This is a genomic window from Xanthomonas sp. WHRI 8932A (assembly GCF_035012785.1).
In the GTDB taxonomy this organism is placed as follows: Bacteria; Pseudomonadota; Gammaproteobacteria; order Xanthomonadales; family Xanthomonadaceae; genus Xanthomonas.
Window position 1 is genome coordinate 230,686 of sequence record NZ_JAYGQQ010000005.1, and the last position, 112,536, is coordinate 343,221.

108 protein-coding genes, 5 other RNA genes and 2 pseudogenes (2 of these 115 cut by a window edge) are annotated in these 112,536 nt (G+C 64.7%); 46 read left to right on the forward strand and 69 right to left on the reverse strand.

Going from position 1 to position 112,536, the window contains the following annotated elements; translation table 11 throughout:
* Together VC212_RS10040 and VC212_RS10045 are read left to right on the forward strand one after the other, a co-directional pair.
* Positions 1-615, forward strand: the 3' portion of a protein-coding gene (locus tag VC212_RS10040) for a cupin-like domain-containing protein (protein WP_323515284.1). The gene continues 414 nt to the left of window position 1, outside the view; the window shows 615 of its 1,029 coding nt (coding positions 415-1,029); its start codon lies beyond the left edge, outside the window; it ends in the stop codon at positions 613-615.
* A 41-nt stretch (positions 616-656) separates the two neighbouring features.
* Complete coding sequence (locus VC212_RS10045) at positions 657-2,174, forward strand: tryptophan halogenase family protein (protein ID WP_115554291.1); 1,518 nt, start codon at positions 657-659, stop codon at positions 2,172-2,174.
* Positions 2,175-2,264: 90 nt separating this feature from the next.
* On the opposite strand, the gene VC212_RS10050 is transcribed toward VC212_RS10045, so the two are convergent.
* The 3 genes from VC212_RS10050 to VC212_RS10060 all read right to left on the reverse strand — a co-directional run bounded on the left by VC212_RS10050 (position 2,265) and on the right by VC212_RS10060 (position 4,233).
* Positions 2,265-2,636 carry a hypothetical protein gene (locus VC212_RS10050; protein ID WP_323515282.1) on the reverse strand — a complete coding sequence of 124 codons (372 nt, stop codon included), beginning with the start codon at positions 2,634-2,636 and terminating at the stop codon, positions 2,265-2,267.
* Between the two features lie 131 nt (positions 2,637-2,767).
* On the reverse strand, positions 2,768-3,760 hold the full coding sequence (locus VC212_RS10055) for an MBL fold metallo-hydrolase (protein ID WP_323515281.1): 993 nt from the start codon (positions 3,758-3,760) through the stop codon (positions 2,768-2,770).
* A 65-nt stretch (positions 3,761-3,825) separates the two neighbouring features.
* The gene (locus tag VC212_RS10060; RefSeq protein ID WP_323515279.1) at positions 3,826-4,233 is read right to left on the reverse strand and encodes a hypothetical protein; all 408 of its coding nucleotides are present in this window, start codon (positions 4,231-4,233) and stop codon (positions 3,826-3,828) included.
* A 337-nt stretch (positions 4,234-4,570) separates the two neighbouring features.
* Between VC212_RS10060 and VC212_RS10065 the strand changes: the two genes are divergently transcribed.
* Positions 4,571-5,365: a hypothetical protein gene (locus tag VC212_RS10065; protein WP_323515278.1), complete on the forward strand. Its 795-nt coding sequence runs from the start codon at positions 4,571-4,573 to the stop codon at positions 5,363-5,365.
* Positions 5,366-5,438: 73 nt separating this feature from the next.
* Here the strand turns inward: VC212_RS10065 and VC212_RS10070 are convergent.
* From VC212_RS10070 to VC212_RS10080, 3 genes are all read right to left on the reverse strand, one after another.
* A non-coding RNA gene (locus tag VC212_RS10070) (sX9 sRNA) lies at positions 5,439-5,514 on the reverse strand.
* A gap of 148 nt (positions 5,515-5,662) precedes the next feature.
* On the reverse strand, positions 5,663-7,060 hold the full coding sequence (locus tag VC212_RS10075; RefSeq protein WP_323515277.1) for a trypsin-like peptidase domain-containing protein: 1,398 nt from the start codon (positions 7,058-7,060) through the stop codon (positions 5,663-5,665).
* Between the two features lie 446 nt (positions 7,061-7,506).
* On the reverse strand, positions 7,507-8,889 hold the full coding sequence (locus VC212_RS10080; RefSeq protein ID WP_055849509.1) for an APC family permease: 1,383 nt from the start codon (positions 8,887-8,889) through the stop codon (positions 7,507-7,509).
* Between the two features lie 189 nt (positions 8,890-9,078).
* Between VC212_RS10080 and VC212_RS10085 the strand changes: the two genes are divergently transcribed.
* The 8 genes from VC212_RS10085 to cydB all read left to right on the forward strand — a co-directional run bounded on the left by VC212_RS10085 (position 9,079) and on the right by cydB (position 19,631).
* Positions 9,079-9,843 (forward strand): LuxR family transcriptional regulator, encoded by a 765-nt coding sequence (locus VC212_RS10085; protein WP_323515276.1) that lies wholly within the window; start codon positions 9,079-9,081, stop codon positions 9,841-9,843.
* Between the two features lie 405 nt (positions 9,844-10,248).
* Complete coding sequence (locus VC212_RS10090; protein ID WP_323515275.1) at positions 10,249-11,190, forward strand: proline iminopeptidase-family hydrolase; 942 nt, start codon at positions 10,249-10,251, stop codon at positions 11,188-11,190.
* A 903-nt stretch (positions 11,191-12,093) separates the two neighbouring features.
* Positions 12,094-13,155, forward strand: a complete 1,062-nt coding sequence (locus VC212_RS10095) for a pectate lyase (RefSeq protein WP_115513519.1) — start codon at positions 12,094-12,096, stop codon at positions 13,153-13,155.
* 536 nt (positions 13,156-13,691) lie between these two features.
* On the forward strand, positions 13,692-15,071 hold the full coding sequence (locus tag VC212_RS10100; protein ID WP_323515274.1) for an amino acid permease: 1,380 nt from the start codon (positions 13,692-13,694) through the stop codon (positions 15,069-15,071).
* Between the two features lie 413 nt (positions 15,072-15,484).
* The gene (locus tag VC212_RS10105) at positions 15,485-16,714 is read left to right on the forward strand and encodes a membrane dipeptidase (protein ID WP_323515272.1); all 1,230 of its coding nucleotides are present in this window, start codon (positions 15,485-15,487) and stop codon (positions 16,712-16,714) included.
* A gap of 151 nt (positions 16,715-16,865) precedes the next feature.
* Positions 16,866-16,942: non-coding RNA, sX9 sRNA (locus VC212_RS10110), on the forward strand.
* A 275-nt stretch (positions 16,943-17,217) separates the two neighbouring features.
* Positions 17,218-18,615, forward strand: coding sequence for a cytochrome ubiquinol oxidase subunit I (locus tag VC212_RS10115; protein WP_323515270.1), 1,398 nt, complete (start codon positions 17,218-17,220; stop codon positions 18,613-18,615).
* Positions 18,615-19,631 (forward strand): cytochrome d ubiquinol oxidase subunit II, encoded by a 1,017-nt coding sequence (gene cydB / locus VC212_RS10120; protein WP_115513515.1) that lies wholly within the window; start codon positions 18,615-18,617, stop codon positions 19,629-19,631. Before VC212_RS10115 ends, cydB begins: the two co-directional genes overlap by 1 nt.
* A 166-nt stretch (positions 19,632-19,797) precedes the next feature.
* On the opposite strand, the gene VC212_RS10125 is transcribed toward cydB, so the two are convergent.
* The 16 genes from VC212_RS10125 to VC212_RS10200 form a co-directional block, all read right to left on the reverse strand.
* Positions 19,798-20,637 carry a prolyl oligopeptidase family serine peptidase gene (locus tag VC212_RS10125; protein WP_164497843.1) on the reverse strand — a complete coding sequence of 280 codons (840 nt, stop codon included), beginning with the start codon at positions 20,635-20,637 and terminating at the stop codon, positions 19,798-19,800.
* A gap of 97 nt (positions 20,638-20,734) precedes the next feature.
* Entirely contained in the window at positions 20,735-22,096 is a 1,362-nt protein-coding gene (mgtE, locus tag VC212_RS10130) for a magnesium transporter (RefSeq protein WP_055849537.1), read from the reverse strand.
* A gap of 270 nt (positions 22,097-22,366) precedes the next feature.
* A non-coding RNA gene (locus tag VC212_RS10135) (sX9 sRNA) lies at positions 22,367-22,441 on the reverse strand.
* Between the two features lie 77 nt (positions 22,442-22,518).
* The gene (ptsP, locus tag VC212_RS10140; protein ID WP_323515268.1) at positions 22,519-24,249 is read right to left on the reverse strand and encodes a phosphoenolpyruvate--protein phosphotransferase; all 1,731 of its coding nucleotides are present in this window, start codon (positions 24,247-24,249) and stop codon (positions 22,519-22,521) included.
* A 58-nt stretch (positions 24,250-24,307) separates the two neighbouring features.
* Positions 24,308-24,577, reverse strand: coding sequence for an HPr family phosphocarrier protein (locus VC212_RS10145; protein WP_005913389.1), 270 nt, complete (start codon positions 24,575-24,577; stop codon positions 24,308-24,310).
* Complete coding sequence (locus tag VC212_RS10150) at positions 24,570-24,962, reverse strand: PTS fructose IIA subunit family protein (protein ID WP_055849544.1); 393 nt, start codon at positions 24,960-24,962, stop codon at positions 24,570-24,572. Before VC212_RS10150 ends, VC212_RS10145 begins: the two co-directional genes overlap by 8 nt.
* A gap of 492 nt (positions 24,963-25,454) precedes the next feature.
* Entirely contained in the window at positions 25,455-26,327 is an 873-nt protein-coding gene (gene rapZ / locus VC212_RS10155) for an RNase adapter RapZ (RefSeq protein WP_055849548.1), read from the reverse strand.
* The gene (gene hprK / locus VC212_RS10160) at positions 26,324-27,274 is read right to left on the reverse strand and encodes an HPr(Ser) kinase/phosphatase (protein WP_016904610.1); all 951 of its coding nucleotides are present in this window, start codon (positions 27,272-27,274) and stop codon (positions 26,324-26,326) included. Before hprK ends, rapZ begins: the two co-directional genes overlap by 4 nt.
* On the reverse strand, positions 27,271-27,729 hold the full coding sequence (locus VC212_RS10165) for a PTS sugar transporter subunit IIA (protein WP_115513513.1): 459 nt from the start codon (positions 27,727-27,729) through the stop codon (positions 27,271-27,273). Before VC212_RS10165 ends, hprK begins: the two co-directional genes overlap by 4 nt.
* Positions 27,730-27,750: 21 nt before the next feature.
* Positions 27,751-28,068, reverse strand: a complete 318-nt coding sequence (raiA, locus tag VC212_RS10170) for a ribosome-associated translation inhibitor RaiA (protein WP_011037930.1) — start codon at positions 28,066-28,068, stop codon at positions 27,751-27,753.
* An 87-nt stretch (positions 28,069-28,155) separates the two neighbouring features.
* The gene (locus VC212_RS10175; protein WP_323515267.1) at positions 28,156-29,595 is read right to left on the reverse strand and encodes an RNA polymerase factor sigma-54; all 1,440 of its coding nucleotides are present in this window, start codon (positions 29,593-29,595) and stop codon (positions 28,156-28,158) included.
* A gap of 40 nt (positions 29,596-29,635) precedes the next feature.
* Complete coding sequence (lptB, locus tag VC212_RS10180; protein WP_055849562.1) at positions 29,636-30,355, reverse strand: LPS export ABC transporter ATP-binding protein; 720 nt, start codon at positions 30,353-30,355, stop codon at positions 29,636-29,638.
* Complete coding sequence (gene lptA / locus VC212_RS10185; protein WP_115513511.1) at positions 30,355-30,909, reverse strand: lipopolysaccharide transport periplasmic protein LptA; 555 nt, start codon at positions 30,907-30,909, stop codon at positions 30,355-30,357. Before lptA ends, lptB begins: the two co-directional genes overlap by 1 nt.
* Positions 30,887-31,462, reverse strand: a complete 576-nt coding sequence (gene lptC / locus VC212_RS10190) for an LPS export ABC transporter periplasmic protein LptC (protein WP_115554277.1) — start codon at positions 31,460-31,462, stop codon at positions 30,887-30,889. The genes lptA and lptC overlap by 23 nt, the downstream gene beginning before the upstream one ends.
* Positions 31,459-32,007, reverse strand: a complete 549-nt coding sequence (locus tag VC212_RS10195) for an HAD family hydrolase (protein WP_055849574.1) — start codon at positions 32,005-32,007, stop codon at positions 31,459-31,461. Before VC212_RS10195 ends, lptC begins: the two co-directional genes overlap by 4 nt.
* Positions 32,008-32,055: 48 nt before the next feature.
* Entirely contained in the window at positions 32,056-33,057 is a 1,002-nt protein-coding gene (locus VC212_RS10200; RefSeq protein WP_115528567.1) for a KpsF/GutQ family sugar-phosphate isomerase, read from the reverse strand.
* A 53-nt stretch (positions 33,058-33,110) separates the two neighbouring features.
* Between VC212_RS10200 and VC212_RS10205 the strand changes: the two genes are divergently transcribed.
* The 3 genes from VC212_RS10205 to VC212_RS10215 all read left to right on the forward strand — a co-directional run bounded on the left by VC212_RS10205 (position 33,111) and on the right by VC212_RS10215 (position 35,063).
* A complete protein-coding gene (locus tag VC212_RS10205; RefSeq protein WP_323515266.1) occupies positions 33,111-33,338 on the forward strand; it encodes a BolA family protein in 228 nt (75 codons plus the stop codon).
* Between the two features lie 130 nt (positions 33,339-33,468).
* Positions 33,469-34,743: a UDP-N-acetylglucosamine 1-carboxyvinyltransferase gene (gene murA / locus VC212_RS10210; RefSeq protein WP_055849581.1), complete on the forward strand. Its 1,275-nt coding sequence runs from the start codon at positions 33,469-33,471 to the stop codon at positions 34,741-34,743.
* Positions 34,740-35,063, forward strand: a complete 324-nt coding sequence (locus VC212_RS10215; RefSeq protein ID WP_055849585.1) for a hypothetical protein — start codon at positions 34,740-34,742, stop codon at positions 35,061-35,063. The genes murA and VC212_RS10215 overlap by 4 nt, the downstream gene beginning before the upstream one ends.
* 868 nt (positions 35,064-35,931) lie before the next feature.
* Here VC212_RS10215 and VC212_RS10220 read toward each other — a convergent pair.
* From VC212_RS10220 to purM, 6 genes are all read right to left on the reverse strand, one after another.
* Positions 35,932-36,615 (reverse strand): DUF3108 domain-containing protein, encoded by a 684-nt coding sequence (locus tag VC212_RS10220; RefSeq protein WP_323515265.1) that lies wholly within the window; start codon positions 36,613-36,615, stop codon positions 35,932-35,934.
* A 2-nt stretch (positions 36,616-36,617) separates the two neighbouring features.
* Positions 36,618-37,436 (reverse strand): DUF3108 domain-containing protein, encoded by an 819-nt coding sequence (locus VC212_RS10225; RefSeq protein WP_055849592.1) that lies wholly within the window; start codon positions 37,434-37,436, stop codon positions 36,618-36,620.
* A 65-nt stretch (positions 37,437-37,501) separates the two neighbouring features.
* Entirely contained in the window at positions 37,502-38,170 is a 669-nt protein-coding gene (gene purN, locus VC212_RS10230; RefSeq protein WP_055849595.1) for a phosphoribosylglycinamide formyltransferase, read from the reverse strand.
* Entirely contained in the window at positions 38,157-38,774 is a 618-nt protein-coding gene (locus VC212_RS10235; RefSeq protein ID WP_055850388.1) for a DUF2238 domain-containing protein, read from the reverse strand. The genes purN and VC212_RS10235 overlap by 14 nt, the downstream gene beginning before the upstream one ends.
* A 22-nt stretch (positions 38,775-38,796) precedes the next feature.
* The gene (locus VC212_RS10240; protein ID WP_323515264.1) at positions 38,797-39,255 is read right to left on the reverse strand and encodes a hypothetical protein; all 459 of its coding nucleotides are present in this window, start codon (positions 39,253-39,255) and stop codon (positions 38,797-38,799) included.
* 15 nt (positions 39,256-39,270) lie between these two features.
* Complete coding sequence (purM, locus tag VC212_RS10245) at positions 39,271-40,404, reverse strand: phosphoribosylformylglycinamidine cyclo-ligase (protein WP_323515262.1); 1,134 nt, start codon at positions 40,402-40,404, stop codon at positions 39,271-39,273.
* 22 nt (positions 40,405-40,426) lie between these two features.
* Between purM and VC212_RS10250 the strand changes: the two genes are divergently transcribed.
* From VC212_RS10250 to VC212_RS10265, 4 genes and pseudogenes are all read left to right on the forward strand, one after another.
* Entirely contained in the window at positions 40,427-41,539 is a 1,113-nt protein-coding gene (locus VC212_RS10250) for a DUF2066 domain-containing protein (protein ID WP_161964711.1), read from the forward strand.
* On the forward strand, positions 41,536-42,705 hold the full coding sequence (locus VC212_RS10255; protein WP_115554272.1) for an AI-2E family transporter: 1,170 nt from the start codon (positions 41,536-41,538) through the stop codon (positions 42,703-42,705). The genes VC212_RS10250 and VC212_RS10255 overlap by 4 nt, the downstream gene beginning before the upstream one ends.
* Positions 42,702-43,403, forward strand: coding sequence for a DnaA regulatory inactivator Hda (gene hda / locus VC212_RS10260; protein WP_115513501.1), 702 nt, complete (start codon positions 42,702-42,704; stop codon positions 43,401-43,403). Before VC212_RS10255 ends, hda begins: the two co-directional genes overlap by 4 nt.
* Positions 43,404-43,521: 118 nt before the next feature.
* Positions 43,522-43,744, forward strand: a pseudogene (locus tag VC212_RS10265) (hypothetical protein); the annotation flags it as partial.
* A 351-nt stretch (positions 43,745-44,095) separates the two neighbouring features.
* Here the strand turns inward: VC212_RS10265 and murU are convergent.
* The 4 genes from murU to VC212_RS10285 form a co-directional block, all read right to left on the reverse strand.
* Positions 44,096-44,806, reverse strand: coding sequence for an N-acetylmuramate alpha-1-phosphate uridylyltransferase MurU (murU, locus tag VC212_RS10270; protein ID WP_323515261.1), 711 nt, complete (start codon positions 44,804-44,806; stop codon positions 44,096-44,098).
* Positions 44,803-45,819 (reverse strand): phosphotransferase, encoded by a 1,017-nt coding sequence (locus VC212_RS10275; RefSeq protein WP_323515260.1) that lies wholly within the window; start codon positions 45,817-45,819, stop codon positions 44,803-44,805. The genes murU and VC212_RS10275 overlap by 4 nt, the downstream gene beginning before the upstream one ends.
* Before the next feature lie 51 nt (positions 45,820-45,870).
* Positions 45,871-46,143, reverse strand: coding sequence for a GlsB/YeaQ/YmgE family stress response membrane protein (locus tag VC212_RS10280; RefSeq protein WP_005993264.1), 273 nt, complete (start codon positions 46,141-46,143; stop codon positions 45,871-45,873).
* Positions 46,144-46,470: 327 nt separating this feature from the next.
* Positions 46,471-47,964: a M20 family metallopeptidase gene (locus tag VC212_RS10285; RefSeq protein WP_323515259.1), complete on the reverse strand. Its 1,494-nt coding sequence runs from the start codon at positions 47,962-47,964 to the stop codon at positions 46,471-46,473.
* Between the two features lie 157 nt (positions 47,965-48,121).
* On the opposite strand from VC212_RS10285, the gene VC212_RS10290 reads away from it, so the two are divergent.
* Positions 48,122-48,496, forward strand: a complete 375-nt coding sequence (locus VC212_RS10290; protein WP_005993268.1) for a helix-hairpin-helix domain-containing protein — start codon at positions 48,122-48,124, stop codon at positions 48,494-48,496.
* A gap of 552 nt (positions 48,497-49,048) precedes the next feature.
* Positions 49,049-49,753, forward strand: a complete 705-nt coding sequence (locus tag VC212_RS10295; protein ID WP_323515258.1) for a HutD family protein — start codon at positions 49,049-49,051, stop codon at positions 49,751-49,753.
* A gap of 172 nt (positions 49,754-49,925) precedes the next feature.
* Here VC212_RS10295 and VC212_RS10300 read toward each other — a convergent pair.
* The 16 genes from VC212_RS10300 to VC212_RS10375 all read right to left on the reverse strand — a co-directional run bounded on the left by VC212_RS10300 (position 49,926) and on the right by VC212_RS10375 (position 65,757).
* A non-coding RNA gene (locus VC212_RS10300) (sX9 sRNA) lies at positions 49,926-49,999 on the reverse strand.
* Positions 50,000-50,239: 240 nt separating this feature from the next.
* Positions 50,240-51,856 carry a flavodoxin domain-containing protein gene (locus VC212_RS10305; RefSeq protein ID WP_323515256.1) on the reverse strand — a complete coding sequence of 539 codons (1,617 nt, stop codon included), beginning with the start codon at positions 51,854-51,856 and terminating at the stop codon, positions 50,240-50,242.
* Positions 51,853-52,827, reverse strand: a complete 975-nt coding sequence (locus VC212_RS10310; protein WP_323515255.1) for an FAD:protein FMN transferase — start codon at positions 52,825-52,827, stop codon at positions 51,853-51,855. The genes VC212_RS10305 and VC212_RS10310 overlap by 4 nt, the downstream gene beginning before the upstream one ends.
* Positions 52,828-53,059: 232 nt before the next feature.
* The gene (locus VC212_RS10315; RefSeq protein WP_055849621.1) at positions 53,060-53,863 is read right to left on the reverse strand and encodes a DUF4198 domain-containing protein; all 804 of its coding nucleotides are present in this window, start codon (positions 53,861-53,863) and stop codon (positions 53,060-53,062) included.
* 169 nt (positions 53,864-54,032) lie between these two features.
* Positions 54,033-54,548, reverse strand: coding sequence for a DUF2271 domain-containing protein (locus VC212_RS10320; RefSeq protein WP_323515254.1), 516 nt, complete (start codon positions 54,546-54,548; stop codon positions 54,033-54,035).
* 21 nt (positions 54,549-54,569) lie between these two features.
* A complete protein-coding gene (locus VC212_RS10325) occupies positions 54,570-55,208 on the reverse strand; it encodes a PepSY-associated TM helix domain-containing protein (RefSeq protein WP_323515252.1) in 639 nt (212 codons plus the stop codon).
* 6 nt (positions 55,209-55,214) lie between these two features.
* Positions 55,215-55,973, reverse strand: a complete 759-nt coding sequence (locus VC212_RS10330) for a tetratricopeptide repeat protein (RefSeq protein WP_228323179.1) — start codon at positions 55,971-55,973, stop codon at positions 55,215-55,217.
* Positions 55,966-56,652 carry a Fe2+-dependent dioxygenase gene (locus tag VC212_RS10335; protein WP_323515251.1) on the reverse strand — a complete coding sequence of 229 codons (687 nt, stop codon included), beginning with the start codon at positions 56,650-56,652 and terminating at the stop codon, positions 55,966-55,968. Before VC212_RS10335 ends, VC212_RS10330 begins: the two co-directional genes overlap by 8 nt.
* Before the next feature lie 48 nt (positions 56,653-56,700).
* Positions 56,701-59,019: a TonB-dependent siderophore receptor gene (locus VC212_RS10340; RefSeq protein ID WP_323515249.1), complete on the reverse strand. Its 2,319-nt coding sequence runs from the start codon at positions 59,017-59,019 to the stop codon at positions 56,701-56,703.
* Between the two features lie 337 nt (positions 59,020-59,356).
* Entirely contained in the window at positions 59,357-59,686 is a 330-nt protein-coding gene (locus VC212_RS10345; RefSeq protein WP_311239277.1) for a non-heme iron oxygenase ferredoxin subunit, read from the reverse strand.
* On the reverse strand, positions 59,683-60,222 hold the full coding sequence (locus VC212_RS10350) for a GNAT family N-acetyltransferase (protein WP_115562544.1): 540 nt from the start codon (positions 60,220-60,222) through the stop codon (positions 59,683-59,685). The genes VC212_RS10345 and VC212_RS10350 overlap by 4 nt, the downstream gene beginning before the upstream one ends.
* Positions 60,223-60,392: 170 nt before the next feature.
* A complete protein-coding gene (locus tag VC212_RS10355) occupies positions 60,393-61,637 on the reverse strand; it encodes a cysteine desulfurase (protein ID WP_323515248.1) in 1,245 nt (414 codons plus the stop codon).
* Entirely contained in the window at positions 61,634-62,896 is a 1,263-nt protein-coding gene (gene sufD, locus VC212_RS10360) for a Fe-S cluster assembly protein SufD (protein WP_115513485.1), read from the reverse strand. Before sufD ends, VC212_RS10355 begins: the two co-directional genes overlap by 4 nt.
* Positions 62,896-63,660: a Fe-S cluster assembly ATPase SufC gene (gene sufC, locus VC212_RS10365; protein WP_104614542.1), complete on the reverse strand. Its 765-nt coding sequence runs from the start codon at positions 63,658-63,660 to the stop codon at positions 62,896-62,898. The genes sufD and sufC overlap by 1 nt, the downstream gene beginning before the upstream one ends.
* A 165-nt stretch (positions 63,661-63,825) precedes the next feature.
* Positions 63,826-65,283, reverse strand: coding sequence for a Fe-S cluster assembly protein SufB (sufB, locus tag VC212_RS10370; protein ID WP_055849652.1), 1,458 nt, complete (start codon positions 65,281-65,283; stop codon positions 63,826-63,828).
* Positions 65,284-65,298: 15 nt separating this feature from the next.
* Entirely contained in the window at positions 65,299-65,757 is a 459-nt protein-coding gene (locus tag VC212_RS10375; RefSeq protein ID WP_115513484.1) for an SUF system Fe-S cluster assembly regulator, read from the reverse strand.
* 173 nt (positions 65,758-65,930) lie between these two features.
* On the opposite strand from VC212_RS10375, the gene VC212_RS10380 reads away from it, so the two are divergent.
* Together VC212_RS10380 and VC212_RS10385 are read left to right on the forward strand one after the other, a co-directional pair.
* Positions 65,931-66,398 carry an SET domain-containing protein-lysine N-methyltransferase gene (locus tag VC212_RS10380; protein ID WP_055849656.1) on the forward strand — a complete coding sequence of 156 codons (468 nt, stop codon included), beginning with the start codon at positions 65,931-65,933 and terminating at the stop codon, positions 66,396-66,398.
* Positions 66,399-66,502: 104 nt separating this feature from the next.
* On the forward strand, positions 66,503-67,045 hold the full coding sequence (locus VC212_RS10385; RefSeq protein WP_323515247.1) for a type 1 glutamine amidotransferase domain-containing protein: 543 nt from the start codon (positions 66,503-66,505) through the stop codon (positions 67,043-67,045).
* A gap of 144 nt (positions 67,046-67,189) precedes the next feature.
* Here VC212_RS10385 and VC212_RS10390 read toward each other — a convergent pair whose 3' ends face one another.
* The 7 genes from VC212_RS10390 to VC212_RS10420 form a co-directional block, all read right to left on the reverse strand.
* Positions 67,190-67,786, reverse strand: a complete 597-nt coding sequence (locus VC212_RS10390) for a DUF1439 domain-containing protein (RefSeq protein ID WP_055849660.1) — start codon at positions 67,784-67,786, stop codon at positions 67,190-67,192.
* Between the two features lie 55 nt (positions 67,787-67,841).
* Positions 67,842-68,231 (reverse strand): hypothetical protein, encoded by a 390-nt coding sequence (locus tag VC212_RS10395; RefSeq protein WP_323515246.1) that lies wholly within the window; start codon positions 68,229-68,231, stop codon positions 67,842-67,844.
* Between the two features lie 209 nt (positions 68,232-68,440).
* Positions 68,441-68,743 (reverse strand): DUF3861 family protein, encoded by a 303-nt coding sequence (locus VC212_RS10400; RefSeq protein WP_115554253.1) that lies wholly within the window; start codon positions 68,741-68,743, stop codon positions 68,441-68,443.
* Positions 68,744-68,834: 91 nt separating this feature from the next.
* Positions 68,835-69,416 (reverse strand): M23 family metallopeptidase, encoded by a 582-nt coding sequence (locus VC212_RS10405; RefSeq protein WP_323515245.1) that lies wholly within the window; start codon positions 69,414-69,416, stop codon positions 68,835-68,837.
* Between the two features lie 151 nt (positions 69,417-69,567).
* Entirely contained in the window at positions 69,568-69,990 is a 423-nt protein-coding gene (locus tag VC212_RS10410) for an HU family DNA-binding protein (protein ID WP_055849670.1), read from the reverse strand.
* Between the two features lie 538 nt (positions 69,991-70,528).
* Complete coding sequence (gene proC / locus VC212_RS10415) at positions 70,529-71,383, reverse strand: pyrroline-5-carboxylate reductase (RefSeq protein WP_323515243.1); 855 nt, start codon at positions 71,381-71,383, stop codon at positions 70,529-70,531.
* Between the two features lie 48 nt (positions 71,384-71,431).
* A complete protein-coding gene (locus VC212_RS10420; RefSeq protein WP_115514591.1) occupies positions 71,432-72,124 on the reverse strand; it encodes a YggS family pyridoxal phosphate-dependent enzyme in 693 nt (230 codons plus the stop codon).
* Positions 72,125-72,457: 333 nt separating this feature from the next.
* On the opposite strand from VC212_RS10420, the gene VC212_RS10425 reads away from it, so the two are divergent.
* The 3 genes from VC212_RS10425 to VC212_RS10435 all read left to right on the forward strand — a co-directional run bounded on the left by VC212_RS10425 (position 72,458) and on the right by VC212_RS10435 (position 75,700).
* Entirely contained in the window at positions 72,458-73,495 is a 1,038-nt protein-coding gene (locus tag VC212_RS10425) for a type IV pilus twitching motility protein PilT (RefSeq protein ID WP_003489919.1), read from the forward strand.
* Positions 73,496-73,622: 127 nt separating this feature from the next.
* Positions 73,623-74,753, forward strand: a complete 1,131-nt coding sequence (locus VC212_RS10430; protein WP_055849678.1) for a PilT/PilU family type 4a pilus ATPase — start codon at positions 73,623-73,625, stop codon at positions 74,751-74,753.
* A gap of 272 nt (positions 74,754-75,025) precedes the next feature.
* Positions 75,026-75,700 (forward strand): YitT family protein, encoded by a 675-nt coding sequence (locus VC212_RS10435; protein WP_055849681.1) that lies wholly within the window; start codon positions 75,026-75,028, stop codon positions 75,698-75,700.
* A 57-nt stretch (positions 75,701-75,757) separates the two neighbouring features.
* Here the strand turns inward: VC212_RS10435 and VC212_RS10440 are convergent.
* The 4 genes and pseudogenes from VC212_RS10440 to VC212_RS10455 form a co-directional block, all read right to left on the reverse strand.
* Positions 75,758-76,048: pseudogene (locus VC212_RS10440) on the reverse strand (hypothetical protein); the annotation flags it as partial.
* 81 nt (positions 76,049-76,129) lie between these two features.
* Positions 76,130-77,266: a hypothetical protein gene (locus VC212_RS10445; RefSeq protein WP_323515241.1), complete on the reverse strand. Its 1,137-nt coding sequence runs from the start codon at positions 77,264-77,266 to the stop codon at positions 76,130-76,132.
* Between the two features lie 89 nt (positions 77,267-77,355).
* On the reverse strand, positions 77,356-77,895 hold the full coding sequence (locus tag VC212_RS10450) for a DNA-3-methyladenine glycosylase I (RefSeq protein ID WP_323515240.1): 540 nt from the start codon (positions 77,893-77,895) through the stop codon (positions 77,356-77,358).
* The gene (locus VC212_RS10455; RefSeq protein WP_323515238.1) at positions 77,892-79,736 is read right to left on the reverse strand and encodes a DUF4153 domain-containing protein; all 1,845 of its coding nucleotides are present in this window, start codon (positions 79,734-79,736) and stop codon (positions 77,892-77,894) included. Before VC212_RS10455 ends, VC212_RS10450 begins: the two co-directional genes overlap by 4 nt.
* A 79-nt stretch (positions 79,737-79,815) precedes the next feature.
* Here VC212_RS10455 and VC212_RS10460 point away from each other — a divergent pair, with 79 nt between their 5' ends.
* The 5 genes from VC212_RS10460 to VC212_RS10480 all read left to right on the forward strand — a co-directional run bounded on the left by VC212_RS10460 (position 79,816) and on the right by VC212_RS10480 (position 83,446).
* Entirely contained in the window at positions 79,816-80,382 is a 567-nt protein-coding gene (locus VC212_RS10460; RefSeq protein WP_055849691.1) for a YqgE/AlgH family protein, read from the forward strand.
* The gene (ruvX, locus tag VC212_RS10465) at positions 80,375-80,842 is read left to right on the forward strand and encodes a Holliday junction resolvase RuvX (protein WP_055849693.1); all 468 of its coding nucleotides are present in this window, start codon (positions 80,375-80,377) and stop codon (positions 80,840-80,842) included. Before VC212_RS10460 ends, ruvX begins: the two co-directional genes overlap by 8 nt.
* A gap of 13 nt (positions 80,843-80,855) precedes the next feature.
* Complete coding sequence (locus VC212_RS10470) at positions 80,856-81,803, forward strand: aspartate carbamoyltransferase catalytic subunit (protein WP_055849696.1); 948 nt, start codon at positions 80,856-80,858, stop codon at positions 81,801-81,803.
* Between the two features lie 452 nt (positions 81,804-82,255).
* The gene (locus VC212_RS10475) at positions 82,256-82,690 is read left to right on the forward strand and encodes an OsmC family protein (protein ID WP_005992502.1); all 435 of its coding nucleotides are present in this window, start codon (positions 82,256-82,258) and stop codon (positions 82,688-82,690) included.
* Between the two features lie 153 nt (positions 82,691-82,843).
* Entirely contained in the window at positions 82,844-83,446 is a 603-nt protein-coding gene (locus tag VC212_RS10480) for a glycine zipper 2TM domain-containing protein (RefSeq protein WP_055849699.1), read from the forward strand.
* Positions 83,447-83,721: 275 nt separating this feature from the next.
* On the opposite strand, the gene VC212_RS10485 is transcribed toward VC212_RS10480, so the two are convergent.
* Both VC212_RS10485 and VC212_RS10490 read right to left on the reverse strand, forming a co-directional pair.
* Positions 83,722-84,603 carry a PhzF family phenazine biosynthesis protein gene (locus tag VC212_RS10485; RefSeq protein WP_323515237.1) on the reverse strand — a complete coding sequence of 294 codons (882 nt, stop codon included), beginning with the start codon at positions 84,601-84,603 and terminating at the stop codon, positions 83,722-83,724.
* Positions 84,604-84,634: 31 nt separating this feature from the next.
* Positions 84,635-85,513, reverse strand: coding sequence for a PhzF family phenazine biosynthesis protein (locus tag VC212_RS10490; RefSeq protein ID WP_323515236.1), 879 nt, complete (start codon positions 85,511-85,513; stop codon positions 84,635-84,637).
* A gap of 180 nt (positions 85,514-85,693) precedes the next feature.
* Between VC212_RS10490 and VC212_RS10495 the strand changes: the two genes are divergently transcribed.
* From VC212_RS10495 to VC212_RS10515, 5 genes are all read left to right on the forward strand, one after another.
* A complete protein-coding gene (locus tag VC212_RS10495) occupies positions 85,694-88,303 on the forward strand; it encodes a bifunctional aspartate kinase/diaminopimelate decarboxylase (protein ID WP_323515235.1) in 2,610 nt (869 codons plus the stop codon).
* Positions 88,287-88,751 carry a hypothetical protein gene (locus VC212_RS10500; protein ID WP_323515234.1) on the forward strand — a complete coding sequence of 155 codons (465 nt, stop codon included), beginning with the start codon at positions 88,287-88,289 and terminating at the stop codon, positions 88,749-88,751. The genes VC212_RS10495 and VC212_RS10500 overlap by 17 nt, the downstream gene beginning before the upstream one ends.
* Positions 88,748-90,103, forward strand: a complete 1,356-nt coding sequence (gene murL / locus VC212_RS10505) for a UDP-N-acetyl-alpha-D-muramoyl-L-alanyl-L-glutamate epimerase (RefSeq protein WP_323515233.1) — start codon at positions 88,748-88,750, stop codon at positions 90,101-90,103. Before VC212_RS10500 ends, murL begins: the two co-directional genes overlap by 4 nt.
* Positions 90,084-91,493 (forward strand): UDP-N-acetylmuramoyl-L-alanine--D-glutamate ligase, encoded by a 1,410-nt coding sequence (gene murD / locus VC212_RS10510; protein WP_323515231.1) that lies wholly within the window; start codon positions 90,084-90,086, stop codon positions 91,491-91,493. The genes murL and murD overlap by 20 nt, the downstream gene beginning before the upstream one ends.
* A gap of 205 nt (positions 91,494-91,698) precedes the next feature.
* Positions 91,699-92,499 carry a dienelactone hydrolase family protein gene (locus tag VC212_RS10515; RefSeq protein ID WP_323515230.1) on the forward strand — a complete coding sequence of 267 codons (801 nt, stop codon included), beginning with the start codon at positions 91,699-91,701 and terminating at the stop codon, positions 92,497-92,499.
* Positions 92,500-92,706: 207 nt separating this feature from the next.
* Here the strand turns inward: VC212_RS10515 and VC212_RS10520 are convergent, their stop codons facing one another.
* The gene (locus tag VC212_RS10520; RefSeq protein ID WP_055849723.1) at positions 92,707-93,705 is read right to left on the reverse strand and encodes a polyprenyl synthetase family protein; all 999 of its coding nucleotides are present in this window, start codon (positions 93,703-93,705) and stop codon (positions 92,707-92,709) included.
* Between the two features lie 275 nt (positions 93,706-93,980).
* Between VC212_RS10520 and VC212_RS10525 the strand changes: the two genes are divergently transcribed.
* From VC212_RS10525 to VC212_RS10545, 5 genes are all read left to right on the forward strand, one after another.
* Positions 93,981-94,535: a single-stranded DNA-binding protein gene (locus VC212_RS10525; RefSeq protein ID WP_055849727.1), complete on the forward strand. Its 555-nt coding sequence runs from the start codon at positions 93,981-93,983 to the stop codon at positions 94,533-94,535.
* Positions 94,536-95,191: 656 nt separating this feature from the next.
* Positions 95,192-96,094, forward strand: coding sequence for a TIM barrel protein (locus VC212_RS10530; protein WP_323515228.1), 903 nt, complete (start codon positions 95,192-95,194; stop codon positions 96,092-96,094).
* Positions 96,095-96,124: 30 nt separating this feature from the next.
* A complete protein-coding gene (locus VC212_RS10535) occupies positions 96,125-97,810 on the forward strand; it encodes a GMC family oxidoreductase (protein ID WP_115554238.1) in 1,686 nt (561 codons plus the stop codon).
* Positions 97,810-98,385 carry a gluconate 2-dehydrogenase subunit 3 family protein gene (locus VC212_RS10540; protein WP_115554237.1) on the forward strand — a complete coding sequence of 192 codons (576 nt, stop codon included), beginning with the start codon at positions 97,810-97,812 and terminating at the stop codon, positions 98,383-98,385. The genes VC212_RS10535 and VC212_RS10540 overlap by 1 nt, the downstream gene beginning before the upstream one ends.
* Before the next feature lie 44 nt (positions 98,386-98,429).
* A complete protein-coding gene (locus VC212_RS10545; RefSeq protein ID WP_323515227.1) occupies positions 98,430-99,173 on the forward strand; it encodes a DUF1080 domain-containing protein in 744 nt (247 codons plus the stop codon).
* Positions 99,174-99,215: 42 nt separating this feature from the next.
* On the opposite strand, the gene VC212_RS10550 is transcribed toward VC212_RS10545, so the two are convergent.
* The 6 genes from VC212_RS10550 to VC212_RS10575 form a co-directional block, all read right to left on the reverse strand.
* A non-coding RNA gene (locus tag VC212_RS10550) (sX9 sRNA) lies at positions 99,216-99,291 on the reverse strand.
* 60 nt (positions 99,292-99,351) lie between these two features.
* Entirely contained in the window at positions 99,352-99,648 is a 297-nt protein-coding gene (locus VC212_RS10555; protein WP_193552602.1) for a cytochrome c, read from the reverse strand.
* A gap of 18 nt (positions 99,649-99,666) precedes the next feature.
* Entirely contained in the window at positions 99,667-100,521 is an 855-nt protein-coding gene (locus VC212_RS10560; RefSeq protein WP_323515226.1) for a sugar phosphate isomerase/epimerase, read from the reverse strand.
* Between the two features lie 19 nt (positions 100,522-100,540).
* On the reverse strand, positions 100,541-101,665 hold the full coding sequence (locus VC212_RS10565) for a Gfo/Idh/MocA family oxidoreductase (protein ID WP_323515225.1): 1,125 nt from the start codon (positions 101,663-101,665) through the stop codon (positions 100,541-100,543).
* A gap of 12 nt (positions 101,666-101,677) precedes the next feature.
* Entirely contained in the window at positions 101,678-102,895 is a 1,218-nt protein-coding gene (locus tag VC212_RS10570) for a nucleoside permease (RefSeq protein ID WP_323515224.1), read from the reverse strand.
* A gap of 95 nt (positions 102,896-102,990) precedes the next feature.
* Positions 102,991-104,043 carry a sugar phosphate isomerase/epimerase family protein gene (locus VC212_RS10575; protein ID WP_323515223.1) on the reverse strand — a complete coding sequence of 351 codons (1,053 nt, stop codon included), beginning with the start codon at positions 104,041-104,043 and terminating at the stop codon, positions 102,991-102,993.
* A gap of 95 nt (positions 104,044-104,138) precedes the next feature.
* Here VC212_RS10575 and VC212_RS10580 point away from each other — a divergent pair, with 95 nt between their 5' ends.
* Entirely contained in the window at positions 104,139-105,149 is a 1,011-nt protein-coding gene (locus VC212_RS10580; protein ID WP_115554232.1) for a LacI family DNA-binding transcriptional regulator, read from the forward strand.
* A gap of 56 nt (positions 105,150-105,205) precedes the next feature.
* On the opposite strand, the gene VC212_RS10585 is transcribed toward VC212_RS10580, so the two are convergent.
* The gene (locus VC212_RS10585; RefSeq protein ID WP_323515222.1) at positions 105,206-106,690 is read right to left on the reverse strand and encodes a sensor domain-containing diguanylate cyclase; all 1,485 of its coding nucleotides are present in this window, start codon (positions 106,688-106,690) and stop codon (positions 105,206-105,208) included.
* Positions 106,691-107,000: 310 nt separating this feature from the next.
* Here VC212_RS10585 and VC212_RS10590 point away from each other — a divergent pair, with 310 nt between their 5' ends.
* From VC212_RS10590 to VC212_RS10610, 5 genes are all read left to right on the forward strand, one after another.
* The gene (locus tag VC212_RS10590) at positions 107,001-108,008 is read left to right on the forward strand and encodes an NAD(P)-dependent alcohol dehydrogenase (protein WP_323515221.1); all 1,008 of its coding nucleotides are present in this window, start codon (positions 107,001-107,003) and stop codon (positions 108,006-108,008) included.
* 395 nt (positions 108,009-108,403) lie between these two features.
* The gene (gene paoA, locus VC212_RS10595; protein WP_269079387.1) at positions 108,404-109,054 is read left to right on the forward strand and encodes an aldehyde dehydrogenase iron-sulfur subunit PaoA; all 651 of its coding nucleotides are present in this window, start codon (positions 108,404-108,406) and stop codon (positions 109,052-109,054) included.
* Positions 109,051-110,001 carry a xanthine dehydrogenase family protein subunit M gene (locus VC212_RS10600; protein WP_115554228.1) on the forward strand — a complete coding sequence of 317 codons (951 nt, stop codon included), beginning with the start codon at positions 109,051-109,053 and terminating at the stop codon, positions 109,999-110,001. Before paoA ends, VC212_RS10600 begins: the two co-directional genes overlap by 4 nt.
* 1 nt (position 110,002) lies before the next feature.
* On the forward strand, positions 110,003-112,210 hold the full coding sequence (gene paoC, locus VC212_RS10605) for an aldehyde oxidoreductase molybdenum-binding subunit PaoC (RefSeq protein WP_323515220.1): 2,208 nt from the start codon (positions 110,003-110,005) through the stop codon (positions 112,208-112,210).
* A protein-coding gene (locus tag VC212_RS10610) for an XdhC family protein (protein WP_323515218.1) crosses the window boundary here: on the forward strand, positions 112,207-112,536 show its 5' portion. 684 nt of this gene lie beyond the right edge of the window; the window shows 330 of its 1,014 coding nt (coding positions 1-330); the start codon lies at positions 112,207-112,209; its stop codon lies off the right edge, out of view. The genes paoC and VC212_RS10610 overlap by 4 nt, the downstream gene beginning before the upstream one ends.

Here is a 112,536-nt window from a genome sequence, read left to right on the forward strand (position 1 = left end):
GATGTCAGCGCAGATGGCAATGCCGTGCCGCCCAGCATCTGGATTGGCAACCGGGTCATCGCCTCCTGCCATTTCGATGCGCCCAATAACTTGGCGGTGTGCGCGGTAGGCCAGCGGCGCTTCACGCTGTTTGCGCCCGAGCAGGTGGCCAATCTGTATCCGGGCCCGCTGGAGCCCACGCCGGGCGGGCAGGTGGTGAGCATGGTGGATGTGATCGATCCGGATCTTGCGCGCTATCCGCGCATGGCCGATGCGTTGTCGCAGGCGCGCACGGCGGTGCTGGAACCGGGCGATGCGATTTTCATCCCCAGCATGTGGTGGCACCACGTGCAATCGCTGCAGCCGTTCAATGTGCTGGTCAATTATTGGTGGAGCACCGCTCCCGCGCAGCTGCCTGCACCGATGCAGGCGCTGTATCACGCGCTGTGGGCCATCCGCGACCGCCCGGCTTCGGAAAAGGCCGCCTGGCGTGCGTTGTTCGACTACTACGTGTTCGGCCCTGCCGAGCGTGCCGGCGAACATCTGCCCGAGCACGCGCGCCAGGTGCTGGGCCCGATCGACCCCACACTCGCGCGCCAGCTGCGCGCCATGCTGATCGGCAAGCTCAATCGCTGATCACCTCCATCGTGTTGTGCTCCCACTGACAGGAAAACGCCGTGAACCAGGCCAGGATTCGCAAGGTTGTCATCGCCGGGGGCGGCACCGCCGGCTGGATCGCCGCCTGCGCGTTGTCGCATCAGTTTCGCGACTTGTTGGACATCACCCTGGTCGAGTCCGATCAGATCGCCACCGTGGGGGTGGGCGAGTCCACGGTGCCGCCCATCCGCACCTTTCATCGGTTTTTGCAGATCGACGAACAGGAGTTTCTGCGCGCGGTCGCCGGCACGTTCAAGTTGTCGATCTCGTTCGAGCATTGGCGCCGGCAGGGCGAGCGCTATATCCACCCCTTCGGCATTACCGGCCAGAGCACGCTGGTGTGCGCGTTCCATCATCTATGGCTGGAAAGTCAGCGCCGCGGCATGCCCGGCGCGTTCGGAGACTACTGCCTGGAAACCGTGGCCTCCCGTGTGGACCGCTTCGCATTGCCACGCGAGCCGGCCGTCAACTATGCCTACCACCTGGATGCGGCGTTGTACGCGCGGTTTCTGCGCACGCGCAGCGAAGCGCACGGGGTCACGCGTGTCGAGGGCAAGATCCAGCAGGTGACGTTGCAGCCGGATAGCGGCGATGTGGCCGCGCTGGTGCTGGAGGACGGGCAGGTGATCGAAGGCGACCTGTTTATCGATTGCACCGGCTTCCGCGGTCTGTTGATCGAGCAGACGCTGCACACCGGCTACGAAGACTGGAGCCACTGGCTGCCGTGCGACCGCGCGGTGGCGGTGCAGACCGAAGCAGTGGGGCCACCGGTGCCGTATACGCGCGCTATTGCGCATGAGGCAGGCTGGCGCTGGCATATTCCGTTGCAGCATCGCGTTGGCAACGGTCTGGTGTTTTCCAGCCAGCACATGTCCGATGACGAGGCGCACGCCAAGCTCCTGCGCGACACGGCCGCAACCCCGGTCAAGGAGCCGTGGCTGGTGCCGTTCCGCACTGGGCGACGGCTCAAGGCCTGGAACAAAAATGTGGTCTCGCTCGGTCTGGCCAGCGGTTTTATCGAGCCGTTGGAATCCACCAGCATCCATCTCACCATTGCCGCGGTGGTACGGTTGATCACGTTGTTCCCGGCCGATGGCATCGCGCCGTCGCAGGTCGATGTGTTCAACGACATCAGCCGCACCGAGATGGAACACGTGCGCGATTTCGTCACCTTGCACTATCACGCTACGCAGCGCGACGAGCCGCTGTGGCAGCAGTGTCGCGACATGGAACTGCCCGACTCGCTGCGCCTGCGTCTGCGTGCGTGGCGCGAGCGTGCGCACGCCTGGCAAGGCACCGACGAACTGTTTCGCGTGGACTCCTGGACGCACGTAATGCTGGGGCAGGGCATCGTGCCGCAGCAGCATCATCCGCTGGCGGCGGCGTTGTCCGACACCGATCTGCGCCGCCTGCTGGATGGCATTGCGCAGCCGATCCAGCGCGTGGTGGAGCAGATGCCGTCGCAGCAGGACTTCATCGAGCGCTATTGCAAGGCTGACGAGCAGCTATGGGGTGGGCGCAGGCGGGTGGCTATGTAGGTATGTTTAGTTGCTTGTTTCCCACACCTTAAGATGCCTGCGTGCTCCAACTAAAGATCACGACATGAAGGCGATTAGGTGCACTGCGTTTCAGGAGTAACGGGAAACGTGTTGATTGATCTGGAAGCCACAATGCCTGCAAGGTGCTGGCTGCTCCGCAGAGCGTAGCAATGCTGCCGGACCATGATAGGAACGCTTGCATTTTGGGCAGGGGCTGCGCAGAAATGGTAGCGCCGTCAATACGATAATGATGGCGATCACCGCCGACAGTAGTACGCCAACCATCAGTAACGCGTTGTCCTTGAATAGATCTCGGACTTGGAAAAACGCCATGCCGGCGAACATCGCGATCAGTACACCGCTGCGAGCAAGCCGCTGGTTAGAGCGCATGCGCTCCATCGACGCGCGCAGACGGCGATTTTCCTGCATTGGATCAACGTGTGGTTCTATATCTTGCGGCATTATTTTCGGCCTGCGAAATGCCCCGCAACGTGCAGCTAAAATGATAAAATTTGATTTGTTCGATTTTTCAAATTTTGGATTTATTCCAAGGCCTGCGCAACATTAATTTGATCCATGGTGTAGTTCCGCCGCTACAGCCGCATCAAATCCGCGCCGACCACGATCGGCCCGGCGTAGTGCTTGTGCGCGCCCTCGCTCCACATCGCCTCAGTGATGCTGGGGTCGCCGCCAGGCACGAAGTGATTGAGCACCAGCATCTTGGCATTGGCCGCGGCGGCGATCCGTCCGACCTCTTCGCTGGTGGAATGGCTCTTGAGCAGATGGTCCAGCAAGGTGGGGGCGTTGTCGTTGGTCTTGAGCATCTTTTCCAGCGCGGGCAGATACATCACCTCATGCACCAGAATGTCGGTGTCCTTGGCAAATGCGGCCAGCGCCGGCAGGTAGCGCGTATCGCCGGAGAACACCACCGTGCGGTCGCGGGCCTGGAAGCGGTACGCGAACGCCGGTTTGAGCGTGTAGTGGTCCACCAGCGTGGCGGTCACCGTGACCTGATCGTTCTGCAACACGGTGCCGGCCTGGTCGAACTCGTGCACATGGATGAGCGGTTTGAACGGCGGGCGGCCTTCCTCGCGGATGCGCGCTTCAATGTCGATGGCATGCATTTCGACGAACGCATCCACCATCTTGCCGATGCCCGGTGGCCCATACAGATGCACTGGCGTCTGCAAGCCACTGGCCCAGGCCAGCCACACCACAGTGAGTAGGTCGGCGTTGTGATCGGAATGATGGTGGGTCAGGAAGATATCGCGCAGTGCGGGGAGCCGGATGCCGGCCTTGGCCAGCTGTTGGGCCACACCGTTGCCGCAATCGACCAGGTACGGCTGCCCGTCGATCACCAACGCATTGGCTGCCGCCGCACGCAGCGGCGAGGGCGTTGGCCCGCCCTTGGTGCCGAGCAGCACCAGCACGCTGCCCTTGGCCGGGAACGGCGCAGGCGCGGTGCCGTCGGTCGCATGCGCCTTGCGGGGACCGGCGGCGAGTTGGCTTGTCGCCAGCAATGCGCCGGCACTGAGTGCGGTCTTGAGCACACCGCGGCGGCTGCGGAGAGTGGTGAAGCTGGTCATCGCGGTTCCGGGATCATCGGGGGCAGGATTTCGACAGCGATCGAAACACGTCGTGCCGGCACGACTCAGCGTTGTTTCGCCACAAAGTCGCGCAGCGCGGGTGAGCGATAGAACGCCATGCATTGCGCAAAGATGGTGGTGAACGGCCCACGGCGTGCTTCGTCCTTCATCGGCACCTCGCCACGGTGATACTCCGCCGTCTGTTGCGCGACAAAGGTCTGCAACCGCCCGGTGGCGCCAGGCCTGGCATTGTCCAGCGCGTAGGTGGTGAGCAGATACGAGCGGTCGCGCAGTTGGTCGGGTTCCAGCCTGCCGCTACGTTCGTAGTTCTGCTGCAGGCACAGCTGCAACGCATAGGCCTTGACGTCTTCCGCGGCGGCCGGCGTCGCGGCCATCGCGGCAGTGGAGACGGCGGACACTGCGGCAAGCAGCGCGGCGGTGACGGCATGGCGACAGCGATGGGAAAACGGCATGCCGATCCTGGCGATGGAAGTACTGGCAGTCTGCAGGATTGCCATGTGCTTTGCTCGCTTGAACGTGCGACGCGCTTGGCGTGACAAGAGCGTGGGTCGCATCGCCGCAGCGATGGTTTCGCAGGCACCACGGCATGCGACCACATGGATTGCCGGGGATTGCGCTTGGTGGCGTCTCCGCGAGGCCAGTCGGTCTCCGAAGCAGGTAGGCCCAACGTCCTGCGACGCAGCGCAGTCCTGCCTGGCACCCGCACTGCCTTGGCAGCGCCGCACACGCTTGCCGCCATGCAGGCGAGTCCGCATAGTGCGGCACCATCGGAACAAGAGCGTCGCAGCCATGGATGTGCGCAACACCACGAGACGGCGCGAGCGCCGTCGCTACGCATGCCAGCTCGCAGTGCTGACCTTGCTGTTGTCGTCGCAGGCGCAGGCCTGGCATCCGCAGTATCCGCCCTGGTCGCGGCCGCCCGTTGGCTCCGAGTGCAAAGTGGACTCGCTATCGGCGGTAGAAGGCAGCGTGCAGTGGGAGGGCGTGACCCATTTTCGCGATGCAAACACTGTGCTCGCCATGGACAACCGCGGCGCAGCGCCGATGTTGCAGGTACGCGACGCAGCCGGACGCGTGCTGCTGCCACCGGTCGAATTGGGCGGTGGGCTGCTTGGTTTTCATGACGTGGAGCGCGTGGATCTCAATGGCGACCGTCGTCCCGATTATGTGGTGACCCTGGGCAGTGGCGGCGTTGGTCTGGCCGGCGGCAATGCGTGGCGCACCGTGGTGTTGTCGCAGGGCGATCGCTACCGCGCGCTGCGTGTGCCCACGCATGAACCCACCGCCGACGATTACCGGCGCGTGCCACGCCGTCGCGGTTGCGCGTTGCTGCAGCTGTCGGTGATCACCGCCAACCCAGCTGCGACCCGCGACCATCGCTGGCATACGTTCTGGGCGTACCGGTTGATGCGTTTTCAGGGCGCTCGCGCGATCGAAGCGAACCGCGCGTTCCCGGGTCTGCCGAACTGGATTCTGTACACGCATCGCACCGGCAACAGCACCGCGACCACGCTGTTGAACAATGCCAGCAAGAGACAGTTGTGGAACGACCCATCGCGGGAGCGCATCACCGCGTTACCGTAACTGCGCCAGGCAAGACGCTGGACACATCGATCATGCAGATGGCTGTGCGGAGCACCGCTCTGCTTCTAAGAATGGCTCACAACACGTGGCGATCAGTCGTCCGGCGCATGTGGACGGCGTACCGGAAACGGACTCTACTAGTGGTGCATGAGAATGTTGGGCGCCGGTCACGCCCACCTGACGGTTGCGCAGTAGTTTTGTAAGTGGCTCTAGATCGACACCCCTCAACACGTGGCATGCAAACGCGTGGCAGGCGATCTACCGCCTGCCACGCATTGCTCTAAAGCGCTTTGACGCTTACTGCCCGAAGAACGTGGAGATCGACGAATACACATCGGAGAAGCGCGAGTAGTAATCCGGATCGGTCTGCGCGGTGCAGTACGAATACCCACCATACAGGCCGCCGCGCAGCTGATACGCACCGCCACTGGCAATGGTGAACAGCCCCGAGCCGGACGAGCCGCCTTCGGTCACGCCGTCGTTCCAGACCACGCGGTACAGCGGCGTCTTGCCGTCGATGGAGGTGTTGAGCCCATTGACCGTGCCCAGCGAGTACTTTTTGACGTCACCCGCGGGGTGATGGATACCCACGATCGAAGTACTGGTGGCACCGATCGCCGCGCTGTTCCAGGCGGCATAGAACGCGCCGCTCGGCGGTGCGGTCTTCAGTTCCAGCAGCGCGGTGTCGCGCGTGGTATTGGCATGGCGCAGGAACGCGCCGCCGGTGAGCGTGGTCGCCTGCGAACTGGCGGTGTTGCCATTGCAGCTGGCCGCATCGTAGAACCAGTACGTCTGCAGGCTGTTGGCTACCGTCTGCGTGCTGATGCAGTGCGCCGCAGTCCAGAACAGATTGCGCTTGGGCGTGTTGGTGTTGTTGAGCAGGGTGCCAGTGCACAGGAACGAGCCCTGGCTGGTGGTGTACAACATGCGCGCCACCGCCTTCGCGGCGCTGGTAAAGCCGGCGGTGGGATTGGCGCGGCATACGATGTCGTTCTGGCAGGAATCGCTCTCGCCGATGGCGATGGTCATCATGTCGCGCGGGCTGGCGGTGGGGCTGATATCCAGATGCGACAGCTGCGGAATGCTGAGGCTGAAGTTCTCCGGGTACAGGCCTGCCGGCAGCGACAGCTCAACCAGCAGGTTTTCGCCGCTCACCGTCGGCGACCAGCCGATGGCATCGCCGGTGCCGACGAAGCTGGCGCCGGATTGTTCGAACACGCGGCCGTCGTCGCCGGCAAAGCGCAGTGTCACCTTGGACGGATCGCCCGGTTTTGCGCCGGCACCACGCAGCAGCAACGCCGCACGCAACGATGCCGCCTGCGCGGAGCCCAGCTTCAAGGTCGCAACGCGCGAACCGTCGCCGGCCATCTGCCAATCGAGCTTGGACAGGTTGACCAACGGCTGTGCCACCGCGCGCGTAAAGCCGATCTGCAGCGGTTGCCCATGCTTGACCTGCGCAATACGACGCTCACGCACGGCACCGAGCTCCTTGCTGCTCGGTGCAGCCAGTTGCGCCACGCGCGTGGGCATGATGCCGCCGCGCAGGCTGGCCGACTGCAACGTCGCCGCGCCGAGCTTGGTCGCCTGCGGCGCGCTACTCACCGCTGCGGCATCCATCTCGGTGGGTGGCGCAGCCAGCGCAACGCCGGACACAGCAGAGAGCAGCGCGAGGTACAACGCATTCTTGCGATTCATGGGTAGTCCTTCTCGTCAGGGATCGGCAGGCTGCGGCGGGGGCCACACCCTTCGGCGCCATCGTTGGCGCCGAACGAGACTAGCGAATGTTTACAGCTGAATATGTGCTGAAAATCTCGTTCAGAGACGGGCGATCAAGAAAAATACAATCGCTTTTGCACACATCGACGCGTTAAGTCGTATGTGCGATGGACATGGGAACCTCGCGCGTGCGTGTACTTATGCGCACGTGCAAGCATGCGTGCACAGCACTGTTGGAACAGCACGTTAGGGAGACTGGCTGCGCGACTCCGCAGGTCGACGAAAGATGCGCGTGCGGCTAATGCATCACGGTATGTCGCGTTCGAGCTGGCGGGTGATGGCCAAAGCGGACGCGCGCACTGCAGCGTGCACGCAGTGCACAGTGGCAAGCAGAGATGCATGCGCTCAACGCCGCGCGCGAAGCGCTATTCCACTGCGTCGCTGGCGCGGAACTCGGTCGAGCGACCACTGACTTTCAAGAACGCCAACACGCACAACCCCACCACCATCCATGCGCTGCCGCCGAGCTGCGCATGCCGGTCGGCGTTGATCAACACATAGGCCAGGATCACGATGCCGATCAGCGGCACCACGCCATGCAACACGATTCGGCCCTGGTTGCGAAAGTGCCAGAGCACGGCGAGATGCAGCAGTACGAATGCGGTCAGCGCACCGACGTTGCACAGCGACGACAGTAGCGCGATCTGGCCGACGAACACTTCGCCCAGCACCATGCTCAACGCCGCCACCAGCAGGATGGCGCGCTGCGGCACGCCCGTGCGTGGATGGATGTAGCGCAGAAACGCCGGCAACTGGCGGTCGCGCGCCATGGCGAACAACAGCCGCGAAGTTGCTGCTTGCGCCACCAGCGAGTTGGCGATTGCCGCACTGATTGCCACCGTCAACGCAATGACGATCTGCAACCACGGCCCGGCAATCAGCCGGCCGATGTCGAAGAACGCATCGTTGGAGGCCTGCGCGCTTGGGTAACGCTGCAGCGTCGGTTGCAGCAACGCAGCCAGCCAGGTTTGCAGCACAAACAGGCCCGCCACCAGCACCAAGGCCAGCAATGTGGCGCGGCCCACCACGCGGTTGCCGCCACGCGTTTCTTCCGACAACGTGGAGATCGCATCGAAACCCAGAAACGACACCACCGCCACCGACAGCGCACTGAAGATCAGCTGCGGCGAAAACGCCTGCGGGTTGTAGAACGGGCGCAGCGTCCACTGCGCGCCGTTGACGCCGCGCTGGATCGCCAGCGTCGCCAGCACCACGAACACCGCAAGCACCACCAACTGCGCGAACAGAAAAAATCGATTCGCCCGCGCAGTCGTTTCGATGCCGCGCAGATTGACCACGGTATTGAGCACCACGAAGAACGCGATCCATGCCGGCTGCGGTACCCCCGGCAACACGTTATGCATGGCATTGGCGCCAACGACGTAGAGCAGGGTAGGCACCAGCAGATAGTCGAGCAGGATCGCCCAACCGGCGAGGAAGCCCATGCCGCTGCTCAGTCCCCGGCCAACGTACGCGTACACCGAGCCGGCCACCGGAAATGCCTGCGACATCTGCTGATAGCTCAAGGCGGTGAACAGCATCGCCACGAAGCCGACCAGATACACCAGCGGCACCATCCCCGCACTGATGTCGAACACCCCGCCGAAGATCGAGAACGGCGCGGTCGGCACCATGAACACCAGGCCGTAGATCAGCAGATCCTTCAGCGTGAGCTGGCGCTTGAGCTCCTGCGTGTAGCCAAAACGTTCCAGCTCTGCCGCATCGTCGCGGCGTGGTGTATCGGTCATGCAGATATCCGCTGTAAGGAAGGCTGGTTCAGCGCAGGCGCGCGGTCCGGAACGCCGATGCTGCACTGCAGCTGTGTGACCGGCATTGTGACGATAATGTGGCCGGCAAGCCCATCCATTGGTAAAAGTGCTAGGTTTTCCGTGCTGGATGTCATCCAGCAATGGCGTCAACGGCTCCGAAGGACCCCCATGTTCGACACTCTGGCCAGCCTGGGCCGCGATCTGCAGGCACTGCGTACGCTCAATGCCTGTCTGGATCGGGTATTTGGCGACGTGTGCGCGTTGGGCTTTCAGTCGCTGGTATACGACTACGCGCCGGTGCCGCTGAGCATGGAAGGCGCGCTGATCACCCCGACTGTGTTCATGCAGCGCAATGCGCCAGGCGATATGCAGCATGTCTGGTGCGAGCACGGCTACTATCAACATGACCCCGTTCAGCAGCGTGCCACGCGACGCACCACGCCCTTCGTGTGGTCGTACCGCACCGATGGCGACCGGCCCGGAGTGGAATACGTCGGCGCCCAGCACCGCCAGGTGACGCGCTATCTGTGCGACAGCGGCATGGCTACCGGTGTCACGGTGCCGTTGCATCTGCCCGGCGGCGCGTTTGCCACGTTCAGTGGCGCGGTCGATGCGAGTGCCGCCGAAGCGCCGCGCCTGGCCGAAGCGCAGCTTGCTCCGTTCTTGCTGCTTGCGCATGGGTTTCAGGCGCGTGCGCAGGAGCTGCTGGACCCGCAGGAGCGTCGTTGCCACCACATCGCGCTGACCCGGCGCGAGCGCGAATGCCTGCAGTATTCGGCCAAGGGGCTGACCGCCAAGAGCATCGCCGCCGCGCTCAATCGTTCTACCGCCACGGTCAATCTGCATCTGAATTCGGCCGCGCGCAAACTGGGCGCACGCAATCGTGTCGAGGCGGTGGTACGTGGCATGCACTACCGATTGCTGGAGCCTTAAGTACGTTGCGGTGGCTGCTTGTGGCATTGATTGCACGCCACGCATCGATGCGCGGCGACCAACGTTCTCAATGACCGGCGCCGCGTTGCGCAGGATGGGTACGACGACTGACGTGATAGCAGGGCGCGCGCCTGCGCTGCAGTGCGTGATGCTGAAGACCTGGTTACGCTGCGTATCGCAGCAGTTGCAGCGGTGTGGTCGATAGTCGTCAACCTTGAACATCGAATTTGCGATTGGTCTGTGCAATCGTCGGTACTTTTAGGCGTTGGTCCACAGCCTGTCTAACGCGCAAGCCATCAACACGATGGCCTCGAAACCGCTGCAAACCTGTGACATTTGCCAGTTAACGCAGACGCAGCTGCCCGCTAGGCTCGGCGCTCATCATTAGCCGAGCAGGCGCAGGTCATGCAGTCCACCGAGGGGTATGTCCAATTCCGCGGCTATCGCACCTGGTACCGCATCAGCGGCGACCTGCGCAGCGATGCCTGCCCGCTGGTGGTGGTGCATGGTGGGCCCGGTTGCACGCATGACTATGTCGATAGCTTCAAGGACCTGGCCGGCAACGGCCGTGCGGTGATTCATTACGACCAGCTCGGTAATGGCCGCTCCACTCATCTGCCCAACGCGGATTCCGCGTTCTGGACGGTCGGCCTGTTTCTGGACGAGTTGCAGACGCTGATCGACCACTTGGGCCTCTCGCAATACTCCCTGCTGGGGCAGTCGTGGGGTGGGATGTTGGCCGCCGAACACGCGGTGCGCCGGCCCAGCGGGTTGCGTGCGTTGGTGATCGCCAATTCGCCAGCGTCGATGGGCTTGTGGCGCGCGGCAGCACTGCGTCTGCGCGCCGGCCTGCCCGAGCAGGTACAGGCCGCGTTGGACCAACACGAAGTCGCCGGCACGCTGGATCACCCGGAATATCGGGCCGCCAGCCAGGTGTTCTACGCGCAGCATGTGTGCCGCCTGGTGCCGTGGCCGGACGAGGTGGCACGCACTTTCGCCGCCATCGATGCCGACCCGACCGTGTATCACGCCATGAATGGCCCAACCGAATTCCACGTGGTGGGCAGTCTGCGCAACTGGAGCATCATCGAGCGTCTGCACCGCATCATGGCGCCCACGCTGGTACTGTCCGGCAAGTACGACGAGGCCACACCGGAAACCGTCGAGCCTTACGCGCGTCTGATTCCGGATGCACGCTGGCATGTGTTCGCCAACTCCAGCCACATGCCGCACGTGGAAGAACGCGCTGCCTGCATGCGTCTGGTCGGCGACTTTCTCGATGACCACACGCCGTGGCCGGGCGGCGAGCTTGCGCATGTGTCGGGATCGATCGCTCGCGCTGTGTAAAGGCGCGGTGCTCCTGGTGGGCAGCTTGTCTGCCTGTTGCGTCGCGGCGTAGCACTGGCGCCCTCGCGCGTCGACTATCGTGCAAAGTCGAGCATTGTCGCGCGACCGTGTCGCAGTGGTGCCCTGCATCAGGCATGCGGGCTGTGCGTGAAAACATTGCGCCACCGCTCGACGAGACATCGACTGCGTGCGTCGGTGCTATGCGGTCTCCCTGATCGTTCACTGCGTTGCCTGCCGCGCAATTGCGCGGCAAGTGGGCTTCCGCGCCCACTGCGGCGTCATAGCGCTCGCAATCCACGCGCGGTCGGTCGTGCGTACTGCATTTAACACTGTGGCTGCATCAGCCTGTCATCGCCAGGAGCATCGGCTGATCTGACACTGCGCGGCTTGCGCCGGCATGTCATCAACACTCGCCGCAGCGTGCCGTGCCTGCGGGACTGGTGCGCCATGTCATCGCTGCAACGTAGAGGCCACGCGGCAGTGTTGCATTCGCTTGATTGTCTATAGCGCACGCACATCGTCGATGTGCAGGTTGTGCTGCGTTGCGTGGCGCTGCATTGCAACAACGGATCGAAGCGACACGCTGTCTCAGCGCAAGCATGCAGTAATCAGCGCCGATGTAGCTGCCTCTGCGCGCATCGTACGCATCGCAAATACCTGCATCTAGCCGCCAATCGCGCGTGAAGTTGCATACACAGCAGTGTCCTGTCCTGCCTGTCTCTTGCTGTCTCTTTTGTATGTCCTGCAAAGAGAACACCGTGGTGCGTCAAAGTTTCAAAGATGGATAATTGTTTTATGTTCTAAATCGCGCGAAGAATGCGGCCCCCACGCACTGCTTTGCCGACGTCGTTGCCATCGCGCAGACGTCGCGCATCGCCTATCGACTTCTTTGGGAGAGGCTGCATGATTAGCAAGATGCTCCAGGGCGCACTCGCGCTTGCACTGTCCACGTGTGCCGCAAGCGCCATCGCCGGCCCGGTTGGCTACGGCGCTGCCACCACCGGCGGCGGCAACAAGACACCGGTCAACGTGGCCACCTTCGAAGCGATGCAGGCGGCCATCGACGGTTATTCCGGCAGTGGTGGTCTGGTGCTCAACTACACCGGCAAGTTCGACTTCGGCACCATCAAGGATGTGTGCGCGCAGTGGAAGCTGCCGGCCAAGACCGTGCAGATCAAGAACAAGAGCGATGTCACCATCAAGGGCGCCAACGGTTCGGCGGCAAACTTCGGTGTGCGCGTGGTCGGCAACGCGCATAACGTGATCATCCAGAACATGACCATCGGCCTGCTGCAAGGCGGCGAAGATGCCGATTCGATTTCGCTGGAAGGCAATTCCACTGGCGAACCGTCCAAGATCTGGGTCGACCACAACACCGTGTTCGCCTCGTTGACCAAGTGCTCCGGCGCCGGCGATGCCTCGTTCGATGGCGGCATCGACATGAAGAAGGGCGTGCACCACGTCACCGTGTCCTACAACTACGTCTACAACTATCAAAAGGTCGCGCTCAACGGCTACAGCGACAGCGATACCAAGAATTCGGCCGCCCGCACCACCTATCACCACAACCGCTTCGAAAACGTCGAGTCGCGCGTGCCGTTGCAGCGTCGCGGGTTGAGCCATATCTACAACAACTACTTCAACAACGTCACCACCTCGGGCATCAACGTGCGCATGGGCGGCGTCGCCAAGATCGAGTCCAACTACTTCGAGAACATCAAGAACCCGGTGACCTCGCGCGACAGCAGCGAGATCGGCTATTGGGACCTGATCAACAACTACGTCGGCAGCGGCATCACCTGGGGCACGCCCGATGGCAGCAAGCCCTACGCCAATGCCACCAACTGGGTCAGCTCCAAGGTGTTCCCGGAATCGCTGGGCTACATCTACACCGTCACGCCGGCCGCGCAGGTCAAGGCCAAGGTGATCGCCACCGCAGGTGCAGGCAAGAATCTGGCCGAGTAAGCGTCGGCGCAGCGTTGCATCCACAGATCCCCGGCAATGCCGGGGATTTTTTTATGTGTCGCGAGGTTGCCGGCCACGCCTTCTGCATCTGTCTGAGGTGGCCGCGCGCCGCAGCGACATGCCGTTGGTAGGAGGGAAGGGCGATGACGACCGCGCATCGCCACACGGTTGGTGTGGACGGTGCCGCAGACGAGTTATCGCGGCACGAGATCACGGTGTGGCCAGGCCGCCTTCGATCAACGCGCACGCTTGGCAACGTCGCCACGTTGCAGCCTGTCTTCAGACCGACCGGCGCGTTGCCTCGCCTTGGCAATGCCAATGCCGCCGTCGGCGTTGCTCCTGCGGTCAGTGTGCACTGCAGCATGACGCGCGAGCGCGTCGCGCATCGGCATGGCCTTGGGCAATCGCTTCGGAGCGAGCGCACGCTGTCGACGGCGCGGCCGCAGCTTCAGCCTGGCCTGGACGTCTTCGTCAAGAGGCGCGGCCGGCGCCACGACGCGGTATCGTGTCGCGTTACCACCTTCGCGATTCCGTCCATGTCGCTTCCGACCGATCCTGTTGCTGAGACCGCTGCGCCTGCGTTGCGCCATGCCTTGAAACCGCGGCAATTGATGATGATGGGCCTGGGCACGGCGATCGGCGCCGGGTTGTTCCTGGGCTCAGGCGTGGGCATCCATGCAGCCGGCCCGGCCGTGCTGGTGTCCTACCTGATTGCTGGCGCGCTGGTGATCATCGTGATGAACGCGCTCGGCGAGATGGCCGCGGCCAAGCCGGCCAGCGGCGCCTTCTCGGTGTACGCGGCCGATGCGATGGGGGCGACTGCCGGCGCAACGGTGGGCTGGCTATGGTGGCTGCAGATCGTGGTGGTGATCGCCGCCGAGGCGGTGGGCGCGGCGAGCCTGTTGGCCACCGTGTGGCCGGCATTGCCGGTGCCGCTGCTGGCGTCGATCTTCATGGCCACCTTCACCGTGATCAACTTGCTGGGCGTGCGCAATTTCGGCGAGTTCGAATTCTGGTTCGCCATCCTCAAGGTGGTCGCCATCGTGATCTTCCTGTTACTCGGCTGCGCATTGCTGGCCGGCCTGCTGCCGGGCGTGGCGTCGCCGGGGCTGTCCAATTTCACCCAGCACGGCGGGTTCGCGCCCAAGGGCCTGGCCGGCGTGGGTACTGCGTTGCTGGTGGTGGTGTTCGCCTTCGGCGGCACCGAGATCGTGGCCGTGGCGGCAGCCGAAACCGCCGACCCCGGGCGCAGCCTGGCGCGCACCATCCGCACCGTGGCCTGGCGCATCCTGGTGTTCTACATCGGTTCGATCAGCGTCATCGTGGCGGTGGTGCCGTGGACCAGCGCCGCACTGAGTTCGCCGTTCGCCGCCGTGCTGGAAGTGGCGCGAATTCCCGGCGCGGCCACCGGCATCACGCTGGTGGCGGTGGTGGCGCTGTTGTCGGCGCTCAACGCCAATCTCTACGGCGCCTCGCGCATGATCTTCTCGCTAGCCCAGCGCGGTGAGGCGCCGCGTTGGCTGAGCAACACCAGCCGCCAGCAGGTGCCGCTGGTGGCGGTGATCGCCAGTGTGCTGTTCGGTTTTGCCGCGGCCGTGCTGGAATTGCTGTATCCGGGCAAGGTGCTGCCGATGCTGCTCAATATCGTGGGCGCTACCTGCCTGCTGGTGTGGACCATCTCGCTGCTGTCGCAGTTGATCCTGCGTGCGCGTGCCGACCGGGCCGGTATCGTCTTGCCGTTCCGTATGCGCGGATATCCGGTGCTGACGCTGCTGGCGTTGGCGATCCTGGCGGTGATCTTCGTGCTGCTGGCGTCCTCGGCCGACACCCGCGCGCAATTCCTGTCGATGGTGGGGCTCACTGCCGGCATCGCCTTGATCAGCGAACTGGCACGCCGGGTACGCGCCGCGGCGTAATCGTGCCGGGTGCGTAGAGCCGACGCATCGGTTTGCATCGGCAAACTGTCGGCGCCTGCAGTTCAGCGACCTGCAGGCGGGTATCGGCGGCGATGTCATGCCGCCGGCTCGATCCCGTCGCTGCACGCATTTGCGGCTGCCGACGGCAATGCCACGACACGCGCGCATCCTGCGGTCAAATGACGCCAGTCAGAGGGTCGGCTACCCATCACCGCCAATGAGCACGCACGTCGCCTTGTGGATGCGCTCTCAAAAAAGCGCTGCGCCCGTGGACTTGCCGGAACGGTTCCATTAGCTTTTAGGCGGTCGAATACAGCGCTTTCAGCGAGTTTTTCCGGATGCCATCTTTTATAATCCAACGCTCATAGGGCGCTGTGAGTCGTGCGTTTTTCAGGGGCATTGCCGGAGCGTCCATGAGTGCCGTGTCATCCCAGGAGTCTGCAGGCCCGACTGTTGCGCAGACGTTGGAGGCCGTGCATGCGCTGGCCTATCCGGTCGACACGCATCTGGATTCGCTGTATCTGTCGCGGGTGGGCGGTTACGATTTCTGGAAAGGCGACTGGAAGGCGCATCGACGCTCGTTGATCCTCTGGCTGATGAACAAGACCTCGCCGAGAGGTCGCAATCAACCGCTGATGCACCATGTGAGTGGCCCCGATTTTCTTGCAGGCGGTTACGGCGGTGCCTGTTTCAGCGCCCACGCGCTCTGGGAAAACCTCGTTGCCGTGCCGTTCTTCGACCCCTGGAAAAACTGGGTGGATCATCGGCGCTATGTCGAGGCGATGGTGGAAGCGAGCCGGGGACGCTTACGGTTGGCACGCAGCGCCGCCGAGCTGCGTGCGATTCGGGCCGAAGGTCTGTGTTGCGCGATCCTGTCGTTGGAGGGGGCGCATATGCTCGGTCCACGCGGCAGTCGCAGCCAGGCGTTGCGGCTGGAGCGTCTGGGCACCGCTGCCAAGGAAGGGGCCGCCTACCTGACACTCAACCATTTCAGCCATACCGACATCTCGCAGGCCGGCTATGCCGCGCTCAATCCGTGGCGCATGATCGAGGGGGCCGGTCTGTCGGAATTCGGTCGGCAGGTCGTGGAGCGCTGCATCGCGGTCGGACTGCTGGTGGATCTTTCGCATACCTCGAGCCAGGGGGTGATCGACGCGTGCGAGATCTGTGTGCAGCGCAACGTGCCGGCCATGGCCTCGCACGCCGCATCGCGCAGCATTACCAGGGGCACCGAAACGCGGCCATCGCATCATCTCGAGCGCGGCTTCGACGATGCGGCGATCCGCGCCATCGTGCAAACCGGTGGCTGCATCAGCGTCATTCTGGCGCCGTACTTTCTGCAACATGCGTATCTGGCCGACGACACGCCGAATATGGATGCCGATCTGGCCTTCGTCATTGGCTACTACGAAGCCTTTGCCCGGCTGATCGCCGGCATGGGAATCGTCGAAGATCCGTGGAAGCATCTGAGTTTCGGTAGCGATTTCGATGGCGGCATCTCCAGCCTGCCGATCGGCATGCGCAGCGGCGCGGATCTGCCCCGGCTCACTCAGGCGATGCTCGATGCAGGCTGGCCCATCCAGCGCATCGTCGATGTCTATAGCGGCAATTTCGTGCGCATCTGGGAGCAGGTGCGGCCATAGCGGCCTGGGTGATGCGGCGGCGGCATGGGAGGCCAATGCGCTGTCAAGCGGCTCGGCGGTGCCGGTGCCGGCAGGGAGGCGGACGACTAAGAGCAGCTAACAAACCTCCTGTGCTCACCGCCAGGCGGGCGCGACCGGTGCTCGGTGCGGCATTTATCCCCTCGTACACTCCGGTTCCTCCGCGCCGTCCACACCCACCTGACGACTGCTCGCTACGTTTTGTTCGCCGCTGTAAGTGCACGGCGAGCGGTGCGACGTGCGCGCATCGTCTGAGCGGGTCGCACTGATCAGGGCCTTGCCGCATGCGCACCGGTGCGCCGTTTTTGCCTGGCAGCTGCGACACACTGCCGCAGATGCGACGCCATGTCGCATCGGGAACGGGCGCATCCGTCCATACCATGTTGGTGTCGCGTAGACGTCGCGATCGACCACCGCAGTGTGTCTCGGCGATCGATTTGCAGCGTGTGCGCCGACGCTTCCCACCTTTTCCTGGAGCACTTTCCGTGGACGCTCTGCTGCTATCGCGTATCCAGTTCGGATTCGTCATCGCCTTCCACGTGTTGTTTCCTGCCTTCACCATCGGGCTTTCCAGCCTGCTGGCGTTTCTGGAATGGCGCTGGTTGCGCACCCGTTTGCCGGTCTGGCGTGAGCTGTACTTCTTCTGGCAAAAAATCTTTGCCGTGTCGTTCGGCATGGGTGTGGTCAGCGGCATCGTGATGGCCTTCCAGTTCGGTGCCAACTGGCCGGAACTGAGCCGCATTGCGGGCGGGGTGATCGGGCCGTTGCTGAGCTACGAAGTGCTCACTGCGTTCTTCCTCGAAGCCAGTTTTCTGGGCGTGATGATGTTCGGGTGGGGACGCATTTCCGAGCGCCTGCACTTCTTTGCCACCTGCATGGTGGCGCTGGGCACGCTGTTGTCCACATTCTGGATTCTTTCTTCCAACAGCTGGTTGCAGACGCCGGCCGGCTACGAGGTGATCGACGGCATCGTGCATCCGGTGGACTGGTTGAAGATCATCTTCAATCCCTCGTTCCCGTATCGGCTTGCGCACATGGCGCTGGGCTCGTTCATCACCACCTGTTTTGTGGTGGGCGCGGTGGGTGCGTGGTATCTGCATCGCGGCGTGCACCGCGAGGCCGGCCTGCGCATGCTCAAGCTGGCGGTGGTGTTCGCGTCCATTACCGTGCCGCTGCAGATCTTTGTCGGCGACATGCATGGCTTGAATACGCTCAAGCATCAGCCGATGAAGATCGCGGCGATGGAAGCGCACTGGCATGCCGAAGAACCAGGCAAGGGATTCCCGCTGGTGGTGTTCGCCCTGCCGAATGCGCAGGCCGAGCGTAACGACTACGAGGTGGCGATTCCGCGCCTGGGCAGCCTGATCCTGACCCACAGCCTGGACGGCAACATCACGCCGCTGACCTCGGTGCCGGCGCACGACCGCCCGCCGGTGACGCCGGTGTTTTTCGCCTTTCGCATCATGGTGGGGATCGGCTCGTTGATGTTGCTGGTGGCCTGGGTGTCGGCATTCGCGTTGTGGCGCGGCAAGCTGGTGCAGTGGCGCTGGTTGCTGGCGACCTGGCGCTGGATGCTGCCGAGCGGCTTCATCGCGCTGATCTCCGGCTGGTTCGTGACTGAAATGGGTCGGCAGCCGTATGTGGTCTACGGGCTGTTGCGCACCGCCGATGCGGTGGGACCGCAGTCGTCGCTGATGACCGCCATCTCGTTGGCGGTGTACGTGGCCGGCTATGCCTTCGTGTTCGGCTGGGGCATCTGGTACCTGGTCAAGATTGGCAAGACCGGGCCGACCCCGCACGATGCACCACATCTGGACCATGGCGAACACACCCCCGCACGGCCGTTGTCGGCGGCCGATGCATCGATCGACGGAGCCGCATGATGGACATGACAACAGTGTTGCCGGTGGCATGGTTCGCGGTGATCGGCTTCGGGGTGCTGATGTACGTAGTGCTGGACGGCTTCGTGCTCGGCATCGGTATCCTGGCGCCGTTTCGCAAGGATGAAGCACAGCTGGACCTGATGATGAACACCGCCGCGCCGATTTGGGACGGCAACGAAACCTGGCTGGTGCTGGGCGGGGCAGGGCTGCTGGCGGCGTTTCCGAAGGCCTACGCGGTGATCTTGTCGTCGTTGTATCTGCCGGTGTTGCTGATGGTGATGGCGTTGGTGTTCCGCGGTGTGGCGTTCGAGTTCCGTTTCAAGGCACAGCGTTCGCGGCGGCTATGGAGCAATGCGTTTGCCGCCGGCTCGATTCTGGCCACCTTCGCGCAGGGCGTGATCCTGGGCGCCCTGGTGCAAGGCTTGCCGATCGAGAACGACCGCTATGTCGGCGGGATCTGGGGCTGGTTCAGCCCGTTCGCGATGCTGACCGGTGCGGCATTGGTGTTCGGTTATGCGCTGCTCGGCAGCACCTGGCTGATCCTCAAGACCGAAGGCCACGTGCAAGCGCTGGCGCGTCAGCTGAGCCGGCCATTGACCCTCAGCGTGCTGGTCTTCATCGGCCTGGTCAGCGCGTGGCTGCCATCGTTGCAATCGCATGTGATGGATCGCTGGTTCAACGATGCGCATTACCTGTGGCTGATGCCGGTGCCGGTGCTGGTTGCCGTGGTGGGCTATGCGCTGTGGCGCGCGACCGAACCGGGGCGGCCGGACACACCGCCGTTCCTGCTGGCAATGGGCTTGTTCGTGCTCGGGTTTCTGGGCCTGGTGCTGGGCATGTGGCCGTATCTGGTGCCGCCGGTCTACACCATCTGGCAGGCCGCCGCGCCGCCGTCTTCGCAACTGTTCGCGATAGTGGGTCTGGTGATGTTGCTGCCGCTGATCTTGGGCTACACGGTGTGGTCGTACCGGGTGTTCCGCGGCAAGATCACTGCGGAGACTGGTTACCACCATTGATGGCGGCGGTCGGGTTTTCGGGTGCTGTGCGGGTTGAAATCAACTGGCAGGCGCAACGCGCGGTAGCGTCAGGTAGGCGCCGGTACGATCACCGCCGGCCTTCGCCTTCACTGCAGCAGTCGCCGCGCGCCTGAGCGCGCGTCCACTGCGTCCAACTGCAACACGCTCAGCGCAGGCGCTGCTTGAACATCCATTCCCACATCGCCGGGTCCGCGTAGGTCGCGTCCCAGACGTTGTGGTTGCCTTCGGGATATTCGCTGTAGCGCAGGTTGGCGCCCACGCCTTTTGCCGCGCGGTACAACGCGCGGTCGTCGTGCGGTGGCACGGAAGTGTCCTTGGCGCCATGGAACGTCCAGATCGGGACGTGCTTGAGCTGGGTGACCGCCGCCGTGTATGGGTCGGCTTCCTTGGCCACCAGGCTGACGTATAGCGTGTGGCGCTCGTCGCGTGGCGCCTTGAGTGCGCCGCAGACCGGCACGATCGCGGCGAATCGCTGCGGCTGCATCAGCCCGATTTCCCACGCCCCATAGCCGCCCATCGAGATACCGGTGAGGTAGGTGCGTTGCGGGTCGGCAGCGAATTCGGCGCTGGCCGCATCCAGCGCAGCGATCGCCATGCGCGCATTGATGCCCAGCCATTCCTCGTCGTCGGGCACCTGCGGCAACACCACCAGTGCAGGGAACTCGGCGGTGTGTTCGCTCAGGTAAGGCCCGACGCCGACTTCGGCCTGATCGCGACCGTTGTCGCCGCGCTCGCCCGAGCCATGCAGAAACAACACGATCGGCCGTGGCTGCGGCGCCTTGGCGGCCGGCACGAACACCTGATAGCGGTATAGCCGGCCCTCCAGCTGCAGGGTGCGGGCGACGAAGTGGCCGCGCCGCCCGTCGTGCTGGCGCTCAGCCATGCTGGAGCAACCGGCGAGCACCAGCGCAAGAATTGCAAGTAAGACGCAACGAACGATCACGCAGCACTCCCCATCGATCACAGAGCTGCAGTATCGCCGCATGCAGCTGCGCTGGCACGTCGCGCTGCGGCGATCGGCATGGACGCGTCATGCGGTCCTTCACTCTTGGCTGCGCGCACACACGATCAGGCGCCCGCGCTCACGGCATCAGGATCAACGTGGCCAGGCCCAGGAAGCTCAAAAAGCCCATCACGTCGGTCAGTGTGGTCAGGATCACGCCGCCGGCCAGTGCCGGATCGAAGCCCAGCCGTTTGAGCGTCACCGGCACCAGCACGCCGCCGAAGGCAGCGGTAAGCATGTTCAAGGTCAGCGCGGTGCCGATCACCAGCGACAGCATCGGCTGACGGAACCAGGCCAGCACGATCAGGCCAAGCCCCACGCCCAGGAACAGGCCGTTGATCAGCGCGACCGTGAGTTCCTTCTTGAGCAGGGTCATCACGTTGGACGAGCCGATCTGCCCCAGCGCCAGGCCGCGCACCATCAGCGCCAGCACCTGGGTGCCGGCGTTGCCGCCCATGCCGGCCACGATCGGCATCAATGCCGCAAGCGCCACCAGTTTTTCGATGGTGCCTTCGAAGCGGCTGACCACGCTGGAGGCCAGAAAAGCGGTGCATAGGTTGATGCCCAGCCAGATCAGCCGGCGACGGAATGCACGCCGCGCCGGGCTGAACATGTCCTCGTCTTCGTCCAGGCCGGCCGCGCTCATGGCCTGGTGCTCGGCCTGCTCGCGGATGATGTCCACCACGTCATCGATGGTGATGCGACCGAGCAGGATGTTGTTGTCGTCCACCACCGGAGCGGAGATCCAGTCGTGATCGGAGAAGCGCCGCGCCACCTCGTCCGAGCCATCGCCCACATCGATCGCCGGTTGTTCGTCGTCGATCAACCGGTTGACCGGCGTGCTGTCCTCATGCGTGACCAGCGCGGCCAGCGACACGCGGCCCAGGTACTGATGACGTCGGCTCACCACATACAGGTGATCGGTGTGATCGGGCAGCTCGCCGCGCAGGCGCAGGTAGCGCAGCACCACATCGACATTGACGTCGGCGCGCACCGTCACCACGTCCGGGTTCATCAGGCGGCCGGCGGTGTCTTCCGGATACGACAGCACCTGCTCCAGCCGCTCGCGGTTCTCGCGGTCCATCGACTTGAGCACTTCGTCGATGACGGTGTCGGGCAGGTCTTCGACCAGATTGGCCAGATCGTCGATGTCCAGGTCTTCGACCGCGGCGACGATTTCGTCGGTGTCCATGTCGGCCAGCAGGCTCTCGCGCACTTCGTCGCCGACATGCAGCAGCACTTCGCCATCGTCTTCCGGGTCGACCAGACCCCACACCACTTCGCGCTTGCCGGGCGGCAGCGATTCGAGCAGGTTGCCGATCTCCGCCGGCGCCAGCGTGTTGACCAGCCGGCGCACCGGCCCCAAGCGTCCGCTATCCAGCGCGTCGGACAGCAATCGTAGCTGGCGCGCAGTCTTGTCGTGGCGGACGGCTTCGGCCATGCGCGGCTCCCCGGAAGAGTGGACGCGCCGTCAGTAGGAGACGCGGTGCTGGATCAGCACGGCATTATCGCTTGCGCATGGTGACGAAACATACAGTGGCGTGGCGATCCGCATGCAGATTGCCGAAGCGATGCGGTAAGCGCCCCGCAGCGGTGAGCGCGTTGCGCAGGTTCTTGCCGCATCGGGCCAACGACGTGCGGCGTGCGCAAGTGGCTATGAAATGGCCGACTCTGCGTGTCGCGGTGCGCGCAGGGCAGAGGCGATCAGATCGGCTAACAACACGTAGCGAGCAGTCGTCAGCTGGGTGCGGGCTACGCGGAGGAACCGGATGTCCGTGTGGTATATGCCGCACCGAGCACCGGCTGCGCACGCATGGCGGTGAACACAGTCGTTTTGTTGGCTGCTCTCAGTCGCCCGTCGCGCTACCGCAACACAGCCTGCGCATTGCAGGCCAGCCACTTCTCGATGCCCTTGCGGTCGCGTGCGCGCAATAGTTTGTCGCCATGCACGCGCAGCTCGCCCAGGTGGATGTCGCGTACCGCGCGGCGCACTTCCAGCAAGGTGGCCGGGTGCAGGCTGAATTCGGTGAGCCCCAACGCCAGCAACATCGGCACGAAACGCGGGTCGCCGGCAATCTCGCCGCACACCGCCACCGGCTTGCCGTACGCCCGCCCGGTGGCGATCACCTGCGCAATCAGCCGCAACACCGCCGGATGCAATGGCGAATACAACTCGCCCAGCGCCTCGTTATTGCGATCCACCGCCAGCAGGTACTGCACCAGATCGTTGGTGCCGATCGACAGGAAGTCGATGTCGTCGATAAAGCAATCCAGCGCCAGCGCCGCGGCAGGCACCTCGATCATCGCGCCGAGTGGAATGTGCTCGGCAATCTCGTGGCCTTCGTCGCGCAGCTGCGCGGTGAGCTTTTTCAGCTGTTTGCGCACCAGCTGGATTTCTTCGCGGCCGCTGACCATCGGCACCAGAATGCGCACCGGGCCGTAGCCGGAGGCGCGCAGGATCGCGCGCAACTGCGCCTGCGCCACCGCAGGGCGGGCCAGCGACAGGCGCACGCCACGCAGGCCCAGGGCCGGGTTGTCTTCGTCGCTCAAGGTCAGGCCGGTGCGGTCGGCCTTGTCGGCGCCCAGATCCAGCGTGCGAATGGTCACCGGGCGGCCGCTCATGCCCAGTACGGTATCGCGATAGGTCTGGAACTGCTCGTCTTCGTCCGGCAGCTCGTTGCGCTGCAGGAACAGGAATTCGGTGCGGTACAGGCCCAGACCGCTGGCGCCCAGGGCATGCGCGCGCGCGACGTCTTCCAGCGACTCGGCGTTGGCCAGCAGGGTGATATCGACGTTGTCGCGGGTGCGCGTGGGCTTGGAGCGCAGCCGGCCCAGTTCGCGCTGCTCCTTGGCCAGCGTGCGTAAACGCTCGCGGTAGTCGCGCAGGTGGTCGGGCGTGGGGTCGACGATCACCTGGCCGGAGCCGGCATCGACGATCAGGACATCGCCATCGTCGATCCGCTGCACCGCATCGGCCACGCCCACCACCAGCGGCAGATGCAGGCTGCGCGCCAGGATCGCGCTATGCGACAGCGCGCTGCCGGCGGTGGTGACGATGCCGACCACGCCTTGCGCCTGCAGCTGCGCCAGTTCGGACGGCGCCACGTTGTCGCAAACCAGGATCTCGCCGGCCACGCCCTTGATGTCGGGCGCACGCTTGTGCAAGAACGCATGGATGCGGCCGATCACGTGATCCAGATCGTCCATGCGGCTCTTGAGATACGCGTCTTCCATGCCATCGAACACTGCCGCCAGCCGGTCGCGCTGCACGCGCAGCGCGTAGTCGGCACTGTAGCGGTGGGTGCGGATCAGCTCATCCAGCCCCTGCAGCAATTCCGGGTCGTCCAGCAGCAGCGCATGCAGTTCGAGAAATTCGCCGACTTCGCGTGCCAGCGCGCCATGCAGGCGGTCGCGCAGCTCCTGCATTTCGACACGTGCTGCCTCGATGGCGGTGTGCAGGCGCTGCAACTGCGTTTCCACCTGGTTGGCGGGCACGCGTTGTTCGGCCACTTCCAGCGTGTGGCTCTGGCGTACGCGCGCGCGCCCGAGCGCATTGCCGCGCGAGGCGCCATGTCCGCGCAGGCGCAGACTCATGCGTGTGCCTGGCGCAGCGGCGCCGTGTCGGTCGCAACGGCGCCGACGCCGCGCATGCTCAGCTGTCCTCGTCGAAACGACGCTCGAACAAGTCCACCAGGGCCTGCAAGGCCTCGGCTTCGTCTTCGCCATCCAGGCGCACCACCACGCTGGTGCCTTGGCCGGCGGCCAGCAACATGACGCCCATGATGCTCTTGGCGTTGACCTCGCGGCCCTTGGCCGCCAGCGTGGCGTTGCTGCGATAGGACGACAGCGTCTGCACCAGCTTGGCGGTTGCCCGCGCGTGCAGTCCGAGTCGGTTGGACACAATGAGTTCGCGTTCAAGCATCGTCGATGATCGCTCCGTTGCGGGTACCGGCCGCCGCGGTGGCGGGCAGCTCCTGCAAACCTTGTTCGGGGTAATTCATCACCCGCAGCAGCATCGGCAGGCTCAGCGCGGACACCCGGCGAACCGGCGTGCCCAGCTTGGCCAACCGGCTGGCGAGGTTGCTGGGGCTTGCGCCATACAGGTCGGTCATGACCAGCACGCCGTCGCCGCTGTCGACCCGACGCATCGCCGTCGAGGCCTGGGGCAACAATGCGTCCAGGTCTGCATCGAACGGCACATCGAATGCTTCGGTCTTCAGCGGCAAATGCCGCAACAGCCCCGTCGCCACGTTCAACAACGCTGCGCCGATGCCGGGATGAGTAATGAGGAGAATGCCACAGGCCATGCCGAAACGTTAACAGGTCAGCGTGACCGCGCGATAGCGTTTACCCGCACCGATGCGTTGCGAACTGAATAGCCGTTTAGGACTGCAGCAACAGAGCGCGTGTGCGGCGCGCAACAAGCGTGTTGCAGCGGCTGTGGCGAATGATCCATGACGCGCATCAGGTCGCTGCCGAACGCACAGTAAGCGAGCGCTGCAGTTGGCACTTCGCGGAGCAGTGCACGTCCAGATGCGGTGCAGGTCTGCAGGCTTTTCGAAGCGCACGCGAGTGTCGAAGCACCTGCAATCCGCAATGCCGCGTAAAGACTAAGGAAGCCGCAACAAAGCGCGCCAGCTACATCCAGTCCCGCGATCCACGCCAACGACGCGTAGGCAACGCGTCAACCCGCAAACGAAACCTTCCGAGCCAGCTCAGTCAAATTCGTTACAGCACGCAGGACAGCGCTTGATCGCTTTGACGAATCCCCAATCCCGAATTCCAGATCCCGGCCCCAATCAGTCCTGCTCGCGATGAAACGTCGCCACTTCCGGCCAGCCCTGTTCGCGCGCATGCCGCGCCATGCGTTCGGCCATGTACACCGAGCGATGCTTGCCGCCGGTGCAGCCGAAGGCGATGGTCACGTAGCTGCGGGTGTCGTTGCGCAGCCGCGGCAGCCAGGTGTCGAGTAGGTCCACGATCTGCGCGCTGTAGCGCTGCACGTCCGCCTCGTTATCCAGATAGTTGCGCACGCCGGCATCGCGGCCGGTGAGCGGGCGTAGCTCCGGGTCCCAGTGCGGATTGGGTAGCACGCGCGCATCGAACACGAAGTCGGCTTCGGCCGGCACGCCGCGCTTGTAGGCGAACGATTCGAACAGCAGCGACAGGCGGTCGTTGGAGCCGAGCGCAAACTCGGTGACCACGCGGCGACGCAACTGATGCACATTGAGCGTGCTGGTATCGATGATGGCGTCGGCCTGCGCGCGTAGCGGCTCGGTCAACTGCCGCTCGCGGGTGATCGCCTCCGGCAACGCCAGGCCGAGATGGCTCAGCGGATGACGGCGACGGGTGTCGGCATAGCGTTTGATCAGCGCTTCATCGCTGGCTTCGAAAAACAGCAGGCGTGCCTCGATGCCGTATTCCTGCGCGGCCTGGCGCCATTGCGCCAACTGGGTGAGGTCGCTGCGACTACGCACGTCGATACCGACCGCCAGGCGCTGGTCGCCGATCGGGTTGCCGCGCAGGCGGCTCTTGACGAAGTCTGGCAGCAGCTCGACCGGCAGATTGTCCGAGCAGTAGTAATCCAGGTCTTCGAAAGTTTTCAGCGCGACCGATTTGCCCGAGCCGGACAGCCCGCTCACGATCATCAGCGTGGAGGGCGTGATGCTCATGGCGTGCGTCGCTCCAGCAGGTTGCTGTGGCGGGCGATGAACATCGCCGCCGGGTCGATGCCCTTGGTGCGCAGAATATGCAGCCGGGTGGCGGCCTCGGTGAGTACGGCCAGGTTGCGGCCCGGCATCACCGGCAGGGTGATCAGCGGCACATCCAGATCCAGCACGTGGCGGCTGCCGGAATCGCCGGTCAGGCGCTCGTAGCCGGACGGCGTGGGCTCGGTCATCGGCCGGGTCAGGTGCACGATCAGGCGCAGGTACTTGTTCTTCTTCACCGCGGTGTCGCCGAACATGTCGCGCACGTTCAACACGCCCAGGCCGCGCACTTCCAGCAGGTCCTGCAGCAGTTCGGGGCAGGTGCCATCGAGTACGTCGGGAGCGATCTGGGTGAATTCCGGCGCGTCATCGGCCACCAGGCGGTGGCCGCGGCTGAGCAGTTCCAGCGCCAGCTCGCTCTTGCCCGAGCCGGCTTCGCCGGTGATCAGCACGCCGATCGAATAGATCTCCATGAACACGCCATGCAGCGTGACCCGCGGCGCCAGCGTGCGCGCCAGGTGGTAGGAGAGGTGATTGAGCAGCTCATGGCCGCGCTTGGGCGAGATCCACAGCGGGGTGTTGGATTCGTCGGCTGCCGCGCGCAGATCTTCCGGGCACGACTGGTTCTTGCTGATCGCCAGTGCCAGCGGCTGCACCTGGATGATCTTTTCGATGGTTTCCCAGCGCTGCCGCGCGTCCAGCGAATCCAGCCAGGCCAGCTCTTCGGTGCCCAGGATCTGCACCTTGTTGGGATAGATCACATTGAGATAGCCGGCCAGCGACGGGCGGCGTGCATTGTTGCTGCCGGCCTCGATCTCGCGGTGCTCGCCTTTCTGCCCGGCGACCCAGCGCAGCGCCAGCTTGTCGCGCTGCTGGTCGAACAATTCGCGTGCGGTGATGCTGGTATTCATGCCGCGCTGGCCTGTGGTGGAGGCGCATCGGTGAGCAGGGCCATCAGCGCGTCGGCATCGGGCGCGGCGCGCAGCTGCTGACGGAACTGCGGGTCGGAGAAGCGCTCGGCCAGTTCCGACAACAGCATCAGGTGTTGGTGGGTGTAGTGCGCAGGCACCGCCATGGCGAACACCAGATCCACCGGTTCGTCGCCGCCGAACGCGACCGGGGCGTCCAGCCGCAGCAGGGCACCGCGGGGTTCGGTCAGATTTGGGCAGCGTCCATGCGGAATGGCGATGCCATGGCCGATGGCGGTACTGCCCAGGGCCTCGCGCTCGCACAGGTTGGCGTAGAGCTCGTCGGCGCCGGCCTGTCGGCAGGACAGCAACTCGGCGGCGGTGTGCAGGACGGTGTCGCGATCGGCGGCCGGCGACACCACGGTGCGCACGGCCGCCATCAGATCGGTTAAAGGCATGAGGGCATCAAGCGGGAAGCGTCATGCGGGATTGTCGCGCACCTCGCGTGCGTGGTGGTTACATTTCTTTTCTTTGTGCTTGAGCACCAGGCGGTCGAGCTTGTCGACCAGCAGGTCGATGGCCGCATACATGGTGGAACCGCTGGCATCCGCGTGCAGGGTGCGACCGGGAAGGTTGACGGTGGCGACCACGTGGTGGTCCGGCTTGCGAACCGCCAGCTGCGTTCGGACTTCGCAGTGCTGGTCGAAATGGCGCTGCAGTCGCTGCAGCTTGCTTGCCACGTAGTCCCGCAGGGCGGGGGTCACTTCAAGCTGGTGGCCATACGTCTCGATGCGCATCGGATACCTCCATTGGTCGGTGGGCCAATGAACCGTTCCGGTGATCCGACTAACCCGGCGCAGGCCGGCGTTGCGGTGGTTGCAACGTCAGGCGATGCGTACGCGTTCGTGGGAGGCGGAAATGTTCATGGCCTCACGATACTTCGCAACGGTGCGCCGCGCCACTGGTACGCCGGAAGTTTTCAACAGATCTGCCAACTTGGCGTCCGACAAGGGTTTGCGCGGGTTTTCTGCGTCGATCAGGCGCCGGATCATGGCCTGGATGGCGGTGCTGGAGGCTTCGCCGCCGCTGTCGGTGTCGATGCCGGAGGCAAAGAACGAGCGCAGCGCGATGGTGCCGCGCGGGGTGCGCACGTATTTGCGGGCAATGGCGCGGGAAATGGTGGACTCATGCAGGCCGAGCTCGCCGGCGATCTCGCGCAGGGTCAGCGGGCGCAGCGCCTGCGCGCCGAATTCCAGAAACCCGGCTTGGTGCTGCAACAGGCAACGCACCACCCGCAGCAGGGTTTCGCCACGGGCTTCCAGGCTCTTGAGCAGCCAGCGCGCCTCCTGCAATTGCCCGCGCAGATAGCCGGCGTCGGATTCGCCGCAGCTGCGGATCAGGTTCTCGTAGCCGCGATGGATGGTGACCTTGGGCTGCGAGCGGCCGGCCAGCGACGCGCGCCAGACGCCGCGCTGGCGCCAGATCACGCAGTCGGGCACCACGTAGGTGTCCTGCGACAGGTCGCCGATCTGCTTGCCGGGGCGCGGGTCCAGCGAGCGCACCAACTGCACGGCCTGTTCGACATCGGCGGCCGAGCGCTTGAGTTCGTGCGCCAGGCCGGGCACACCGGCACGCGGCAGCCGCTCCAGCGGGCCGGCGACGATCTGCAGCGCCAGCTCGCGCCCCGGGATGGCCGGGTCGAGCACCGCCAGCTGCAGCGCCAGACACTCGCCCAGCGTGCGCGCACCCACCCCGACCGGGTCGAAACGCTGGATCTGATGCAGCACGGTCAGCACTTCCGCCTCGTCCACCGCAGCGCCCAGCGCCAGTGTTTCGAGAATGGCCGACAGCGGTTCGCGCAGATAACCGTCTTCGTCCAGCGCATCGATCAGCATCGCGCCAATCTGGCGGTCGCGTGGCGACAACGGCGACAGGTGCAGCTGCCACAGGAGATGGTCGGCCAGGGTTTCCGATTCGGCCACGCGCTCGGCGGCGTCGCCGGACTCGTCATCGTCGAAACTGCCACCGCTGCCCGAGCCGGTCCACTGCAATTCGTCCTGCGACCAATCGTCGTCGCGTTCGGCAGGCGCCGGTTCTTCGCGCTGGGGTTCCTCGCTGGACGAGGACGGCGAGGACTCCACCGGTGTATCGCCGGCCGCATGCGCGGCTTCGTCAGCCCATTCCAGCAGCGGGTTGGTTTCCACCGCTTCGGCGATTTCCAGTTCCAGCTCGGTGGTGGACATCTGCAATAGCTTGATCGCCTGACGCAATTGCGGCGTCATGACCAGCTGCTGTCCTAGCGATGTCTGAAGCCGGGCTTTCATGCGGGCACTGACTGGAAGAATCGATGGCGCGGCGACGCGCTCAAAGGCGGAAAGTTTCCCCCAGATACACGCGACGGACGTCGGGATTGGCTAGCAGCGCGTCCGGTGCCCCCTGCGCCAGCACGCCCCCCTCGGCGAGGATATACGCGCGGTCGCAGATTCCCAAGGTCTCGCGCACGTTGTGATCGGTGATCAACACGCCGATGCCGCGTTCTTTGAGGTGAATGATGATGCGCTGGATCTCGCCGACTGAAATCGGGTCCACGCCGGCAAACGGTTCGTCCAGCAACATCATGCGCGGCTTTGCGGCCAGCGCGCGGGCGATCTCGCAGCGGCGGCGCTCGCCACCGGAGAGGCTGGCGCCGAGCTGATCGGCCACGTGGGTGATCTGTAATTCTTCCAACAGCGAAACCAGTTCCTTCTCACGGCCGGCGGTGTCCAGTTCCTCGCGCAGCTCCAGCACCAGCCGGATGTTGTCGGCCACGGTGAGCTTGCGGAAGATCGACGGTTCCTGCGGCAGGTACCCCACGCCGAGCTTGGCGCGTGCGTACATCGGCTCGGCGGTAAGGTCGCGTCCATCCAGCTCGATGCGCCCGGCGTCGGCTTCGACCAGGCCCACGATCATGTAGAAGCAGGTGGTCTTGCCGGCACCGTTGGGGCCGAGCAGGCCGACCACTTCGCCGGCCTCGAGCGTGAGGCCGAATTCCTTGACCACTTCGCGTTGCTTGTACTTCTTGCGCAGACCGGTGGCGACCAGCATTACTTCTTCCCCTGCGGCTTGGCGGCAGGCTTGGCGGCCGGTGCCGGCGTTGCCGCGGCGGGGGCTGCATTCTTGGGCTGGATGATGGTGCGCACGCGGCTGCCATCGCCGCCGCTCTGCATATTGCCGGTCTTGGTGTTGTAGACCATGCGCTGGCCGGCGTTGGTGCCCTTGGGCGAGTCGACCTTGTAGTTGCCGGTCAGAATGATGATCTCGTCGGCGACCTTGTATTCGATGTTGTCGGCCTGGCCGTTCATCATCGCGCCGTCGTCCATCTGCTGCTTGAGCGTGGCCTGCTTGCCGTTGAGCACGACACGGTCGGTCTGGCCGTTCTTCTGGAAGATGTCGGCGGTATCGGCGTGGATTTCCAGCGTGCCCTGGGTGATCACCACATTGCCGCTGAAACGGCACTTGCCGCTGTCGTCGAGCATGTTGCAGTCGTTGGCATTGGAGTCGATCGCCATCGGCTGATTGCGGTCGCTGGTCTTGGCCATCGCCATGGCGGGCAACAGCAGCGCGGCAAACGCCAGTTTAGCGGGCAGCATTCGGTTCATAGCGGGTCTTGACCTGAGAAAGGAGCTTGTACTGGCGTGATTTGAGATCGGCCTCGAAGCCGACCCCGCTTTGCATGATACCCGGCCGGCGCATGGTCACCGGAGCAGCGGTCTTGGCGAGGTTTTGCTGCGGAAACACGTCCAGACTCTCGGTACGGAAGGTGGTGGGTGGCGTCGCGCCGGCGGTCGGGCTGTCGCCTTCGACATCGCCGCGCAAGCGCAACTCGTCGCCCTTGGGGCTGACCCAGCCGGTCTTGGCGCGTAGCGTCCACGGCTGGTTGGCGTTGTCGGGCAGCAGAAACACCGGCGTGGTGATGTCGGAGGTCTGATCGGCGCGGTTGCGGTGCATTTCCGGCGCGCGCAGCGTCATCGATTCCTTGCCGCTCTGCTTGTCCAGGGCGATCAGTTCGAAGTCGCGCAGCACGTAGTCGACTTTCGACTCGTCCACCGCTGCCGCAACCGGGCGCGCGCGCTGCTGCCATGCCGACCAGCCGGAGATGGCGGCCGCAGCAAACAACACGACGCCTAGCGTGGTGCGCCAGTTTAAGTTCATGCGGAAAACCTTTCGATGATGCCCTCGACTTGGCCTTGCGCGGCAAGCACCACATCGCAGACCTCACGGGCGGCGCCTTCGCCGCCACGGGCCTGGGTGTGCCACTGCACGCGCTCGGCGATCCAGGGGTGCGCATTGGCCGGTGCCACCGGCAGGCCGACCGCCAGTAACGCCGGCAGGTCGGGCAGGTCGTCGCCCATGAACAACACCTGGTCCAGCGACAGGCCGTGTTCCTGGCACAGCGCCAGCACCGCCAGGCGCTTGTTCTTGACCCCGATCTGCACGTGCAGGCCCAGATCCTGGCCGCGCTTTTCCGCCGACAGGCTGGCGCGCGCGGTGATCAGCGCCACGTGGATGCCGGCATGGTCCAGCTGTTTGAGGCCTTGGCCGTCGAGCACGTTGAAGGACTTGCTCTCGTTGCCGGCGTGGTCGTAGTACAGGCGCCCGTCGGTCAGGGTGCCGTCGACGTCGAAACAGGCCAGGCGGATACGCGCGGCGCGTTCGATCAGCTCGGCGGGGAGGTGCTGCAAAGGAGAGTAGGGCATCGGCACGAATGGGTGAGAACGGGGGGCCGCGGTTGAAAACTGAACCTGTTAAACCACCTTGGCGCGCAACAGGTCGTGAATGTTCAATGCGCCGACGGCGCGCTGCTGCGCGTCCACCACGATCAGGCCATTGATCTTGTAGTCCTCCATCAGCCGCGCGGCCTCGGCGGCCAGCTGGTCGGCGCCGATGGTGCGCGGGTTGCGCGTCATCACCTCGGCAATGCCGGCGCTGCGCACGTCGATGTCGCTGTCCAGCGCGCGGCGCAGGTCGCCGTCGGTAAATAGCCCGATCAGGCGACCGTCGTTGTCGACCACCGCCGTCATGCCCAGGCGCTTGCGGCTCATTTCCATCAGCGCCTGGCTCAGGCTGGCATCTTCGCGCACGCTGGGCAGGTCATCGCCGCCGTGCATGACGTCGGTGATGTGCAGTAGCAGGCGCCGGCCCAGGCTGCCGGCCGGGTGCGAGCGCGCAAAGTCGTCGGCGGTAAAACCGCGCGCATCCAGCAGCGCCACCGCCAGCGCATCGCCCATCGCCAGCGAGGCAGTGGTGCTGGAGGTCGGCGCCAGGTGCAGCGGGCAGGCCTCGGCGGAGACGCTGACATCCAGGTGCACGTCGGCGGCCAGGGCCAGACTGGAGCCGGGGCGGCCGGTCATGGCGATGATCGGGTTGCCCTGGCGCTTGAGCACCGGCAGCAGCATGCGCACTTCGTCCGATTCGCCCGAATACGACAGCGCCAGCACGATATCGGCCTCGGTGATCATGCCCAGGTCGCCATGCCCGGCTTCGCCGGGATGCACGAAGAACGCCGGGGTGCCGGTGGAGGCCAGGGTGGCGGCGATCTTGCGCGCGATATGGCCGGATTTGCCCATGCCGGTGGCCACCACCCGCCCGCGCGACGCCAGCACCAGCCGGCAGGCCGCGGCAAACGCGTTGCCGATGCGCGCGCCCACGCTGGCGAGGGCTTCACGCTCGATCTCCAGCACGCGCTGGCCGCTGGCGACCAGGCTGGCGTCGCTGACGGTGGCGGTGGGCAGGTGCGAGACGGCCATGCGGGACTCGGGTGAAGAGTAGAATGTGCGCTCATTTTATGAGGAAACGCCCTGTGGACGCCGAAACCATCCGTAAACTCATCGAATCCGGCTTGCCCGAAGCCCGCGTCGACGTGCACGGCGACGACGGTGTGCACTTCGAGGCGACCGTGGTCAGCCAGGCATTTGCCGGCAAGGCTCCGTTGGCGCGCCACCGCATGGTCTACGCGACCCTGGGCGATTTGATGGGTGGCGCGATCCACGCGCTGCAGCTCAAGACGCTGACCCCCGACGAAGGCTGAGCGGCGCCGTCGGGCAGGCAGGCCCCGGCCGCAGTGCCGCCGGGTCGCGCCGTCTGCACGCCGTTGTCTCAGCTCTTAATCCCGCGATATCTCATTCCCCCGACATCTCTTTCGGATCTCCCAAGCTCCCATGGCAAAAATCGTAGTGACCGGCGGCCAAGCGCTGCATGGCGAAGTCAATATTTCCGGCGCCAAGAACGCAGTGCTGCCGATCCTGTGCGCCACCCTGCTGGCCGATGCGCCGGTGGAAATCAGTAACGTGCCGCACCTGCACGATGTGATCACCACGGTGAAGCTGCTCAGCGAGCTGGGCGCCGAGGTCACCATCGACGAAGGCACGCTGGCCAAGGGCCGCTCGATCCTGGTCGATCCGCGCTCGGTGACCCATCAGGTTGCCCCGTACGAGCTGGTCAAGACCATGCGCGCCTCGATCCTGGTGCTGGGCCCGCTGCTGGCGCGCTACGGCACCGCCGAAGTGTCGCTGCCCGGCGGTTGCGCGATCGGTTCGCGCCCGGTGGACCAGCACATCAAGGGCCTGCAGGCGCTGGGTGCGGAGATCAGCGTAGAGAACGGCTACATCAAGGCCACCAGCAATGGGCGTCTGAAGGGCGGCCGGTACGTGTTCGACATGGTCAGCGTCACCGGCACCGAAAACGTGCTGATGGCCGCCGTGCTGGCCGAAGGCACCACGGTGCTGGAAAACGCGGCGATGGAGCCGGAGGTCACCGACCTGGCCGACTGCCTGATCGCGCTCGGTGCGCAGATCGAAGGTGCCGGTACGCCGCGCATCGTGGTGCACGGCGTCGAGCGTCTGGGGGGCGGGCACCACGCGGTGCTGCCGGATCGCATCGAAACCGGCACCTTCCTGGTCGCTGCGGCGATGACCGGTGGCAGCGTCACCGTGCGTCGCGCGCGTCCGGACACCCTGGATGCGGTGCTGGACAAGCTCACCGAAGCCGGCGCCACCATCACCACTACCGCCGACAGCGTCACCCTGGACATGCACGGCAAGCGCCCGCGCGCGGTCAACCTGACCACCGCGCCGTACCCGGCGTTTCCCACCGACATGCAGGCGCAATTCATGGCGCTCAACTGCGTGGCCGACGGCGTGGGTGTGATCAACGAAACGATCTTCGAAAACCGCTTCATGCACGTCAACGAACTGCTGCGCCTGGGCGCGGATATCCAGGTCGAAGGCCATACCGCCATCGTGCGCGGCGCCGAACGCCTCAGCGGCGCACCGGTGATGGCGACCGATCTGCGCGCGTCGGCCTCGTTGATCCTGGCCGGGCTGGTGGCCGATGGCGACACCACCATCGATCGCATCTACCACCTGGACCGTGGGTACGAAAACATCGAGGAGAAGCTGGGGGCGCTGGGTGCGACCATCCAGCGCATCGCATGATCCTGCGCGGGCGCTTCACCACCCGACGCAAGATCCTGCTCGGCGTGATCGTGCTGATTCTCGCGTGGCTGGCCTACGCCTGGAGCGTGGGCATGGCCATCACCCAGGGCGTCGAGTTCAAGGACATGGACTGGAACGGCGACGGCAACGCCAGCCGCAACGAGATCGCGCAATCGTTCTACGCGGTGGCGGTGAAAAAGACCGTCGAAGGCAAGCGCCATTGCGATCTGTTCTATTGGCGCAAGAACGACGCGCAGATTCGCGTGGATTGCCGCACGGTGTTCAGTACCGGCGATGACAAGGCTGCTGCCAAGCCCTGAGAAGTGATAGCTGCGTGCGGATGGATCACCATTGGAGCAAGTGATAGGTCAGCGCGGACAGATCACTTGTGGAGCGGCTGATCTGCCCCTTCGTTGCAGGGCCCTTGCCCGCCCACCGTCGCGGGACACGCTGCAAGTACGTCCTTGTAAGCTCTTACGCGGCATCCATGCCGCATAAGGTCCCGCGACGGTGGGCGGGGCAAGGGCCAGTCATGATGGTCGGTGTTCATGGTGCAAGCAGTGCATGACGTGCTTCTGATGCGCTGGATCTCATGTAGTTGCAGCCGTGCTCGCAAGCCAATGCAACCCGCGAGATGGCAACCTTTTACTTGGCTACCGACCAACTTCCTGGTGCGGTGTCCTCGCCGCTTGCGGGACCGTGTGGCGGCATGGATGCCGCCACCGAGCCTCCAAGGAAGGATTTACGGCGTGTCCCGCGAGCGGTGAGGGCATCGCGCCCTCGACGCCGCGAGTTTGCTGTAGAGCCCTTACCCGCTCACCATCGCAGGACACGCTGCAAGTATGTCCTTGCAAGCTCTTATGCGGCATTGTATTGATGCCGCGTAAGGTCCCTCGGCGGTGAGCGGACAATGACCCGTCGAGATGATCGGTGTGCATGTTTTCAACAAAACAACCGACCAACTTCCTGGTGCGGTGTCCTTGCCGCTTGCGGGACCGTGTGGCGGCATGGATGCCGCCACCGAGCCTCCAAGGAAGGATTTACGGCGTGTCCCGCGAGCGGTGAGGGCACCGTGCTCTCGACTCAGTAAGCGTTTGACTGCACTAAAACGACTTTACGACTGCACTAAATAATTTTACGACCGGGACTATGGTGGCAATCAATCCTTTGGTCGACGGTTTGACGCGCTTAACGCAGCGACTTGATGGTCAGGTCAAGCGCGTCCTGGCCTTTTTCCTTCTGCAACAGACGCGCCGGCACCGGCAGGTCCTTGACCACCCAGGCGATCAATTCCTTGTCGCCATCCACACGCGAAACCTTGGTGGCCTGTTCCTGCTTGCCGTTGACGGTGATGGTTTCCTTGCCGATCACCTTGTAGCTCATCGGCTTGATGCGGCCTTCGTCCACCATGCGGTAGTTGAGCGGCTTGCCGGCGGCCACATCGCGGGTGATCGCCAGGTTGATCAGCAACGCGTCCATGTCGCCAGGCTGCAGTTTGACCGGACCGCGGCGGTCCGGCTTGATATCGCCGCCCCACGTCGCCTGGCTGGTTTTCCAGTCGTAATTGGCGGTGACGTTGCGACGCTTGATCATCATCGACGAGGTGTCGTTGCTGCTGACCGGGCGCAGCTGGCCACTGGTTTCTTCGAACACCGTGCTCTGGGTCAGATTGGCCAGCTGGTTCTGGATGGTCAGCGTGTAGCGCCACTGGTTGGCGCCGGCCGCGGCCAGCGTCATCGTGCCGTTGGCCTGCATGCCCATGTAATTGGCGGAGTAATCGGCCTGGAATGGCTGCATCGCGAATGCCGGCAGGCTGGCCACGGCCAGTGCGGCGGCAGCGATCAAGGCGCTGGTGCGAGAGAAGGTTTTCATGGTCAGACTCCTTGGTATTCGACCAGGCGGAGATCGACCTGATCCTCACCTTTGTCACGTTGCAGGATGCGCACCGGCGTCGGAACCCCGTTGGCGATCCAGAGGATGGTTTCGTTGTCGCCGCTGTTGACGCGGTAAACGCGCAACGCGTCGTAGCTCAGGTCGCCGACCTGCACCACCTCGGTGGTGTCGGCGGCGCGGTAATCGTATTTGCGCACCCGGCCCACATCGACATAGCGGTAGCTCAGGCTGCGGCCGGGCTGCGCATCGCGCATCAGCGACAGATTCAACGACAGCGCGCTTTGATCGCCGTGCTGCAGTGGAATGGGTTGCTGACGCTCTTTCTTCAGGTCGCCGTCCCACTGCGCTGTGCCGGCTTGCCAGTTGTAGACGCCGGTGACTTTTTTGCCGAAGAACATCGCCTTGCGCACGGTGCTCTGGCTCAACGGCACATAGGTGTCGCCATCGACGCGAAACACCGTGCTCTGTTCCAGGTTCAAGCCCAGGATGCTGGCGAAGCCCTTGCGGCCGCGGACCGACATGTCGATGCGCCACTGGCTGCCTTCGCCGTGGCTGACCTGCATGGTGGCATCGCCGGCCTCCTTGCCGCGGTAGAACGCCTGGTAGGTCGCCACGAAAGGCTCCAGCGGCGGCGGCGTCCAGGTGCTTGCCGGCAGCGCGGGGGCAACCGGCGGAGCAGACGTGGCAGGTGTTTGCGCGGCAGCTGCCGGCGGGGCCGCTGCCTGTTGCGCACGGCCTGCGCCGGCCTGGCAAAGCAGGGCCGTGGTCAACAGCGCGGCGGCGATCGGGATGGCTTTCATGCGCGGGAGCTGAGGCACGGGGCCACAAGGATGTCCGAGACGGGATGAGGGGGGCGTATCCGCATTCAGGCGAGCGCGGCGTCAGCGGACTCTAGTCGTAGTGGCGTAAACAGGCACTGACCGTCGACATGCACCGCATCGCCGTCCACCTGCAGGCGTCCGCTGGCCAGCAGGTCCAGTGTGGCGAGCAGCAGTGGGTGCTCGCGGGCCAGAACGCGTGCGGCCAATTGCTCGGCGCTGTCGCCGGGGAGCACCGGCACGTGGGCCTGTGCGATCACGCTGCCTGCATCCAGTTCGGGTACCACCAGATGCACGCTGGCGCCGTGCTCGGTATCGCCGGCCTCCAGCGCGCGGGTATGGGTGTGCAAGCCACGGTACTTGGGCAGCAGGGACGGGTGGATATTGAGCATGCGCCCGGCAAAGCGCCGCACCAATGGCTCACCCAGAATGCGCATGTAGCCGGCGCAGATGACCCAGTCCGGTTGTACGGCGGCGATGGCATCGCCCAGCGCAGCGTCGAAGGTGTCGCGGTCGGCGAAGTCGCGCGGGCTGGCGCTCCAACGGCGCGCTGCGTCCATTTTTTGAAGCGCCGGCGCCTGCGGACGGTCGGAAAACACCCCGACCACTTCTGCGTGCAAGCGCCCGCTGGCGATCGCGTCAAGGATGGCCTGCAGATTGCTGCCGCGGCCGGAGGCCAGCACGGCCAGGCGCAGGCGGGGATCAGTTGCGAGCATTGAACAGTGTCCTCACCGCGGGGTAGGCCGCCAGGCTGCCGAGGGTTGCCAGCAGCATGTCGGTGTGCGCGTCCCAGGGGTCGCCTTGCTGGCCGTTGTAGGCCTCGGCGGCCTGTGGCGACAGCAGCAGCGCAATGCCCCACTCGAACCACTCGTAGACCAGGCTGACGCACATGATGCTCATCACCGTCAGCGCGAAGGCCTGCCGCAGCGTCAGGCGGGACCACAGCCGCAACGCCAGTTGCGCAATGGCCGGCGTGAAGCACAGCCCGAACAGCAGGTGGATCAAGCGGTCGAAATGATTGCGCGTCCAGCCGAACGTGGCGCTGGGCGACCAGTGCACTAACTGCATGCTCCATTGCTCGTAGGGCACGTTGGAATACAGCCAGCGCGCGCCGATGCAGTGCAATCCGATAAACACGCAGATCGCCACGAAGGCGGCGTTCTCCAGCGGCCAGCGACGGTCGGCCCACACCAGTGCGATCAACCCGATCACGGTCAGCGAACTATGCAAGGCCTGTTCGACCGGCCATAGCGGTGCGATCCAGCTCGCCAGGAACACCGCGATGGTGACGGTCAACGCAGCCGGTTTGGCACGGCGCAGGGCCCGGGTGATCACGTGGCTCTCAGGCGGCGGTTGCGGCAGGGCCGAACAGTGCCTTGACCTGAGGGCGCAACAAGGTGACCAGCGTAAAGACGCCAAGCACGGTGCCGAACGGCATGAAGGAGCACGAAATGCCGGCCACGACCAGACACAGCAGATGCCGCCGGCGCTGGGCGATACAACGGCCGGCATAGGCCATGAAGCCGGCCAGGGTCAGGCCGCAGATGATGATCGCGGCCGCAAACACCACGAAGATCCAGCCGAACATCCGCATCTCGTCCGGTGCCGTTTCGCCGTTGTTGCCGTTCATCGGCAAGTGCCCGGTGACGATGGCCAGCCCCATGAACAGATGGATCAGCGGAAACAGCGAAAACAGCCCGGTGATGCCGGCCAGCAAGTAATGAAAGATCGACAGCAGCTTGAGGTGCTGCAGGTCATCGGCGCTGGCCGGCGTCGGCAGTGCAGGTGTGAAAGCGTCCATGCAGGTCTCCTTGGCTCAGCCAATCCGCACGCGTTCGTCGCCGTGCGCAGCGACCACGTGGCCAATGCGCCAATGCGCCAGCGATTGCGCGTCCAGCCCCTGTTCCAGCTTGGCGGCCTGCTCGGGCGAGGCGATCAGCACAAAGCCGATGCCGCAGTTGAAGGTGCGCCACATTTCGGCATCGGCCACCGCGCCTTCGCGCTGCAGCCAGGCGAACACCGGCGGCAAGGTCCAGGCGGTGGCATCGATATCCAGGCCCAGGCCGTCGGGAATCACGCGGATGATGTTTTCGGTGAGCCCGCCACCGGTGATGTGGGCCATGGCATGGATCGTTTCGCCGTGCGACTTGAGCAACGCCAGCACCGGCTTGACGTACAGCGCGGTCGGCGCCATCAGTGCGTCGATCAGTTTGGTGCCGTCGTCCAGTACATGCTCTGCCGGCGCGCCGGCACGTTCGTAGATCTTGCGGATCAGCGAATACCCGTTGGAATGCGGGCCGGAGGACGCGATGCCGATCAGCACATCGCCCTCGCGCACCTGCGCGCCGTCCAACAGCTGCGACTTTTCCACCGCACCCACGGTGAAGCCGGCCAGGTCGTATTCGCCGGGCGGGTACATGTCGGGCATTTCGGCGGTTTCGCCACCGATCAAGGCGCAACCTGATAGCTCGCAGCCGCGCGCGATGCCACCGACCACCGCTGCGGCGGTGTCCACGTCGAGCTTGCCGGTGGCGAAGTAGTCCAGGAAGAACAGCGGCTCGGCGCCCTGCACCAGCACGTCGTTGACGCACATGCCGACCAGGTCGATGCCGATGGTGTCGTGGCGGCCCAGTTGCTGCGCCAGCTTGAGTTTGGTGCCCACGCCGTCGGTGCCGGAGACCAGCACTGGTTCCTTGTACTTGCCCGACAGGTCGAACAGCGCGCCAAAGCCGCCCAGGCCACCCATCACCTCCGGCCGGAAGCTGCGCTTGACCAGTGGCTTGATGCGTTCGACCAGGGCATTGCCGGCATCGATGTCGACACCCGCGTCGCGGTAGGTCATGGGCGAGGGAGTGGAAGGCGTTGGGCTGGTCACGGGCGTGGGTGGCTCGGCAGTAAAGGCGGCGATTTTAACAGCCACGTTGGCGCTAGCGCCCCATTCGGGCAACAATTCACCCGGATACGCTTACACCATGGAACCGTCGATGCGCCGCAGTCTCGCTTTCTTTCTTGCCCTCGTGGTCGCCATGCCTGTGGTTCCGGCCTTTGCGCAGGCCGATCTGCGCACCGAAGGCGACGTCGCCAAGGCGCAAAGTGCCTACGACGCCGAAGTGCCGGTCAACAGCCAGGGCGAATCCGATCGCCCCGGTGCCCTGGCGCGCGCGCTGGGCGCCGTGCTCGGCAAGGTCTCCGGCGATCGCTCGGTGATGAGCCGCCCCGGCGTCCCGCAGGCGCTGCGCAATGCGCCTAACTACGTCGAACACTACGACTACCGCCAGGATCAGGGCACCTCGCGCACGGGTGCGCCGACCTTCCGCACCACCCTGGTCGCGCGTTTTCGCCAGTCCGACGTGGATAGCTTGATCGCCGCGCTCGGTCTGCCGGTGTGGCCGCTGCCACGTCCCAAGCCGGTGCTGTGGCTGGCCATCGATGACGGCAGCGGCCCGCGCCTGGTGGGCGTTTCCCAGGCCAATGCCGCACGCAGCGTGCTCGACCGTGCGATCGAGCGCGGCTACCGGCTTGGCCTGCCGGGCGGAGCGGCCGCCGAGCAGGCGCTTGCCGGTGCGATCTGGCGCAAGGACACCGCCGCGGTGTCGCGCGCGTCGGCCAAATACAGCCCGCCGATGCAGCTGATTGGCAAGCTCTACCGCAATGCGGCCGGCTGGACCGCCGACTGGGTGTTCGTGGACAACGGCAACGTGTTGTCCAGCTGGAGCAGCAGCGACGGCGATGCGCGCCGCGCAATGGCAGCCGGTGCCGATGGCGCCGCCGATGCCTTGGTCAAGCGCTACGCCAAGCGCGTGGATTCGGGGGTGCCGGGCGTGTACCGCGCGGTGATCACCGGCATCCACAGCGCCGACGATTACCTGCGGGTCGCCGCCGCACTGCAGAGCGTGTCGGTGGTACGCAGCATTCGCCCGGTCAGCGCCAACGGCGATCGCATGGAAGTAGATCTGGAACTGCTCACGGGTATTTCTGGGCTCAACCGTATGCTCGGCGACAACAGCCCCCTTGTGTCGGTCTCGGTACCGACTGAAGGCCCGATCATTCTCGAAAACGAGCACGCCGAGTACCGCCTCAAATGACGTTAACTCCCGAAGCCGAAATCGCTTTATTCCTGCGTCGCCTCAAATGGGTGGCGGTCATTGTCGGCGTGCTGTGGGTGGTCTCGCTGCTGTCCCCGATTCTGACGCCGTTCGTGCTGGCATTGCTGCTGGCCTGGCTGGGCGACCCATTGGTGGACCGCATCGAACGTGCCGGCCGTTCGCGCAACATGGCGGTGGCGTTGGTATTCGTCTTGGCGCTGCTGCTGTTCGTGCTGGCGCTGATGATTCTGGTGCCGATGATCGAACGCCAGATCATGACGCTGATCGATGCCTTGCCGCAGATGCGCACCTGGGCAATCAGTACGGCCATTCCGTGGCTGGAAGCCAAGACCGGCGTGGAGCTGATGGGCTGGCTGGATCCGGAGCGTTTGATCGACTGGATCCGCAGCCACTGGGAGCAGGCCGGCGGTGCCGCCAAGACCTTCTTCGGTTACGTATCGCGCTCGGGCTTTGCGATGGTGACCTGGGTGATCAACCTGGCGTTGCTGCCGATCCTGGCGTTCTACTTTCTGCGCGACTGGGATCGGCTGGTCGAGCGTGTGGCGGCGGTCATCCCGCGCGCCTACATCGGCACCGTGAGCCGGCTGGCGCTGGAATCCAACGACGTGCTGGGCGGCTTCATCCGCGGTCAGTTCCTGGTGATGCTGGCGCTGGGCGCGATCTACGCTACCGGGCTGTCCATCATCGGGCTCAACCTGGGATTGTTGATCGGCATCATTGCCGGCTTCATCAGCTTCATTCCGTACCTGGGGGCAACCACCGGCATCGTGCTGGCGCTGCTGGCGGCCATCGTGCAGGCACAGGGGCTGGATCTGAAACTGCTGATCGGCGTGGGCGTGGTGTTCACGGTCGGGCAGCTGCTGGAAAGTTATTTGCTCACTCCGCGCATCGTCGGCGACAAGATCGGCCTGCATCCGGTGGCGGTGATCTTTGCGGTGATGGCGGGCGGCCAGTTGTTCGGCTTCCTCGGCATGCTGCTGGCATTGCCGGTGGCAGCGGTGGCCAACGTGCTGCTGCGGTATGCGCATGAGCAGTACACGCGCAGCGACCTGTACGCCGGCGAGCGTGCCGGTATCGTGCTGCAGTCCACCACGGCCGAGCGCAGCGTCATCATCGACCCGACCAAGGACGCAGATCGGTCGTGAGCGTGCCGCAGTTGCCATTGGCGTTGCGCGCGCCATCCGATCAGCGTTTCGATAGTTACATTGCCGCGCCCGAGGGCCTGCTTGCGCAGTTGCAGGCCCTGGCGGCCGGGCAGGTGAGCGATTGGCTCTATCTTGCCGGTCCCGCCGGCACCGGCAAGACGCATCTGGCGCTGGCGGTGTGCGCAGCAGCCGAGCAGGCCGGGCGCGCAACCGCGTATCTGCCGCTGCACGCAGCAGCCGGCCGCCTGCGCGATGCGCTCGAAGCATTGGAGGGGCGCAGCCTGGTTGCACTGGACGGCGTGGACAGCATTGCCGGGCAACGCGACGACGAGGTGGCGCTGTTCGATTTCCACAATCGTGCGCGCGCTGCCGGCATCAGCCTGCTCTACACCGCACGGCAGATGCCCGATGGCTTGGCGCTGGTGCTGCCGGATCTGCGTTCGCGGCTGTCGCAATGCATCCGGATCGGATTGCCGGTGCCCGACGACGCGGCGCGCGCCGCAGTGCTGCGCGACCGTGCGCAGCGGCGTGGGCTGGGGCTGGACGACGCGGCGATCGACTGGCTGCTGACGCACAGCGAACGCGAACTTGCCACCTTGGTAGCCTTGCTGGATCGGCTGGATCGCGAGTCGTTGGCAGCCAAACGCCGCATCACGGTGCCATTTCTGCGTCGCGTGCTTGAGGATCGCGGGGCGTAAGGCAGTGGGTTTGCGGCTGTCTTGCAGGGCGCTTGCCTGCCAACCATCGCGGGACACGCTGCAAGTACGCCCATCTAAGTTCTTACGCGGCATCCAAGCCTCATAAGTTCTCGCGAGGGTGGGCGGGCAAGGACTAGCCGAGGCAGTCAGTGCGTCGAGTTTTCAGCAAGCAACCAGCAACGCTCTAGCGCGGTGTCCTCGTTCTTCAAAAAAGCAGCCAACTGTCTGGTGCGGTGTCCTCGCCGCTTGCGGGACCGTTGGCGGCATGGATGCCGCCAACGAGCCCCCAGGGACGGGTTCACGGCGTGTCCCGCGAGCGGCGAGGGCACCGCGCGCTCGACACTGCGAGTTTGCTGCTGGAGTCTTGCCCGCCCACCATCGCGGGACATGCTGCAAGTACGTCCATCTAAGACCTTACGCGGCATCCATGCCGCGTAAGGTCCGGCAACGGTGGGTGGGAAAGGGCCAGCCGAGGTGGTCGGTGCGTGGTTGCGAGCGGTGCACGCGGTGCGGGCGGCCGCTAACGTGTGGCCTGATCAGCTCATTCCGTCCGAGCGATGTCATTGCCAGTCCGGACATCGCCTCACCCGTCGGCGAAGGCGCATGTGGCAAACACGTTGCAACCAGCGAGCCAGCGCTCGAAGGTTTCTGTTGATGCGCTTGATGACGAGCGTTGCAGCAACGAGTTGCGGTCAGCCGTCGTTGCGCAGTAACTGTGCATCCAGCTCTGCCAGACGCTGCGGCGTGCCGACATCGGTCCAGCGCCCGGCATGGTGGATGCCGTCGATCAGGCCTGCCGCCATCTGCGCGCGCAGGATCGGCGCCAACGCAAACCGCGGCGCCGCGCCGGTCTGCTCTGGCAACTGACCAATCACCGATTGCCAATCGTGCAGCAGCGACGGTCGATACATGCCGATGCCGGAATAGGTAAGCGTTGCGGGCAGATCTGCGTGCACCTTGCCCTCCGCATCCAGCGCAAAATCAGCGCGCTCTGCATAAGCGGGGCGATCCACCAACACCAGTTGCGCCAGTCCTTCCGGTGCATGCGACAGCCGGGCAAAGTCGAAATCGGTCCAGATATCGCCATTGACCAGCAGGAACGGTGCATCGCCCAATAGCGGCAGTGCGTGCAACATGCCGCCGCCGGTTTCCAGCGGCGTTGCGCCTTCATAGGAATACGTCAGACGCAGCCCGAACGCACCGCCGTCTCCCAGTGTTTGCGGAAAGTGCTCGGCCAGCCACGAGGTATTGATCACTACCTCGTCCACGCCCAACGCCGCCAGTTTGCGCAAATGCCAGACGATCAACGGCGTGCCGCCGACAGACAGCAAGGGTTTGGGCGTGTGCTCGGTCAACGGCCGCATCCGCTCGCCAAAGCCTGCTGCAAAGATCAGCGCCTTCATGCGTCCGCCTGCAGTGCGCGTGTTGCCAATGCGGGTTTGATCACCTCGTCCAGCAGCGCGATCAGCGGCGCCAGCTCGGCGTAGCGCGGCAGTACTTCGTCCAGATAGGCGATGAAGCGCGGCACGTTGTCCAGATACCAATGCTTGCCATCGCGATGGCTCAGGCGTGAAAAAATGCCCAGGTTTTTAAGGTGCCGCTGCACGCCCATCCAGTCCGCATCGCGCAGAAACTGCTGCAGTGGCGGCACCGGCAATCCGGCGGCCTGCGCACGTGCGTGATAACGCGCCAGCCAGCCGTCGACGCGTGCGATCGGCCAACTCACCGAGGTGTCTTTGAACAGGCTGATCGGGTCGTAGGCGATCGGCCCGATTACACAATCCTGAAAGTCCAATACTGCCGGGCCATCGGGCACCGGCATCAGATTGCGCGGCATAAAGTCGCGATGGGTGAACACGCGTGGCTGCGCTAGCGCGTTGTCCATCAAGCGCCGTTGCACCAGTTGCAACCGCTCGGCCTGGCCGCAGTCCAGCTGCACGCCAAGATGGCGACCCAGAAACCATTCCTCGAACAAGCCGGCATCGCGTTGCAGCAGCGCCTCACCGAACACCCCGCTGTCGGCAGGTGGCGGAATCTGTTGCAGCAACAGCAATTGCGCGATGGCGCCATCCAGCAGGGTGTCGGCATTGGCGTCGGTCAGGACCTGCGCCAGCGTCGGTACGCCCAGATCTTCCAGCAGCAGGAAGCCGATCTCCAGGTCCTGTGCCAGCACCTGCGGCAGGCGCACTCCATGCGCGCCCAGTAAGGCGTGCATGCGCAACCACGGCGCCACGTTTTCAAGCTGCGGCGGCGCATCCATCAGGATACGATCGGTGCCGCGTCCCTGCGTGCGCCAGTAACTGCGAAAGCCGGCGTCGACCGACGCACGTTGCAATACCGCAGATGGGTCATCCAGTGCGTGTCGCGCCCATTGCAGGCGCAGCGCGTCGCGCGCAGGGTCAGAAGGCGATTCCATCATGTGTCGTGGTTGCGTAGTGAAGTGAGGACGAAGCGTGCAATGCAGCGGTCAGCGTTTGCTGCCGCTGAACAAGCGCAGCAGTGCAAGGATGGCGATGGCACCGAGCAACGCGCCGAGGAAACCGGCAGGCTCGCCTGCGTGGTACCAGCCCATGTAGCGGCCAAACCAGCTGGCTACCACCGCCCCGGCGATGCCCAGCACGATGGTCAGCAGGCAACCCAGGCGCTGCGTGCCGGGCGTGATGAAACGCGCCAGCAGCCCGACCACAAATCCCACCAGCAGAATGTAGAGCCAGCTGTCGCTACCAAACAAAGTGTTCATTGCAGCACCGAAGGCGAATAGGATCGGCAGACTAGCATTTCGGATGTCGGCGACTCGCGCTGCGCGTACAGCGAGAGTGGTGCTGATGGGGGTGGCTTCAGCAAATCGTTGCGTTGGGCATTGCCACAGAAACCCTGTCATGGAGTGACTGTCCAGACAGCCGCCGCCTTCAATCGCATGATCGAACACCCAGCCCCCCGTCCCTGCGGGAGAGGGGCGGGGTGAGAGGACGCTGACCAGGTTGCCGATGCCGCGTCCTTCGCGCCAAATGCAACGCAATGTTTCACGTCAGGACACGCCCTCAACCCGCAGTCGTTTCTCGTCGACTCAACAGCAACCGTGTCCACCATGACGGGTACCGCTATCGGCCGCCACCGGCGAGCCGCTGGTTTCGCCGCGCAGGCAGGCCGCGTGATGCTCGGCGATCACCTTCGACACGCAGGCGGTGACACGCTTGCCCATCGGGATGTGCAAAAACTCGTTCGGGCCATGCGCATTGGAATGCGGCCCCAGCACGCCGGTGATCATGAACTGCGCGCCGGGGAACTTCTCGCCCAGCATGCCCATGAACGGGATCGAGCCGCCTTCGCCCATGTACATCGCCGGCTTGTCGAAGAAGGCCTGGCTGGCATCGTCGATGGCCTTCTCCAGCCACGGCGCCATGGCCGGGGCGTTCCAACCGGACGATGCCTTTTCCAGCTCCAGCGTGACCTGCGCGCCATTGGGCGGGTCGCGCAGTAACGCCTGCTTGAGCAGTTCGCCACAGGCTTTGCCGTCGGCGGTTGGCGGCAGACGCAGCGACAGCTTCACCGCGGTCTGCGGACGCAACACATTGCCGGCCGAGGCCAGCGGCGGCATGCCATCCACGCCGGTGATCGACAGCGCCGGGCGCCAGGTCCGGTTCAAGACCAGCTCGGTGAGGTCGTCATGCATCGGCACCAGGCCATCGACCATCGGGAATTTATCGAAGATGGCGGTATCCAGCGTCGCCGCTGCAGCCTTGGCCTGAGTTAGGCGCTCGGCCGGCACCTCCACATGCAACCCCTCCAGCAGGATGCGGCCCGAGGTTTCGTCTTCGATGCGCGACAGCAACTGCCGCAGCAGCCGGAAGCTGGACGGCACCACGCCGGACGCATCGCCGGAATGCACGCCTTCTTCCAGCACCTTCACGCTCAGGTTGCCACCGGTCAGGCCGCGCAGCGAAGTGGTGCACCACAACTGCTCGTAATTGCCACAGCCCGAATCCAGGCATACCACCAGCGAGGGCTTGCCGATACGCTCGGCCAGATGGTCCACGTAAGCGGGCAGATCGTAGCTGCCGGACTCTTCGCAGGCTTCGATCAGCACCACGCACCGCGCATGCGACAGGCCCTGGGTGCGCAGCGCCAGAATCGCCGCCAGCGAACCGAAGATCGCGTAACCGTCGTCGGCGCCGCCCCGGCCATACAACTTATCGTCGCGCAGCACCGGCTCCCAGGGGCCCAGGTCGGCATCCCAACCGGTCATCTCCGGCTGCTTGTCCAGATGGCCGTACAACAACACGGTGTCGTCGCCGGACTCCGTGCCGGTGGCCGGGATCTCGATGAAGATCAGCGGCGTGCGGCCGTCCAGGCGCACCACCTCGACCTGCATGCCATCGATGGCTTGGGCGCGCGCCCAGGTTTCCATCAACGTGACAGCCTGCTCCATATAGCCGTGGGCCACCCAATCGGCGTCGAACATCGGCGATTTGTTGGGGATACGGATGTAATCGACCAGCTGCGGGACGATTTCGCGGTCCCAGGTTTCGCTGATGAATTGGTCGATCTTGGCGCTGTCCATGAAGGCTCCGAATGCGTGACGTAATGACACATTCTACGCCCGGGGCCAGGGGTAGGTATTTCCCTACAAGGCGGCGCGCAGTTCACCTGCTGTGTGAAAAGTTCGTTGGCGATAGGATTGCTGCATGTGGCGCGGGACACTGGCTCCGCCGGCAGGAATGCTGGCTAGGACCATCACCCAAGCCACAAGGAGCGTTGCAATGAAGTCATTTACCGTAGTCCTGAAGTCCCTGCTACTGGCGTTGTTGTTGTCCTCGAATGCGTACGCGCTTGAGAAGGTCGATATCAACACCGCGTCTGCTGAGGAATTGGACAAGGTGCTGACGAATGTCGGGCGATCAAAAGCCGAGGCAATCGTTGAGCACCGTCAGGCAAACGGTCCCTTCAAAAGTGCCGAGGAACTGGCACTGGTCAAGGGCATCGGACTCAAGACGGTCGAACGGAATCGTGACCTGATCGAAGTAGGAGCCACGATGGCTCCCGCCAAGAAGGCTGCCAAGGGGGCGGCGGTGAAACCGGTGGGACGGCGTTAATGGGAAGGGATCCGAGATACGGTTCGACGCGAGGATGCGTGGCCGCAACCTAACTGGACAGGATGTCCGGGGGATGGCTGGAAGCCGACAAGGACGTGGAATCGCCCGGTGTTGCACTTGGATGTGCAGCCGGGCGTTTTTCGTTTCAGGACGCGTTGATTCGATCTCATCGCAGCGCTGTTCCTGATGGGCAACGCCTGCCTTGGCGCTGACAGCGGCCCGCACCCATATGCTTCGGCAAGTTGACGCATTGACGCGCGGACATCGCAATGTCCTGAGATCCTGAGATCCTGAGATCCTGAGATCCTGAGATCCTGAGATCCTGAGATCCTGAGATCCCGACATCCCGACATCCCGACATCCCGACATCCCGACATCCCGTTGAGCGTCGCGTGATGCAGCGAGGTCGATGCAGACCGTTATTCTCTAAGTGCTCGATGTGCCGGGGGCTCGAAACGCGAGGGCGGCTCGAGATGCCTGGTTTGCGTGCGTCTGCGGATACCGCACGGTTGCAGCAGGGCTTGGGCGGCGGGCTTCGGGCACAATGCGTCGATGCAGCTGACAGACCTGAGCAGCCGGGTGATTCCGGCCACCGAGTACCGCCGCGAGCGGTGGCGCAATCAATTGGGTTGGACACGCGAGATCCTGCGGCTCGGGGAATCCGAGGCCTGGGCATTGCGGCTGTCGATTGCCGAGATCGAACAGGACGCCGCGTTTTCCGCATTCCCGGGGATCGACCGCGAATTGGTGCTGCTGCATGGAAACGGCATGCTCCTGCACTTTGGCGACGGTGAACTTGATTCCGGCGATGGTGCTGCGCGTGCTGATGGCCTGATCACAGGGACACCTACTGATGACGGTAATGCTGGCGCACGCGTCGCTGGCGTCGCTCGTGTCGTCGAATTGCTGCCGCCCTATCAGCGCGTCCGATTCGCTGGTGAGGAGACGGTCGGCGCGAGCTTGCTCGATGGGCCGACGCAGGACTTCAATCTGATGTGGCGCCGCGATCTGCTGCACACCGAACTGCTGCATCGCCCCTTGGTCGGCACCATGCTGTTTTTTGCGGATCCGGGCAGCGCCTGGGTCATCCACCTGTTGGCGGGCCAGGCCAGCTTTGGGCGCGACAGTGGGCTACCGCCCCTGGCTGCGGGCGACACCGCATGGCTGAGTGCATCGACGCGAACCCGTTACGTGCTCGATGGCGGCGGCGAGCTGCTGGCGATCCGGGTGAGTCCGCTTGCTAGCGCCTCCGATTAGCAGGTCCGGGCAGTTGAGAGTGTTCTTGCTCGCATTGAACGGCCGAGATGCAAGTGCAAGTGCAAGTAAAAGTCAAAGCGCAGCCAGTGAACCCGGTAGTTAGCAATGCGGATTGATACGTGTCACGTGCACTGTCTGCGTCGAGGACTAAAGAGGCTGGCAACAAGAAAGAGGCTGACAACAAGTAGCGAACACTCGTCTGGTGGGTGTGAACGGCGCGCAGGGACTGGAGTGTGAGTGGCACACACCCATGCCGAGCAACGGCTGCGGCCGTCTGGCAGCTGCACAGTCGTTTTGTAAGCTGCTCTTAGCGAACTCGCAGAACTGCAGCAACGTGCCGAAGCGTGTCGATGCAGAGCACGGTTGCCGGCAAACGAGCGTTGCTGCATACAGGATTTGGATGCCATGTCTGCCTGCCCACGATCGCCACGTGATGGCAGCGCTCCCCGCTGCCAAGCTGCGATCGTCAGCTTGCGCGCTTGCTGTTCAATACACGTCGCGACGGTAGCGGCCGCTGCGGAGTAGTTCTTGCCTGACCTCGGTGCTCAGCAGCGTGTCGAGGGTACGGTCCACTTCGGGTGCCATACCGCGCAGGCTGCCGCAGAAATAGATGCAGGCGTCGCGGTCGATCCACTGCCGCAGGCGATCGCTGGCAGCGGCCAATGCATGTTGTACGTAACGTACCGACAGGTTGTTGTCTCGCGAGTACACCAGGTCAAGATGCGCGATCCAGCCCTCTTGTTGCCACTGCTGCAGTTCGTCGGCATACAGCGCGTCGTGCGCGGCATTGCGTTCGCCAAAGATCAGCCAGTTGTCGCGCGCACCGGCTGCGATGCGCGCGCGGAGATGGGCGCGCAAGCCGGCGATGCCGGTGCCATTGCCGATCAGCAGCATGGGCTGCGCGGCTGCGGGCGGGTGGAACCCCGGATTGCTGCGCAGGCGCAAGGCAATCTGCGTGCCGACGTGAGCATGCACGCACAGCCAGCCGCTGCCGATCCCAAGATGTCCGTCGGCATGCCGGTGTTCGCGGATCAGCAGTTCGGCGTGGCCTTCTTCGCTGATCGATGCGAGCGAGTATTCGCGATGCGGCAGCGTGATCAGGCTATGCGCCAAGGCGGTCGCATCCGCTGACGCCAAGACGTCTATCTCTGCATCGGTGGGCAGGTGCGAGCGGCCAAGCCAGTCGCGCAGCGTACGACCGTCGATGATGTCCGAGCCATCGCGTCGATGACGCTGCAACCAAGCGTCGACACGCTCCGGTGCGTTCTGCGGCGCGATCTCGGCGATGTCGCCAGCACGCCATGCCGGCAGCGGGCCATCGATGGGCGTGAGGCGGAGTCGATGGATCGGTGCGCCGGCACTGCCTGGATTGACGTGGACGCGCTCGCGCATCTGCCAGGCCGTGTAGGTCGGCACGCTCCAGTCGGGTTGCTCGGCAAGTGCAGGTGCCAATGCCGACAGACGTTGCTGCCATTGCTGCAATGCGCGCGGGTCGGCATTGTCGACCTCGATGCGCTCGAACAGGCGGGTGCCGCCGCGCGCGTGCAGATGGTCATCGAGATGGCGGCCGAACGCGCAGAATTGCGTGTACCGACGATCGCCGAGTGCCAGCACCGCGTACTGCACGGCGGCCAGATCCTGTCCGCTGTCGGCGAGCCAGTGACGCTCCGCAGCCTGTGCGTGATCCGGTGCATCGCCTTCGCCGGTGGTGCTGACGATGCATAGCAAACGCGGCACGCGCGCGAGCTGCTCGGCAACCACCGCCTCCAGCGGGAGTGCGTAGGCACCGATCCCTGCCGCTTGCAAGGCAGCAGCGCTGCGCTCGGCCAGTTCGCGTGCGAATCCGGTCTGGCTTGCCCACACGATCAGCATGCCGCTGCTGTCGCCGTGCAACGTGTTGGCACGTGCCCGGCGGCGCAGCAAGACCGCCGCGCATAGCACGGCGTACGCGGCCATTCCGACGCCTGCCCATTGCAAGCGATGTGGTGTCGGTGCGCTCCACCAGGCACCGTCATGCAGGCTGGCAAGCCATCCGATAAGCGTCGCCAGGGCGAACAACAGCGCTCCGTTACCCATCCACACGCGTGGGCTTGCGGCGCTCATGACGCCGCCAGATGTTGCTCGAACGCCGGGCTCATCGCTTCATGCAAGCTGCCATCGTGTCGCGTCAGAAAGCGCACTGCCAGATCGGTCTTGGCGGCATAGGCAAGCCCTGCATCGGTCCCGAGCACGGTCATCGCGGTGGCCCAGGCATCGGCCTGCATGGCATCGCGCGCGAGCACGGTGACGGCGGCAGGCGCATGCGGAATCGGTGCTCCAGTGCGTGGATCGAAGGTGTGCGCGTAGCGCATGCCGTCGGCATCGAAGCGGTGCCAGCGATCGCCCGATGTGGCGACTGCCAGGCCATCCAGCGTGAGCACACGTGCCGGCAATGTGGCGCCGGCGTCTTCGTCGGGTGCGGATTCGACCAGCACACGCCACGCGCTGCCATCGGGTTTGCATCCATAGCCGAACAATTCGCCGCCAACGTCGATCAAGGCGCTGGCGATGTCGGCCTGTCGCAATGCGTGCTGCACGCAGTCCACCCCGAAGCCTTTTGCGATGCCGGATAGATCCAGTGCGACGGCGCCGGGTTGCAGCACCCGCTGGCCATCCAGAGCCAGGCGTTGCCAGCCACAGCGCAGGCTGGCCAGCGCGATCTGCTCGGGCGAGGGCACACGGCGTCGGCTGCCGGAGGCGCCAAAGCCCCACAGTTCGACCATCGGCCCGACCGTGGGGTCGAACGCGCCGTCGCTGGCCTGCGCGATCTGCAGCGCGGTGCGCAGCACGGTGAAAAAGTCATCGGGCAATGTCTGCCACTGACCGGCCGCGGCACGGTTGTAGCGGCTGATATCCGAGTCCGCTTCCCAGGTGCTCATTTGCGCGACCACGCGATCGAGCGCTGCCTGGATACGCGCATGCAGGGGATGCAGGTCGCGCGCACGCGGCGCCACCAGCTTGACGCTCCAGGTGGTGCCCATGCTGCGGCCGCCCAGGGAGGCAACGGCGTCATCTGCGGAAGAAACTGGGTGCATGCGTGGACCGGTCGAGCAGGTGCTGCCTGAGGCAGCCATGGTGACGCGCGAGCGTGTGGTTTGCATCACGCGGTGTGATGTTTGAAACAACCGAGGATGCGCGTGTTGATACCGCGTGCGCTGCGCGCTCGGCAGACCGCACACGCCGATAGCATCTGCCGCCTCAGCAGCGCCACTGCACTAGCGCCACTGCATTGGCTATCCAGTCAATGCAGTGGCGGACATGCGGCGATTACTGCGGCAACACTTCCAGCGTTACCACGTAGCCCAGGCGCCGTTGTTTGGCCTGCGGCAGCGAAGTCTTGCTGTCTTCGCTGGTGGTTTCCAGCCAGTACATGCCCGCTTCCGGCCAGGTCACGCTGAAGCCGCCCTTGGCGTCGGTCTTGAGCTTGATCTCGTTCTGCGCATCGCGATAGCGCGTGCCGCCACGCACGATCTCGATCTCCAGCCCTGCTGCCGGCTTGCCATCGAGCTGCAGGGTGAACTGCGCCGCTTCACCGGCGACCAGGTCGTTGGGGTGGGTCACCGGCACCAGCTCGATGCCCTTGCCGCTGGGCTTGAACGCGGTGGTAGTCGGCGCGCCGCGGGTCACGAAGGTTTCCACGCGGTTGAGCGATTGCGACACCTGCAGCTCCTTCGCGTCTTTCGGCACTTCGGTGGCAAAGCTTGCCTCGTTGCCGCGCCAGCGCTTGGGCTTGCCGTCTTCCTTCCAGCTGGCGAACAGGCCGGCATTGACGATGCTGAGCTTGTAGGTGCCGGGCTGGGTGAGCTGCAGATCGAACACGCTGCGGTACTTGCCGGTGGCCGGATTTTCCGGCTTGAGCGCGCTGCCATCGGGCGCGGTGATGCTCAGGTTATCCAGGCGCAGCGGCACGTGATTGAAGTAGAACAGGTCGTTGGACACCGCCGCATCGACGGTGATCCACGGCGCTTCGCCGGCCAGGACGGTTTGCGATGGCAGCAGCCAGGCCTTGTGGGCGAACGCGCTGACGGGAAGTGCGGCCAGCAGGGCGATCAGGACATGCGAACGTTTCATGACAACTCCTTGAAGAGCGATAAGGCGGGTGGGTCACGTGTCTGATCAGCGCACTGCGGCGCTGCGTGGATGCGTGGGGAACGAAAGTCGATACGCGTCTGCGCCACGTAGCGCGCGCGTCATGGGCACGGATGCATGCACGGCGGCACCGCATCCGCGCCCATCTGCATCAGGGCTTGGCGGTCAGGCTCACCGCGCCGAGTTCGCTGCTGCCGCTGGCCTTGGCAGACTGCGCCGAGGTGGCCGGCCAGGTGAAAGGCACCTTGACCAACTCGCGGCCACCGACTTCGCGCGCAGCTTCCACCACCAGGGTGTACTGGCCGGCCGGCAGCGACTTCAGCGCGCCCTTGGTGTCGGTGAACGACAGCGCATGCGCGCCGGCAGGCCGGGTGGGGCCGGTCACGCCATCGACCGGCACCTCCAGCGTGCGGCCGCTCTTGCGCCACCACTGGCGCAGATCCGGCAGCCACTTGGTACCGTGGCCTTCGGCGGTGTCCTTGGATTGGTACCAGACCGCCAGATTGGCGGCGACCTTCTGGTCTGCGCCTTCCAGCCAGATCGCCACGTACGGGCGGTGGTATTCGGCGACATTGAGCTTGGGGATTTCGACGCTGATGTCGAGCGTGGCCGCATACGCCGGCATGGCGAGCAGGCCGCTCAGAGCGATGGTCAGGGTGGCGCGCATGATCGTCTCCGGTGAGTAAGGTCAGTGGATCAACAGCAAGGCAAGCAGCAGCGGAATCAGCAGGCCCAGGCCGACCAGCGGCCAGGTCATGCTGCGCTGACGCGCATGCAGGTGCAGCAGGAACAGGCCGGTGATGCAGAACACCAGGCAGGCGATGGCGAACACGTCGATGAACCAGCCCCAGGCCGGCCCGGCGTTGCGGCCTTTGTGCAGATCGTTGAGATAGGCGATCCAGCCACGCGTGGTGCGTTCGTATTCGATCGCGCCGGTGCTGCGGTCCAGACTCAGCCAGGCGTCGCCACCGGGGCGGGGCAGGGCGACATACAGCTCGTCGGGCGACCACTCCGCGTTGCGGTTGCCGACGCTGATCTCCAGTTCGCGACCAAGCCAGTGCGCCACGCGCGGCGGCAGCGGTGCATCGCCGTCCTGGCGCGTGCCCAAGGTCTTCAACAGCGCTGGCGGCAGGGTGAGTGTGCGTTGCTCGGTGGACGGGCTGGCTTCGATGCGCGCGGCGTGATTGAGGGTGAGCCCGGTAACCGTAAACAGCAGCATGCCGATCAGACACAGCGCCGAACTGATCCAATGCCATTGATGCAGCATGCGCAGCCAGAAGCCGCGGCGTTGCTGTGCAGTGGCGATGGTGTCGTTGGAAGCGGGCATGCCGATTTATGCCACGTCTGCGGGAACGGGCGGCTGCAGTTGCGATTGCCGCGCGGCCACATCGCTGAGCAAGGCGCGCAGGCGTGGCTGCGGTGCGTTGGCCAGCACGGGCGTGAGCTGACGCAGGAACCCGGCGTGCCCGCCGCCGATGGCGCGTCGCATCCAGTGTTCGGCCTGATCGAGCGCGCCTTCATCGGCAAGCAACGTTGCATAGCTGGCCTGGCCGCGAAAATCACCCGCCTCTGCGGCGCGGCGATACCACTCGCGTGCAGCAAGCGGATCCGCCACGCAGGCCAGGCCCTGGTCGAGATAGCGCGCCACAAAATTCATCGACTTGGCGTGACCACGTTCGGCCGCGGTGCGATACAGCGTCAAGGCGTGTGCCTGGTCCTGCGCCACGCCGCGCCCGGAGGCGTAGAGATGCGCCAGGTTGTACATGCCCCATTCCAGGCCGTGCTCGGCGGCGCGGCGATACCACAACGCAGCCAGCACCTCGTTGATGGCGGTGCCAAAGCCCAGTTCGTGGCAGCGGCCCAGTTGATTCATCGCTTCCGGATGCCCGGCATTGGCGGCCACTTCGTACCACAGCATCGCCATGGCCGGATCGGCGGCAATGCCGCGGCCTTCGGCATACAGCTGTGCGAGCAGCAGTTGTGCAGTCACATCCTGACCGGCGGCGGCCTTGCGCAGCAACGCGACTGCCTGGGCAGGCTGGGTCTGCAGCAGCGCCATCAGCAGGGCTGGGTCAATCGCAGGCTCAGACATCGGCCCACTGCCGCAGCAGGTTGTGATACACGCCGGTGAGCTGGATCAACGACGGATGCCCGGGCGTGTCCTGCGTCAAACGACGGATCGACACATCCAGTTCGAACAACAGGCGGCGCTGCGCATCGTCGCGCAGCATGCTTTGGATCCAGAAGAACGAGGCGACACGCGTGCCGCGCGTTACCGGCATTACTTTATGCAGGCTGGTGCCGGGGTAGATCACCAGGTGCCCGGCCGGTAGCTTCACCGACTGCGTGCCGAAGGTATCTTCGATCACCAGCTCGCCACCGTCGTAACTGTCCGGGTCGCTGAGGAACAGCGTGCAAGAGACATCGGTGCGGATCGGCTCGGCACCGCCGCGACTGCGGTCGTAACGCACCGCGTTGTCGACGTGATACCCGAACGACTGCCCGCCGCTGTAGCGATTGAACAACGGCGGATAGATCCGACGCGGCAACACCGCCGAGAAGAACGTGCTGCTGCGGGAGAGCGCCTCCAGCACCAGTGCGCTGGCCTCGCGCGCCACCGCGCTGTCCTCGGGCAACTGCGCGTTGTCCTTGGCCTGCGCCGATTGATGGCCAGCGGTAATGCGGCCGTCTGCCCAGTCGGCCGCATCCAGCCGCGCGCGCAACTCGCTGAGCTGCATGGGCGTCAAGGCATCGGGAATGGGCAGCAGCATGCGGCGCTCTCCACGCCGTCCGCAGGGTGCGGGCGGCGTGCCGGAAGGTTAGAAACTAAAGGTAGCGTTCAACACCGCCGAGCGGCCATCGCCCGGCAACGCCCAACCACTGCCGGCGGTGACGGTACCCGCGGCGTTGACGGTGAGGTTGTTGCGGATGCTGGTGTAGTACTCCTTGTCGAACAGGTTGTTGACGTTCAACTGCAGGCTGAGCCAGTCGTTGACGCGCAGGCCGACCATCGCACGGTGCACCCAGTACGCGTCAGTCTTGCGGTAGACCGCGGTCGAGGTGTTGTTCGGGTAAAAGCTGCCCTGGTAATTGACGCCGTAGCCGAAGGTCCACTGGTTGAGGGCGTAAGTGGTCCACAGATTGCCGGCATTACGCGGGGTCTGCACCAATTCGCGCCCGGCAATCGGGTCGCCGGTGAGGCTGGCGGTACGGTTGGACACGCTCTGCAGCACTTCGCTGTCCAGGAAAGTGTAGTTGGCGAAGACCGACCAGCGCTCGGTCAAGTAGCCGGCCGCGCCCAGTGCGATGCCGTCCACGCGCGCCTTGCCGTCGAGCACCTGCTCGGGAATCAGCGGGTCGCCGCTGTTGACCTTGTAGTTTTCGCGCTCGTTGCGGAAGACCGCAGCGGTCAGCGCCAGGCGCTCGTTCAACACGTCCCACTTGCCGCCCAGCTCGATGTTGACCGCACTTTCCGGCTCAACATTGCAGTTGGCGCCGGCGGTGGCGGTGGCGATCGGCGTGCACGAGCCGTTGACCGACGCCTTGGACGGGGTCTTGCTGTTGGCGTAGGACAGATACAGGCTGGCGTTGTCGACCGGCTTGAATACCAGACCGGCGCGGTAGGAGAACAAATCGTCCTTGCTGCCCGCCGGGAAGCCCGGGGTCACGCCAGTGACGCCGCCGGTGGCATTGACGGTGTAGGTGGTGGTGTCGCCTTCGTTGTGTTCGTAACGGCCGCCCAGGTTGAGCATCCATTGCTCGTTGAACTGCAGCGTGTCGAACAGGTACACCGCCTGATTGGTCAGGCTGCCCTTGCTGCGGCCGGTGCGGAAATAATTCTGCGGGCCGGTCCAGATGTTGTACGGGTTGTCGAAGGTCTGCAGCGGGTAGGTGATGCCGGTGGTGGAGCCGTCGGCATTGCGAAAGATGCTGCCGCTGTCGAGTTCGAAGTCTTCCTTGCTGAAGGCCACGCCGGCGACCACGCGGTGCTCGATGGCGCCGGTGTGCAGGGTGGCGGTCAGGTCGGTCTGGCTATGCGCGATGAAGTTTTCGGTGTCGCGCACCAGCCCGCGCGGGCCGCTGTTGGGGTTCCAGGTGGACGGCGGCTGGCCGACACAGGCGCGACCGGTGTAGGCGTTGGTGTTGTTGGGCAGGCACCAGGTGCCTTCCGGCGCGGTGGCCGAGGTGGTTTGATCTACGCGCTGCAGACGCGCCAGGCTGCGCAGCTTGACGTTGTCGTCGAAGTCCATTTCCAGCACGCCGGTCAGCATGTCCACGTCGATCTCCTGACGCGACACATTGCGATAGCCGTAATAGGTTTCGCGGTCCACGCCCGGCAGCGGGCCATCGTTGAACGGGCTGAGCGCGAACGGCACGCCGTACTGCGGCAGGTTGTTGTCGTGCTGGTGCAGATAGCTCAGCGTGAAGCGCGTATCCGAGCCCAGGCCGAAGGCGATCGACGGCGCAAAGCCCCAGCGATGGCGGAATTCTTCATCGCGGCCCGGCACATCCTGGGTGTGACCCATGGCGTTCAGGCGCACGGCGGTGCCGTTTTCGAAGTCGTAGTTGCTGTCGACGGTGAGGCGGCCATAGCGGTCGCTGCCGCCGCCGATCAGCACGTTGGTGAAGTCGCCTTGCCCGGCGGTCTTGGTCACCAGGTTGATGTTGCCGCCGACCGAACCGGCACCGGACATCGCCGAGTTGGCGCCGTTGATCAGCTCCACGGACTCGAGGTTGAAGGTGTCGCTGCGGCTGTACTGCGCGCTGTCGCGCACGCCATCGGTGGTGATGTCGCTGCTGGCGGTGAAGCCGCGCAGGTTGATGCTGTCGCCATATCCGCCGCCGCCTTCGCCTGCGCCAAAGGTGATGCCGGGCAGCGTGCTCAGCACATCGCGCAGCGACAGCAGATTCTGCTGGTCCATGGTCTGCTTGGTGACAACCGTGATGGTCTGCGGGGTGTCGCGCAGCGCTTCGGTGTACTTGGGCGAGGACGGCTTTTGCGCACGTTCCTGCTGCACCCGGATGGCATCCAGATCCACCGCACCCGGAGGCGCCGGCGCATCGCCAGGCTGGGCGAACGCAGGAGCGGACAGGGTCAACAGCACGGCCGAAGTGAGCGGGGAAATCCTGGGAGTCATGAGACGTCTCGAAAAGGAAAGCGGTGCTCCGGCCTGGCGATGGCTCGGCGGATGCGGAAGGGTGTGCGTGCGTCGCTAGCCCGTGGCGCCCGGCTGGCGTCCACCGCACGCGCCGTCGCGCCGCGCTGGAAAGCGCAGGCGAGCAAAACGCGGATCGAAGGTGTCGGACAGTGCAGGGCGCATGGGATCGCAGGGCAGGTCAGATGTTAAGAAGACCTGAAGGGCTGCGATCTTAAATGCAAATCATTCTTCTTTGCAATCTTTGCCGACCGGAGGCGTACGTCGGCAAACACGCGGCGGCTTCCAGCGTGGAAAATATGCGTTGGTAGCTGCCGCGCTAGCGGTCGTCGCGGGTCCAGATGCCGTCGAGCTCGCGCTTGACCGGGAACTTGGGCACGGCGGTGTAGGCGGGCGCACATAACGGGCGGCCATCGCGGATATCGAAGCGGGCGCTGTGTAACAGGCATTCGATGGTGCCGGCGACCGGGTCGAAGCTGCCGGGCGACAGCTCGTAATCTTCGTGGCTGCAGCGGTCTTCCAACGCGTACAACTCGCCGTCGAGATTGAACACCACGATCGGCGCGTCGGTGACGGCATCCCACGCTGTCTGCAGTTCGCCGGGCAGCAGCGCGTCGCTTGCGCAGACAAAGGTCCAGGTCTCACTCATGGCGCGGCGCCGTCCAGCGATTTTTCCAGCACTTCGAAGCGTAGATCCTGCCGCAGTGGCACGCCGAAGCGTTCGTCGCCATACGGGAACGGCTTGAGGAGGCCAGTGCGGCGATAGCCGCGTCGTTCGTAGAAGGCGATGAGTTCGTTGCGCACATCGATCACGGTCATACGCATCACCGGCAGCTTCCATTCGGCGTCCACGATGCGTTCGGCTTCGGCCAGCAGCGTCTTGCCGATGCCGCTGCCTTGCAGCGACGGGTCCACCGCGAACATGCCGAAGTATCCCGCGCCGCCGTCGTCGGCGATATGCGCGCACGCCAGCAGGCGCCCATCCTGTTCGACCAGCAATACCAGGCTGCGCTCGCGCAGGATGTCCTGACGCAGCACGGCCGGGTCGATGCGGGCACCGTCGAGAATGTCTGCCTCGGTAGTCCACCCCACGCGACTGCTGTCACCGCGATAGGCCGAGGTCACCAACTGGACAAGGGCGTCGATGTCATCGACGGTGGCAGTGCGGAACGTGGTGGTCTGCATGAGGGCGGGGATTTGGGAGTGGGGATTGGGGATTGGGGATTCGTAACAGCGTAGCGAAGTTTGGCGCTTTTGAATTCCCGCGTGAATAGTAGGGCGATGGAAGTCCAGCGCCCCTCGGTGACATGCTTTTGCGATTCCCGATTCCCGATTCCCGATTCCCGACCACCCAATCAGCCCAGCAACAGCCGCACCTTCTTCAACGCGGCGACAAAGCGCTCAATCTCGTCATGCGTGTTGTAGAACGCCAGCGATGCGCGACAGGTTGCGGCAACGCCGTAGAACTGCAGCAGCGGGTGCGCGCAGTGCTGGCCGGAGCGCACTGCCACGCCTTCCAGATCGAGCAGGGTGGCAAGATCGTGCGAATGCGCGCCGTCGATCAGGAACGACACCACCGCGGCTTTGTCGGGCGTGGTGCCGAAGATGCGCAGGCCATCGATCCGCTGCAGCTCTTCGGTGAAGTGCGCCAGCAGCTCGGCTTCGCGCGCTTCCACGTGCTCCAGGCCGATCGACTCCAGATAATCCACCGCTGCGCCCAGGCCGATGAAGCCGGCGATGTTGGGCGTGCCGGCTTCGAACTTGTGCGGGGCATCGTTGTACACGGTGCCTTCGAAGCTGACTTCCTTGATCATTTCGCCACCGCCCAGAAACGGCGGCATGGACTGCAGATGCTCGCGACGCGCCCACAGCGCGCCGGTGCCGGTGGGGCCGCACATCTTGTGGCCGGTGATGGCGTAGAAATCGCAGCCGATCGCGGCCACGTCGATGCGCCGATGCGGTGCGGCCTGCGAGCCGTCCACCATGGTGACGATGCCGCGCTTGCGTGCGTCGCGGCAGATCTCGCGCACCGGGTTGACCGTGCCCAGCACGTTGGACACATGGGTGATCGCCAGCAGTTTGACGTCCGGCGTCATCGCCTTGCGCAAGGCATCCAGATCCAGCGCGCCCTCGGGGGTGATCTCGGCTACGCGGATGCTGGCACCGGTGCGCTGGGCCACCAGCTGCCACGGCACAATGTTGGCGTGGTGCTCCATGCGCGTGATCAGGATGACATCGCCTGGTCCCAGACGCGGCAATGCCCACGAATACGCCACCAGATTGATCGCAAAGGTGGTGCCGCTGCACAGCACCAACTCGTCGGCGCGCACATTGAGAAAGCGCGCGAGTTTGCTGCGTGCGCCTTCGAAGGCATCCGTGGCTTCGCTGCCCAGCGCATGCACTGCGCGGCTGACATTGGCGTTCTGGCGCCGATAGAACTCGTCGGTCGCGGCAATCACCTGCAGCGGCTTTTGCCCGGTGTTGGCGTTGTCGAAATAGATCAGCGGCTTGCCATGCACCTGCCGCATCAGCAGCGGGAAATCCGAACGGACGCGTTCCCAATCCGGAGCGTTGCGCTGAGTGACGGCAGGTGCATTCATGCCACGCCCGCCGAATTCAGGGCGCGGTCCAGCTGCAGGGCCAGCACGGCACTCAACGCAGCCGGCAGGACCCGCAACGGCTCGTGGCAGAACGCCGCACTCAGCAGACGTTGCGCCTCCGCTTGCGGCAGGCCGCGCGAGCGCAGATAGAACAAGGCGTTGTCATCGAGCTGACCGACAGTGGCACCGTGCGCTGCCTGCACTTCGTCGGCATCGATCACCAGCACCGGCTGGGTATCGATTTCGGCATTGGAAGAGAGCAGCAGATTCTTGTTGGACAACCGCGCGTCGGTGCCATCGGCGCCCTGACGGATATGGATGCCGCCATGGAATACCACGCGGCTGCGGTCGGCACCGACGCCGCGCCAGACCAACTCGCAGGCGGTGTCGCGGGCAATGTGTTCGATGCCCAGGCGGGTGTCGACATGGCGGCGGCCATTGCCCAACAGCACGCCATTGGCGGTGAGCTGGGCGTTGCTGCCTTCCAGGCGCACGTTGAGTTCGTGCCGCGACAGGCCGGCGCCCAGTTCCAGATCCACGCGCTGGTAGCGTGCATTGCGTGCCAGTACGGCATCGGTGCGCAGCAGTGCGGTGGCGTGCGCGCTATCGGCCTGCACCCGCGCATGCGACAACACCGCGTCCTGTGCCAGATGGACATGCATCACGCTGTTGTCCAGATGCGCCGCATCGCCGACATGCAGATGATGCTCGACCACATTGAGCGCTGCGCCGGCACGGACTTCGATCAGATGCCGGTAATGCCAGGACAGATCGTGCTCGCTGGCCACGCTGACAAAGACGATATGCAGTGGCAGTTCGATCTGCGCGCCGTCTTGCACGCGCACCAGCACGCCTTCGTCGGCCAGCGCGGCATTGAGGCGGGCAAAGATCTCGTCGCTGCCTTCGAAACGGCGGCCGAGCAAGTGCTTTGCGTCATCGCCTGCGGCCAGTGCGGCCGACAAGGTGTCCAGCTGCACGCCGTCCGGCAAGGTCGAAACATCGCTCAGCGCTGCGGAAGGACGCCCGTTGACGAACACCAGCCGCGGCGCGGGGATCTCGTCCAGTACGGCGGCATCGAGCAACGTCGGCACCAGCGGTGCCGGCTGAAAACTGCGCCGTTCCAGCTGACGCAGCGAGGTGTATTTCCACGCTTCGGCGCGCGGACCGGGCAGGCCGGTCTGCAGCGCTGCGTCGAGCTCGGCGCGGCGCGCATCGTCGCCACTGAAGCCGCGGGCCAGGGAGTCGAGCAGGGCGCTCATCAGGCAGCAACCTCGGGCACCACACGATCCTTCAGGAAGTGGTAACCGTGTTTTTCCAGCTCCAGCGCCAGTTCCGGGCCGCCGCTCTGCACGATGCGTCCTTCGGACAGCACATGCACCACGTCCGGCTTGATGTAGTCGAGCAGGCGCTGGTAGTGGGTGATCACTAGGAACGAACGCTCCGGCGAACGCAGCGCGTTGACGCCGTCGGCCACGCTCTTCAACGCATCGATATCCAGGCCGGAGTCGGTTTCATCCAGGATGGCGAGCTTGGGTTCGAGCACGGCCAGCTGGAAGATCTCGTTGCGCTTCTTCTCGCCGCCGGAAAAGCCCTCGTTGACGCCGCGATGCAGCAGCTCGTCCTTCAGATGCAGCACCGCCAGCTTCTGCCGCACCAGCTTGAGGAACTGCATCGAATCCAGCTCCTCTTCGCCACGCGCCTTGCGCTGCGCATTGAGCGCGGCGCGCAGGAAATAGGTGTTGTTGACGCCGGGGATTTCCACCGGGTACTGGAACGCCAGGAACAGGCCGGCGGCGGCGCGTTCTTCTGGCGGCAGATCGAGCAGGTTCTTGCCTTCGAACTGCACGCTGCCTTCGTTGACTTCGTAGCCATCGCGGCCGGCCAGCACGTTGCCCAGCGTGGACTTGCCCGCGCCATTGGGCCCCATCAGGGCGTGCACCTGGCCGGGCTGGATGTCCAGCGACAGGCCTTTGAGAATGTCTTTGCCGGCGATGCTGGCGTGGAGGTTTTTAATGTTGAGCATGCTGATGGTCCGTCAGAATTCTTATGTAGCCCCTCTCCCGCCGGGAGAGGGGTTGGGGTGAGGGTCGGCGCGAAGCGTCTCCTGGATTTGGGGGCGCGAGGCTTCGCCCGTATCCTCATCCGGCGCTGCGCGCCACCTTCTCCCGAAGGGAGAAGGGAAAGGGCGTCAGCCGACGCTGCCTTCCAGCGAGACTTCCAGCAGCTTCTTGGCTTCCACGGCGAACTCCATCGGCAGCTCGCGGAACACCTGCTTACAGAAACCGTCGACGATCAGCGACACCGCATCTTCCTGGCTGATGCCACGCGCGCGGCAATAGAACAGCTGGTCGTCGCTGATCTTGGAGGTGGTGGCCTCGTGCTCGACGGTGGCGCCGGGATTCTTCACCTCGATATAGGGGAAGGTGTGCGCGCCGCACTGCTTGCCGATCAACAGCGAATCGCACTGGGTGTAATTGCGCGCGCCATCGGCGTTGCGATCCACCTTGACCAGGCCGCGATAGGTGTTTTGTCCACGCCCTGCGCTGATGCCCTTGCTGACGATCTTGCTCTTGGTGCGCTTGCCGATGTGGATCATCTTGGTGCCGGTGTCGGCCTGCTGACGATGGTGGGTGAGTGCCACCGAATGGAACTCGCCCACCGAATCGTCGCCGAGCAGCACGCACGACGGATACTTCCAGGTGATCGCCGAGCCGGTTTCGACCTGGGTCCAGGTCACCTTGCTGCGGTCGCCACGGCATTCGGCACGCTTGGTGACGAAGTTGTAGATGCCGCCAACGCCGTTTTCATCGCCCGGGTACCAGTTCTGCACCGTCGAGTACTTGATCTCTGCGTCTTCCAGCGTCACCAGTTCCACCACGGCGGCGTGCAGCTGGTTTTCATCGCGCATCGGCGCGGTGCAGCCTTCCAGATACGACACATAGGCCTTGTCTTCGCACACGATCAAGGTGCGCTCGAACTGGCCGGTATGACCGGCATTGATGCGGAAATAGGTGCTCAGTTCCATCGGGCAACGCACGCCCTTGGGGATGAACACGAAGCTGCCGTCGGAGAACACCGCCGAGTTGAGCGCGGCGAAATAGTTGTCGCCGACCGGCACCACGCTGCCCAGGTATTGCTTGACGATCTCCGGATGCTCTTTGATCGCCTCGGACATCGAGCAGAAGATCACGCCCTTTTCGGCCAGTTCCTTGCGGAAAGTGGTGCCGACCGAGACCGAATCGAACACCGCATCCACCGCAACGCCGGCCAACCGCGCGCGCTCATGCAACGGCACGCCGAGCTTGTCGTAGGTGTCCAGCAGTTCCTTGGGCACATCGTCCAGCGAGGCGTACTTCGGGCCCTTGGGCGCGGAGTAGTAGCTCAATGCCTGGAAATCGATCGGCGCGATCTTGAGCTTGGCCCATTCGGGCATCGGCATTTTCAGCCAATGGCGGTAGGCCTCAAGACGCCAGTCGGTCATCCATTGCGGCTCGTCTTTCTTGGCCGACAACGCACGGATGGTGTCTTCGTCCAGACCGGGCGGGAGCGAATCGGATTCGATCTCGGTGATGAAGCCGGCGTCGTAGCGTCGGCCCAGCCGTTCGAGGATCTGCGCATTCTGCGGGGGAGCAAGTTCGGTGGCCATCGGGCTGCCTACAGGTCAGGTGGTCGCGACGCGTGCGGCAATGGAACGCCGACGGCTGTCGCCAGGGAGAGAGAGGGGCTGCAACATTTGCGCAAGCGTGACCCGACGCAATGCGTCGCCGACCACGTCGTTGATCAGGCGCCAGTTGGAGCGCACGCCGCATGTCTGCGCGATGCCGCACTGGCTGTGGTCCTGGCTGCATTCGGTGATCGCCAACGGGCCTTCCATTGCCTCGACGATCTCCACCAGGGTGATCTGGCTGGCATCGCGCGCAAGCCGGTAACCGCCGTGCACACCGCGCAGGCCTTCCACCAGCCCGGCTTGCGACAACGGCTTGAGGATCTTGCTCACGGTCGGCGCTTCCAGGCCCGCCTGTTCGGCCAGTTCGCTGGCGCTGAGCACTTCACCGCTGCGCGCGGCAAGCACGGTCAGTACGACGGTGGCGTAATCGGTGAGTTTGGTGACGCGCAACATGAGCGAGCAGGAAACCTTAAAGCGGACCGAAATTGTACTCTTTCCGGCAGGGCGGGGCCAACCGCCCGGTTCAGCCGCCGGCAAGCGCAGGCCGTTGCGGGCGGTGGTGCGCTTGTGCTTGGCGCATGGGCGCGCTGCGGTCACAATGAGCGGCCCCATCACTGGACCCTTACATGTCGCGCAAAGTTGCCGCCCGCAAGTCACGTATCCACGGCAATGGCATGTTCGCCCTCGCCCCGCTCCGCAAGGGCGAGCGCATCATTCAGTACAAAGGGCGCCTGCGCACGCACGCCGAAGTGGACGCCGACGACACCGGCGACGTGGAAAGCGGCCACACCTTCCTGTTTACGCTCAGCGACGATTACGTGCTGGATGCCAACTACGAAGGCAATGTCGCGCGCTGGATCAACCACAGCTGCAATCCCAATTGCGAAGCGGTGATCGAAGAAGCCGAAGGCGACGACCGCAGCAAGGACAAGATCTTCATCGAGGCCAAGCGCGCCATCAAGGCCGGCGCCGAGCTGACCTACAACTACGGCATCACCCTCAGCGAGCGCCACACGCCGCGTCTTAAGAAGATCTGGGAATGCCGCTGCGGCTCCAAGAACTGCACGGGCACGATGCTGCAGCCCAAGCGCTGAGCCTGGCGAAGCGCACTGCGCGCTGACGCGACGCACACATCGGTTCACGGGTGCGCAACAGTGCGCTGCCTACGGTGCGGGCTTCTTTTATCGAGGAGCCCCACATGGCGTATTCGCTCTCCGGCAAGACCATCGCGGTCCTGGCCACCGATGGCTTCGAGCAATCCGAATTGACAGAACCCAAGCGCCTGCTGGAATCGTGGGGCGCCACGGTCGATGTGGTCGCGCCTGGCGATGGCGCAACGATCCGCGCCTGGAATCACACCGATTGGGGCGATTCGGTTGCGGTCGACAGGCCTCTTGAGCAAGCAACACCTGAAACCTACGATGCGCTGGTGCTGCCCGGTGGCGTGCTCAATCCCGACACGCTGCGCACGGATCAGCAGGCGATCGCCTTCATTCGTGCATTCGCCACGGCGCACAAGCCGGTGGCGGCCATCTGCCATGGGCCATGGTTGTTGCTGGAGAGCGATCTGGTGCGCGACCGTAAGGTCACCTCGTGGCCGTCGGTCAAAACCGATCTGACCAACGCCGGCGCGCGCTGGCAGGACGCCGAGGTGGTGGTCGATGGTCCGTTGATCACCAGCCGCAAGCCGGATGACATTCCGGCATTCAGTGCTGCGGTGGCCAAGGCCCTGTCTGCGTAGGGCGCGTTAGCCGCCATCTGCCACTTGTTTCAGTAAACACGGCCCGGCGGCTGTTGCGCCGGGCCGTTGCATGATGGCCGTTGTGCGCGTCGTCCCCACCTAATGCGGGCTGTTTTCGCCCTGGGTGAAGCTAACGGTGCGGACTTACTTCCCCGACAGCGCCGCCGCCGGCACCATCTGCTCGATGTTCTGATTGAAGTTGACCGCCACGCGACCGTTCTGGATGCCCACCGACTCCACCTGCACGGCGCCCATCACTGCGGCAATCGACGGGTCGATGCGATAGATGGGTTCCTTGCGCGCGTAATCGGCCAGCCAGGTGTTGAGCAGCTGACGGGTGCTGTGGTCGAGCTTTGCGCCGGAATTGGCCGGACGGAAATCGTCGATGCTGGGCTGGTCGAGATAGAAACCTTGTTTGGCGACGTCGTAACGCAGCGCGCTGGTCAGGGTTACATTGCCCACCGGAGCCGGCGCACCGCCGGCAGTGGCCACGGCCAGATCGAACGCCATCTTGAGCCGGTCGCCCGGCGGCAGCGACAGCGCGGGGTTGCTGACCGTCATTGCGATCAAGCCGCCGAGCGTGTCGTGCGTTTGCGGGAAGCGACCGCCCAGATACTGCTGCAGGTCGCTGGCCTGCACGCTGATCTGATGTCCCTGGATCTGCGGCGCCGCCCAGGCGCTGCCAACGGGGAGCGCCAAGGCGAGGGCAAGCACGGATCCGGCAAGCGAACGCAGTTTCATCGGGTGACTCCGGCAATAGGTGACACAACCTTAGTCAGCACTGGTGAACCACGGGTTAGCGCAGTACCGGTTGCAGCGTGGCGGAGTAGATTTCCCAGCTGTCGCTTCCGGCGCGCGGTTGCAAGCGATAGGCGCCGACCAGCTGCTGCGTGCCCGCACCCGTGCGTACGACGATGCGCACCGGCACTTCGATGCGTCGCGGCGGATGTTCCTGATCCAGCGGCACCGGCGGGTCGTTGTTGATGCGCATCGAGCGAATATCACCAATGCCGCGCAGCGCCGCGTCGTCCGGCACCGGCGATGGACGTCCGCCGGTCCACAGCGCATCGGCATCGGCGCGCGCGGCACCGGGCAGTGCACCCAGATAACGCTGCACGGTGGCGCTTGCTTCGGCCAAGTCGGCGCGCGTTTGCGCATCGTCGGGGGCTTCGGACGCCGGCGACATGGGTACGCCTTGGGCAGTCACCGCAGCGGAGTCTGTCGCCGCAGTGGCTTTAGGCGAGCTTGTGGTCGCAACGGCTTGCTGATCTGTACTGCGATGACAGCTGCAGCCTGCGAGTGCGGCTACTGATAAAGCAATGACGATCCAACGCATGGCGGCTCTCCATCCCCGAGGCGCGCAGTGTAGCGGGCGTATGTGGTGCGGAGCAGCGCTCAGGCGCCGGATTGGACGCGTTGCAGGCGATCGAGCAGTAGTTGCAGCTTGGGCCGCAATGCATCCAGCGCATCGCTGGGTTGCGCGCGTGGACGGGCGGCCAGGTCTTCCAGCAATTGCGAGCCGACGGTCAGTGCGGCGCATTCGTCGCTGCTCAGATCGCGGCGCAGGTGCAACTCTTCGAGCAGGCGCATCCAGTCGGCGCGGGAGCGCTGTTCGAACTCGATGGTGCAGCGGTCGTCGCACGGTCGCCCGTCGTTCTCGATGGGCGTGACCGTAATGCGATAGCGTTTTCGGGGCATGGTGGTCGCGTCACTCCTGGGCTGCCTCCACCATAGGGGTAGGCTGCCGCGCGCTCGATAGCGCAGGCCATGACGCAGTGTTCCAGCATGCTCAGTGGGCAGGCGGTGGCGTGGTTTTACTCAGCAGCGGCAGCGGATCGTACGCACCGTTGCGCCCATAGACACCATAGTGCAGGTGTGGCGGCGTGCCGCGCGCGTTGCCGGTGGTACCGACCATTCCAAGCGCGGTACCGGGCTCGACGACATCGCCAACGGCCAGTCCCGGTGCCCAGTCGTCCAGGTGCGCATAGTAGTGCCGCTCCATCGCCGGCCCGAGTACCCAGACCTGTTTTCCACCCAGCCCGGCGTCGCGAATGGCACTGACCACGCCGCGGGTGGCGGCGACCACAGGCGTACCGCGTGGCGCGAAAATATCCACGCCGGCATGGCTACGGTCGCGTCCGCGTGGTGCACCGAAGGTGTCGGCGATCTGGCGGGCGCGGACGTTTTTCACTGGAATCTGCAGAGTTTGCGGCGGCGGCATTCGTGACAACTCCCAGGTGGTGCGCAGGCGTTCGCCCATGGGCGACTGCCAGGCCCAGCGCGCGGCCACGCCCAACGCGCACAGCAGGACAATCGAAACCAGCAGGCGACGCACCCGTCGGGCGGGGCTGCGGGTTGATGGCGCGGTCATGGGCACACTCAGTTGCGAACTCACCAACAGGGTAGGCTGGCGGCGATGAGTACGACGTGGTGTGTCGACAAGCACCGCTAACAAGACGCGGGAAAAGCGTAAAAAAAAGACGGCCCGAAGGCCGTCTCGATGACACCGGATGCGTGCTCGATTAGAGCGCGGCGTCCTTCAGCTTCTTCAGCAAGCGTGCCTTAACCTTGAGGCTGGCGGGCTTGGCGGGGAAGGTCTGCTCTTCCTTGGTGAAAGGGTTGATCCCTTTACGCTTCGGCTTGGCCGGCACGTGCACGGCGGTCAGCTTCAACATGCCCGGAAGAGTGAACGAGCCAGCGCCCTTCTTGTTGAGCGAGGAGTGTGCGGTGGCTTCCAGCGATGCCAGCACGGCGCGGACGTCCTTCGGAGCCAGCTGGGTGGATTCGGCGATGTGCGCGACCAGGCCGGTCTTGCTCAGGGCTTCCTTGATCGGCTTCGGTGCGGCGGTCTTGGTCGCGGCCTTGGCCGGCTTTGCGGTCTTGGTAGCGGCGACCTTTTTCACTGCCTTTTTGGGGGCAGCCTTCTTAGCGGCGGTTTTTGCCATGAGGTATTCGTTCCGTATTCGTTGGTGGTGTTGGGTCTGCCGACCCAGTCGGCAACGCGAAATGTAGGGCAACTGCTGCGCGCCGCCAATAGGCAAACGATGAAACAACACAAAAAAGCGTCTTTCGACGGGGATTCGTTCACCAGCGGCGCAAAACGCGCGTAAAAACCAGTGCGGAACGCGTGCAGCGCGCAGGCATGTGCCGTATCTGACGCAGAGCAGCAGGTCGTTGCGCAAGGCTGCGGTCGTACTGCGCATGCCAAAAGACCCTGCATTGCGCCATCCGCTCTGCTGCCAACGACGGATGCATCGCCGCGAGATGTCGAACAAGTCGCGCGCGATCGTCTGATTGGCGCGTATTGGCATCGATTGCAAAGCGCGCGACGTTGCGTGGAAGGTCGCTTGATGCCTGGCGCTGGGTATTGGGAAATCGCGTAGCGACGTGTTGCGATGCAGGCTGCGTGCGGAGAGCGATCACCGCGACGCGTCGCTGATTGCCCCATGCAGCCAGCAACGCGTTGGGGCGAACCGCGGCGCGCTAGTCGTTGGCAGCCGACAAGCTGCGGCCGCGTTCGGTCGCAGCAGCGATTGCCCGTGCTGTCAGCGCTTCGAATCCGCCCGCCTGGAATGTTTCGATGGCCGCTTGCGTGGTGCCGTTGGGCGAGGTCACGCGACCGCGCAGGACCTGCGGTGCTTCGCCCGATTCGGTGAGCATGCGCGATGCGCCCAGCAGGGTTTGCAGGACCAGCGTGCGCGCGGTATCGGCCGGCAGTCCCTGCGCCTGTGCTGCCGCTTCCATCGCTTCGGCTAGTAAAAACACGTACGCCGGCCCGCTACCGGAAACGGCAGTCACCGCATCCATCTGGGCTTCGTCGTCGATCCACACCGTCACCCCGGCGCTTTCCAGCAATTGGGTTGCCTGCATGCGCTGCGCATCGGAGACGCGTGCGGTGGCATACAGCCCGGTCACGCCGGCGCCGAGCAGTGCGGGGGTGTTGGGCATCGCGCGGACCACCGCCGTATCGCCGCCGCACCAACGCTGCAACTGCGTTGCGGTGATGCCGGCTGCAATCGACAGCAACAGCGGCTGTTGCGCTTGTGCAAGCGCGGCCAGCTGCGCGCACACGCTTGGCATGACCTGCGGTTTGACCGCCAGCACCCAGGTGGCCGCGCCATCGGCCGCGTCGCGCGCGTCTGCGACGGCCTGTACGCCAAAGTCGCGCGACAACCCGGTGCGCAACTCTTCCACTGGCTCGGCGACGCGCAGGCTTGCAGCCGGCACGCCTTGCCGGATCAGCCCGGCGATCAAGCTGCGCGCCATGTTGCCGCCGCCGATAAACGCGATGCGCGCGGCGGTGACGGATAACGGCGCAGGCGGCGTGGGCAGAGTCATTGCGGTACCTCTAGTAATAGGAATGGATGGCGCGATGCGCGAGGCAGATCAGACGGAGGCGGCGGGCGAGGGCGCGCGCGCGCCGAACAGCGCCGTGCCCACACGGACCATGGTGGCACCGGCCGCGATCGCTTCGGCGAAGTCTGCGCTCATGCCCATCGACAAGGTGTCCACCTGCCGATGGCGCTGCTGCAGGTGCGCGAACAAGTCCTGCATGCGCGCGAACGCCGCAGCGCGTCGTGCCTGGTCCGGGAACGGTGCCGGGATCGCCATCAAGCCGCGCAGTTGCAGTCGCGGTTGCAGTGCGATGGCGTCGGCCAGGCCGTCGATGGCGTCCGGCGCGCATCCGTATTTGCTGTCCTCATCGTCGATATTGACCTGGATCAGCACATTCAACGGCATGCGGTCGTCCGGGCGGTATCGCGCCAGCAGCGGAATCAACTTGGCGCGGTCCACAGTCTGCACCCAGTCGAAACATTGGCTGGCGACGTCGGCCTTGTTGGACTGCAGGTGGCCGATCAGATGCCATTCCAGCCCCAACTCGCGCAGCGCGGCGATCTTGGCTTGCGCTTCCTGCACATAGTTTTCGCCGAATGCGCGCTGGCCCTGGGCGGCCAATGCGGCGACGGCATCGGCCGGTTTGGTCTTTGACACCGCCAGCAACCGAACGTCGGCACGCGCATGCGTGGCTGCTGCGGCATGGATGGCATCGAGAATCTGCTGCAGCGACGAAGCCGGCACGTGGCAATCCAGAACAAGCGGGAGCGCTAGTGTGCCGCCGCCGCCGGCTTCCTTCCAGCGCGCCGCGCGCCTTTGCTGGCTTGACGGTGGCAAGCGCGTACCGGCATCGGCGTCGCGACGGGCTGCGGACGCAGCCGCGGGGTGACCAATCCCGCCTGGTTGGGCCGGACGCAGGCAAGCGCCGTGCCTGGGCACGCCCGAAAAACAACGCCTTCAGCCGCATACGACACTGCCGACCTGAACCGGCGCCAGGCCGCTTCCCGCCAGCAGCCAGAACGCTATACTGCCAGCCGGGGAGTACCTTCCAATCGCAGCCTAGGGGAAAAGCAGCGCATGGATATCGCTGAACTATTGGCGTTTTCTGTCAAGAACAAGGCATCGGACCTGCACCTGTCTGCAGGGCTGCCGCCGATGATCCGTGTCGATGGCGATGTCCGTCGCATCAATATTCCGGCGTTGGACCATAAGCAGGTGCACGCGCTGGTGTACGACATCATGTCGGACAAGCAGCGGCGCGATTACGAAGAATTCCTTGAGGTCGACTTCTCGTTCGAGATTCCCTCGCTGGCGCGCTTCCGCGTCAACGCGTTCAATCAGAATCGTGGCGCCGGCGCGGTGTTCCGCACCATTCCGTCCGAAGTGCTGACGCTGGAAGACCTGGGCTGCCCGCCGATCTTCCGCCAGCTGATCGACCAGCCGCAGGGCCTGATCCTGGTCACCGGCCCGACCGGTTCGGGCAAGTCGACCACGCTGGCCGGCATGATCGACTACATCAACAAGAACGAATACGGCCACATCCTCACCGTCGAGGATCCGATCGAATTCGTGCACACCTCGCAGAAGTGTCTGATCAATCAGCGCGAAGTGCACCGCGATACGCACGGCTTCAACGAAGCGTTGCGCTCGGCATTGCGCGAAGACCCGGACATCATCCTGGTGGGCGAGTTGCGCGACCTGGAAACCATTCGCCTGGCGCTCACCGCTGCGGAAACCGGCCACTTGGTGTTCGGCACCCTGCACACCAGCTCGGCGGCCAAGACCATCGACCGCATCATCGACGTGTTCCCGGCCGGCGAAAAGCCCATGGTGCGCTCGATGCTGTCCGAATCGTTGCGCGCGGTGATTTCGCAGGCATTGCTCAAAAAGGTGGGCGGCGGGCGTACCGCAGCCTGGGAAATCATGGTCGGCACCCCGGCGATCCGTAACCTGATCCGCGAGGACAAGGTGGCGCAGATGTATTCGTCGATCCAGACCGGCCAGCAGTACGGCATGCAGACGCTGGATCAGCATCTGCAGGACCTGGTCAAGCGCAGCCTCATCACGCGCAACCAGGCCCGCGAATACGCCAAGGACAAGCGGATATTCGAGTGATTCGGGAATCGGGAATCGGGAATGGGGAATCGCACGAGCGCGCCCCTGACTGGTTCCGGCTCCTGGCTTGCAGATTTTCCAATTTCCGATTCTCGATTCCCAATTCCCGGCTCCAAGGGAGCACGCCATGAGCACCATCGACTTCACCTCCTTCCTCAAGCTGATGGCGCATCAGAAGGCGTCGGATCTGTTCATCACCTCCGGCATGCCGCCGGCGATCAAGGTGCACGGCAAGATCAGCCCGATCACGCAGACGCCGTTGACCGCGCAGCAGAGCCGCGATCTGGTGTTGAACGTAATGACGCCGTCGCAGCGCGAAGAGTTCGAAAAGACCCACGAGTGCAACTTCGCCATCGGCGTGTCCGGGGTCGGGCGCTTCCGTGTGAGCTGCTTCTATCAGCGCAATCAGGTGGGCATGGTGCTGCGTCGGATCGAGACGCGCATTCCCACCGTGGAAGAGCTGAGCCTGCCGCCGGTGATCAAGACGCTGGCGATGACCAAGCGCGGCATCATCATTTTCGTGGGCGCCACCGGTACCGGTAAGTCGACCTCGTTGGCGGCGATGATCGGTTACCGCAACCAGAATTCCACCGGGCACATCATCACCATCGAAGACCCGATCGAATTCGTGCACAAGCATGAAGGCTGCATCATCACCCAGCGCGAAGTCGGCATCGATACCGATAGCTGGGAAAATGCGCTGAAAAACACCCTGCGCCAGGCGCCGGACGTGATCATGATTGGCGAGGTGCGTACCCGCGAGGGCATGGACCACGCGATCGCCTTCGCCGAAACCGGCCACCTGGTGCTGTGCACGCTGCACGCCAACAATGCCAACCAGGCGATGGACCGCATCATCAACTTCTTCCCGGAAGACCGCCGCAATCAGCTGCTGATGGATCTGTCGCTGAACCTCAAGGGTGTGGTGGCGCAGCAACTGATTCCAACTCCGGATGGGCGCAGCCGCCGTGTGGCGATGGAGATCATGCTCGGCACGCCACTGGTGCAGGATTACATCCGCGACGGCGAGATCCACAAGCTCAAGGAGATCATGAAGGAGTCCACCAACCTGGGCATGCGCACCTTCGACCAGAGCCTGTTCGAGCTGTACCAGGCTGGCGAAATCAGCTACGAAGACGCGCTGCGCCACGCCGACTCGCAGAACGAAGTGCGCCTGCGCATCAAGCTCTCGCAGGGCGGCGATGCCAAGACCCTGTCGCAGGGGATGGATGGCGTGGAGATTGCCGAAGTTCGGTAATGCGTCGTCTGTTGCCGCAGAGCTTGCGCTGGCTGCGGCCAGCGCCTGGCGCGGTGGTTTGCAGTGGTGGATCAAAACGGCGCCCCGCATCGGGCGCCTTTTTTGTAGACGCGATTCCCCTGTGGTAACGCATGCGTCCCGCACTGGAGAGGCGGTATCGCTGCTGTTTCAGATGTAACCAGGGTGGCCGATAGTGTCTAATATCGCACCCCACTGCAGTGCCCAAACCCGTGAGCCTTCCCGATTCCGATCTCCGTCCGGAGCAAGAACCGTTGCCCGACGACGGCACCGTGGTCACCTCCGGGCCGTTGACGCCACCGCCGGATTCGGCGGGAACCACGGCCGACGACCACGCGTACCACCATTCGGTGGCCGAGGACGTGCAGGGCATGGTGCTGGCCACGCTGGTGGCCTCGCTCGGCCTGGCGATCTTCGCCAAGGGCGGGCTGATGATCGGCGGCATGGCCGGTGTCGCCTTCCTGCTGCACTACGCGTTGCATTGGAATTTTGGCCTGGTGTTCGTGCTGGTCAATCTGCCGTTTTACTGGCTGAGCGTGCGCCGCATGGGCTGGGAATTCACCTTGAAGACCTTCGCTGCGGTCGGTGCCTGCGGCGCCTTGACCGATCTGCTGCCGCGCTGGGCTGAGTACGCGCACATCAGCACTGCGTTCGCCGCCATTGCCGGGGGCGCGCTGGCCGGGCTGGGTATCCTGTTCTTCATCCGCCACCGCGGAAGCCTGGGCGGAATCGGCATTCTGGCGGTGTATCTGCAGCGCGAACGCGGCTGGAGCGCAGGCAAGGTGCAGATGAGCTTCGATGCCATGCTGATGCTGGTGGCGTTCGCCATCCTCACGCCTGACAAGGTGCTGTATTCGGCGCTAGGCGCGCTGATGCTGAGCCTGGTGCTGATGTTCAATCATCGCCCGCACCGCTATATGGGCGTTTGATCCGGCAGGCGACCTCGTCGCTCCCCACGTAGGAGCGCACCTGGGCGCGATGCAGCTTTACCGATAACCCGTGGCGCCCAGGTTCCACCGGCAATCGGTTTGCAAGTTCAAGCATTGCATCAGCCCGCGTGCGCCGAAGAGTGTATGCAGGTCATGCCGTTGTCGACGTAGCACTGCGCACTGCGCGTTTGAGTGCGCGTGCGCCCATGCGGGCCGGATCGTCCGGTTTCTCGCCATGTGCCAGGCCTCGATGCAGGTTGCCTCGCGACCCAGCGCGGCGTCGCTATACCTGCTGGCGTAGCGCTGCGCATCGCCATGCAGGCCTGGAGAAACGAAGACAGCGCTGACACTGGGCGTATCGCTATCGCGTGGCAGCTGGCCTGGACAGCATCAAGCAAAGCTCGCAGTCTCGATGGCCACGCTCGGCGGTTACTCCGGCTGCGCAGTCGCGGTTATCAACGCCACGCTGGCTCGCTCGCGTCTTGAGTCCAGCGGCAGGGTCGCGACCTGAGTGCCGGGAGCGTCGTACAGCCACAGCGCACAACACCCTTCGGGGGAGGTCAGATAGCTGCTGCGAAAGGCCACAATGCTGGCGCTGTAGCACGCTTGACCGCGGCGCACACGAAAGTCGGCGACATAGTCGAAGGTGTAGTGGCCCGCATCGTGCCAGGGCCATTGATCGGCTTCGTCGGGATCGCCGCTGGTCTGCGCCGGGCAGCGTGCAGCAGGGTCCGGTGCACGCTGCGTGCCGTCAGGTGCGAACGCAAGCTGCTGCAGCTGCGCGTTGACGGCTGCCTGCAATTGCGGGTGTTGCGCTAGCCAGTGCGATGCCTGTTGTTCTTCGGCGGTGGCACTGGCTGCTTGGCGCGATGGTGTCGCCAGCGTGTGCCGGTAGCGATAGCGCACCTGCAGTACCTGCGTCTCCACGCGTTCGCCGGGCAAGGACAACGGGCGCGATACGGTCACCGTGTCCTGAGAATAATCGCCATCGCGGTAGGCCGCGTAGCTTTTGCCATCGATGCGCAGCCAGTACAAGGCCTGATCGCTGCCGCGGCCGTTGATGCTGAAGCTGCCCGCCGTGCTGTCTGCGTCAACTGCAGTGGCGACTGCCGGGCGGAAGCCCTGCGCGCGGTCGTAGCGCAGCACGGAGATGTCGTTGAAGAGCCCGGTGCCGCCGACATACGCATCGTCTATCAGATCGCGCTGACCGTCTTCGTCCAGGTCGGCCAATGTGTAGTGGTGGTTGCCGTTTTCAGCGATGTCGTTCTCTGCACTGGCACTGGTGCTGCGGTAAGCCTGCACTGCCAGCCACTCTGCATCTGTCACACCCACTGGCTGCACAGCTGGGGGTGATTCGGCATCGTCGCTGTCGTCCGGCCTGCCGAGATCGAAGCTGAGCCCGGTGGTATCGGAATGGCGCTGCAGCACGGTATCGATCGGGGTGGGGTTGCCGATTGGCTCGGCGACGATTTCGCGACGCAATTGTTCCAGTACCTGCGAGACCGTCGCAGTCGTTGGCGGGGCCGCATGTGCCTGAAAAACCAGCCCGGCATGGGCGACGAGCACGAGCAGGCAGCCGTTGCGTGTCCTTGCCGACACAGGCGATGGCACGATGCCGAAAGCGTGCCTGCCTCCGTGCTTGAACATCCGCACGCTCATGCTGCCTGCATCCAGGCCGGTTTGAGTTTGGCGATGCGTTTGAACACCGGGCATTGCGCGTGATGTGCGCCGGGCAGGTAGCCCAGACTCATCAGGAATTCGCCGGTGATTTCGCCGCCGGTGAAGCGGAACGTCTTCTTGAACAATTTGACCCAGGCCGGCTTGTCGAGCGGATGCTGTGCATCCAGCCATTGCGCAAAACTGCCATGCGAACGGCGCAAGGTCTGGATGGCCTGCGCGTTGTGGATGGCCGCCAGGATTTTCAGACGGTTGCGGATGATGCCGGCGTCGCTCATCAAGCGCGCAATCTCGGCGTCGCCATACGCCGCGACCGTATCCACGTCGAATCGGTCATAAGCCTGCTGAAAATTGGCGCGTTTGCGCAGGATGGTTTCCCAGCTCAGGCCGGCCTGATTGATTTCCAGCACCAGGCGCTCGAACAGTTCGCGTTCTTCGCGCTGCGGGAACCCATATTCGTGGTCGTGGTAATGCCCGTGCACCGGGTGGCCGGGCGCGATGCTGCAGTAGCCGCTCATGGTTGAGGTTCCGGCCGGATGCCTACTTCGTTGGGTGTGATGTGGATGCGTCGGCCTCCCGGCAGCGCCAGGTCCGGCCAGCGATTGGGCCGCGTCTGTAGCTGACCGTTGCGCAGCGCCTGGCTCACTTCGCTCATGGCCGCGCCGTCCAGGGAATAGAGCTTTGCCGTACCGGCTTGATACCATCCACCGCCGTTGCGGGTCTGCAGCTCGCAGGCAACCACATAGTCGGCGCCGAGATTGCACAACAGCACATCGAGCTCGCCGTCGCCATCGAGGTCGCTGCTGCTGACAACGCAGTTGCTGTTGCCCTGCGTGCAGGCGCCCCAGAGCATCTTGGACCGCACCAGGTAGTGCCACCAGTCCGCTGGCGGCTCTGCCTGGCCGGCAGCTACGGTCACGTGCTTGCGGATTTGGGTCAGGTCAGTCAGCTGTTTGTCCTTCTGGTCTTCTACTGGCTCACTGTCTGCCCAGCGGCTGGTGCGTGCCAGCAACTGCTCCAGCTTCTGCTTGCGCTCCGGGCTGCCGGCAAAGGGCGGCGTCGCGCGCAGCGACTGCACGGCCAGATAGCCGCGGCGGCCATTGTCGAAACGCAGAAATTCCAGATTCTGTTGCAGGGTCTCGGGCGTGTCGTTGGCAAGGCGCTGTATCTGGCTCTGCACGGTGATGCGATACGGGTCGAGCAGCGGTGTATTGACCAGCACTGCCAGCCCGATCACCACCCACGACAGCGCCATGTTGCCGCCGGCCAGCTGCGGTAGCCAACGATCGGCGCGCGGCCGCAGCACCGCGAACGCGTAGGCCATGGCATATGCCAGCGCCAGCGCGGCCAGCAAGGCCGCGCAGACGCGTTCGCTGGTCCAGCCGTGCTGCGCAATGCGCAGACCCACCGCGTAGGCGGCCAGCGCCGCATGCAGCGGCAGGCTGAGCAACCCGGCCTCGATCATCCGGCGCAGCCAGCGCGGATACGGCGGCAGCCCGCTGCCATCCTGATACACGGCGTTGGTGAACAACACCAGCCCGAACACCAGGCTCAGCAGGATCGACGCCGCCGAACGGGTCTGCCAGAGCGCCTGCAGCCCGGTAAACGGCAGCACCAGCAGAAACAGCAGCGCGATGCCGGCCAGCAGCGGGAGCAGGCCGGTGCAGAGGGCGAACAGGATCTGCCGCATCACCTGCACCGCGCGGTGCTGGGTGCGCCCGATCAGGATGCCCAGCCCGGTGATGGCGCCGGTCGCCAGGTAGGCGAACGCCTGCTCGTGGAACAGTTCGGCAAAAAACCTGATCTTGACCAGCGCGAACAGGCTGGCCCATAGCCCCAGCACCATCCAGCACACGCCTACGAACAGCAGCGCCAGTGCCAGGGTCAGGCCGTTCTGCCAGGCGTGTTCGAACAGGTCGCGGTAGCCGGCACGCCAATGGCCGTGCAGCTGCCGATGTTGCATCCAGGGCAGCGCGACGAACCAGCCGACCGTGATGGTGAAGCCGAACGGACCAAGGACCCGCGCGACCTGCAGGGCCGGCGCGCCAGTGCTGCTCCACGCTGCCCAGCTGCCCAGGGCAGCCAATACCAGCGTGCTTGCCGCCACGTGCTGCCACAGGCGCCAGTCGCGAAGATCCTGCACGCTCAGCAGTACCAGGCTGGGCACGATCGCCACCACGGTGTACCAGCAGATTCGGGCGCCCAGTTCGGTGAAGGGCCACACGCCATGTTGTTGTCCCGCTGCGGCCAGATATAGCAGGCAGCCCTGTAAGAGCGCCACCAGTACGATCAAGATGCGGGTCTGGCGGGGCAGTGGCGCGTCGGAGCGCGCGGGTACGGTTCCAGGTGTAGGCAGCATCGTCGGTCCTTGGCATGCAATAGGCGGCAAGTATGGCAGTGGCTCTGCGCGCGGCGGAACGAACGGCTAGAATGCGGCCATGTCTGTTTTGCCCACGCCCCTGGCCAACCAACTGCTGATCGCGCTCCCGGCGCTGTCCGATCCCACCTTTTCGCGCAGCGTCGCGCTGATTTGTCAGCACGATGAAAACGGCGCGATGGGCGTGCTGGTCAACCGGCCATCCGAGTACACATTGGGCGAAGTGCTGTCGCAGATGGGCATCGACACCGACGATGCGCAGCTGCGCGAGCAGATCGTGCTCAGTGGCGGGCCGGTGCACCCGGAGCGCGGCTTCGTCATTCATGACGATGCGCGCGAATGGGATTCCAGCCTGGAAGTGGGGCAGGGCGTGTTTCTGACCACTTCGCGCGACATCCTCGAAGCCATGGCCGCCGGCAAAGGCCCGCGCAATGCGCTGGTGGCACTGGGCTGCGCCGGCTGGGGCGCGGGCCAACTGGAATTCGAACTGGGCGAGAACAGCTGGCTGACCGCACCGTCGGACGCCAACGTGCTGTTCGACACCGCGCTGGAAGATCGCTGGCAGACCGCTGCCGGGCGCATCGGTGTGGACCTGTTCCGGCTCACGGATTATTCCGGGCATGCCTGAGGCGGGCGCACTCCGCCCCGATGGCACGGTGCTGGGCTTCGACGTGGGGTCGCGCCGGATCGGCGTGGCGGTCGGTACCGCATTGGGTGCCGGTGCGCGTGCAGTCGCGGTCATCAATGTGCATGCCAACGGCCCCGACTGGGCAGCGCTGGATCGCGTGCACAAGGAATGGCGACCAAATGGCCTGGTGGTCGGCGACCCGCTCACCCTGGACGACAAAGACCAACCTGCCCGCAAACGCGCGCATGCCTTCGCCCGGCAATTGCGCGAACGCTATGCGCTGCCGGTCGTGCTGATCGACGAACGCTCCAGTTCGGTCGAAGCCGCGCAGCGGTTTGCGCGCGAACGCGCCGATGGGCGCAAGCGCCGCCGCGATGCCGATGCACTGGACGCCATGGCGGCGGCCGTGATCGTCGAACGCTGGCTGGCCGCGCCCGACCAAGCCACTCTTCTCCCTTGATTCCCGACCTGCGATGACCACCATGCAACTCGATTCGGACGGACGCCTGCGTCACCTGCTCACCCTGGAAGGACTGCCGCGCACCACGCTGCTGCAACTGCTCGACCGTGCCGGCCAGATCCGCGATGCCGCGGTCGGCCGGGTTGGCAAGCGCAGCGTGCTGGCCGGCACGGCGGTGTGCACGCTGTTTTTTGAACCGTCCACGCGCACGCGCAGTTCATTCCATCTTGCCGCGCAGCGCTTGGGCGCGGACGTGCTCAATTTCGACGCGTCCACCTCCTCCACCCGCAAGGGCGAGACCGCGCGCGACACCTTGAAGAATCTCGAAGCGATGGGCGTGCGTGGGTTTGTCGTGCGCCACCCGGATGACGGTGCGGTGGAAGCGCTGGCCGCTGCCGCAGGCGAGGGCACCGCATTGATCAACGCTGGCGATGGCCGCAGTTCGCATCCCACCCAGGGCTTGCTCGACATGCTGACCCTGCGCCAGGCCAAGGGCACCGATTTTTCCAAGCTCAAGGTCGTGATCGTCGGCGACGTGAAGCACTCGCGTGTGGCGCGCTCGGACCTGCATGCACTGCGCACGCTGGGCGCTGGCGAGATCCGCGTCTGCGGCCCGGCCAGCCTGCTGCCCGATGACGACATGCTGGACGGCTGCGTGGTCGGCCAGGATTTCGACGCCATGCTGGAAGGTGCCGATGCCCTGATGATGCTGCGCCTGCAACGCGAGCGCATGGAAGAGGGCCTGGTGCCGTCGCTGGAGCAATATCACAGCGACTACGGGCTGACCCGCGAGCGTCTGGCGCGCGCCGGTCGCGATGCCGCAGTGCTGCATCCGGGCCCGATCAACCGCGGTGTGGAAATCACCGACGAGGTCGCCGACGGCGCGCAATCGTGCGTGTTGCGTCAGGTCGCCAACGGCGTCGCCGTGCGCATGGCGGTGCTGGAAACCCTGCTGGGCTGATTGCCCGCACTGCGCTCGCAGGCACCGCGTGAGCGCAGTGCCTGCGAAAGATCTACTGAGCACTGAGCACTGAACACTGAACACCGGGCGCAGCGACAGCCGTCGCAGCGCCCGCTTTTTTCCTGCACGCAGCCATGCATCCCGGCACCGTCCTGTATTCGAACATGGGCGCCTGTCAGCAACGCTACGCAGCTACCAGCCGCGCGTGGCCTATCGTCCGAATCGAGCTCCACCGTAACCATGCAGCGCCTCCTTCGCGATGCATATCGTTGCCGCTGCTCGTCGCTTGTCTTGAGTCGCCGCCAACCTGACGTTAGCCGCGCGACCAAATGCATGCAGCAGTGCACGCTCTTGCGATTCCCGATTCCCGATTCCCGATTCCCGCAACAAGCACCAAGCGCTAACACCCGCTCGCCTAAGGTGGCGGTCTCTTTCAATCGCAGGAGATCGCAATGGGTATTTCGCGTCACGCCACCGCTCACTGGGAAGGCGACCTCAAGACCGGCAAGGGTCAACTCAGCACGCCGCAGAGCGGCTTGATGGACAACACCCGCTACGCCTTCAGCAGCCGTTTCGGCGACGAGAAGGGCACTAATCCAGAAGAACTCATCGCTGCCGCGCACGCGGGCTGCTTCACCATGGCGCTGTCGGCGCAGCTGACCGAAGCCGGCTTTCCGCCGACCTCGCTGGACACCCGTGCAGACGTCGATCTGTCGATGGAAGGCGGCCCGCAGCTGTCGCAGATCCGTCTGAAGCTCAAGGCGGTGGTGCCGGGGATCGACGAAGCCAAGTTCCGCGAGCTGGCCGATACCGCCAAGAAGAATTGCCCGGTATCCAAGGCGCTCAGCGCCGTGCCGATCAGCCTGGAAAGCGAATTTTCCAACTGATGCGTGTCAAGGCTGCGGAGCGTCGGCGGACCATGCCGGCGCGCGCAGCTGGCGGCAACCTGAATAGGCCTTTGTAAGGCCTGTTCGGTTCAGGGCGGTTTCACTGCAACAAGCCGAGCATCGGCAACGTGTCCTCCCTGTGAAGCTGCCGCAATGAAAACTCTTGTGCTTGGTGCTCTGGTAATGGGTCTGGCCGTGGCGGGCAATGCAACGGCGCAGCGCTACGACAGCGGCTACCGCGACAATGGTCGTGGCAGCTACGAGGACGGTCGTTACGAATACGCACGCGTCGTACGCGTGGACCCGATCATCGTGTCCGATTCCTACAACGAACGCAGCAGCGAGCGTTGCTACAACCGTCCGTCCGATGGCTACTACACCAGCAATGATGGCTACTCCCGCGACGGCGGCAGTTATGGCTCGCCCAATGCCTCCAACCGCGGCGTTGCCAGCGTCATCGGCGGTATCGCCGGTGCGGTGCTCGGCAGTCAGGTCGGTGGCGGTAACGGACGTCTGGTCGGCACTGCCGTCGGCACCATGGCCGGCGTTGCGGCGGGCCGCTCGATCTACGAGGCCAATCACCGCAGCTATCAAGGCAACGTCAGCGTCTGCGAACCTGTGTCGTACCGCACCTCGCGCGAGCGTGTGGATGGCTACGACGTGACATACGAATATGCGGGCCGCACCTACCACACGCGCAGCGATTACAACCCGGGCGACCGGATCCGCGTACGCGTGGATGTGCGCCCTGACTGATTGACTGTGTGTGGGTTGTTCGTAAAAAAACGCTGCGGGAAACCGCAGCGTTTTTTTTATCTTGCGAGATATGCGGCAGGTGAGCGTTTGCTGCTAGTACTTGATGGCACGTCGCATCGGGCAGACTGCAACTGTTTCTGAGTTTGACCGCCAAGCGCAGGTGCGCCGTGCGTTGGATGGTGATCGGGCGGAGTTCCCGGCACGGAAAAAGTTTCTCGGTTTTACCTTTGAAATACCTGCATCAGGCTCGGCGGCCACCTTGACGCCCGCAACGCTCAGCCCCAGTCCAAGGTCCCGCGAATCACCGTCTGCACCTGGCCGCCGGACCACACGTCGCCGTTGTCGTCGATGCGCAGTTCCAGCAAGGCATCGAAGCCGATCTCGCGGCCCTGACTGACCACGTAGCGCCGCTCCTTGCCGGGCAGTGCGTGGCGGCTGTCCAGCCAGGCCGCGAGCACGGCATTGGCCGCACCGGACGCGGCGTCTTCAAAACGCCGGCCATTGCCCACAAAGGCGCGCACCGCCAGATCGTAGCTGCCGGCCTGAGCGGCACGCGCGTAGGCGAAGACGCCCATGCTGCCGGTGGATTCGGCCAAGGCGGCAATCGCGTCCCAGCTCGGCTGCAGGCTGCGCAATGCCGCTTCGCTGGCCAGCTCCACGACCCACCAGGTGCGGCCGCCATCCATCAGCGCGGGCGGCAGGGCGCCGAGCGGCCAGCCGTGCAGTGCATCGCGCAGACGCGGGTCGTCCGCGTCCACCTGTTCGGCAACGCGTGCGCGCGGCGTGCGGATGGCGATGCTGCGGTGGCCATCGATCTGCTCCACGCGCAGCGGCAACTGGCCGGCAATGCCGTCCTGCACCAGCAGGCCATCGTCTGGCGCGGCCAGCCCGGCGTCGAGCACCGCATGCGCCGTGCCCACGCTGGGGTGGCCGGCGAAGGGAACCTCTTTTTGCGGCGAAAACATCCGTAGCCGGTAGCTGCTGTGCGCATCGGCTGCGGGAAACACAAAGGTGGTTTCCGGCAACTTGGTCCAGCGGGCGATCGCCTGCATCGCCGCATCGTCCAGACCCTGCGCATCCAGCACCACCGCCAGCGGATTGCCGCTGCCGGGGCGGGCGGAGAACACATCCAGTTGCAGGAAACGGCGGGTGGTCATGGTGGCGGATCCGCGAACAGGGCGCGGCAGCTTACCAATCGATGCGGCCGTCGATCACCTGCAGCGTCATTCCGCCAATCCAGACTTCACCTGCATCATCCACTTCCACCTGGATGCGGCCATCGCGGCCCACCTCGCGGCCCTGGCTGGCGACATAACGCGACGCCTCGCCGGGCAGGCGGTTCTCGCCATGCAGGCGTGCGGCAATGCAGGCATTGGCGCTACCGGTGACCGGATCTTCGGGGATGCCGTCGCCAGGGCAGAACGCGCGCACCACCAGATCTGCGTCGCCGTCCTGCACAGCGGCATAAATCGCCAGTCCGGTTGCCGCGCTGGCCTGGGTCAGGCGGGTAATTGCGGCAAGATCCGGCGCGGCCTGGCGCACCGTCGCGGCGTCGGCCAGCTCCAGCAGCCACCAGTTCGGGCCGTTGTTCCAGAGTTCTGCAGGATGCTGTGCCACCTGCAATCCGGCGCTAGCTGCCTGCACTGCCGCCGCGTGGGTGTCGCCGGTTGCAATGATGTGCGCGCGCGGCGCGCGCAGCCGCACCTGCAAGGCGCCGTGGCGGTCGAATACGTCCACCGGCAGCACGCCGGCCGCGCATTGCTGGTGCAGCCGGCCATCGGCCTTGTATGCGGTCAGCCCGTGCGTTGCGGCGGCCCACGCCGCGCCGACGCTGGGATGGCCGGCAAACGGCAGTTCCGCGCGCGGGGTGAAAATGCGGATGTGATAGTCGGCATCCGGCACGCTGACCGGCACAAAAAAGATCGTCTCCGACAGGTTCAGCCATGCGGCGATCTGCTGCATCTGCTCGGTTGACAGCGCTCCCGCGTCGAACACCACGCCCAGCGGGTTGCCGGAGCCGGTGTGGCTGGCGAAGACATCCAGTTGCAGGTAGCGGTGCTTGCTCATGCGCGGTGCGATCTCGGTGGTAGGAACATTGCGGATGGTTGCAGCGCAAACCGTTGCCGCGATGAAGAGCGGCGCTGCGGAGTGCGACCGCACGCGGGGTCAGAGGCGCGCCATTGGCAGTAGAATCGGAGGTTCCGCCCGGCATCCCGGCTTCTTTCCCCCATCATAAACGCCTACTCCATGTCAGCTCCCCACTCTACCGATCGTTGGATCGTCCTCAAGTTCGGCGGTACCTCGGTGTCGCGTCGTCATCGCTGGGACACGATTGGAAAACTGGCGAGCAAACGGGCGAACGAAACCGGCGGCCGCGTGCTGGTGGTGGTGTCCGCGCTCTCGGGCGTGACCAACGAACTCACCGCCATCGCCGATGGCGCGGCCGATAGCGCACAGCGCGTGGCCGCGCTGGAACACCGCCATCGTGAGTTTCTGACCGAGCTTGAGCTCGATGCCGATGCGGTCCTCGGCGAGCGGCTGGCCGCCTTGCATGCCCTGGTTGCCGATGCGCGCGCTGCAACGCGCACGCTCGATTGGCAGGCCGAGGTGCTGGGGCAGGGCGAATTGCTGTCTTCCACCATCGGTGCGGCGTATCTGCATGCCAGCGGCCTGGACATGGGCTGGCTGGACGCACGGCAGTGGTTGTCGGCATTGCCGCCGCAGCCCAATCAGAGCGAATGGTCCAAGCGCTTGTCGGTGTCGTGCCAATGGCAGTCCGATGCGGACTGGCGCACGCGCTTCGATGCGCAGCCCACGCGCTTGCTGATCACCCAAGGGTTCATTTCGCGGCACGCCGATGGTGGTACTGCCATTCTGGGCCGCGGCGGTTCGGATACCTCGGCGGCGTATTTCGGTGCGCTGCTCGGTGCCAGCCGCGTGGAAATCTGGACCGATGTGCCCGGCATGTTCAGCGCCAACCCGAAGGAAGTGCCGGACGCGCGCTTGCTGACCCGTCTGGACTATTACGAAGCGCAGGAAATTGCCACCACCGGCGCCAAAGTGCTGCATCCACGCTCGATCAAGCCGTGCCGCGATTCCGGCGTGCCGATGGCGATCCTGGATACCGAGCGCCCGGAGTTGCCCGGCACCAGCATCGACGGCAATGCCGAGCCGGTGCTGGGCGTCAAGGCGATCAGCCGCCGCAACGGCATCGTGCTGGTGTCGATGGAAGGCATCGGCATGTGGCAGCAGGTGGGCTTTCTGGCCGACGTGTTTACCTTGTTCAAGAAGCATGGGTTGTCGGTGGACTTGATCGGCTCGGCCGAAACCAACGTCACCGTGTCGCTGGACCCGTCCGAGAATCTGGTCAACACCGATGTGCTGGCGGCGTTGTCGGCGGACTTGTCGCAGATCTGCAAGGTCAAGATTATTGTTCCTTGCGCGGCGATCACCCTGGTCGGCCGTGGCATGCGCTCGCTGCTGCACAAACTGTCGGATGTGTGGGCCACGTTCGGGCAGGAACGTGTGCACATGATTTCGCAGTCGTCCAACGACTTGAACCTGACCTTCGTCATCGACGAAGCCGACGCCGACGGCCTGTTGCCGATTTTGCATGCCGAGTTGATCGACAGCGGCGCGATGCCGGTGAGCGAAGGCGAGGTGTTCGGCCCGCGCTGGCGCGAGATCATCGGCTCGGTGCGTCCGCGTCCCACACCGTGGTGGCATGCCGAGCGCGCGCATCTGTTGACGCTGTCCAAGGCCGGCACGCCGCGCTATGCGTATCACCTGCCCACCGTGCGTGCGCGTGCGCATGCACTGGCGCAGATTTCGGCGGTGGATCAACGCTATTACGCAATCAAGGCCAATGCGCATCCGGCGATTTTGATCGCGTTGGAGCAGGCCGGTTTCGGGCTGGAATGCGTGTCGCACGGCGAATTGCGCCGTGTGTTCCAGACCCTGCCGGAGCTGTCGCCGCGCCGCGTGCTGTTCACCCCAAGCTTTGCGCCCAAAGCCGAATACGAGGCCGCGTTTGCATTGGGCGTGACCGTCACCGTGGACAACGTCGAAGCGTTCCGCAACTGGCCGGAGGTATTCCGCGGCCGCAATGTCTGGCTGCGGATCGACCTGGGGCATGGCGATGGCCATCACGAGAAGGTCAACACCGGCGGCAAGGCGTCCAAGTTCGGCCTGTCGTCCACGCGTGTGGACGAGTTCGTTGAAGTCGCGCGCACGCTGGAAGTCACCATCACCGGTGTGCATGCGCACCTTGGCAGTGGCGTGGAGACCGGCGAGCACTGGCGCATGATGTACGACGAACTGGCCGGCTTCGCGCGCCGCATCGGCACGGTGGAAACCATCGATATCGGCGGCGGTCTGCCGATTCCGTACAGCGCCGAAGACGAGCCGTTCGATCTGGACGTGTGGGCCAAGGGGCTGGCCGAGGTCAAGGCGGTGCATCCGGGCTACCGCCTGGCGATCGAGCCGGGCCGTTATCTGGTGGCCGAAGCCGGCGTGTTGCTGGCCAGCGTCACCCAGGTGATCGAAAAGGATGGCGTGCAGCGCGTAGGGCTGGATGCGGGCATGAACACCTTGATCCGCCCGGCGCTGTACGACGCCTGGCACGACATCGAAAACCTCAGCCGGCTCGATGCCGTGGCCGATGGCGGTTTCGATATCGTCGGCCCGATCTGCGAGTCGTCGGATGTGTTCGGCAAGCGCCGCCGATTGCCGGCTGCCACTGCTCCGGGCGATGTGGTGCTGGTGGCCGATGCCGGTGCGTACGGCTATTCGATGGCCAGCACCTACAACCAGCGCGAACTGCCGCGCGAAGAGGTGATCGATGCGCCCGCTGGCTGAGTTCGTCTTGCTCAGCACCGTGGCCGGCGGCGTTTCGATGGTGTTTTCCACCGCCATCGACATGGCCGGCCAGCGGGTGCAGTGGACCGATAGCCTGAAGTGGGTGCTGCCGGCGCTGGTCGCGGCGGGCGTTGGCGCATGGAGCGCGGCGCTCTGGCAGCGTCGCCGCGATAGGCGAGCGACCGCGACCGCGCAGCATGCCGGTGGCATGGCATTGCGCACGGTGGTGTTGAGCGCGCTCAGCTATCTGCCGGCGTTGCTGCTGTATCTGCTGGTGGCGTTGGCGGCCACTGGCGATGCGCGGGTGATTGGCTCGCAAGTGCTGCTGCTGTTGTTCGTCATCGGCTGCCTGCCGCTGCTGTGGGCTGCGGTGCCGTTTTCCATGATTGAATATGCCCTGTGCCGACGCTATCTGCGTCGGCAACGGGTTCTTGCAGGTAGTCCATGAGCGCTTTCGACAAACACCAGATCTCCACCTTCCGTTTCGTGCGCTGCGCACTCGACGCGCAGACCGGCGTGGCGACGCTGGTGTATGCCTTCGACCAGGGCCCGGAACTGGTGGAAACCGTGGCCGTGCCCGGCGCGCCGTTCGTGCTGGACGGCGCGCGTGCTGCTGCCGTGCAACAGGCTTTGCAGCTGCTGCATCTCATCGCGGGCGTGAGTTATTACAAGGCCGCGGTGCCGCCGACCATCGCCATCGACAGCTACAGCATCGATGCCGACACCGCCGCGCTGGTGGAAAGCGTGTACCTGCACGGCTTGGGCGAATTCGCCTACCGCAATGGCTTGAACCTGCACGGCAAGATCACCTTTCCGGTGGCTGCGCAGGCTGCTGCGCAGGCGCCTGCGTTGGGCTTGCGCGAGCATGCATTGGTGGCCATCGGTGGCGGCAAGGATTCGCTGGTCAGCATCGAAGCATTACGGCATGCAGGCATCGCGCAGACCGTCAGCTGGATCGGCGGCTCGCAACTGATCCGCGCCTGTGCCGAGCGCACAGGCCTGCCTGTGCTCAACGTCGGCCGCGTGCTGGCACCGGAGTTGTTTGAGCTCAACCGCCAGGGTGCGTGGAACGGGCATATCCCGGTGACGGCTGTGAACTCGGCCATCCTGGTGTTGTCGGCGCTGCTGACCGGCGTGGACCAAGTGGTGTTCTCCAACGAACGCTCGGCCAGCTACGGTAGCCAGATTCCCGGCACCGGCGAGGTCAATCACCAGTGGTCCAAGGGCTGGGCATTCGAGCAGGCGTTTGGCGCGTATGTGCAGCGTCACGTGGCGGCGGATCTGCGTTATTACTCGTTGCTGCGGCCGCTGTCTGAGCTGGCGGTGGCGCGGCAGTTCGCCAAGACCGATCACTACGACGCGCATTTTTCCAGCTGCAATCGTAACTTCCACATCATGGGCGAGCGCCCGGTGCACCGCTGGTGCGGCGTGTGCCCCAAATGCCATTTCGTGTTCCTGGCGCTGGCACCGTTCATGCCCAAGACGCGTCTGGTCAGGATCTTCGGGCGCAATCTGCTCGACGATGCCAGCCAGGCCGGCGGCTACGATGCGCTGCTGGAATTTCAGGACCACAAGCCATTCGAATGCGTTGGCGAAGGCCGCGAATCGCGTGCGGCGATGGCGCTGCTGGCAACGCGCGCGGAGTGGAAGGAAGACGCGTTGGTGAAGCGTTTCATCCGCGAGATCCAGCCGCAGCTGGATGCGCAGGACCTGCAGCTGGAATCGCTGATGGCCATCGATGGCGAGCACCGCATTCCCTCGGCGCTATGGGAGCGCGTGCGTGCGAATTTCGCAGCTTGAGGGCAGGGCGGTTGCGTTGTGGGGGTGGGGGCGTGAGGGACGCGCTGCCTATCGCGCGCTGCGCAGTGTCTTACCCACGCAACCGCTGACGGTCTTTTGCAACGCCGAAGAAGCGCGTGAGCTGGATGCATTGGCCGATGCGGCGTTGCAGGTGGAAACCGACGCCAGCGCGCAGGCGCTGGGCCGCTTCGAGGTCGTGGTGAAGTCGCCGGGCATCAGTCCGTATCGCGTCGAAGCACTCACTGCCGCTGCCGCGCACGGCACGCAGTTCATCGGCGGCACCGCGTTGTGGTTTGCCGAACACGCACAGGCCGACGGCGATGTGACCGGCACCATCTGCGTGACCGGCACCAAGGGCAAGAGCACCACCACCGCATTGCTGGCGCACCTGTTGCGCAGCGCCGGGCATCGCACCGCCCTGGTCGGCAATATCGGCCAACCGTTGCTGGAAGTGCTGGCACCGCAACCGCCGCCGGCGTACTGGGCGATCGAGTTGTCCAGCTACCAGACCGGCGAGGTCGGGCGCAGCGGCGCCCGACCGCAACTGGCCGTGGTCTTGAACCTGTTTCCCGAACATCTGGACTGGCACGGCGACGAGGCGCGCTATGTGCGCGACAAGCTGTCGCTGGTGACCGAAGGGCGGCCGCGGATCGCCTTGCTCAACGCATCCGATCCACTGTTGCGCGGGTTGCAGCTGCCGGACAGCGAGGTGCGCTGGTTCAATCATGCCGATGGCTGGCATCTGCGCAGCGAGGTGGTGTATCGCGGTGAGCTGGCCATCTTCGATACCGCCAACGTGCCGCTGCCTGGCGAGCACAATCGCCGCAATCTGTGCGCGGTGCTGGCCGCAATCGAAGCGTTGGGCCTGGATGCCGCAGCGCTGGCACCGGCGGCGCTAAGCTTTCGTCCGTTGCCCAATCGCCTGCAGCTACTCGGCAGCGTGGACGGCATCAGCTATGTCAACGATTCAATCAGCACGACGCCGCATGCCTCGTTGGCCGCGTTGGCCTGCTTTGCGCAGCGGCGCGTCGCCTTGCTGGTCGGCGGGCATGACCGCGGGCTGGATTGGCAGGAGTTTGCCGCGCAGATGGCGCAGCAGGCGCCGCTGGAAATCGTCACCATGGGCGCCAACGGCCCGCGTATCCATGCGCTGCTGGAACCACTGGCCGCCAACGGCCGTTTTGGGCTGCACGCCGCCACTGATCTGGAACACGCCATGCAACTGGCACGTGATGCGCTGGGTGCGCAGGGCGGTGTGGTGCTGCTGTCGCCGGGCGCGCCCAGCTTCGGTGCCTACCGCGATTACGTTGCACGCGGCCGGCATTTCGCGCAATTGGCCGGATTCGACCCGGCGGCGATCAGTGCCATCCCCGGGCTGGGCGTGCAGTAAGGCCTCTGACTGTCACACCATCGCGCGCGCGATGGCCCCGACGCAGGAGCAGGGCCACGAGAGCGTGCCGACAAGCGATCGCCTCGACGGCGGACACAATCGACATCGGTGGGCGGTCCATCTGCTGGTGGCTGTCTTCCGTGCGCCGCGACCACTCCTGCACGTCGGCTAGGCCTACACTCGCGCAAATCCCGGGAGCAAGCGCATGCATAAGCAATGGTCGTGGAGCGGTGTGGGTCTGGTCGGCGTGTTGGCGTCGTTGGCATTTCCGGCGATGGCCGCGATGCAGGCCAAGCCGCTGGAATGGAAGGTCGGCAAGGACACCTATAGCGGCGTGCTGGTCTACGACGATGCCGGCGATGCCAAGCGCCCCGGCCTGGTGATGGTGCCGAACTGGCGCGGCGTCAACGACTCGGCGGTGGCCAAGGCCAAGCAATTGGCCGGCGACGATTACGTGGTGCTGGTGGCCGATGTGTACGGCAAGGGCAAGCGTCCGGCCAACGACAGCGAGGCCGGGCAACTCGCCGGCGCGTTAAAAAAGGACCCGCCGACGTTGCGCGAACGCGCGCTGAAAGCGGTCGACGTGCTCAAGGCGCAGGCCGGCAAGGCACCGCTGGATGTAACGCGCATCGGTGCGGTGGGTTTCTGCTTCGGTGGGACCACGGTGCTGGAACTGGTGCGTGCCGGTGCGCAGCTGGCCGGCGTGGTCAGCCTGCACGGCGGCATCGCCACGCCTAGCCCGGCCGCTGCCGGCTCAGCCAAAACTCCGCTGCTGGTGCTCAATGGCGCCGACGACAAGAGCGTGACCAAGGCGGACATCGCCGCGTTCGAAACCGAGATGAATGCTGCAGGCGCCGACTGGCAGTTCGTCAACTTCAGTGGCGCGGTGCATTGCTTTGCCGAAGCCGATGCCAACAGCCCGCCCGGTTGCCTGTACAACCCGCGCGCGGCCAAGCGTGCGTATCGCATGCTTGGCGACTTCTTCGACGAGCGGTTTGCGCGATAGCCGGAATTGGGGATTCGGGGTTCGGGATTTGCAAAGCGCGGTCCCGTTCTTCAACGAATCAATCCACTGACGTTTGTGCTCAGTGATTTACGCCGATCAATCGTTCGGCAATCGCATGCCGGGATGCGTAAAAGCGCGAGCAACGCTGCTTTTGCGCATCCCCAACCCCAAATTCCCACTCCCGTCCGGAGCGCTCAGCGCTTCGGATCAGTGCGTGCGTTCGACCGCGTAACGCGCCAAGCCGCGCAATGCGGCCACCGCCGGGCTGGCGGGCAGGGTGTCCAGCGCCTGTTCGGCAGCGGTGGCGTATTCGGCGGCGCGCTGCCGGCTGTAGTCCAGCCCGCCGGTGGCGTGGATGGCGGCCAGCACTTCCGGCATTGCAGCGGCATCGCCTTGTTCGACGATCTGCCGCAGACGTTGCTGCGTGGCCGCGTCCGAATGCGCCATCGCATGGATCAACGGCAGCGTGGCCTTGCCTTCGGCCAGGTCGTCGCCCAGGTTCTTGCCCAGGTCGCTGGCGTCTGCGGCGTAATCGAGCACGTCGTCGGCAATCTGGAACGCAAAACCCAGCTGCATGCCGTAGTCGTACAGGTGCTGCTGCACATCGGCATCTGCGCCCGAGGCCAACGCACCCAGGCGGGTGCCGGCGGCGAACAGCACCGCGGTCTTGCGCTCGATCACGCGCAGGTAGGCGGCTTCGTCGGTGTCGGGGTTATGCACGTGCAACAGCTGCAGCACTTCGCCTTCGGCGATACGGTTGGTGGTGTCGGCCAGGATCTGCATGACTTCCATGCGGTCCAGCTCGACCATCAACTGGAAGCTGCGCGAATACAGGAAGTCGCCCACCAGCACGCTGGGTGCATTGCCCCACAGGGCGTTGGCGGTGCTGCGACCGCGGCGCAGATCCGATTCGTCCACCACGTCGTCGTGCAGCAAGGTGGAGGTGTGGATGAATTCGATGATCGCCGCCAGCTGGTGGTGCTCCGGGCCGGAGCCGCCGGCGGCGTGGCCGGCCAGCATCACCAGCATCGGGCGCAGGCGTTTGCCGCCGGCAGAGATGATGTGATCGGCGATCTGATTGATCAGCACGACGTCCGAGGCCAGGCGGCGACGGATCAGCGCATCCACCGCGGCCATGTCGGGCGCGGCGAGGGACTGGATCTGGGGCAGGCCCAGGACGGTGGGGAGGTCTTCGGCGATGGTCATGCGCAGGCGTTCGTGATGTACGCCGATTATAGGTGCCCTGGCCGGATCCGTCCCGCCGGGCGCAACCGGCGCCTTCACATTCGCGGTGGCGTGCGGCCGGGATTGGGGCCGCAAAGGCCCGCGCGGGCTGGATTTCCGACCCCGGGCAGGGCGCTTGCCCGGCAGCCGGGCGCGGCAACCCGCCACGACCGCCAACGGGCAGGTGCGGTAACATTGCCTCACAAACATTCATCGCTGCGCGCCCCCGGCGCCAGCGCATCATCTCGGAAGCACCTATGGCCCGCGGCATCAACAAAGTCATCCTCGTCGGCAACCTCGGCAACGATCCCGACACCAAGTACACCCAGGCCGGCATGGCGATCACCCGCGTGAGCCTGGCGACCACCAGCATGCGCAAGGATCGCGAAGGCAATAACCAGGAGCGCACCGAGTGGCATCGCGTGGTGTTCTTTGGAAAGCTGGGCGAAATTGCCGGTGAGTACCTGCGCAAGGGCTCGCAGGTGTATGTCGAAGGCGAACTGCGCTACGACAAGTACACCGGTCAGGACGGCGTGGAAAAGTACAGCACCGACATCGTCGCCAACGAAATGCAGATGCTTGGCGGCCGTGGTGAAGGCGGCGGTGGCGGCGGTGGCATGGGCGGCGATCGCCCGCAGCGCACACAGGCCCCGCGTCAGCAGCAGGGCGGTGGTGGCGGTGGACAAGGTGGCGGCTACGGTGGTGGCGATGGCGGCGGCGGTCAGGACTATGCCCCGCGTCGTCAGCAGCCGGCCCAGAAGCAGTCCGCGCCGCCGATGGACGATTTTGCGGACGACGATATTCCGTTCTAAGGAATATCTTTTTAAATATGTAAACAAGGGCCCTTGGCGCATTTGCCAAGGGCCTTTTTTTGTTGTTAACGATCTCCAACAAGGTCCGACGACTCGTCTTTGATACGCACAGGATTTTCTAGACAGTTCATGGCCACGGAAAATGGCTGATTCGGAGGTTCCATGCGCCGCCCGAACTGTTCCAGGTGCAGCTGATCTCGTCACCGCTGCGGTAGTCCCCTGAGCAGTAGTCGCTGATCCTCATGGCGGCCCGGGCGTCTCTTGGGGAATCGCACCGAAAATTCCAGCAGGTCGGCTCAATTTTCGCTTCGTGGGCGGGGCAGGGTCCGCTGAGATAGGCGGGATGATCGAAGGCGAAACGCGTCGCTGAAGCGATGCTAGGCGTTAACAAGTTGCCCGCTTGCGTGCGGCGTTGTTGACATAAAAACTCCGGTCGGCATCGACTGGATGGACTGGGATCGTCTAGCAGTCCACCTCCTGCGACGTCCGACATTCCATCACCGTCATGCAGCGCCTGGTGCGACAGGCGTTTTGCTCTGCAGCATGGGTTTCGTGCACTGCGTCTTGCAAAAAAGCGATTCCCTACTTTATGGTGCAATCGATTGAATCGCGGTGAATCCTTAGCATTTGATACCGGTTGGGAGGCCGGAAAACGGATGTCTATCCAATCGAGCGGGCCGGCGCCGGCCCCGGGGTTCACGCGTCGGGATGCGCTGCGCGTTGCTGTCGCCGGGAGCGTTGGCTTCGGCGTTGCGGGCATGTTGCCTGCGTTTGCCGCGGCCGCTGCAGAGCCGCGCAAGGGCCACCTGAAGCATTCCGTGGCCCGCTGGACGTTTCCGCAGCAGTCGATCGCCCAGCTTTGCCAGACGGTGAAGGGCATTGGGTTCGCCGCCATCGATCTGGTCGGCCCGGCAGATTGGCCTACGCTGAAGGCCAATGGCGTGTACAGCTCGATGTGCAACGGCGCGGAGATGGGCCTGGACAAGGGCTTCGCGGGCAGCCAGTTCCACGACCAGCTGGTCGAGCGCTACACGCGGCACATCGATCTGGTGGCCGATGCCGGCTATCGCAACCTCATCTGTTTTTCCGGCAACCGCAACGGTATGGACCCCAAGGAAGGCATGGTCCACGCCGAAGCCGGACTCAAGCGCATCCTCGGACATGCCGAGAAGCGCGGCGTCGTGCTGGTAATGGAACTACTGAACTCCAAAGTCGATCATCCCGACTATCTGTGCGACAACTCGGCATGGGGCGTCGAGCTGTGCCGGCGCATCGGCTCGGATCATTTCGGCCTTCTGTACGACATCTATCACATGCAAATCATGGAGGGCGACATTATCGCCACCATCGGCAAGCATCACGCTTTCTTCAAGCATTACCACACCGCGGGCGTGCCTGGCCGGCACGAGATCGGAGACGATCAGGAACTCCACTATCCCGCCATCTGTCGCGCGATCCGCGATACCGGTTTCGACGGCTATCTGGCGCAGGAATTCATTCCTACGGCGCCTGATCCCGTCGGCTCGCTGCGCGAGGCAATCCGCCTCTGCGACGTCTGAAACGCTATCCACCCAGGTGAAGTAGAACCCATGGCAGACAATCACTACGACGCCATCGTCGTTGGCTCGGGAATCAGTGGCGGTTGGGCGGCGAAGGAGCTGACCGAGAAAGGCCTCAAGGTCCTGATGCTGGAACGCGGACGCAACATCGAGCACGTCAAGGACTATGTCAACGCGATGAAGGAAGTGTGGGATTTCCCGCACTACAACCGGCCGACCCAGGCGATGAAGGCCGACTATCCAGTGTTGAAGCGCGACTACGGCTTGGTCGAAAACCTGCAGGGCATGTGGGCGAACGAACAGGAATCGCCCTACACCGAGCTCAAGCGATTCGACTGGTACCGCGCCTATCACGTGGGTGGTCGCTCGCTGCTGTGGGGACGGCAGAGCTATCGCCTGTCGGACCTGGATTTCCAGGCGAATCTCAAGGACGGCATCGCAACCGATTGGCCGATCCGCTACGCCGACCTTGCGCCCTGGTACGACTACGTGGAGAAGTTCGCCGGCATCGCCGGCACGCGCGAGGGCCTGGACGTGTTGCCCGATGGCGAGTTCCTGCCGCCGATCCCGTTGAACATCGTCGAAAAGGACGTGGCCGCGCGGATCAAGAAGGCCTTCGGTGGGACCAGGCACCTGATTCACTCGCGCACCGCGAACATCACCCAGCCCATGGTCGAGCAGGGCCGCGTCAACTGTCAGTACCGCAACAAGTGCATCCTGGGCTGTCCCTTCGGTGCCTACTTCTCGACCCAGTCGGCGACGCTGCCGGCGGCCATGAAGACCGGCAACCTGACGTTGCGGCCCTTCTCGATCGTCAAGGAAGTGCTCTACGACAAGGACCGCAAGCGTGCGCGGGGCGTGGAGATCATCGATGCCGAGAGCGGACAGACCTATCAGTACACGGCCAAGGTCATTTTTCTTAACGCGTCCTCCTTCAACTCGAGCTGGCTGCTGATGAACTCGGCCACCGATGTCTGGGAAGGCGGGCTGGGTTCTTCGTCCGGCGAGCTGGGGCACAACGTGATGGACCATCATTTCGGCGCGGGTGCCTCCGGCCGGATCGAGGGCTTTGAGGACAAGTACTACTTCGGCCGTCGTCCCTGCGGTTTCTACATTCCGCGTTTCCGTAACGTCGCCGCGGACAGACGCGGCTACCTGCGCGGGTTCGGCTATCAGGGCAGCGCTAGCCGCACCGGGTGGTCGCGCGAGATCGCCGAACTGAACATCGGCGCTGACCTGAAGGACGCGCTGACCCTGCCGGGCAAATGGCGCATCGGCATGACCGGATTCGGCGAAATGCTGCCTCACCACGACAATACGATTCGCCTGGATCCGCAGCGCAAGGACAAATGGGGATTGCCGGTGCTGGCGATGGATGTGTCCCTGCGCGCGAACGAAAAGGCCATGCGCAAGGACATGGCCGCGGACGCCGCAGAGATGCTGGAGGCCGCCGGGGTCAAGGACGTGCAGATGCACGATGACGACTACGCCCCGGGCAAGGGCATCCATGAGATGGGCACTGCCCGCATGGGCCGCGACCGCAGCAACTCGGTGCTGAACCAGCACAACCAGGTCTGGGACGCGCCGAACGTCTACGTGACCGATGGCGCCTGCATGACGTCCAGCGCCTGCGTGAATCCCTCGCTGACCTACATGGCGCTGACGGCGCGGGCGGCCGATCACGCCGTGCGAGAGCTGAAAGCGGGGAACCTGTGATGGAACGTCGCGAACTGCTGAAGATGATCGTCGCCGCCACGGGCGCGGCCATGGTCGGCCTGCCTGCGCTCGTCCATGGGCAGGCGCCGGCCGCGGGGGCGAAGACGCTCTTCTCCGCCGCCGAGGTCGGCATGCTGGACGAGATCGCAGAGACCATCCTGCCGCGGACCGCAACGCCGGGGGCGAAGGACGCCGGCGCTGGCCCGTTCATGGCGCAATTCGTTACCGACTGCTATGCCGCCCGGGAGCAGGCGACATTCCGCGCCGGGTTGATCGAGATCGACAAACGCGCCGGCGGCCGATTCGTGTCGCTGGCGCCGCAGGCGCGCACCGAGCTGCTGCGTGCCTTGGATGCAGAAGCCAGGAAACATGTCGTCGAAACGACCGATACCGGCACCGCCGAAATGGCGGGAGCGATCCCGCATTACTTCACCATGATCAAGCAGCTAGCCATCTTCAGCTTCTTCACCTCGCAGGTCGCAGCGACCGAAGTGCTGCGCTACGTCGCCGTGCCGGGTCGCTACGACGGCGACATGGCCTATACCCCCGGTACGCCCGCTTGGGCGATCAACTGATGGACCGCAAGGATGTGCCGATGCGCCACTTCCCCGGGAACACGATGACCAGGCCCCTGCTGATGGTGGCCTGCCTGCTGGCCGCAGCGCCTGCGTTAGCGCAGACCAGCGGCGACCCGTCGCGCGATCCGGCCAAGACCGAGGTGTGGACGCCCGTACCTGCGATCGTGGCCACGCGCGCTGGCGGCGCGCCCTCCGATGCGATCGTGCTGTTCGATGGCAAAGATCTCTCCGCCTGGGAGTCGGAGCAGGGCGGTCGGGTACCGTGGAGCGTTGCCGACGGCGCGCTGACCGTGGTCCCGGGGAGCAAGGGCATCCGGACCAAGCAGCGCTTCTGCGACATCCAGCTGCATGTCGAGTGGCGCACGCCCACCGCGCCCCGAGGTTTCGAAGGCCAGCAGCGGGGGAACAGCGGCATCTTCCTGCAGGAACTGTATGAGCTGCAGGTGCTCGACAGCGACAACAACCCGACCTATGCCAACGGCCAGGCCGGCGCGATCTACAAGCAGGCCATTCCGCTGGTGAACGCATCGCGTGCGCCGGGCGAGTGGCAGGCCTACGACATCATCTGGAAGGCGCCCCGCTTCTCGCCGGGGGGCGGGCTCACCTCAGCGGCCCGCATCACCGTCCTCCATAACGGCGTGCTGGTGCAGAACGACACCGTCCTGTCGGGCAAGACCGAGTACATCGGCGCCCCGTCGTACTCGCCCCACGCGTGCGCGCCGATCTTTCTGCAGGAGCACGATTCCAAGGTCAGCTACCGCAATATCTGGGTGCGCGAGCTGTAACGCCGGAACACCGGCGCGCAGTTGGCGCCGGTCGCTGAGAGCGGCTAACAATACATAGCAAGCAGTCGTCAGGTGGGCGTGGGCGGCGCGGAGCAACCGCAGCGTACGAGTGGTACATGCCGCACCGAGCACCGGCCGCGCCCGCCTCGCGGCTGCGCAGTCGTTTTGTGAGTTGCTCTTATTGCGCCAGGAAGCTGGCGATATCGTCGACTTCCTGTTGCGACAGCTGCGAAAAGGGCGGCATCAACCCGCCGCCCTTGCTGATTTTTTCCTTGATCTGCGCGGGCGGCAGCCGCTTGCCCACGTCGGTAAGCGCGGGGAACGTAGGCGGGACGCCCGCGCGATTGGCCCCATGGCAGGCCGTGCAGTGCGTTGCGTAGAGCTGCGCACCGGCCGTCGGGTCGTCCTTGCACCACGCCGTGGTCGCAAGCGTCGCTCCCAGCAGAGCCACGGCGATTGTCAGGATCGTTTTCAAGCGAGGCTCCTTAGCGCGCTAGCGATGCGCGCCGGCGGGCAGGTGTTCACGCAGGTAGTCAGCACCGGTCTGGATGACCGTGGCCGGATCGCGCGGACGGTCGTGCTCGATGATGTACCAGCGCACGCCGGCATCCGCTGCGGCAGGCAGGATTGCGTTCCAGTCCAGCACGCCCTGGCCGACGGAGGCAAAGCCGCCCTCGTCCTCGGCCTGGCCTTTCGGGGCATTGTCCTTGGCATGTACCGCGAACATGCGGCTCTTGAACTTGCCCAGCATCACCGCCGGGTCGTAGCCTGCGCGCGCAACCCAGGCCAGGTCCAACTCGGTCTTGAGATCGGGGCCCGCCGCTGCAAACAGCAGTTCTAGCCCGGTCTTGCCATTGAAGTCGACCAGTTCGAAGTCGTGGTTGTGGTAGGCCAGGTGCATGCCCTTGGCACGTAGCCGCTTCGCGATTTGGCCTAGTTCCTGGCCCAATGCGGTCCAGCCTGCGGCATCGGTCGGCCGATCCTTCTCTTCCAGGTAAGGCACCACCAGTGTCGTGTTGCCGATCGACCGGTTGAAGGCCACCACGGCGTCCAGGTTCTTGCGCAGTTCGGCCAGTTGCACGTGCGACGAGATCGCCTTGATCGAATACTTGTCGAGCAGCTGCTTGAGTTCCGCAGCGCTGACGTTGTGCATGCCGACCGTTTCCACCGCGCCCACGCCCGCGTCATGGACGATCTTCAACTGTTGGTCGAGCGAGCCGGCGTTGCGCAGCGTGTACATCTGCACCGCGATGGGTTTTTGCGGGCCGGCGGCGTCGCGCGCGAAGGCGGGCAGGGCGACGAGGAGCAGCAGTGCGAGTGTCGCGGTCCTGCATAGGGCTGTACGCATGAAGAAGTCCTCCCGGGATTCAATCGATGGCCGTCCAGGCGCGCGTCCTGGCCGATGTGATGACGCGATCGACGATCAACGCCGAGCGCACTCCGTCTTCGAAGGTAGGCAGGCCTTCCGGCCGCTCGCCTTCGATGGCGCGATAGGTGTCGGCGACAAACGCCTCGAAGCAATTGCCATAGCCTTGCGCATGCCCGGCCGGCAACGTCGACAGCCGGCGTTGTTCGGCACTGCCGGCACCCGGCCCGCGCACGAAGATTTCCTCGCGCTGGTCGGGCAGGCCGATCCACAGCCGTTCGGCGTCCTCCTGGTTGAACGCCACGCTTGCCCTTGCGCCATCGATCTCGAACCAGAGACGATTGCGGCGTCCGGCCGAGACCTGGCTGACCGTCAATGACGCCAGCGTGCCCGCGCCGGTTCTGAACATCGCTGCGGCCACATCCTCGCTCGCGACCGCCTGCACCGCGCCGCCCGCCGTCGGCGTGCTGAAGCTCTGGCCGGTGAGGGCGCCGCGCTCGGCGATGACAGTCGCGAAGGCAGCGCTGACCTCGACAAAACGCTCGCCGCCGACCCATTCCACCAGGTCGCACCAGTGCGAGCCGATGTCGGCGAACACGCGCGATGCGCCGCCCAGCGCCGGGTCCACGCGCCAGTTGTTGCTGGCAGGGTCCAATAGCCAGTCCTGCAGATAGCTGCCGTGGATCAGGCGCAGCGGCCCAAGCTCGCCCTGCGCGATGCGCGCGCGCGCCTCGCGGATCACCGGGTGATAGCGGTAGACGAAGGGGACCGTGGCAACCAGCCCGGTCGAGGCGGCCAGTGCAACCAATGCTTGGGCGTCTTGCAACGTGGTGGCCAGGGGTTTTTCGCAGATCACGTGCTTGCCGGCTTGCAGCGCCGCCTGCGCCATGGCGCGGTGCAGATGGTTGGGTGTGCAGACGTGCACCACCTGCACCTGCGGATCGGCGACCACCTCCTCGATGTCGCGATAGGCGCGCGGCACACCCCATGACTGCGCCACGTCGCGTGCGCGTTGCGGGGAAGAGGCGGCGATGCCGCGGACCTCGGCACCGGCCAGCAGCGCCGCGCGACGATGCACGGCGCCGATCATGCCGGTGCCGACGATGGCGATTCCAAGCTTGCTCATCGGGTGGGGATCTCAGGGCGTGGAGGGCGTGGCCGCGACGACCGGGCGGTCGCGGAAGAGCAACAGGAAGGCGATCAACACGACCAGCGCCACGCCTGCCGGGAACAGCCAGATCTGCTGCCAGTCCGGGCCCGCCGCCGTGGTGTAGTGCTCCACGACCGCGCCGGACAGGAACGTGCCGATCAACATGCCCACGCCGTACGTGGCCAGGGTGATGAACCCCTGCGCGCTGCTGCGCGCGGCGGGGCCGGCATACGCATCGGTGTAGATCTGGCCGGTGACGAAGAAGAAGTCGTAGCAGATGCCGTGCAGCAGGATGCCGATCACCAGCAAGGAGAAACCGCCGCCCGCATCGCCAAAGGCGAACATTACGTAGCGCAGCACCCACGCCGCCATGCCCAGCGCCAGCATCGTCTTGACCCCCAACCGCACAAACAGGAACGGCATGGCCAGCATCAACAGCACTTCGGACACCTGCCCCAGCGATTGCAGTCCAGCCGCGCCACGCACGCCCAGATCGTTGAGATACGGGTTGGTGAAGTTGTAGTAGAACGCCAGCGGGATGCAGATGGCGATGGATGCCAGGAAGAACACCAAATAGGAGCGCGACTTCAGAAGCCGCAGCGAGTCCAGTCCCAGCATCTGTCCCAGCCCGGCGTCGCGCTGTTGCGCCAGCGGCGGCGTATGCGGCAGGGTGAAGGCATACAGGCCCAGGGCCAGCGATGCCATCGCCGCCATCCGGAACGTCAGTTCGAGCCGGTGCGCCTGTTCCCAGCCCAGCCAGCCGATCATCACGCCCGCCACGATCCAGCCGACGCTGCCGGCTACCCGCACTGGCGGGAACTGTTTTTCAGGCGATTGCATGTGCCGCATCGCCACGCTGTTGGCCAGTGCCAGCGTCGGCATGAACAGCAGCATGTACCCCATGACGCAGGCGGAGAACATGCCGAAGCTCGTCGCCGTGGATGCCAGCCACATGAGCGCCGCACCTGCCAGGTGCAGCACCGCGAGGATGCGCTGCGCCGCGAAGTAGCGATCTGCGACCAAGCCGACCAGGAAGGGCGCCAAGATGGCGCCGATGGACTGGCTGAGGAATGCGGTCGCCACCTGGCTCGCGCTGGCCTTGAGGGGGCCCTGCACCAGGTACGTGCCCAGGGTCACGAACCACGCTCCCCAGATGAAGAACTGCAGAAACATCATCGCGCCCAAGCGCGACATGGTGTGCCTCATGGCTTGCCCTCCCAGGCGGTATTGGCTTAGAGCGTGTTATGTACTTTGAGGTGAGTGCGAAGCGTCCTGTGGTGCGTCGAGACGCATAACACGCTCTATGTCCCCAGCATGCGGCGCAGCGATTCCGGATCGGCGCCGCTGTCGGCAAAGTCGTCGAACGCGCGTTCGGTCACGCGGATGATGTGGTCGCGGATAAACGCCGCACCCTCGCGTGCGCCGTCTTCCGGATGCTTCAGGCAACACTCCCACTCCAGCACCGCCCAGCCCGGGAAATCGTATTGCGCGAACTTCGAGAAGATCGCCTTGAAGTCGATCTGACCGTCGCCGAGCGAACGGAACCGCCCCGGACGATCGATCCAGTCCTGGTAGCCGCCGTACACGCCGCTATGCGCACTGGCGCGATACTCCGCGTCCTTGACATGGAAGATGCCGATACGCGCGTGATACCGGTCGATGAAGCCCAGGTAGTCCATCTGCTGCAGCAGCAAGTGGCTGGGGTCGTACAGGATCTTGGCGCGTGGGTGATGGTCTACGACATCGAGGAAGCGTTCGAAGGTCGCGCCGTCGTGCAGGTCCTCGCCCGGGTGGATCTCGAAGCACAGGTCCACGCCGCAGGCGTCGAAGGCATCCAGAATGGGGCGCCAGCGGCGGCCGAGTTCGGCGAAGGCTTCTTCCACCAGCCCGGGCGGCCGCTGCGGCCAGGGGTAGAAGTAAGGCCAGGCCAGCGCGCCGGAGAACGTGGCATGCGCTGTCAGCCCCAGGCGCTGGCTGGCCTTGGCCGCCAACAGCAATTGTTCAACCGCCCAGGCCTGGCGGGCGGCGGGGTTGCCGCGCTTGTCCGACGGTGCGAATCCGTCGAACAGCTGATCGTATGCGGGGTGGACGGCGACCAGCTGCCCCTGCAAGTGGGTCGACAACTCGGTGACTTGCAACCCGTGCCCGGCCAGCATGCCGGCGACGTCGTCGCAGTACGCCTGGCTCTGCGCGGCCTGGGCCAGATCGAACAGGTGCGGCGCGCTGGTCGGCACTTGTACGCCAGAATACCCCAGGCCCGCAGCCCAACCGGCCAGTGTGTCCAAGCGATTGAAGGGAGGTGTGTCGGCGATGAACTGTGCCAGGAATAGCGCCGGACCCTTGAGCGTCTTCAACGTAATTCGCCCTCATGCAATCGATTGAATCATCCTAGCATGGGCCTTCCGCAAGACCCGTTGTGCACTGCACAGCAGAAAGAAGAATCAAGGTCATGGCTACAACCATCTACGACATCGCAAAGCACGTTGGCGTCACCGCCGGTACGGTGTCGCGGGCGCTTTCCCGGCCGGAAAAAGTCCTGCCCGCCACGCGCACGCGCATCGAGCAGGCCGCCGCGGCGCTGGGCTATGTCCCCAACACAGTGGCCAGGACGCTCAAGACCCAGCGCAGCGGCAAGCTCCTGGTCACCGTCCCGGACATCGCCAATCCATTCTTCGCCCAGATCCTGCAGGGCGCGGAGGACGCGGCGCAGGCCGTCGGCTACGCCGTCCTGCTGGGTGATACCCAGCACCAGCCCGATCGCGAGGAGCGCTACGCGCAGATGCTTCTCCGTAACGAGGCAGACGGCCTGATCGTGCTGGGGCACGGCCTCCCGCCGACGGCGCGTGAGATCGTCAAGCAGCTAGGCGCCGCCGCGCCGGTGGTCAACGGATGCGAGTTCGACCCGGCGCTTGGTATCCCCAGCGTCCACATCGACAACGCGGCCGCCGCGCGCGCCATGATGGAACACCTGTATGGACTGGGGCACGAGCGGGTCGCCGTGGTGGGCGGCCCGCCCGACAATCCGCTGCACCAGCAACGCCTGGAAGGGGCCCGGGCCTCCGGCAAGGCACGCGGCCGTCTGCGCAAACTGACCGTCGTACCGGGCGACTTCTCCGTAGAATCCGGCCATGCGGCTGCGATGGCGCTATTGGCTCGTGCGCCTGCGCCGACCGCGATCTTCTGCTTCAGCGATCAAATGGCGCTGGGCGCCCTGGCCGCCTGCCGGGACCTGGGTATCCGCGTGCCGGACGACCTGTCCATTGTCGGCTTCGACGACCTGGCGTCGTCGAGTTACCTCACGCCGCCATTGACGACCATCCGGCAACCCATGCGAGAGATCGGTGTCCGCGCGGTCAACCTGCTGCTCGCCATCATCGAAAGGGTGGACGTGCCGCTGCAGCAGACGCTGGATTTCAGCCTGATGCTGCGTGGATCCACGGGTGCGCCGAGGGCGAGGTGACTGCAGGGTCAGTCAGTGGAGTGAGGCCGGGCAACGCGGCAGAGCCGGAGTCTGGATCACGCCGACGTACGATCCCGCCCGCTCTGCTTGGCGCGATACAGCGCCGAATCGGCGTCATGCACGATGGCGTCGGGGGTCAGCGGTGCTTCGCCGGGTTCGAAGGTGGCAGCGCCGACGCTAACGGTGACGTGCGCACTGGTTGGGCTCGGCAGATGCATCAGGCCGAGTTCGGCCACCGCGCTGCGCACGGCATCGGCCTGGCGCAGCGCACCGGCGGCATCGGTATGCGGCAGGATCATGCCGAACTCTTCGCCGCCATACCGCGCAGCCACGTCGCTGCTGCGCCGCGAGCAGCCGGCGATGGCGCCGGCAATCAGGCGCAGGCAGGCGTCGCCATTCACATGGCCATAGGTGTCGTTGTAGAGCTTGAAGTGATCGACATCGATCATCAGCACCGATAACGGCGATTGCAGGCGTACCGCCTCCTGCAAGGCCTGCGACAACCGATAGTCGAACGCACGTCGGTTGGCGACGCCGGTCAATGCATCCACCCAGGCCTCGGAACTGAGTTTGGCTTCGTTGCGATGCATGCGGCGCAGCTGCAGGTCCAGCCAGATGCCCACGCCCAGCAGCAGGGCGCAGCCAAGCGTGGCGATCACGATGCGCTGGCCCGCGGCATGCCGCCAATTGGCCAGCGCATCGTCTACCGACACGCCGGTCAGCACGCTCAGCGGATACGGCCGTGCCGGGGCGAAGCTGGAGATGCGCTCCACGCCATCGATCGGCGAGCGATAGGTCGCCGTGCCATGTCGGCGCGCGCGCATGTTGACGTAGATCGAGGTGCCGGCAATCGAGCTGCCGATGACGCCCTGCTTGTCGGGCCGGCGTAACAGCACGATGCCATCGTCGTTGATCATGCCGATGGTGCCGTGCGGGCCGACGTCGAAGGTGCTGTAGTGCTGCTGGAAATACTTCAGCTGCAGCGTCACCAGCACCACCCCGGCAAAGTCGCCGTCCGGGCCGTTGAGCCGGCGGCTCAGTGTCAGCACCCAGCTGCCATCGGAGCGGCTTTTGACCGGTGCGCCGACCAGCGACAACGCATCGCGATGGTCGCGGTGATACTTGAAGTAGGCGCGGTCGGCGTTGTTATGCGTCTTGGGTGTGCTATCCAGCGACGAGCTGACCCAGCTGCCATCTGCCGCGTAGATAAAGATGCCATGCAGGCGGTCCGAACGCCTTGCCTCACGCACCAGAAATTCGTGCATTGCTGCGCGCACGCTGGTATTTCCCTGGTCGTGCTCGACGCGCGCGACCAGCCCGGACAGCACCGCGTCGGCGATCGACATGGTGTCGCTGGCATGCTGCGCCAGCGAGTTAGCCAGGTTCAACGACTGCGCTTCGGCAACGCGCAGCGCGGATGCACGTTCTTCATGGATGGACCAGTACTCCGAACCGAGCAGTAGCATGCACGCCATGGTCAGCACGAAGTGCAACGCAATGCGTTGTGCACGTTGCCGCCGCCGCTTGGTGGGTGATGTCACTGTGGCTACCTGTCCAGACACCTGGGCGATGCAACCGGTGTGCCAGCCTACGCGTCGCTGCGGTCGCTACCGCGTGCAAACGCGGTGGCGCAATGCGATTCTGTGATTTGCAGCGCATTGGAGCGCGGCAAACCGGTACGCGGCAATGCGGCGCAGCACGCAGATCCCGTTGGCGGTTCTGATATCGCGCCAGCGGCAGCGAGTCACCGACAGGCAACATGCTGCAGCCTTTTCAAGCCAGCTCGACTGCATTCGCATCACGATACGCGTGCTATCCCTGGGTTCGAATCATCATCTGAGGAGATCCCCCATGCGCGCCATTCGTCTCTCGCATCCCGCCGGTCTGAACGCACTAAAGTCGGTCGAATTGCCCGATCCGGGCCAGCCCGCACGCGGGCAGATCCGTGTGCGTCTGCATGCAAGCTCGCTTAATTTCCATGATCTGGGCGTTGTGCTCGGTCAGATGCCGACGGCCGATGGACGCATCCCGATGTCCGACGGCGCCGGCGTGATCGAAGCGATCGGCCCGGAGGTCGAAGAGTTCGCCGTCGGCGACCACGTGGTGTCCACCTTTTTCCCGCAATGGCTGGATGGCGAGCCGCTGCACGCCGGTTTTGCGACCACGCCAGGCGATGGCGTCGATGGGTATGCACGCACGGCGGTTGTGGCCGCTGCGCAGGCATTTACCCATGCGCCGGTCGGTTACAGCCACGCAGAGGCGGCCACCTTGACCACCGCTGGCGTCACCGCCTGGCGGGCGCTGGTTGTCAACGGCGGCCTAAAAGCGGGCGATACCGTGCTGGTGCTGGGCACCGGCGGCGTGTCGATCTTTGCGCTGCAGTTCGCCAAGGCGATGGGCGCGAGCGTGATCGCCACGTCTTCGTCCGACGAGAAGCTGGAAAAGGTCCGCACGCTCGGTGCCGATCACGTCATCAACTATCGGCAGCACGCCGAGTGGTCGCGGCAGGTGCTGGAGATCACCGACGGACGCGGTGTGGATCATGTGGTCGAGGTCGGTGGACCCGGCACGCTGGCGCAATCGATCCGTTCCGCGCGTGTGGGCGGGCACATCGCCTTGATCGGCGTGTTGACCGGTGCGGCTGGCCCGGTGCCGACCGCCGAGATGATGGGGCGTCAGCAGCGTCTGCAAGGTTTGGTTGTCGGCAGTCGCCGGCATCAGCAAGCGCTGGTGCGCGCATTGGACGGGCTGCCGCTGCGCCCGGTCATCGACCGCAGCTATGCGCTGACCGAGATCGGCGAGGCGTTTGCATTGCAGAAGGCCGGCGGGCATCTGGGCAAGATCGTGCTGGAGTTTTAAGAGTGGATTCCTGCGCGCTGGCTGCAACGCCGACGCCAGCGCGCCCAGGCAAGCATGTTTTCATGCGTTGCAGCATCAGCGCCCGCAACGGGTCTGCTGATGTCGGACACGGTTTCATAACGGTGGGGTGGTGGTGCGCGTCGCGGTCGGCAGGTGATCACGCGCGCAGCGGATGATGCAGGAATCGGTTGTATCGCTGCGGCGCTCTCCAATCACGCCGCACAGTGATGAGCACGTTTCATAGACGCATGCCAGCTTCAACGCCAATGCATGGGCAGGCGACAACTAGAATCGGGCAACGACCGATTGCATCGCTCCCAAGTGCCGCACTCACGCGCTTGTGACCGACGGCCCTGCACATTGATAAAGAACTGTATTAGCCAGCATTGTTGGAGATGCCAGCCATGAGAAACATCAAGATGACCCGTCGCGAAGTACTGATCGCTGGCACGGCATCGGCAGCCGGTGTTGCCGCAACCCAATCGATGGCTGCCACTGCCGTGTCGCAACGTCAGGCAGTGGAGCCTGCCAACGCGTCCAGCCAGGTTGCCTTTGAAGTCAATGGCAAGCCGGTGACGCTGACACTGGATAACCGCACCACCTTGCTGGACGCATTGCGCGAGCACCTGCAGTTGACCGGCACCAAAAAGGGTTGCGATCACGGCCAGTGCGGCGCGTGTACGGTCATCGTCGACGGCCAGCGCATGAATTCCTGCCTGTCGCTGGCGGTGATGCATCAGGGCGCAAAGGTCACCACCATCGAGGGCCTGGGCACACCGGACAAACTGCATCCGATGCAGGCGGCCTTCGTCAAACACGATGGCTATCAGTGCGGCTATTGCACGCCGGGGCAGATCTGTTCGGCAGTGGCCGTGCTGGATGAAGTCAAACGCGGCATTCCCAGCCATGTGACCGAGGACCTGACGGCCAAGACCCGGCTCACTACGCCGGAACTGCAGGAGCGCATGAGCGGCAATATCTGCCGCTGCGGTGCGTATTCCAACATCGTCGAAGCGATCAACGAAGTTGCCGGAGAGCGCGCATGAAGGCTTTCAGTTACGAGCGCGCTACCTCGGCGGCAGATGCCGCGGCCAAAGCCGCGCGCCAGCCGGGCGCCAAGTTCATCGCCGGCGGCACCAATCTGCTCGATCTGATGAAGTTGCAGATCGAAACGCCATCGCATCTGATCGACGTCAATGGCTTAAGCCTGGACACCATCGACGCAACGCCGGACGGCGGTTTGCGCATCGGCGCGCTGGTGCGCAATACCGATCTTGCGGCCGATGCGCGTGTTCGTCGCGATTACGCGGTGCTGTCGCGCGCGCTGCTGGCAGGTGCGTCCGGCCAGCTGCGCAATCGCGCGACCACGGCGGGCAATCTGTTGCAGCGCACGCGTTGCCCGTATTTTTACGACACCAATCAGCCGTGCAACAAGCGTCTGCCTGGTAGTGGCTGCGCGGCGATCGGCGGCTTCAACCGTCAGCTAGCCGTCATCGGCACCAGCGAAGCCTGCATCGCCACCCATCCCAGCGATATGGCTATCGCCATGCGTGTGCTCGATGCCACGGTGGAAACGGTGCGCCCGGATGGACAGACGCGCGCGCTGCCGTTGGCCGACTTCTATCGCGCGCCAGGTACGACGCCGCATCTGGAGACCGCGCTGGAACGTGGCGAGCTGATCACCGCCGTCACCTTGCCCAAGCCGCTGGGCGGAACGCATGTCTATCGCAAGGTGCGCGACCGTGCGTCTTACGCGTTTGCCTTGGTCTCGGTTGCCGCTGTCGTGCAGCGCGACGGCACCGCGCGCATCGGCGTCGGTGGCGTGGCGCACAAGCCGTGGCGCAGCGAAGCTGCCGAAGCGCAGTCGCGCCAGGGCGCACGCGCCATCGCTTCTGTGCTGCTGGACGGCGCACAGCCCACCGAACACAACGCATTCAAAGTGCCGCTGGTGGAACGCACGTTGACCGCGATCCTGGCCGACGCGAGGGCCTGATATGAAATTCGACACTCCTGCCGGTACCAATCCCATCGATCAAGGCAAGGTCGTCGGCAAGCCCGTCGATCGCATCGACGGGCCGCTCAAGACCACCGGCCAAGCGCCGTATGCCTACGAACATCACGATCTGCCAGGCCGCGTTGCCTACGGCCATGTCGTGGGTGCGGGGATCGCCAAGGGCACGATCCGCAGCATCGACCTGAGCGCGGCGCGCAACGCGCCCGGTGTGCTCGGGATCGTCTCTGCACAGAACGCCGGCAAGCTGCACAAGGGCAAGCTCAATACCGCCAAATTGCTGGGCGGCCCGGAGATCCAGCACTACCACCAGGCGATTGCGGTGGTGGTTGCAGAGACCTTCGAGCAGGCACGCGCAGCGGGTCAGTTGATCAAGGTCGATTACGGCCGCCAGGTCGGCGTATACGATCTGAAAAAAGCGCGCGATGGCGCCAAGGTCACCAAGGAAGGCGGTGCACCCAATAGTGCCGTCGGCGACTTCGATGGCGCCTTCGCCGCAGCGCCGGTGCAGCTGGATGCCGAATACACCACACCCGATCACTCGCACGCCATGATGGAGCCGCACGCGTCCACTGCGATGTGGGACGGCGACAAGCTCAGCGTGTGGACATCCAACCAGATGATCAATTGGGGCGCGCGTGACCTGGCCGTGACCTTGGGCATTCCGCGCGAAAATGTGCGGATCATGTCGCCGTACGTCGGTGGCGGTTTTGGCAGCAAGTTGTTTCTGCGTGCCGATGCGGTACTGGCCGCGCTGGCTGCGCGCGAAGTCAAACGGCCGGTCAAGGTCATGCTGCCGCGCCCGCTGATCGCCAACAACACCACCCATCGCCCGGCCACCGTGCAGCGCATCCGCATCGGTGCCGAGCGCGATGGCAAGATCACCGCGATCGCACACGAAAGCTGGTCGGGCGATCTAGCCGGCGGTGCGCCGGAAATCGCTGCCTCGCAAACGCAATTGTTGTATGCCGGAGCCAACCGCCTGATCGCAACGCGCCTGGCGGTGATGGATCTTCCCGAGGGCAACGCCATGCGTGCGCCCGGCGAGGCGCCTGGGTTGATGGCGCTGGAAGTGGCGATGGACGAAATGGCCGAGAAGCTGGAGATGGACCCGGTCAAATTCCGCATCGTCAACGACACCCAGGTGGACCCGGAAAATCCGCAGCGGCCGTTTTCGCAGCGGCAGCTGGTCAAGTGTCTGGAAGATGGGGCAAAGCAGTTTGGTTGGTCCAAGCGCAAGCGCACGCCTGGCAGTACCCGCGATGGACGTTGGCTGGTAGGCATGGGCGTGGCCGCTGCATTCCGCAACGCCATCGCCATGACTTCCGGGGCGCGCATGCGCCTGGAGCAGGGCGGCCGCGTGGTGGTGGAAACCGACATGACCGACATCGGGACCGGTTCCTACACCATCATTGCGCAGACCGCTGCCGAGATGCTCGGTGTGCCGTTGAACTGGGTCGACGTGCGGCTGGGCGATTCGAGCTTCCCCGCATCGTCCGGTTCCGGTGGACAGTGGGGCGCCAACAGTTCCACCGCCGGCGTGTACGCGGCATCGGTCAAGCTGCGCGAAGCGATCGCCGGTCGACTGGGGCTGGACCCGGCCAAGGCCGAGTTTGCCGACGGCCACGTGCGTGCCGGCGGCAAGCGCATCCCACTCGGCGATGCCGCAGCGAGCGGCGCCTTGGTGGTGGAGGACAAGATCGAATTCGGTGACCTGTCCAAGACCCATCAGTTGTCGACCTTCGGTGCGCACTTTGTCGAAGTGGGCGTGGATGTCACCACGGGCGAGGTGCGCGTCCGCCGCATGCTCGCGGTGTGCGCGGCCGGACGCATCCTCAATCCCAAGTCGGCACGCAGCCAGGTGATCGGCGGCATGACCATGGGCGCGGGCGCAGCTTTGATGGAAGAACTGGCGGTGGACAAGCGTTTCGGGTTCTTCGTCAATCATGACCTTGCCGGTTACGAAGTGCCGGTGCATGCGGACATCCCGCACCAGGAAGTGATATTCCTGGAAGAAAGTGACCCGATGTCTTCGCCGATGAAGGCCAAGGGCGTGGGCGAGTTGGGGATTTGCGGTGTGGCGGCGGCGATTGCCAACGCGGTCTACAACGCCACCGGTGTGCGCGTGCGCGATTACCCGGTGACATTGGAAAAACTGCTGCCGCACCTACCCGAGCAGTTGCGCGCGTGAGCGCGGTCGTCGCTCCGGTCACGCATGCAGCGCCAGCCGAGCCGGCGTGGCCGGCATGGCCGAGCTACGCATTGCATGACGATCTGCTGCCGGTGCTGACGGCGTGGCACCGCGCCGGTCAGCGGGTTGCGATTGCGACATTGATGGAGGTGCAGGGCTCCTCGCCGCGCCCGCTGGGCAGCGAAATGGTGATCGGGGCAGATGGCCGGGTTGCCGGTTATGTGTCCGGCGGCTGCGTCGAAGCGGCCGTGGCGCATGAAGCCATGGCCACGTTGCGCGACGGGCAGCCGCGGTGGCTGGACTACGGCGAGGGTAGCGAGGTGCTG

What these genes read in the sequence shown, in the direction of transcription:
- VC212_RS10050 (WP_323515282.1), bottom strand. Translation starts at nt 2,636, where the DNA reads ATGCCGCAAGATATAGAACCACACGTTGATCCAATGCAGGAAAATCGC.
- VC212_RS10055 (WP_323515281.1), bottom strand. Translation starts at nt 3,760, where the DNA reads ATGACCAGCTTCACCACTCTCCGCAGCCGCCGCGGTGTGCTCAAGACC.
- VC212_RS10060 (WP_323515279.1), bottom strand. Translation starts at nt 4,233, where the DNA reads ATGCCGTTTTCCCATCGCTGTCGCCATGCCGTCACCGCCGCGCTGCTT.
- VC212_RS10065 (WP_323515278.1), top strand. Translation starts at nt 4,571, where the DNA reads ATGGATGTGCGCAACACCACGAGACGGCGCGAGCGCCGTCGCTACGCA.
- VC212_RS10075 (WP_323515277.1), bottom strand. Translation starts at nt 7,060, where the DNA reads ATGAATCGCAAGAATGCGTTGTACCTCGCGCTGCTCTCTGCTGTGTCC.
- VC212_RS10080 (WP_055849509.1), bottom strand. Translation starts at nt 8,889, where the DNA reads ATGACCGATACACCACGCCGCGACGATGCGGCAGAGCTGGAACGTTTT.
- VC212_RS10085 (WP_323515276.1), top strand. Translation starts at nt 9,079, where the DNA reads ATGTTCGACACTCTGGCCAGCCTGGGCCGCGATCTGCAGGCACTGCGT.
- VC212_RS10090 (WP_323515275.1), top strand. Translation starts at nt 10,249, where the DNA reads ATGCAGTCCACCGAGGGGTATGTCCAATTCCGCGGCTATCGCACCTGG.
- VC212_RS10095 (WP_115513519.1), top strand. Translation starts at nt 12,094, where the DNA reads ATGATTAGCAAGATGCTCCAGGGCGCACTCGCGCTTGCACTGTCCACG.
- VC212_RS10100 (WP_323515274.1), top strand. Translation starts at nt 13,692, where the DNA reads ATGTCGCTTCCGACCGATCCTGTTGCTGAGACCGCTGCGCCTGCGTTG.
- VC212_RS10105 (WP_323515272.1), top strand. Translation starts at nt 15,485, where the DNA reads ATGAGTGCCGTGTCATCCCAGGAGTCTGCAGGCCCGACTGTTGCGCAG.
- cydB (WP_115513515.1), top strand. Translation starts at nt 18,615, where the DNA reads ATGGACATGACAACAGTGTTGCCGGTGGCATGGTTCGCGGTGATCGGC.
- VC212_RS10125 (WP_164497843.1), bottom strand. Translation starts at nt 20,637, where the DNA reads ATGCGGCGATACTGCAGCTCTGTGATCGATGGGGAGTGCTGCGTGATC.
- mgtE (WP_055849537.1), bottom strand. Translation starts at nt 22,096, where the DNA reads ATGGCCGAAGCCGTCCGCCACGACAAGACTGCGCGCCAGCTACGATTG.
- ptsP (WP_323515268.1), bottom strand. Translation starts at nt 24,249, where the DNA reads ATGAGTCTGCGCCTGCGCGGACATGGCGCCTCGCGCGGCAATGCGCTC.
- VC212_RS10145 (WP_005913389.1), bottom strand. Translation starts at nt 24,577, where the DNA reads ATGCTTGAACGCGAACTCATTGTGTCCAACCGACTCGGACTGCACGCG.
- VC212_RS10150 (WP_055849544.1), bottom strand. Translation starts at nt 24,962, where the DNA reads ATGGCCTGTGGCATTCTCCTCATTACTCATCCCGGCATCGGCGCAGCG.
- rapZ (WP_055849548.1), bottom strand. Translation starts at nt 26,327, where the DNA reads ATGAGCATCACGCCCTCCACGCTGATGATCGTGAGCGGGCTGTCCGGC.
- hprK (WP_016904610.1), bottom strand. Translation starts at nt 27,274, where the DNA reads ATGAATACCAGCATCACCGCACGCGAATTGTTCGACCAGCAGCGCGAC.
- VC212_RS10165 (WP_115513513.1), bottom strand. Translation starts at nt 27,729, where the DNA reads ATGCCTTTAACCGATCTGATGGCGGCCGTGCGCACCGTGGTGTCGCCG.
- raiA (WP_011037930.1), bottom strand. Translation starts at nt 28,068, where the DNA reads ATGCGCATCGAGACGTATGGCCACCAGCTTGAAGTGACCCCCGCCCTG.
- VC212_RS10175 (WP_323515267.1), bottom strand. Translation starts at nt 29,595, where the DNA reads ATGAAAGCCCGGCTTCAGACATCGCTAGGACAGCAGCTGGTCATGACG.
- lptB (WP_055849562.1), bottom strand. Translation starts at nt 30,355, where the DNA reads ATGCTGGTCGCCACCGGTCTGCGCAAGAAGTACAAGCAACGCGAAGTG.
- lptA (WP_115513511.1), bottom strand. Translation starts at nt 30,909, where the DNA reads ATGAACCGAATGCTGCCCGCTAAACTGGCGTTTGCCGCGCTGCTGTTG.
- lptC (WP_115554277.1), bottom strand. Translation starts at nt 31,462, where the DNA reads ATGAACTTAAACTGGCGCACCACGCTAGGCGTCGTGTTGTTTGCTGCG.
- VC212_RS10195 (WP_055849574.1), bottom strand. Translation starts at nt 32,007, where the DNA reads ATGCCCTACTCTCCTTTGCAGCACCTCCCCGCCGAGCTGATCGAACGC.
- VC212_RS10200 (WP_115528567.1), bottom strand. Translation starts at nt 33,057, where the DNA reads ATGGCCGTCTCGCACCTGCCCACCGCCACCGTCAGCGACGCCAGCCTG.
- murA (WP_055849581.1), top strand. Translation starts at nt 33,469, where the DNA reads ATGGCAAAAATCGTAGTGACCGGCGGCCAAGCGCTGCATGGCGAAGTC.
- VC212_RS10215 (WP_055849585.1), top strand. Translation starts at nt 34,740, where the DNA reads ATGATCCTGCGCGGGCGCTTCACCACCCGACGCAAGATCCTGCTCGGC.
- VC212_RS10220 (WP_323515265.1), bottom strand. Translation starts at nt 36,615, where the DNA reads ATGAAAACCTTCTCTCGCACCAGCGCCTTGATCGCTGCCGCCGCACTG.
- VC212_RS10225 (WP_055849592.1), bottom strand. Translation starts at nt 37,436, where the DNA reads ATGAAAGCCATCCCGATCGCCGCCGCGCTGTTGACCACGGCCCTGCTT.
- purN (WP_055849595.1), bottom strand. Translation starts at nt 38,170, where the DNA reads ATGCTCGCAACTGATCCCCGCCTGCGCCTGGCCGTGCTGGCCTCCGGC.
- VC212_RS10240 (WP_323515264.1), bottom strand. Translation starts at nt 39,255, where the DNA reads ATGGACGCTTTCACACCTGCACTGCCGACGCCGGCCAGCGCCGATGAC.
- VC212_RS10250 (WP_161964711.1), top strand. Translation starts at nt 40,427, where the DNA reads ATGGAACCGTCGATGCGCCGCAGTCTCGCTTTCTTTCTTGCCCTCGTG.
- VC212_RS10255 (WP_115554272.1), top strand. Translation starts at nt 41,536, where the DNA reads ATGACGTTAACTCCCGAAGCCGAAATCGCTTTATTCCTGCGTCGCCTC.
- murU (WP_323515261.1), bottom strand. Translation starts at nt 44,806, where the DNA reads ATGAAGGCGCTGATCTTTGCAGCAGGCTTTGGCGAGCGGATGCGGCCG.
- VC212_RS10275 (WP_323515260.1), bottom strand. Translation starts at nt 45,819, where the DNA reads ATGGAATCGCCTTCTGACCCTGCGCGCGACGCGCTGCGCCTGCAATGG.
- VC212_RS10280 (WP_005993264.1), bottom strand. Translation starts at nt 46,143, where the DNA reads ATGAACACTTTGTTTGGTAGCGACAGCTGGCTCTACATTCTGCTGGTG.
- VC212_RS10285 (WP_323515259.1), bottom strand. Translation starts at nt 47,964, where the DNA reads ATGGACAGCGCCAAGATCGACCAATTCATCAGCGAAACCTGGGACCGC.
- VC212_RS10290 (WP_005993268.1), top strand. Translation starts at nt 48,122, where the DNA reads ATGCTGGCTAGGACCATCACCCAAGCCACAAGGAGCGTTGCAATGAAG.
- VC212_RS10295 (WP_323515258.1), top strand. Translation starts at nt 49,049, where the DNA reads ATGCAGCTGACAGACCTGAGCAGCCGGGTGATTCCGGCCACCGAGTAC.
- VC212_RS10305 (WP_323515256.1), bottom strand. Translation starts at nt 51,856, where the DNA reads ATGAGCGCCGCAAGCCCACGCGTGTGGATGGGTAACGGAGCGCTGTTG.
- VC212_RS10310 (WP_323515255.1), bottom strand. Translation starts at nt 52,827, where the DNA reads ATGCACCCAGTTTCTTCCGCAGATGACGCCGTTGCCTCCCTGGGCGGC.
- VC212_RS10315 (WP_055849621.1), bottom strand. Translation starts at nt 53,863, where the DNA reads ATGAAACGTTCGCATGTCCTGATCGCCCTGCTGGCCGCACTTCCCGTC.
- VC212_RS10320 (WP_323515254.1), bottom strand. Translation starts at nt 54,548, where the DNA reads ATGCGCGCCACCCTGACCATCGCTCTGAGCGGCCTGCTCGCCATGCCG.
- VC212_RS10325 (WP_323515252.1), bottom strand. Translation starts at nt 55,208, where the DNA reads ATGCCCGCTTCCAACGACACCATCGCCACTGCACAGCAACGCCGCGGC.
- VC212_RS10330 (WP_228323179.1), bottom strand. Translation starts at nt 55,973, where the DNA reads ATGTCTGAGCCTGCGATTGACCCAGCCCTGCTGATGGCGCTGCTGCAG.
- VC212_RS10335 (WP_323515251.1), bottom strand. Translation starts at nt 56,652, where the DNA reads ATGCTGCTGCCCATTCCCGATGCCTTGACGCCCATGCAGCTCAGCGAG.
- VC212_RS10340 (WP_323515249.1), bottom strand. Translation starts at nt 59,019, where the DNA reads ATGACTCCCAGGATTTCCCCGCTCACTTCGGCCGTGCTGTTGACCCTG.
- VC212_RS10345 (WP_311239277.1), bottom strand. Translation starts at nt 59,686, where the DNA reads ATGAGTGAGACCTGGACCTTTGTCTGCGCAAGCGACGCGCTGCTGCCC.
- VC212_RS10350 (WP_115562544.1), bottom strand. Translation starts at nt 60,222, where the DNA reads ATGCAGACCACCACGTTCCGCACTGCCACCGTCGATGACATCGACGCC.
- VC212_RS10355 (WP_323515248.1), bottom strand. Translation starts at nt 61,637, where the DNA reads ATGAATGCACCTGCCGTCACTCAGCGCAACGCTCCGGATTGGGAACGC.
- sufD (WP_115513485.1), bottom strand. Translation starts at nt 62,896, where the DNA reads ATGAGCGCCCTGCTCGACTCCCTGGCCCGCGGCTTCAGTGGCGACGAT.
- sufC (WP_104614542.1), bottom strand. Translation starts at nt 63,660, where the DNA reads ATGCTCAACATTAAAAACCTCCACGCCAGCATCGCCGGCAAAGACATT.
- sufB (WP_055849652.1), bottom strand. Translation starts at nt 65,283, where the DNA reads ATGGCCACCGAACTTGCTCCCCCGCAGAATGCGCAGATCCTCGAACGG.
- VC212_RS10375 (WP_115513484.1), bottom strand. Translation starts at nt 65,757, where the DNA reads ATGTTGCGCGTCACCAAACTCACCGATTACGCCACCGTCGTACTGACC.
- VC212_RS10380 (WP_055849656.1), top strand. Translation starts at nt 65,931, where the DNA reads ATGTCGCGCAAAGTTGCCGCCCGCAAGTCACGTATCCACGGCAATGGC.
- VC212_RS10385 (WP_323515247.1), top strand. Translation starts at nt 66,503, where the DNA reads ATGGCGTATTCGCTCTCCGGCAAGACCATCGCGGTCCTGGCCACCGAT.
- VC212_RS10390 (WP_055849660.1), bottom strand. Translation starts at nt 67,786, where the DNA reads ATGAAACTGCGTTCGCTTGCCGGATCCGTGCTTGCCCTCGCCTTGGCG.
- VC212_RS10395 (WP_323515246.1), bottom strand. Translation starts at nt 68,231, where the DNA reads ATGTCGCCGGCGTCCGAAGCCCCCGACGATGCGCAAACGCGCGCCGAC.
- VC212_RS10400 (WP_115554253.1), bottom strand. Translation starts at nt 68,743, where the DNA reads ATGCCCCGAAAACGCTATCGCATTACGGTCACGCCCATCGAGAACGAC.
- VC212_RS10405 (WP_323515245.1), bottom strand. Translation starts at nt 69,416, where the DNA reads ATGACCGCGCCATCAACCCGCAGCCCCGCCCGACGGGTGCGTCGCCTG.
- VC212_RS10410 (WP_055849670.1), bottom strand. Translation starts at nt 69,990, where the DNA reads ATGGCAAAAACCGCCGCTAAGAAGGCTGCCCCCAAAAAGGCAGTGAAA.
- proC (WP_323515243.1), bottom strand. Translation starts at nt 71,383, where the DNA reads ATGACTCTGCCCACGCCGCCTGCGCCGTTATCCGTCACCGCCGCGCGC.
- VC212_RS10425 (WP_003489919.1), top strand. Translation starts at nt 72,458, where the DNA reads ATGGATATCGCTGAACTATTGGCGTTTTCTGTCAAGAACAAGGCATCG.
- VC212_RS10430 (WP_055849678.1), top strand. Translation starts at nt 73,623, where the DNA reads ATGAGCACCATCGACTTCACCTCCTTCCTCAAGCTGATGGCGCATCAG.
- VC212_RS10450 (WP_323515240.1), bottom strand. Translation starts at nt 77,895, where the DNA reads ATGAGCGGCTACTGCAGCATCGCGCCCGGCCACCCGGTGCACGGGCAT.
- VC212_RS10455 (WP_323515238.1), bottom strand. Translation starts at nt 79,736, where the DNA reads ATGCTGCCTACACCTGGAACCGTACCCGCGCGCTCCGACGCGCCACTG.
- VC212_RS10460 (WP_055849691.1), top strand. Translation starts at nt 79,816, where the DNA reads ATGTCTGTTTTGCCCACGCCCCTGGCCAACCAACTGCTGATCGCGCTC.
- ruvX (WP_055849693.1), top strand. Translation starts at nt 80,375, where the DNA reads ATGCCTGAGGCGGGCGCACTCCGCCCCGATGGCACGGTGCTGGGCTTC.
- VC212_RS10470 (WP_055849696.1), top strand. Translation starts at nt 80,856, where the DNA reads ATGACCACCATGCAACTCGATTCGGACGGACGCCTGCGTCACCTGCTC.
- VC212_RS10475 (WP_005992502.1), top strand. Translation starts at nt 82,256, where the DNA reads ATGGGTATTTCGCGTCACGCCACCGCTCACTGGGAAGGCGACCTCAAG.
- VC212_RS10480 (WP_055849699.1), top strand. Translation starts at nt 82,844, where the DNA reads ATGAAAACTCTTGTGCTTGGTGCTCTGGTAATGGGTCTGGCCGTGGCG.
- VC212_RS10485 (WP_323515237.1), bottom strand. Translation starts at nt 84,603, where the DNA reads ATGACCACCCGCCGTTTCCTGCAACTGGATGTGTTCTCCGCCCGCCCC.
- VC212_RS10490 (WP_323515236.1), bottom strand. Translation starts at nt 85,513, where the DNA reads ATGAGCAAGCACCGCTACCTGCAACTGGATGTCTTCGCCAGCCACACC.
- VC212_RS10495 (WP_323515235.1), top strand. Translation starts at nt 85,694, where the DNA reads ATGTCAGCTCCCCACTCTACCGATCGTTGGATCGTCCTCAAGTTCGGC.
- VC212_RS10500 (WP_323515234.1), top strand. Translation starts at nt 88,287, where the DNA reads ATGCGCCCGCTGGCTGAGTTCGTCTTGCTCAGCACCGTGGCCGGCGGC.
- murL (WP_323515233.1), top strand. Translation starts at nt 88,748, where the DNA reads ATGAGCGCTTTCGACAAACACCAGATCTCCACCTTCCGTTTCGTGCGC.
- VC212_RS10515 (WP_323515230.1), top strand. Translation starts at nt 91,699, where the DNA reads ATGCATAAGCAATGGTCGTGGAGCGGTGTGGGTCTGGTCGGCGTGTTG.
- VC212_RS10520 (WP_055849723.1), bottom strand. Translation starts at nt 93,705, where the DNA reads ATGACCATCGCCGAAGACCTCCCCACCGTCCTGGGCCTGCCCCAGATC.
- VC212_RS10525 (WP_055849727.1), top strand. Translation starts at nt 93,981, where the DNA reads ATGGCCCGCGGCATCAACAAAGTCATCCTCGTCGGCAACCTCGGCAAC.
- VC212_RS10530 (WP_323515228.1), top strand. Translation starts at nt 95,192, where the DNA reads ATGTCTATCCAATCGAGCGGGCCGGCGCCGGCCCCGGGGTTCACGCGT.
- VC212_RS10535 (WP_115554238.1), top strand. Translation starts at nt 96,125, where the DNA reads ATGGCAGACAATCACTACGACGCCATCGTCGTTGGCTCGGGAATCAGT.
- VC212_RS10540 (WP_115554237.1), top strand. Translation starts at nt 97,810, where the DNA reads ATGGAACGTCGCGAACTGCTGAAGATGATCGTCGCCGCCACGGGCGCG.
- VC212_RS10545 (WP_323515227.1), top strand. Translation starts at nt 98,430, where the DNA reads ATGACCAGGCCCCTGCTGATGGTGGCCTGCCTGCTGGCCGCAGCGCCT.
- VC212_RS10560 (WP_323515226.1), bottom strand. Translation starts at nt 100,521, where the DNA reads ATGCGTACAGCCCTATGCAGGACCGCGACACTCGCACTGCTGCTCCTC.
- VC212_RS10565 (WP_323515225.1), bottom strand. Translation starts at nt 101,665, where the DNA reads ATGAGCAAGCTTGGAATCGCCATCGTCGGCACCGGCATGATCGGCGCC.
- VC212_RS10570 (WP_323515224.1), bottom strand. Translation starts at nt 102,895, where the DNA reads ATGAGGCACACCATGTCGCGCTTGGGCGCGATGATGTTTCTGCAGTTC.
- VC212_RS10580 (WP_115554232.1), top strand. Translation starts at nt 104,139, where the DNA reads ATGGCTACAACCATCTACGACATCGCAAAGCACGTTGGCGTCACCGCC.
- VC212_RS10590 (WP_323515221.1), top strand. Translation starts at nt 107,001, where the DNA reads ATGCGCGCCATTCGTCTCTCGCATCCCGCCGGTCTGAACGCACTAAAG.
- paoA (WP_269079387.1), top strand. Translation starts at nt 108,404, where the DNA reads ATGCCAGCCATGAGAAACATCAAGATGACCCGTCGCGAAGTACTGATC.
- VC212_RS10600 (WP_115554228.1), top strand. Translation starts at nt 109,051, where the DNA reads ATGAAGGCTTTCAGTTACGAGCGCGCTACCTCGGCGGCAGATGCCGCG.
- paoC (WP_323515220.1), top strand. Translation starts at nt 110,003, where the DNA reads ATGAAATTCGACACTCCTGCCGGTACCAATCCCATCGATCAAGGCAAG.